General features: G+C 45.3%; 81 protein-coding genes, 1 tRNA gene, 1 pseudogene and 2 riboswitches (1 of these 85 running past the window's edge). Of the genes and pseudogenes, 73 read left to right on the plus strand and 10 right to left on the minus strand.

Annotated elements, in window-relative coordinates:
- The 6 genes from dnaG to AC5162_RS00600 all read left to right on the plus strand — a co-directional run.
- Nucleotides 1-472: the final stretch of a DNA primase gene (dnaG, locus tag AC5162_RS00575; RefSeq protein ID WP_496533323.1), read on the plus strand. Its footprint begins 1,418 nt before the window's first position; 472 of the gene's 1,890 nt are visible here — the last part of the coding sequence; its start codon lies off the left edge, out of view; the stop codon is at nt 470-472.
- 1 nt (nt 473) lies between these two features.
- Entirely contained in the window at nt 474-1,763 is a 1,290-nt protein-coding gene (gene rpoD, locus AC5162_RS00580) for an RNA polymerase sigma factor RpoD (RefSeq protein ID WP_496533324.1), read from the plus strand.
- Between the two features lie 167 nt (nt 1,764-1,930).
- Nucleotides 1,931-2,485 (plus strand): QueT transporter family protein, encoded by a 555-nt coding sequence (locus AC5162_RS00585; protein WP_496533325.1) that lies wholly within the window; start codon nt 1,931-1,933, stop codon nt 2,483-2,485.
- A gap of 1 nt (nt 2,486) precedes the next feature.
- Entirely contained in the window at nt 2,487-3,224 is a 738-nt protein-coding gene (locus tag AC5162_RS00590) for a 3-oxoacyl-ACP reductase (protein ID WP_496533326.1), read from the plus strand.
- Nucleotides 3,225-3,317: 93 nt separating this feature from the next.
- Complete coding sequence (locus tag AC5162_RS00595) at nt 3,318-4,241, plus strand: aldo/keto reductase (RefSeq protein WP_496533327.1); 924 nt, start codon at nt 3,318-3,320, stop codon at nt 4,239-4,241.
- A 17-nt stretch (nt 4,242-4,258) separates the two neighbouring features.
- The gene (locus AC5162_RS00600) at nt 4,259-4,516 is read left to right on the plus strand and encodes a hypothetical protein (protein ID WP_496533328.1); all 258 of its coding nucleotides are present in this window, start codon (nt 4,259-4,261) and stop codon (nt 4,514-4,516) included.
- A gap of 47 nt (nt 4,517-4,563) precedes the next feature.
- Here the strand turns inward: AC5162_RS00600 and fni are convergent, their stop codons facing one another.
- Genes fni through mvk form a run of 4 tightly spaced genes read right to left on the minus strand, consistent with a single transcriptional unit; the run spans nt 4,564 to nt 8,664 of the window.
- Nucleotides 4,564-5,631: a type 2 isopentenyl-diphosphate Delta-isomerase gene (gene fni / locus AC5162_RS00605; RefSeq protein WP_496533329.1), complete on the minus strand. Its 1,068-nt coding sequence runs from the start codon at nt 5,629-5,631 to the stop codon at nt 4,564-4,566.
- 29 nt (nt 5,632-5,660) lie between these two features.
- Nucleotides 5,661-6,722 (minus strand): mevalonate kinase family protein, encoded by a 1,062-nt coding sequence (locus tag AC5162_RS00610; protein ID WP_496533330.1) that lies wholly within the window; start codon nt 6,720-6,722, stop codon nt 5,661-5,663.
- Nucleotides 6,723-6,726: 4 nt separating this feature from the next.
- Nucleotides 6,727-7,692 carry a diphosphomevalonate decarboxylase gene (gene mvaD, locus AC5162_RS00615; protein WP_496533331.1) on the minus strand — a complete coding sequence of 322 codons (966 nt, stop codon included), beginning with the start codon at nt 7,690-7,692 and terminating at the stop codon, nt 6,727-6,729.
- A 24-nt stretch (nt 7,693-7,716) separates the two neighbouring features.
- Nucleotides 7,717-8,664, minus strand: a complete 948-nt coding sequence (mvk, locus tag AC5162_RS00620; RefSeq protein WP_496533332.1) for a mevalonate kinase — start codon at nt 8,662-8,664, stop codon at nt 7,717-7,719.
- Between the two features lie 120 nt (nt 8,665-8,784).
- Between mvk and AC5162_RS00625 the strand changes: the two genes are divergently transcribed.
- The 12 genes from AC5162_RS00625 (at nt 8,785) to AC5162_RS00680 (ending at nt 22,876) form a co-directional block, all read left to right on the plus strand.
- Nucleotides 8,785-11,199: an exonuclease domain-containing protein gene (locus AC5162_RS00625; protein ID WP_496533333.1), complete on the plus strand. Its 2,415-nt coding sequence runs from the start codon at nt 8,785-8,787 to the stop codon at nt 11,197-11,199.
- A 107-nt stretch (nt 11,200-11,306) separates the two neighbouring features.
- Nucleotides 11,307-11,448: riboswitch (Lysine riboswitch) on the plus strand.
- Nucleotides 11,449-11,537: 89 nt separating this feature from the next.
- Nucleotides 11,538-12,653 carry an alanine racemase gene (gene alr, locus AC5162_RS00630; RefSeq protein WP_496533334.1) on the plus strand — a complete coding sequence of 372 codons (1,116 nt, stop codon included), beginning with the start codon at nt 11,538-11,540 and terminating at the stop codon, nt 12,651-12,653.
- 29 nt (nt 12,654-12,682) lie between these two features.
- The gene (gene lysA / locus AC5162_RS00635) at nt 12,683-13,981 is read left to right on the plus strand and encodes a diaminopimelate decarboxylase (protein WP_496533401.1); all 1,299 of its coding nucleotides are present in this window, start codon (nt 12,683-12,685) and stop codon (nt 13,979-13,981) included.
- 19 nt (nt 13,982-14,000) lie between these two features.
- Nucleotides 14,001-14,714 (plus strand): 2,3,4,5-tetrahydropyridine-2,6-dicarboxylate N-acetyltransferase, encoded by a 714-nt coding sequence (gene dapD / locus AC5162_RS00640; RefSeq protein WP_496533335.1) that lies wholly within the window; start codon nt 14,001-14,003, stop codon nt 14,712-14,714.
- 91 nt (nt 14,715-14,805) lie between these two features.
- On the plus strand, nt 14,806-15,957 hold the full coding sequence (locus tag AC5162_RS00645; RefSeq protein ID WP_496533336.1) for an N-acetyldiaminopimelate deacetylase: 1,152 nt from the start codon (nt 14,806-14,808) through the stop codon (nt 15,955-15,957).
- Between the two features lie 56 nt (nt 15,958-16,013).
- Entirely contained in the window at nt 16,014-16,904 is an 891-nt protein-coding gene (gene dapA / locus AC5162_RS00650) for a 4-hydroxy-tetrahydrodipicolinate synthase (RefSeq protein WP_496533337.1), read from the plus strand.
- Nucleotides 16,901-17,662, plus strand: a complete 762-nt coding sequence (dapB, locus tag AC5162_RS00655; RefSeq protein ID WP_496533338.1) for a 4-hydroxy-tetrahydrodipicolinate reductase — start codon at nt 16,901-16,903, stop codon at nt 17,660-17,662. Before dapA ends, dapB begins: the two co-directional genes overlap by 4 nt.
- Nucleotides 17,663-17,737: 75 nt before the next feature.
- Nucleotides 17,738-18,916: a pyridoxal phosphate-dependent aminotransferase gene (locus AC5162_RS00660; RefSeq protein ID WP_496533339.1), complete on the plus strand. Its 1,179-nt coding sequence runs from the start codon at nt 17,738-17,740 to the stop codon at nt 18,914-18,916.
- Nucleotides 18,917-19,011: 95 nt separating this feature from the next.
- Complete coding sequence (locus tag AC5162_RS00665) at nt 19,012-19,530, plus strand: hypothetical protein (protein WP_496533340.1); 519 nt, start codon at nt 19,012-19,014, stop codon at nt 19,528-19,530.
- Nucleotides 19,531-19,539: 9 nt separating this feature from the next.
- Nucleotides 19,540-20,727 (plus strand): pyridoxal phosphate-dependent aminotransferase, encoded by a 1,188-nt coding sequence (locus AC5162_RS00670; RefSeq protein ID WP_496533341.1) that lies wholly within the window; start codon nt 19,540-19,542, stop codon nt 20,725-20,727.
- A 67-nt stretch (nt 20,728-20,794) separates the two neighbouring features.
- Entirely contained in the window at nt 20,795-22,105 is a 1,311-nt protein-coding gene (asnS, locus tag AC5162_RS00675) for an asparagine--tRNA ligase (protein WP_496533342.1), read from the plus strand.
- 78 nt (nt 22,106-22,183) lie between these two features.
- Nucleotides 22,184-22,876, plus strand: a complete 693-nt coding sequence (locus AC5162_RS00680; protein WP_496533343.1) for a DnaD domain-containing protein — start codon at nt 22,184-22,186, stop codon at nt 22,874-22,876.
- Between the two features lie 2 nt (nt 22,877-22,878).
- Here AC5162_RS00680 and AC5162_RS00685 read toward each other — a convergent pair whose 3' ends face one another.
- Nucleotides 22,879-23,175 (minus strand): hypothetical protein, encoded by a 297-nt coding sequence (locus tag AC5162_RS00685; RefSeq protein ID WP_496533344.1) that lies wholly within the window; start codon nt 23,173-23,175, stop codon nt 22,879-22,881.
- 25 nt (nt 23,176-23,200) lie between these two features.
- On the opposite strand from AC5162_RS00685, the gene AC5162_RS00690 reads away from it, so the two are divergent.
- The 3 genes from AC5162_RS00690 to AC5162_RS00700 all read left to right on the plus strand — a co-directional run bounded on the left by AC5162_RS00690 (nt 23,201) and on the right by AC5162_RS00700 (nt 31,382).
- Nucleotides 23,201-24,340, plus strand: a complete 1,140-nt coding sequence (locus tag AC5162_RS00690; protein ID WP_496533345.1) for a THUMP domain-containing class I SAM-dependent RNA methyltransferase — start codon at nt 23,201-23,203, stop codon at nt 24,338-24,340.
- Nucleotides 24,341-24,588: 248 nt separating this feature from the next.
- Nucleotides 24,589-30,606 (plus strand): DUF1542 domain-containing protein, encoded by a 6,018-nt coding sequence (locus AC5162_RS00695; RefSeq protein WP_496533346.1) that lies wholly within the window; start codon nt 24,589-24,591, stop codon nt 30,604-30,606.
- Nucleotides 30,607-30,848: 242 nt separating this feature from the next.
- Entirely contained in the window at nt 30,849-31,382 is a 534-nt protein-coding gene (locus AC5162_RS00700; RefSeq protein ID WP_496533347.1) for a GNAT family N-acetyltransferase, read from the plus strand.
- Between the two features lie 124 nt (nt 31,383-31,506).
- Here AC5162_RS00700 and AC5162_RS00705 read toward each other — a convergent pair whose 3' ends face one another.
- The gene (locus AC5162_RS00705; RefSeq protein WP_496533348.1) at nt 31,507-31,893 is read right to left on the minus strand and encodes a reverse transcriptase-like protein; all 387 of its coding nucleotides are present in this window, start codon (nt 31,891-31,893) and stop codon (nt 31,507-31,509) included.
- A 97-nt stretch (nt 31,894-31,990) separates the two neighbouring features.
- Between AC5162_RS00705 and AC5162_RS00710 the strand changes: the two genes are divergently transcribed.
- The 6 genes from AC5162_RS00710 (at nt 31,991) to AC5162_RS00735 (ending at nt 37,828) form a co-directional block, all read left to right on the plus strand.
- Nucleotides 31,991-32,377 carry an EbsA family protein gene (locus AC5162_RS00710; RefSeq protein WP_496533349.1) on the plus strand — a complete coding sequence of 129 codons (387 nt, stop codon included), beginning with the start codon at nt 31,991-31,993 and terminating at the stop codon, nt 32,375-32,377.
- A complete protein-coding gene (locus tag AC5162_RS00715; protein ID WP_496533350.1) occupies nt 32,370-33,293 on the plus strand; it encodes an RluA family pseudouridine synthase in 924 nt (307 codons plus the stop codon). Before AC5162_RS00710 ends, AC5162_RS00715 begins: the two co-directional genes overlap by 8 nt.
- Before the next feature lie 54 nt (nt 33,294-33,347).
- On the plus strand, nt 33,348-33,875 hold the full coding sequence (gene pyrR, locus AC5162_RS00720) for a bifunctional pyr operon transcriptional regulator/uracil phosphoribosyltransferase PyrR (protein WP_496533351.1): 528 nt from the start codon (nt 33,348-33,350) through the stop codon (nt 33,873-33,875).
- A gap of 72 nt (nt 33,876-33,947) precedes the next feature.
- A complete protein-coding gene (locus AC5162_RS00725; protein ID WP_496533352.1) occupies nt 33,948-35,027 on the plus strand; it encodes a carbamoyl phosphate synthase small subunit in 1,080 nt (359 codons plus the stop codon).
- Nucleotides 35,008-37,545, plus strand: coding sequence for an ATP-binding protein (locus AC5162_RS00730; protein ID WP_496533353.1), 2,538 nt, complete (start codon nt 35,008-35,010; stop codon nt 37,543-37,545). Before AC5162_RS00725 ends, AC5162_RS00730 begins: the two co-directional genes overlap by 20 nt.
- Nucleotides 37,538-37,828 carry a DUF7671 family protein gene (locus AC5162_RS00735; protein WP_496533354.1) on the plus strand — a complete coding sequence of 97 codons (291 nt, stop codon included), beginning with the start codon at nt 37,538-37,540 and terminating at the stop codon, nt 37,826-37,828. The genes AC5162_RS00730 and AC5162_RS00735 overlap by 8 nt, the downstream gene beginning before the upstream one ends.
- A gap of 52 nt (nt 37,829-37,880) precedes the next feature.
- Here the strand turns inward: AC5162_RS00735 and AC5162_RS00740 are convergent, their stop codons facing one another.
- On the minus strand, nt 37,881-39,092 hold the full coding sequence (locus AC5162_RS00740; protein ID WP_496533355.1) for an MFS transporter: 1,212 nt from the start codon (nt 39,090-39,092) through the stop codon (nt 37,881-37,883).
- Nucleotides 39,093-39,394: 302 nt separating this feature from the next.
- Here AC5162_RS00740 and AC5162_RS00745 point away from each other — a divergent pair, with 302 nt between their 5' ends.
- Complete coding sequence (locus AC5162_RS00745) at nt 39,395-41,638, plus strand: RelA/SpoT family protein (RefSeq protein ID WP_496533356.1); 2,244 nt, start codon at nt 39,395-39,397, stop codon at nt 41,636-41,638.
- A 72-nt stretch (nt 41,639-41,710) separates the two neighbouring features.
- Here the strand turns inward: AC5162_RS00745 and plsY are convergent, their stop codons facing one another.
- On the minus strand, nt 41,711-42,322 hold the full coding sequence (plsY, locus tag AC5162_RS00750) for a glycerol-3-phosphate 1-O-acyltransferase PlsY (protein WP_496533357.1): 612 nt from the start codon (nt 42,320-42,322) through the stop codon (nt 41,711-41,713).
- Between the two features lie 238 nt (nt 42,323-42,560).
- Between plsY and parE the strand changes: the two genes are divergently transcribed.
- The 18 genes from parE to AC5162_RS00840 all read left to right on the plus strand — a co-directional run bounded on the left by parE (nt 42,561) and on the right by AC5162_RS00840 (nt 62,249).
- A complete protein-coding gene (gene parE / locus AC5162_RS00755; RefSeq protein WP_496533358.1) occupies nt 42,561-44,738 on the plus strand; it encodes a DNA topoisomerase IV subunit B in 2,178 nt (725 codons plus the stop codon).
- A gap of 33 nt (nt 44,739-44,771) precedes the next feature.
- Nucleotides 44,772-47,204 (plus strand): DNA topoisomerase IV subunit A, encoded by a 2,433-nt coding sequence (gene parC / locus AC5162_RS00760; RefSeq protein ID WP_496533359.1) that lies wholly within the window; start codon nt 44,772-44,774, stop codon nt 47,202-47,204.
- A 72-nt stretch (nt 47,205-47,276) separates the two neighbouring features.
- The gene (locus AC5162_RS00765) at nt 47,277-48,182 is read left to right on the plus strand and encodes a manganese-dependent inorganic pyrophosphatase (protein ID WP_496533360.1); all 906 of its coding nucleotides are present in this window, start codon (nt 47,277-47,279) and stop codon (nt 48,180-48,182) included.
- A gap of 140 nt (nt 48,183-48,322) precedes the next feature.
- Nucleotides 48,323-48,472: a 50S ribosomal protein L33 gene (gene rpmG / locus AC5162_RS00770; protein WP_002815032.1), complete on the plus strand. Its 150-nt coding sequence runs from the start codon at nt 48,323-48,325 to the stop codon at nt 48,470-48,472.
- Nucleotides 48,472-48,741 (plus strand): 30S ribosomal protein S14, encoded by a 270-nt coding sequence (rpsN, locus tag AC5162_RS00775; RefSeq protein WP_496533361.1) that lies wholly within the window; start codon nt 48,472-48,474, stop codon nt 48,739-48,741. The genes rpmG and rpsN overlap by 1 nt, the downstream gene beginning before the upstream one ends.
- Nucleotides 48,742-48,915: 174 nt before the next feature.
- Nucleotides 48,916-49,392 (plus strand): ribosome maturation factor RimP, encoded by a 477-nt coding sequence (rimP, locus tag AC5162_RS00780; protein WP_496533362.1) that lies wholly within the window; start codon nt 48,916-48,918, stop codon nt 49,390-49,392.
- 24 nt (nt 49,393-49,416) lie between these two features.
- A complete protein-coding gene (gene nusA / locus AC5162_RS00785; RefSeq protein WP_496533363.1) occupies nt 49,417-50,565 on the plus strand; it encodes a transcription termination factor NusA in 1,149 nt (382 codons plus the stop codon).
- A gap of 20 nt (nt 50,566-50,585) precedes the next feature.
- On the plus strand, nt 50,586-50,885 hold the full coding sequence (gene rnpM, locus AC5162_RS00790) for an RNase P modulator RnpM (RefSeq protein ID WP_496533364.1): 300 nt from the start codon (nt 50,586-50,588) through the stop codon (nt 50,883-50,885).
- Nucleotides 50,875-51,192, plus strand: a complete 318-nt coding sequence (locus AC5162_RS00795) for a L7Ae/L30e/S12e/Gadd45 family ribosomal protein (protein WP_496533365.1) — start codon at nt 50,875-50,877, stop codon at nt 51,190-51,192. The genes rnpM and AC5162_RS00795 overlap by 11 nt, the downstream gene beginning before the upstream one ends.
- On the plus strand, nt 51,192-53,627 hold the full coding sequence (infB, locus tag AC5162_RS00800) for a translation initiation factor IF-2 (RefSeq protein ID WP_496533366.1): 2,436 nt from the start codon (nt 51,192-51,194) through the stop codon (nt 53,625-53,627). Before AC5162_RS00795 ends, infB begins: the two co-directional genes overlap by 1 nt.
- A 22-nt stretch (nt 53,628-53,649) precedes the next feature.
- The gene (gene rbfA, locus AC5162_RS00805; protein WP_496533367.1) at nt 53,650-54,003 is read left to right on the plus strand and encodes a 30S ribosome-binding factor RbfA; all 354 of its coding nucleotides are present in this window, start codon (nt 53,650-53,652) and stop codon (nt 54,001-54,003) included.
- A 197-nt stretch (nt 54,004-54,200) separates the two neighbouring features.
- Nucleotides 54,201-55,391 carry an aminotransferase class I/II-fold pyridoxal phosphate-dependent enzyme gene (locus tag AC5162_RS00810; RefSeq protein ID WP_496533368.1) on the plus strand — a complete coding sequence of 397 codons (1,191 nt, stop codon included), beginning with the start codon at nt 54,201-54,203 and terminating at the stop codon, nt 55,389-55,391.
- 55 nt (nt 55,392-55,446) lie between these two features.
- On the plus strand, nt 55,447-56,376 hold the full coding sequence (truB, locus tag AC5162_RS00815) for a tRNA pseudouridine(55) synthase TruB (protein ID WP_496533369.1): 930 nt from the start codon (nt 55,447-55,449) through the stop codon (nt 56,374-56,376).
- Nucleotides 56,377-56,496: 120 nt separating this feature from the next.
- The gene (gene ribF / locus AC5162_RS00820) at nt 56,497-57,444 is read left to right on the plus strand and encodes a riboflavin biosynthesis protein RibF (protein ID WP_496533370.1); all 948 of its coding nucleotides are present in this window, start codon (nt 56,497-56,499) and stop codon (nt 57,442-57,444) included.
- A 209-nt stretch (nt 57,445-57,653) separates the two neighbouring features.
- The gene (gene hrcA / locus AC5162_RS00825; protein WP_496533371.1) at nt 57,654-58,685 is read left to right on the plus strand and encodes a heat-inducible transcriptional repressor HrcA; all 1,032 of its coding nucleotides are present in this window, start codon (nt 57,654-57,656) and stop codon (nt 58,683-58,685) included.
- 17 nt (nt 58,686-58,702) lie between these two features.
- The gene (grpE, locus tag AC5162_RS00830; RefSeq protein WP_496533372.1) at nt 58,703-59,320 is read left to right on the plus strand and encodes a nucleotide exchange factor GrpE; all 618 of its coding nucleotides are present in this window, start codon (nt 58,703-58,705) and stop codon (nt 59,318-59,320) included.
- Nucleotides 59,321-59,401: 81 nt separating this feature from the next.
- A complete protein-coding gene (gene dnaK, locus AC5162_RS00835; RefSeq protein ID WP_496533373.1) occupies nt 59,402-61,252 on the plus strand; it encodes a molecular chaperone DnaK in 1,851 nt (616 codons plus the stop codon).
- An 85-nt stretch (nt 61,253-61,337) separates the two neighbouring features.
- Entirely contained in the window at nt 61,338-62,249 is a 912-nt protein-coding gene (locus AC5162_RS00840) for a DnaJ C-terminal domain-containing protein (RefSeq protein WP_496533374.1), read from the plus strand.
- 102 nt (nt 62,250-62,351) lie between these two features.
- On the opposite strand, the gene AC5162_RS00845 is transcribed toward AC5162_RS00840, so the two are convergent.
- The gene (locus AC5162_RS00845; RefSeq protein WP_496533375.1) at nt 62,352-63,494 is read right to left on the minus strand and encodes a 5-methyltetrahydropteroyltriglutamate--homocysteine S-methyltransferase; all 1,143 of its coding nucleotides are present in this window, start codon (nt 63,492-63,494) and stop codon (nt 62,352-62,354) included.
- A gap of 564 nt (nt 63,495-64,058) precedes the next feature.
- On the minus strand, nt 64,059-64,640 hold the full coding sequence (def, locus tag AC5162_RS00850) for a peptide deformylase (RefSeq protein WP_496533376.1): 582 nt from the start codon (nt 64,638-64,640) through the stop codon (nt 64,059-64,061).
- Between the two features lie 193 nt (nt 64,641-64,833).
- On the opposite strand from def, the gene AC5162_RS00855 reads away from it, so the two are divergent.
- The 27 genes and pseudogenes from AC5162_RS00855 to AC5162_RS00985 all read left to right on the plus strand — a co-directional run.
- Nucleotides 64,834-65,109: a UPF0223 family protein gene (locus AC5162_RS00855; protein WP_496533377.1), complete on the plus strand. Its 276-nt coding sequence runs from the start codon at nt 64,834-64,836 to the stop codon at nt 65,107-65,109.
- Nucleotides 65,102-65,893, plus strand: a complete 792-nt coding sequence (locus tag AC5162_RS00860; RefSeq protein ID WP_496533378.1) for an inositol monophosphatase family protein — start codon at nt 65,102-65,104, stop codon at nt 65,891-65,893. The genes AC5162_RS00855 and AC5162_RS00860 overlap by 8 nt, the downstream gene beginning before the upstream one ends.
- 52 nt (nt 65,894-65,945) lie before the next feature.
- Nucleotides 65,946-67,787 (plus strand): translational GTPase TypA, encoded by a 1,842-nt coding sequence (typA, locus tag AC5162_RS00865; protein WP_496533379.1) that lies wholly within the window; start codon nt 65,946-65,948, stop codon nt 67,785-67,787.
- Between the two features lie 60 nt (nt 67,788-67,847).
- Nucleotides 67,848-67,937: transfer RNA gene (locus AC5162_RS00870), tRNA-Ser, on the plus strand.
- Nucleotides 67,938-68,561: 624 nt separating this feature from the next.
- Nucleotides 68,562-73,274: a DUF1542 domain-containing protein gene (locus AC5162_RS00875; RefSeq protein ID WP_496533380.1), complete on the plus strand. Its 4,713-nt coding sequence runs from the start codon at nt 68,562-68,564 to the stop codon at nt 73,272-73,274.
- 238 nt (nt 73,275-73,512) lie between these two features.
- Nucleotides 73,513-73,734: a hypothetical protein gene (locus AC5162_RS00880; protein ID WP_496533381.1), complete on the plus strand. Its 222-nt coding sequence runs from the start codon at nt 73,513-73,515 to the stop codon at nt 73,732-73,734.
- 106 nt (nt 73,735-73,840) lie between these two features.
- Nucleotides 73,841-74,536, plus strand: coding sequence for a hypothetical protein (locus tag AC5162_RS00885; RefSeq protein WP_496533382.1), 696 nt, complete (start codon nt 73,841-73,843; stop codon nt 74,534-74,536).
- A 231-nt stretch (nt 74,537-74,767) separates the two neighbouring features.
- Complete coding sequence (locus AC5162_RS00890) at nt 74,768-76,351, plus strand: glycosyltransferase family 2 protein (protein ID WP_496533383.1); 1,584 nt, start codon at nt 74,768-74,770, stop codon at nt 76,349-76,351.
- Nucleotides 76,341-76,532, plus strand: coding sequence for a hypothetical protein (locus AC5162_RS00895; protein WP_496533384.1), 192 nt, complete (start codon nt 76,341-76,343; stop codon nt 76,530-76,532). The genes AC5162_RS00890 and AC5162_RS00895 overlap by 11 nt, the downstream gene beginning before the upstream one ends.
- A 115-nt stretch (nt 76,533-76,647) precedes the next feature.
- Complete coding sequence (locus AC5162_RS00900) at nt 76,648-77,607, plus strand: amidohydrolase family protein (RefSeq protein ID WP_496533385.1); 960 nt, start codon at nt 76,648-76,650, stop codon at nt 77,605-77,607.
- Between the two features lie 350 nt (nt 77,608-77,957).
- Complete coding sequence (locus AC5162_RS00905; protein ID WP_496533386.1) at nt 77,958-91,418, plus strand: DUF1542 domain-containing protein; 13,461 nt, start codon at nt 77,958-77,960, stop codon at nt 91,416-91,418.
- Nucleotides 91,419-91,837: 419 nt separating this feature from the next.
- Nucleotides 91,838-93,145, plus strand: a complete 1,308-nt coding sequence (gene hisS / locus AC5162_RS00910; protein ID WP_496533387.1) for a histidine--tRNA ligase — start codon at nt 91,838-91,840, stop codon at nt 93,143-93,145.
- 1 nt (nt 93,146) lies between these two features.
- A complete protein-coding gene (gene aspS, locus AC5162_RS00915; RefSeq protein ID WP_496533388.1) occupies nt 93,147-94,931 on the plus strand; it encodes an aspartate--tRNA ligase in 1,785 nt (594 codons plus the stop codon).
- A gap of 229 nt (nt 94,932-95,160) precedes the next feature.
- Nucleotides 95,161-96,027, plus strand: coding sequence for a YitT family protein (locus AC5162_RS00920; RefSeq protein WP_496533389.1), 867 nt, complete (start codon nt 95,161-95,163; stop codon nt 96,025-96,027).
- Nucleotides 96,028-96,168: 141 nt separating this feature from the next.
- Nucleotides 96,169-97,359 (plus strand): MFS transporter, encoded by a 1,191-nt coding sequence (locus tag AC5162_RS00925; protein WP_496533390.1) that lies wholly within the window; start codon nt 96,169-96,171, stop codon nt 97,357-97,359.
- Nucleotides 97,360-97,475: 116 nt separating this feature from the next.
- A complete protein-coding gene (gene rpsU, locus AC5162_RS00930; RefSeq protein WP_047974532.1) occupies nt 97,476-97,664 on the plus strand; it encodes a 30S ribosomal protein S21 in 189 nt (62 codons plus the stop codon).
- A 92-nt stretch (nt 97,665-97,756) separates the two neighbouring features.
- Nucleotides 97,757-98,203, plus strand: a complete 447-nt coding sequence (locus AC5162_RS00935) for a GatB/YqeY domain-containing protein (protein ID WP_496533391.1) — start codon at nt 97,757-97,759, stop codon at nt 98,201-98,203.
- Nucleotides 98,204-98,285: 82 nt separating this feature from the next.
- Nucleotides 98,286-99,173 carry a CvfB family protein gene (locus AC5162_RS00940; protein WP_496533392.1) on the plus strand — a complete coding sequence of 296 codons (888 nt, stop codon included), beginning with the start codon at nt 98,286-98,288 and terminating at the stop codon, nt 99,171-99,173.
- 4 nt (nt 99,174-99,177) lie between these two features.
- Nucleotides 99,178-100,065 carry a site-specific tyrosine recombinase XerD gene (gene xerD / locus AC5162_RS00945; protein WP_496533393.1) on the plus strand — a complete coding sequence of 296 codons (888 nt, stop codon included), beginning with the start codon at nt 99,178-99,180 and terminating at the stop codon, nt 100,063-100,065.
- 17 nt (nt 100,066-100,082) lie between these two features.
- Nucleotides 100,083-100,439 carry a hypothetical protein gene (locus AC5162_RS00950; protein ID WP_496533394.1) on the plus strand — a complete coding sequence of 119 codons (357 nt, stop codon included), beginning with the start codon at nt 100,083-100,085 and terminating at the stop codon, nt 100,437-100,439.
- A gap of 63 nt (nt 100,440-100,502) precedes the next feature.
- Entirely contained in the window at nt 100,503-101,252 is a 750-nt protein-coding gene (locus AC5162_RS00955; RefSeq protein ID WP_496533402.1) for a segregation and condensation protein A, read from the plus strand.
- Nucleotides 101,227-101,805 (plus strand): annotated as a pseudogene (scpB, locus tag AC5162_RS00960) (SMC-Scp complex subunit ScpB); the annotation flags it as partial. The gene AC5162_RS00955 and the pseudogene scpB, both read left to right, overlap by 26 nt.
- Before the next feature lie 127 nt (nt 101,806-101,932).
- Nucleotides 101,933-102,682, plus strand: a complete 750-nt coding sequence (locus AC5162_RS00965; RefSeq protein ID WP_496533395.1) for a pseudouridine synthase — start codon at nt 101,933-101,935, stop codon at nt 102,680-102,682.
- A gap of 114 nt (nt 102,683-102,796) precedes the next feature.
- Nucleotides 102,797-102,932: riboswitch (FMN riboswitch) on the plus strand.
- Nucleotides 102,933-103,008: 76 nt separating this feature from the next.
- Nucleotides 103,009-103,590, plus strand: coding sequence for an ECF transporter S component (locus tag AC5162_RS00970; protein WP_496533396.1), 582 nt, complete (start codon nt 103,009-103,011; stop codon nt 103,588-103,590).
- A gap of 71 nt (nt 103,591-103,661) precedes the next feature.
- Nucleotides 103,662-104,186: a peptidoglycan-binding protein LysM gene (locus tag AC5162_RS00975; protein WP_496533397.1), complete on the plus strand. Its 525-nt coding sequence runs from the start codon at nt 103,662-103,664 to the stop codon at nt 104,184-104,186.
- A 22-nt stretch (nt 104,187-104,208) separates the two neighbouring features.
- The gene (gene cmk, locus AC5162_RS00980; protein WP_496533398.1) at nt 104,209-104,886 is read left to right on the plus strand and encodes a (d)CMP kinase; all 678 of its coding nucleotides are present in this window, start codon (nt 104,209-104,211) and stop codon (nt 104,884-104,886) included.
- A gap of 47 nt (nt 104,887-104,933) precedes the next feature.
- Nucleotides 104,934-105,283: transposase (locus AC5162_RS00985; RefSeq protein WP_496533399.1), on the plus strand; the 350-nt coding region annotated here is incomplete at its 3' end.

Here is a 105,283-nt window from a genome sequence, read left to right on the forward strand (position 1 = left end):
AGCCGAGTTAGCAGACCACCTTGGTTCTGATACTTCTCAGGTTGAAAAAGCAGAGCAGGGCTTGCTGATGGCGATGATTAAGTCACCGGCGATGCTCGACTATGTCAAAGGCAAGCCAAACTTTGCCTTTGTTCACCCGGAGTACCAGCTTTTGATGATGTTGGTCGAAGCTTACCTTGGTCAAAACCAAGGAAACTTCCAACTGGCAGCTTTCTTAGACTTTGTTAATAAGCCAGAATTGAACCAAAAAATGATGGCAATTGACCGAGAATTTGGTACACTAGAAGTCCAGCAAGATGCCGTTAACGATTACTTGCAGGTAATCTTAGAAGACGCACCCTACCAGAGTAAAATTGACCAACTTAACCAAAAAATCAGTTTGGCTAAGGCCCAACATGATGACCAGTCTTTAATTCAATTGACGACTGAGTTGATTAATTTGAAGAAAGAACATTCCCAAAATAGGAGATAAAATGGCAAAAATTTCAAGTTCAAGTAAAATTTCTGAAATTAAAGCTTACCTTGATGAGCAAAACATTGCTTACCATGGTCGGGCTCGCAAGGCTGAATTGTTGGCTTTGGCTGAAGGCAAAACGCCCGAAGAAGCAGCTGAAATTGCCAAGCAACCTGTTAAAAAGCCAGCGAAGAAGTCTGGCCCAATTAAGTCAGCTGCCTATGATAAGGCTGTCCGCGAATTAATCAAGGACTTTAAAAAGGCTGGCCAAATTAAATATTCTGAATTGTCTGAAAAAATTGCAGAACCATTCCGTTTGGATACTGAAAACATCGAACGGTTGATGGAAAAGGTGGAAGATGCCGGAATCTCAATCGTTGACGAATCTGGTGAACCAGCTCCTGAAGTTTTGAAGGCTAAGCAAAACAAGCCTTCTAAGGAAGAATTGGATAACGCTGAAGATACTGCTGGCATTAAGATTAATGACCCCGTCCGGATGTACTTGAAGGAAATCGGTCGTGTTAACCTTTTGAAGGGTGACGAAGAAATCGAAATTTCAAAGCGGATTGAAGCTGGTGATGAAGAAGCCAAGCAAGAATTGGCGGAAGCCAACTTGCGTTTGGTCGTTTCAATTGCCAAGCGCTATGTCGGCCGTGGCATGCAGTTCTTGGATTTGATCCAAGAAGGAAACATGGGCTTGATGAAGGCCGTTGATAAGTTTGACTACACCAAGGGATTTAAGTTCTCAACTTATGCAACTTGGTGGATTCGTCAGGCGATTACACGTGCGATTGCTGATCAAGCCCGGACTATCCGTGTCCCAGTCCACATGGTCGAAACAATTAACAAGTTGATTCGAATCCAACGGCAGTTGCTCCAGGACTTGGGCCGTGAACCAATCCCTGAAGAAATTGGGGCTGAAATGGATTTGACGGCTGAAAAGGTCCGTGAAATCTTGAAGATTGCTCAAGAACCAGTTTCTTTGGAAACACCAATTGGTGAAGAAGATGACTCACACTTGGGTGACTTTATCGAAGATAACGAAGCCATCTCACCAGCCGACTCAGCGGCCTATGAAATGCTTCGTGACCAACTCGAATCCGTCTTGGATACGTTGACTGACCGGGAAGAAAACGTTTTGCGTTTGCGCTTTGGTCTTGAAGACGGCAAGACGCGGACTTTGGAAGAAGTTGGTCGGGTCTTTGGGGTTACCCGTGAACGGATTCGTCAAATCGAAGCGAAAGCCTTGCGTAAGCTCCGCCACCCATCACGGTCAAAGCACTTGAAGGACTTTATGGATGAAGGCTGAGCCGACTCCATGGTCTGGTGTAAGCCAATTTAATTTGCACCACTAATTTTCCGGTTTAAGCCGGAATTTTTTATGTTTGCTAAAAGCAAAAAGGCTTTTAAGTAGGCACCATTTTAATCAAAAAGCGGTTCATCAACCATCCCGCTTTAACAAAACTAGGAGTACTCATGAATAATATTGAAAATAGCCGGGCATCAAAGGCCCAAAACTTGACCTTAACGGCAGTAGTGGCTGCCTTGTATGCCGTTATCACGATGATGGTGGCACCGATTGGCTTTGGCCCCGTTCAACTCCGGTTGTCAGAAGGGTTAAACCACTTGGCCGCTTGGAACAAGCGCTATGTGGTCGCTTTGGGACTTGGGGTTTTAATTGCCAACCTAATTTCACCATTGGGTTGGATTGACTGGGTCTTTGGAACTTTGGGAACGATGATTATGACCGCGATTACCTACCTGTTAACTCGCAAGGTTAAAAGTCCACTCATCAAGATCATCATTTCTTCAGTGGTTGTTTTGACGATTGGAATGGCCATTTTGGCAGCGGAATTCACCTTTGCCTTTGCCATTCACGCCCATGGATCCTTCGCCCCTGATCACCCGGCTTCGCTTTTGGCTAATTTTGGTGCTTATTATGTCTCACTAGTGCCAGGTGAATTCGTTTCACTTTTGGTAGGTGGCCTCGTTGTTTACGCCTTGGCCAAGGTTTTGGACTTAAGTAAGTAAGATGATTGAACAAGACTATCACAATCAACGTGTTTTAATAACCGGTGCCGCTTCAGGCATCGGTTTTTGTCAAATGCAGGCCTATCTCGCAGCCGGTGCAGAAGTCTTAGCCGTTGACCAGGCTATTATTGACTACCAAGATAAAAACCTGACGACCATGATCGTTGACTTAGCCGACCAGGAGGCCTTGACGGCCTTGGCGGCTAAAGTGGGAGACTTGCCCGCCTTTGATATCTTTTTGAGCACAGCCGGGATCTTAGACGGGTTTCAACCGCTGTTAGAAGAATCAGTTGAAGAAATTAATCAGGTCTTAGCTACTAACTTGCAGCCAGCCATTATTTTGACTAAAGCCCTGTTGCCAAAGATGGTTGCTGCCGGTGGCGGTAAAATTGTCTACATGGCTTCATTAGCCGGCCTCCAGGCCGGTGGCGGGGGTGCTGCCTATACAGTCGCTAAACATGGTCTGGTTGGTTTGACCAAGCAGGTTGCCTTTGACTATTCCAAGGATAATATCCAGGTCAATGCGATTGCACCAGGAGCCATCCAAACGCCGATGAATGCTGCTGACTTTGAAAACGGTGGCGAAATGGCCGCTCAGGTGGCGGTCCAAACCCCAGTCAAGCGCTGGGCGAAACCAGAAGAAGTTGCGGATTTGACGATGTATTTGACGAGTCCACAGGCCACTTATTTAGCTGGAACGGTGGTCCCAATTGATGGCGGCTGGTCATTAGGTCACTAAAAATTAATTTGTTAAATTTAGCCCATTCGTTTGAAACGGATGGGCTGTTTGTTTTAAACTAGACCTAGTCGAAAGAAAAGGAAGGATTGTTTGATGGAAAATAAGATTTTGCAAGAAACAACAACGCTCGCTAACGGAGTAGAGATGCCTGTCTTTGGCCTGGGAGTCTGGAAGTCATCGAACAAGGAAGCGGCTGAATCCGTCCAAACTGCTATTAAAAACGGTTATCGCTTAATTGACACTGCCAAGCAATATGGTAATCAAACCGGGGTGGGTTATGGTATCCAACAGGCTTTGAAGGATAACAATTTAAACCGTAAGGACCTCTTTATTACCACTAAGATTTTTAACGGTGACCAGGGTTATGATTCGACTTTGACTGCTTTTGAAGAACAACTAAAGGAACTTCGTTTAACTTATTTGGACTTGATTTTGGTCCACTGGCCTGTGGATGGCAAGTATGTTGATACTTGGCACGCTTTGGAAAAGTTGTACCACGAGGGGAAGGTCCGGGCAATTGGAATTTCAAACTTTAACCAAGAAAAAATTGAAGAAATCTTGGCTGAAGGAACGGTGATGCCACAAGTTAACCAGATGGAATTTAACCCCTTGGTCCAAGAAGCTGACCTCTTCCCATACATGAACGGGATTGGGATGGCAATGGAAGCCTGGGGACCTCTTGGCGGTGGGGAAGCCTTGTCAAATAAGGCTATCCAAAAGATTGCGGATGCCCACCAAAAGTCGACTGCTCAAGTAATTTTGCGCTTTGACTACCAAATGGGTGCCATCACGATTCCAAAGTCAGCCCATGAAGAACGAATCGTTGCGAACAGCCAAATTGACGACTTTGCTTTAACTGATGAAGAGATGAACGCTATCAAGGATTTGAACCAGGAAAAGCGCAGTATCTGGTACCCAGCCTTTGCCTGGCACAAGGGTAGTGAAGAAACTGGTGTTAAAGACGAAGTTTCAGCCTGGGATGACGTTAGCGAATATATGCTAAAAGAAGTCCGCTGATTTAAAAGGGAGGCGCGATGGATCGACAGAAGTACATTGAAGCCTTAAAATACGAGTCAGCTGATATGGTGATGGGGTCGATTATGTCGGAGGTTGGTTTTCCAACTATCCCTAAGATTGGTGATGCCTGTGACATTGCCAACCAAACGGATAACCGTCACGACTTGGACCTGATTGACCGCTACCAGCCGATGTTTTATAACTATGAAGACCACCGGTTGGTCAACCGCCAAGATGTTTTGGAGTTGCTTGACCGATTGGTTCAGTTATCATAAAGAAAAACCGCTACTAAAAATGCTAGTAGCGGTTTTTCTGTTCTTCTTTAAAGTTGGTTCAGTGAGTTTTGTAGGGCTGGGCTATAGATTTTTGGCGTTTGGGCCAAGTCAGCTACCTTTTTTGCCCCAAGGGCAGTCATTAACATTGGCAAGGCCTGCTGCCAACTGTGGACTTCCTTTTCCAAACCGGTAATCCCACTCTCCATTAAGACTTGAAGGAAGTGACCGGCAGAGGAGGTCATGTCAGCCCCTAAGGCCAAGGCGGTTACGACATCATTGACGGATTGGATGCCACCTGTGGCAATGACTTTAGGCTTTGACCGGTTTAGAGATGGACTATTGATGAGGCCGGCTGTTTCAGCAGCTAGTAAGGCTTCCACCGTACTTAAGCCAAAGTGCGAAAGGTCGAGTGAATTTTCTTGGTCCCGGTCCCGTCGTTGTTCGATTTGGGCAAAGTTAGTCCCGTTACCACCACCAAGGTTAATGGCGGCTGGCTTTAGTTCGGCAATTTGCTGAACCAAGTCTGGTCCCATGCCAAAACCAACTTCTTTGATTATCACTGGGACTGGGCTTTTAGCAATCACGGTCGCTAAGTTATCGAGCCAGTAAAACTTACGGTCACCTTCGGCCATGGCTAGTTCCTGTCCAACGTTAATATGAAGCTCAATCGCGTTGGCCTCAATCATGTCAACGGCATCACGGACGTTTTCGATTGGGTGGTCGGCACCCAGGTTAGCAAACAAAAAGCCGTTGGGGTGGTTTTGGCGGACAACCCGGTAAGAATCAGCCAGGCTAGCGTCCTTTAAGGCAACTGACTGTGAGCCAACTGCCATGGCTAGGTTGGTCTTAGCAGCGACCAGGGCCAAGCTGGCATTGACCTTCTTACCCGAATCAGACCCGCCGGTCATCGCTTCAAAGTAAAAGGGCCAGTCAAAGTGTTCACCCAAGGCCATAACGCCAGTGTCGACTTCGTCAACTGCCAGGTCCTTGAGTGCCCCTGGGACAAAGCGAACGTCTTGGAAACCGGGCCCAACTTGCAGGTTTTCCTGGTCTTTCCAAAACTTAGTTGCCAAGGATAAATGTTCATTTTTACGGTTTGAGTGTTGGTCGGACATTTTTTCTTCCTGCTTTTAGTTTTACATAGTTAGTCAGTTAAGATTTTTGGGGTTAAGAGCGTCAGACCAGCTTGTGCTAACCGGTCGGTTAATGCCTCTTTTTCTGCCTGGTTTTGCCAAATTACATAGCCATTGTCACCAAAACCGGCGCCAGAAACCTTGCCGGCTAGGCCAAGAATTGCTAAAACCTTTAGGTATTGACCTAAGCTGGTTGTTAAGTAGCCAGCGGGGAGGGTTTTAGCTAAGAGGTCTTGGTTGGCCTGGATGGCTTGGCGAAGTGCCCGGTAGTTTTGGTTGGTTAGGGCTTGCTTGGCAGCCTGGACAATTTTACTGGACTGAGTGATGAAGTCGGTCGTGATTGCTCCCTTGGCCAAGGCCTTTTTTGTTGAGGCTGGTTCAAAGGTTGGGATAACCCCAAAGGACCAGTCAGTCGGCCAGTCAATTGGTTCGACCTTCAGCCCATCCCAATTTAGTTGGTCAAAGTCAGCGACAGCCAAAACTTGAGGTTGGTCAGATTTTTGGAGCCAGGCCGGTGCTTGGTAGTAGATGATACCAGCAAAGGTAGCAGAAGCAAGGTCGCCTAATGACCCAGACCCTTGAATTAAATAGTGGGTAAAGGCAGCCTGCTTGAAGAGGTCTAGCAAACTGTCTTTTGTTTCAAAGTAAGTAGCAAGGCCCTTGATTACGGCAACGGTTACAGCTGCCGATGAACCAAGGCCAAGTTTTTTACCGTCGACTTCCATCTTAGACTGGATTGTGACCCTGGTGGCAGGGTACTCGCCTAAGTTCAAGTCCTCGTGGTTGCGGTAAAAGAGGGTCGCAGCTGCTTGGACAAAGGACCAGTCCGTTTGAAAGCTTAGGCCTTCTTGGTTAAAAAGTGCTGGCAGGTCCTCCCAATTTAATACAAAAGTACTATCCAATGTATCAGAAATAAAGGCAACCTGGCCAAGGGGACCCGCTGGGTCCTTTACGAGTTCGATGGTTAATCCTTGGTCAATGGCAGCCAATAAGGCCCCTTGTCCTGGAGTTGTGACTGCGTATTCGCCGGCTAAAAAGAGCTTGCCTGGGATTGTCAGAGCCGTTTTCTTCAAAAAGTTATTCCTCGATATATGAAATACCAGGACCAGGTGTGGCTGTTTCTAAGCGAAGCTTTGGAAACTTTTCGGCCAACTTGTCTGAAATTGTCTGGGCCTGGTCCTGGGTGGTGATGATTTTAACGTTTGGGCCAGCATCAAGCGTGGCATAAGCGGTTAAGCCAACTTGTCTGAGTTCCTTGACGTAGGCAAGGACGTCTTTTGTGAGCCTAGTAAAGTAAGTAAACCGCCGGTCTTTGGCGGTGATGTTTAATTCATGCATCGACAAGGCGTTATCTTCTGCGATGGCACCGATGGTATCGATATCACCGGCTTTGATGGCGGCCTGCATTTGGTCAAATTGGTCTTTCGACTTTTCTACCCAAGCTTGGTAGCCGGGGGCGGTCATGGCCCGTTGCATCCCATCAGAAGAAGAAACCTTCTTGGTGGTGCCAGCGACTTCACAGACGACCAAAGCGATTGGTAGGTCTTGGGCAAAGTCTAAGGATTCAGCGTAAGACGAGTCATTATCTTGACCGGCGTGCCAGACAGCAAAGCCAGGGAAAAATGACCGGGTAGCAGAACCAGACCCGCGGCGGGCCAACTTCGACATTTCTTTTTCAGATAGGTCCCAGTCGTTGTATTTGGCAACAGCAGCAGTTAAAGCTGCAAATGATGAGGCAGATGAAGCCAAACCAGCAGAGGTTGGGACATCGTTTTTTGAAATTACGTTCAATGGTGGAAAGTCGCCAACTTCAGTCCGCAAAAAGTCTAAGTACTTGTGGATTCGATCAGGATTTTGCATCATATTGTTGATCAAGAGGGTGTCATCTTGGCCCTCTGTGACCGTTGTGGTGGTGAAAAACTCATCCAAAGTCAAAGACAACGATGAAGTCGTTGGTAGACTAAGGTCTAAGTCCTTTTTCCCCCAATACTTGATGAGGGCAATATTTGTATGGGCTCTGGCAGTACTGGTTTTATCGTTCACTGGCTGATTCCTTTAATTCGTTTATTATGATTTGTTAGCAGCTTTTAGTGGTTCAATCCAAGTTTCCTTGGCCCCGGCTGCTTTCAACTGTTTCGCGATGGCTTTGGCATCGTTACTATTTTTGGCTAAGGCTAACATCGCGCCACCAATCCCAGACCCGGTCAGTTTAGCACCTAAGGCCCCGGCTTCCAAAGCAGCATTCACTAAGCGGTCGAGCTTGGGGTGGGAGACTTGGATTTGCTGGAGGTCGTGGTGGGCCTTGGTAAAGAGTTCACCGAGCTTTTCGGGATTATTGGCGACCAATGAGTCTTTGACCTGGTAGGCGAGTTCACCAAGGTGGGTGATGGCCTGCCAAGTAGGCTCGTAGTTGGTTTTCAGTTGTTCTTTGACAATGTTAACGGCTCGCATTGTTTGACCGCGAACCCCAGTATCGGCTAAGACCAAAGTGGCTTCTAAGCCAGTCGCAAAGGTTTGCAACTGCTGGTCTTGGAACCAAACGGGCTGGTCTGATGAGACCGTTACCGCATCGATTCCTGAAGGCGACCCATGCGAAATATTTTCTGACAAGTCAGTATAATGCTGCAAGGTGGCATGGTCTAACTTCTGGTCTTGCCAGTCATAAAAGGCCCGAATAATGGCAGTTGCTAAGGCAGCAGAAGCGCCGAACCCCCGTTCTTGAGGGATGGCTGAGGTGACCTTTAATAGGAAAGACCGGTCCGCTTGGTCAAAGTCGGCTAATAAGGCAACTAAGAGTTGGCGGACACCCTCTAGGTCAGCACCAAGTTCTGATAGGTCATAGGCTTCTTCAGTTAAAATAATTGTTTGACCGCTGTCGATTTCTTGAAACTTGGCTTGAATGGTCAAGTTCAACAGGGGAATCGCAACGGCAGGTTGCTTGTAAACGACCGCGTGGTCGCCAATGAGAATGGCTTTAGCATGTGATTGGCCAAAACCGACGTGATGATTTTCCATATAAATGACTCCAATAACTGCTAATATTGTACCGCACTGGAGTAAGTAGTGTAAAATAATAAGGTGAGCTCATGATTAAAATTTTAATTACTGAGCAAATTTTCTTTGAAAGGAGTCCTGATGAAAAAATCAGCCGCCTTTGTAATCGTTGATTTGGAAACGACCAACCCCTCTGTGGAGAAGGGCGGCCGGATTATCCAAATCGGGATGACCTTCGTTAAAAATAAAAAAATTGTGAACCACTTTGATTCCTTTGTGAACCCCGCTCAGGTAATCGATAAGAAAATTCAGCAGTTAACCCACATCACCGCTAAAGATGTCAAAGATGCCCCTTTCTTTGAAGAAATTGCACCACTTTTGCAGTCGATGTTAAAGGGGCAAGTCTTTGTCGCTCACAACGTCAACTTTGACTTGCCATACTTAAACGCCGAGTTTGAACGGGTGGGGATGACACCGATGGATTTGACTGCGATTGACACTGTTCAATTGGCCCAAATCTTGTACCCAACGGCACCGGGTTACCGTCTGTCTGACTTAACCAACTACTTGGATTTGCCGTTAGTCCAAGCTCACCGTGCTAACGCCGACGCCGAGGCTACCGCCCACCTGCTCTTAGCACTCTGGCAAAAGGCTCAAGACCTACCAAAAGAAACTAAGAAGGACTTACTTTCCATTGACTGGAACTTGCTTCGACAAAGTCAAGACTTCTTGAAGATGGCGATTAAGGACCGGGCCTTTCATTTGGATGGTCGGTTAAAAAACCAGGGGCCTGGACAAAAAGACCACCGCTTTGAAATCATTGACCGAACCGATTCAGAGCAAAAGACTGGTCACCAGGCTGTCTATCCGGAGAGCTTTGCCGATAAAAAGGAAGCCTTTCAAAGGGCCTTAACGCTTTCTTTTGATGAGGGGCAGACAATGGATGCGGTTAACCAGTTTTTGGCTAAACGGCGCCGGATTGTCTTGGACCTCAAGACGCCGGCCAGGGTTCATAAAACAACGGCCTACTTGCTGCCGATGTTTTATCAAAAGCCGGGCCAGCAAAAAATTATTTTGGCTAATGATTACCAAGTCTTGTTGCACCAAGAACAAGTACTGCAAGACTTGAAAAATAAGTTGGCCCTACCAACCGTTAAAGTTGGTAAAGTTTTGTCACCTAAGGATTACTTGGATGAAGACCGGTTTAAAGACCTACTGAAAAAAGTCCAAAAAGAGGGTGGCCATTTCTGGCAGGCTCGGATGATTGTTTGGTACGGCGAAAGCCAGGAAAAGATTTTGGCCGAATTACCAAAGGGCGTTTACTACCAGGCCGAATTAGCCGGTCTTGGTAGTGACCAAGCTGGCTCATACTTTCAGCAAGCAGAGGAGGCGGCCAAAGAGGCGGAAATCGTCTTAACGACGGCCAAGGACTTTTTCTTGCAAGCTGAGCCGGCCAGCTGGATTAACCAAAGTCAAAAGCCGGTCTTAGCTTTAGAAAATCCGATTGGCTTAGATGAAGTGGTTGAAGACACCTTTGGCGTGTGCTTAAGCCCTGGCTATTACCAAGACCAGGTAGCTAAAATTGCCGACCAGGCAACGACTTTGCCAGCTAAGGACCAGGGGCGTTTGAAGGTTGCTTTGCATAACTGGGCGTTAGCCTGCAACCGACTGGAAGAAAATTCAGTCGACCTATCTTTGATTAAAGTCGCCAAGGCTTTGTTAAACCGGTTAATTGATGTGTTAACCTTGGCTGACCAAGCTGGCCTCCAGTTCCGCTTACGGGAAGTGGACTTGCAAACTAGCTTGGACCAGTTAACTTGGTTGTCTGCTCACCAGGAGTACCTGGGCAAAATTGATTGGAAAATTGCCACTGAGCCGGCTGTCCAAGACTTGGTCTTTACGGTTAAAGCCGACTTGCTGTATCAGAAGTACTTCTTAAAGCAGGTTGATAAGGTTTTGCTGGTTTCTTCTTATTTGCCAGTTGGTTTGGCTAAGTTCTTGCAGCAAACACCAAAAGCCTTGACCTATGAACAAAAGGTCATTCAAACCGACCAGCCATACCCGGTCAAAGTTTTACGAACTAGCAAGAAAACAGAAGATGATCTGTTGCGGGATACGTTGTCTGCCGGGGCCAAACAAGTTGTGTTGGTAGCTGAGGACTTTGCTAGCGTTAGACATTGGTATTACAAGCTATCAGACCTGTACGGGGATGACTACCAGGTTTATGCTGAGGATATCTCGGCGTCATTGAAAAAAGCCGTCTGGCAAAGCCAGCAGGCTGGCCAATCAATTTTGGTGGTCACACCGGCCTACCTGTCGTTGGTCTACCAGCAAAAGTTGCCGGTCCCAACGGTGGCAATGGTTGCAGCTGGCCAGCGGGTCACGGCACGATCAGTCTTTGCAATCCTAGTGATTGCCTTGCAAAAGCATTCCAATGGGTTCTTACTATCATCCTTTAGCCAGGGTGACCTTAAGGCCTGGGGAGAGCAAGTTGAACTGATAAATGAGAACGGCGGTCAGGTAAAGACGAACGTTTTAAAAGACTACCTAAAATAATTAATTAAAAGACAGTCGATGATGACTGTCTTTTATTTTTATCTAGAAAATTATTTGTTAATTTAGTTGACATTCATTTTTTTCTAATGTATATTAATGACAAGTTAATATTAAATAGAGGTCGCAACCGACAAGAGTAGCAGAGATGTGAAAGGGGACGTTGCCGAAGCTGGTGGTTTTCCACCTTGCTGGGCTAATAGTTAAGAGCTATTAGACTGTCGCTGTTATCAGCGGGGTGCTATTTTATCTGTTTTTTGGCAAAGATTGAAACAAAATCCAAACAGCAGGGCAAAGCCCCCAGCTGTTTGGATTTTTTTATTGTTTTCAGGAGGTTTTCAATGGTTGTCGCAACGCATCGTCCTAGTCGGATTTTAATTTCAAAGCACGCTGTGCAAAAAAACCTCCAAGTGATGCGTGATGCCAGTCAGGCCGGTTTCATCTTCTTAACAGTCAAGGCCAATGCTTACGGCTTTGGCTTACTTGAAATGAGCCGGGCCGCTGTTGATGGCGGAGCTGATGGTTTAGCGGTCGCAGTTTTGGATGAAGGAATCGCTTTACGAGAAGCTGGCTTTTGCCAACCAATCTTGATTTTGGGCCTTACACCGGTTTACCAAGCCCAACTCTTGGCCGACTTTAACCTGATTGGCACGGTTGCTAACCAAGAGTGGTTGGCTGAAGCAAACCAGAATTTACGGATGGGCGGCCCAAAACTTCAGGTTAACTTAGGAGTTGATACCGGAATGGGCCGGATTGGTTTCCGTAGCCGTGAAGCCTTGGCTCAAGCCATTGATGCCTTGCAAAATGACTACGACAAGATTACCTACCAAAGTATTATGACCCACTTTGCCACGGCAGATGACGAAGACACGACTTACTTCGATGGCCAAGTTGCTAAGTGGCACGAGCTGACTGACGGTTTGCCAATGCCCCCAATGGTTCATGTGGCGAATTCAGCAGCGGCCCTTTACCGGGCCGACCAAGTCCCAACCGAGATTATTCGGGCTGGAACTTCGGTGTATGGCATCGAGCCTTCCGAAGGAACTCTGCGAGAAGATAACTACCTTGACCCGGTCTTGTCCTTGGAATCAGCGGTAGTGATGATTAAGCAACTACCAAAGGGTGCTTCCGTTTCTTACGGGGCGACTTACCAAACGACAAAAGACCAGTGGGTGGCAACGGTGCCAATTGGCTATGGCGATGGAATTGCCCGTCAAAGTACTGGTTATGAAGTTATTATTAAAGGTAAGAAGGCCCCCATTATTGGTAAACTCGCCATGGACCAGCTGATGGTAGCCGTTGAAGAACCCGTTGAGGTTGGCACAACCGTCACCTTTATTGGCAAGAATGGCCAAGAGGAAAATACACTAATCGATTATGCCAACTATTGTGGCATCGACCCCTGGGAGATGACGATTAACTTCCAAGAACGGTTGAACCGGGAACTCGTCGATTAATTTGTAAAAGTAGGAGAAAACTGATGGCAATTGAAATCCCTGTAAATGACCAAGACCAGCTGATGATTGGCGGTGTGCCCGCCAGCGTCTTAGCCAATCACTACCAAACACCCTTATACGTTTACGATGTTTCGGTGATGCGCGCCCAAATGCAGGCCTTCAAGCAGGCCTTTAAAAACCAAGGTCAAGAAGGGGCGGTGGCTTATGCTTCCAAAGCCTTTGCCTGCCAGGCAATGTACCAAGTGGTCAAAGAAGAGGGCTTGCACTTAGACTTGGTTTCACCGGGTGAAATTTATACGGCAGCCTTGGCTGACTTTCCGATGAACCATGTTTCTTACAACGGCAATAACAAGTCTCGGGCGGACTTAGCCTTTGCCTTGGACCACCAAGTTGGCACGATTATTGTGGATAACTTCTATGAATTAGAACTCTTACAAGACTTGCTTCAAGGCCGAAACGTCCAACAAGATATTATCTTACGGGTAGTTCCAGGTGTTTCAGCCCACACCCATGATTACATCCAAACTGGCCAAGTTGATTCCAAGTTTGGCTTTGATTTGGAATCTGGCCAGGCTAAGCAGGCTTATGAAATTGCCTCGGCTGATCCAAACTTGCACTTGCTCGGCTTATCATCCCACATCGGTTCTCAAATTTTTGAACAAGATGGCTTTGAACTAGCTGGTAAGAAGTTAGTTGACCTCTGCCAAAGTTGGGGGTATGAACCGGCGGTTTTGGACTTGGGTGGTGGCTTTGGAATTCCTTATACGGATGAAGATGACCAGGTTAAGCGCCCAGAAGACTTGGTCGAAGCCTTGCTAGCCAGTGTGCAACAAGAAACTGACAAGGCCAAAATGGCGATGCCAAATATCTGGATTGAACCTGGTCGGTCAATTTCAGCCCCAGCCGGTTATAGTTTGTACAAAGTTGGTTCTCGCAAAGATATTCCTGGTGTCCGGTCTTACTTGGCCGTTGACGGTGGCATGGGCGATAATATCCGGCCGGCCCTGTACCAGGCCGACTACCAAGCAGTTTTGGCTGACAACGTCCATGGCGAAACAGAACAGCATGTTCGGATTGTTGGTAAGTACTGTGAATCGGGGGATGTTTTGATTCAAGACCAAGCCTTGCCAGCTACCAAGCCAGGGGATGTTTTGGCCGTTTTGAATACCGGAGCTTACGGCTATTCAATGGCCTCCCGCTATAACCGCAACCCGGTTCCAGCCGTAGTCTTTGCCGAAAACGGCTTGTCACAATTAGTCGTTGAAGGCGAAACCTTAGCGGACTTAACTAGCCACGACCGGGCCTACCAATTAGCTGGTCAATGGTAATTTGAAAGGAAAAAGAACAATGACAGAAGAAATGAACACGGAAGCAATTATTAACTACTTGGCCACTTCAAAGAAGAAGACCCCGGTGAAGGTCAGTTTGGCTGGCAACTTGGCAGGGATTACCTGGCCTAATACGGTTCATGCCTTTATTGAAACCAAGACCGGCACGGTCTTCGGGGACCTGGCTGATATTCAACCAATTTTGGACCAGCACCAAGCAGATATCACCGATTCCTATGTTGAAATCATCGCCCGCAATTCAGGGGTTCCTTTACTAGATACTCGCAACTTGGAAGCTCGAATTGAGCCGGGGGCTTTGATTCGTGACCGTGTTCAAATCGACCCCAAGGCCGTTGTGATGATGGGGGCTGTAATTAATATCGGTTCTGTGATTGGGGAAGGTTCGATGATTGATATGGGGGCAGTCCTCGGTGGGCGGGCCCAAGTTGGTAAGAACTGCCACATCGGAGCTGGCGCAGTTTTGGCGGGTGTGATTGAACCAGCCTCTGCCGAACCTGTTCGTGTTGGTGATGGTGCCTTAGTTGGCGCTAACGCCGTGGTGATTGAAGGAGTCCAGGTCGGTGAAGGAGCCGTTGTGGCGGCCGGTGCGATTGTTACCCAGGATGTGCCGGCAAATACAGTGGTGGCCGGTGTCCCTGCCCGGGTCATCAAAGAAATCGATGACCAAACGGCCCAAAAGACGGCCTTGGTTGCGGCTTTGCGCGACTTGTAAAAGATTTTTGAAAATTAATTTGGCATAAGTGGTCAAAAAATTGGCCTAAATGACAGGAATGTCAGTTGTAAAACAGATAAAGGAGAAAGAGATGGCAGGACAGACGCTGGACTTAATTCAGGTTCGTAGGGACCTTCATAAAATACCAGAATTGGCATTGAAAGAGTTTCAGACCAAGGACTACTTGCAAAAAGTCATTGACGGCCTGGACTGCCCCTTTCTCGAAACTAAAGAAGTCAAAGAACTGCCAACGGCGATTTTAGTCCGCTTGGCTGGGACGAAGGGTGATAAAACGATTGGTTACCGGGCTGACATTGACGCGTTACCAATCGAAGAAGAAACGAACTTGCCCTTTGCCTCAACTCATCCGGGGACAATGCACGCCTGTGGCCATGATATCCACATGACGGTTGCCCTTGGCATCTTGGAACACTTTGCTAACAACCAACCAGTCGAAAACTTGGTTTTCTTATTCCAGCCGGCTGAAGAGTCAGAGGCGGGTGGTAAGCAGCTTTATGAACTGGGCGTTTTCCAAGGCGACTACCAAATTGATGAAATTTATGCCTTGCATGACCAGCCAAACTTACCGGCGGGGCGACTCGCAACGATGCAAGGAACCTTATTTGCCGGCACGACCGAAATTCATTTGACGGTTAAGGGCCAGGGTGGGCACGCCGCTTACCCTCACCAGGCCAAGGATGCGATTGTAGCGGCTGCGGCCTTTGTTAGCCAAGTTCAAACAGTTGTTTCCCGGTCGGTTGACCCGGTTTCTGGTGGGGTGGTCACGATTGGCGACTTTCATGCTGGAACTGCTGGTAACGTAATTGCCGGAGAAGCCAAGTTAGACGGAACAATCCGGGCCTTTACCCAGGAAAACCTAGAAATGATGCAAGGGCGAGTCCAGGCAATTTCCGATGGGATTGCCCTCACATACGGGATTGAAATGGACCTCGACTTAGTCCAAGAGGGCTATTACCCCGTCGAAAATAATCCTGAAACAACGAAGGCGGTGATTGGCTTTATGAGTCAAAATCCTTCGATTGACTTTAGCATTGCCGAACCAGCCATGACCGGTGAAGACTTTGGCTACTTGATTAACCAAATTCCGGGTACGATGTTTTGGTTAGGGGTTGGTGATCCAACCCACAGTCTTCATGACAGCCGGTTAAGTCCGGACGAGTCAGCAATTCAGCCTGGCATTCAGGCCTTAGTTGCTTACCTTGAAAACCGGATGGCCGGTTAAGTCGTTTAACAAATTCCAAATGGACCCGTATGTAAATCAGAAAGGATGGCACGCTGATGAATACCTTATCTTCAGTAAACTTAATTACCGCTTTAATTACCCCTTTTACAACTGACAACCAGATTGATTACCCAGCTTTAGACGCCTTGACTGACAAGTTGATTGGCGAAGGTAGCCAAGGTTTTGTGATTGGTGGGACAACCGGTGAATCACCAACTTTGACCGATGGAGAACGGCAAGACTTATATGAGCACTTTGCCCACTATGTCAATCATCGCACGCCAGTGGTTGCTAATGTTGGAACCAATAACACTGCTGAGTCGGTTGAACTAGCAAAAATGGCTAGCCAAATTGACGGGGTGACTGGCGTGTTGGCCGTCACTCCTTACTATAATAAGCCGGACCAAGCGGGGATGGTTGCCCACTTTGAGGCGATTGCTGACGCCAGTGCTGTTCCTGTGATGCTGTACAACATTCCGGGCCGGTCAACCGTCTTTTTGACGAATGAGTCGGTTTTGCATTTGGCCGAACACCCAAACATCAACGCTGTTAAGCAGGTTACAAGTATCGATGACTTGGCCGAACTAGTCGACCGGGCCCCTGATGACTTCTTAGTCTTTACTGGTGAAGACAGTCAGACCTTAGCTGCTAAGGCGGTTGGTTGTGCTGGTACGATTTCGGTTGCTTCTCACTTATATGGCCATGAAATGCAGGCTTTGTTTACGGCCCTAGAAAATGGGGATGTTAAAAAAGCCGGTGAGTACCAACGGTACTTGACACCGCGGATGAACGCGTTGTTCTCCCACCCTTCACCAAGCCCTGTTAAGGCCATTTTGGCAGAAGAAGGCTTGATTGAAAACCAGGTTCGTTTGCCACTGTTGCCATTAACGGCTGAACAAACCCGTGACTTACACGTTCAATTAGGACACCAAGGAGTAGTAGCATGAAGACAATTTTTCTAGCGGGAGCCAACGGGAAGATGGGCCAGTCAATTGCCCAAATGGTGGCTGACCAGGCTGATATGGAACTAGTCGGGCAGTTAACAACGACCAGGGCTTTGCAAAGCGCAGAAAAAAGCCAATCGGCGGTACCAACTTTTACGGCTTTGACTGACATTGATGTGACGGCTGATGTCTGGGTTGATGTGACCAAGCCGGCCGTCGCCTTTGAAAACGGTCAGTATGCCTTGACCCATGGCTTTGACTTGGTGATGGGAACCTCGGGGTTGTCGGCTGACCAGCAAGCAGCCTTGGCCAAAGAAGCTGCCACTCACAACCAGGCTGGTTTAATCGTGCCAAACTTTTCGATTACGGCGGTCTTGTTGATGCAGTTTGCTAAGCAGGCGGCAGTGTATTTGCCAGCCGGTGAAATTATTGAAGCCCACCATGAAGATAAGGTCGATGCACCGTCTGGAACGGCCATCCAAACGGCTCAAATGATGAAAGCAGCGCGGACGGAAATGCCAAATATTCCGGTTTCAGACGCTAGTGCCCGGGGGAACCAAGAAAATGAAATTCCAATCCATGCTGTCCGCTTGCCTGGCATTTTAGCAGAAGAAACGGTCTTGTTCGGCTCAGCTGGTGAAACGTTGACAATCAAGCAGTCCACCTCTAACCGAGCCGCCTTTATGACCGGTGTTGCCCAAGCAATTCGTGGGTTAGAAAAGGTAACAGGATTACAGACTGGCTTAGAAAACGTCTTATAATATTAGAATAAGAGGAACTAAGAACAAAAGAGGATTGAACGAAATGTAGTGTTGCTATCGAAACGGGGGATTTTAATGGTAGAAGTGAAAGCAAGTTTGCAAGGACGACACAGTAAGTTGTTGGACCAAGTACCGCCAGCAGCTATTCGGGCCGTCGATACGGAGTTGTCAAAGATTGATGGTATCATCAAGTTAACCCTTGGGGAACCAGACTTTAAAGTTCCTGATGTTGTCAAAGAAGCGGTGAAAGAAGCTGTTGATAACGACCAGTCCCACTACGCACCATCGCAGGGGACGTTGGCCTTGCGGCAAGCGATTAGCTCCTACCTAAAAGACCGGTACCAGGCCCCTGTTTATGACCCAGAAGGGGAAATTACCGTGACGGTTGGTGCAGCAGAAGCGCTGTATATTAGCCTTGCTGCCTTGTTTAATCCAGGTGATACGGTCTTGATTCCAACACCGGCTTTCTCCTTTTATAAGGCGGCGGCAATTCGTTTAGGGTTGAACGTGGTTGAAGTCAACACGGCCCCAGCATTTTTGTTCTCCGGGCAAATGCTACAAGAAACCTTAGTGGCTCACCCAGAAGCTAAAGGCTTGATTATTAATTATCCGGGTAACCCAACCGGGGTGAACTATACGGATGATGATTTAAAGAACCTAGCTAAGGTAATCGACCAAACGGACTTAGTTGTTTTATCAGATGAAATTTATGCTGAACTGAGCTATGACCACCCACACCTGTCATTGGCTTCCTTAGTGCCAAGTCAAACCATCTTAATTACCGGTTTATCAAAGTCTCACGCGATGACTGGTTACCGGGTGGGCTTTGTGGCTGGGCCAAGAGAGATGATGACGGCGATTGGCAAGGCCCACGGTGGGACCGTTTCATGTGCACCAACGCCAATTATGGCCGGGGCCTTGGCTGCGATTACTAAGGCGCCAGAAGCGCCAGTTCAAATGGGCAAGGTTTATCAAGAACGGCGGGATATTCTCATGGCTGGTTTGAAAAAGGCTGGCTTTACCTTTACCAAGCCTAACGGGGCCTTTTACCTCTTTGCTAAGATTCCAGCTCAGCTTGACCAAGATGACCAGGCCTTTGTCTTAGACTTGGCCCGCAAGGCCAAGGTCGGCGTGATTCCTGGTTCAGTCTTTGGGCCAGGCGGGGAAGGGTATTTGCGCTTTTCTTACGCGACGGATACGCCAGATATTGAAGAAGCCGTTTTTCGGATTAATTCTTACGTTGCTAAATATTAATTTAAAAAAGAGCCGAGCGGTGATTTTCTCCACTAGCTATGCTCTTTTTTTGCTATAATACAAAATAGTTATGACAAATTGGAGATAGCACCTTGATGAGATCAAATCGAACGAATCGGTCAAAGGCCTTCAGCCGTAAGCGGTTTTCGTGGGGAAAGTTCTGGTTCATTTTAATAACAATCATGGTTATTGCAGCAGCCGGTTTGGCTGGATATGTTTACATGTCTTTGCGTCCAATGGCCCAGGCTGAAGCAAGTGTCCAAAAAACAGTGAACCAAAAAACGGATATGACCAACCTCCATGATTTAACGGTTGATTACCGGGATGGGACTACTTATGCGGTCTTGGGTTCTGAAAATGGTAGTCAAAAGGTTGCCATTATCAGAAATAATAAGGTAACGACCTTTGACTATGGCAATGGTTTGTCCAATTCACAACTTTCATCATTGTTGAAGAAAAAGTACAACCCAAAGAAGGTTTACTCGGCCAACTTATCTGAATACGAAAAAGCTTTGGTTTGGGAAGTTAGTTACGAAGACCAAAACGGTAAACTCAACTACTTAACCTTAGACTACAAGTCAGGGGAAGTTTACCGGTCAATTATTGGAATTTAGGAGTGTTGCATGCTTGATACAAGTGAGTTTTCAAAGCGTAGCCAGGCGCTACAACCATCTGCAACGTTAGCGGTTTCCAAAAAAGCAAAGGAAATGGCCGCTGCTGGCATGGATGTGATTAACCTTGGCGTTGGTGAACCTGATTTTCAAACCCCTGCTCCAATTAATCAGGGCGCTATTAAGGCAATTGAAGCCAATAAGACTTCCTTTTACACGCCGGTTGGTGGGATTTTGCCGCTCCGACAGGCAATTGCTGACCATTCTTTCAAGTTGACTGGTCAAAAGTTGTCAGCTGACCAGGTAACAGTGACGACTGGTGCTAAGTTGTCTTTGTACGCCTTGATGCAGGTGCTAATTAACCCTGGTGACCAAGTGGTGACTTCAGCCCCATTCTGGGTATCTTATGCTGAACAAGTCCGCTTAGCTGGTGGGACTTTTACCGCCGTTGATACGAAGTCAGCGGATATGAAGTTGACCCCAGCCGACTTGGATGAGGTTTCAGGTCAAGTCAAGTTGTTAATCATTAACAATCCAACGAACCCAACTGGCCAGCTCTACCAAAAAGCAGAAGTTCAGGCCTTGTTAGACTGGGCCAATGACCATGGTGCCTTTGTTATTTTTGATGAAATTTATGGCCAATTGGTTTATAACGGGGCCACCTTTACCTCTGCCTTGTCTTTGCAAGACATCAAGGATTCGCGCCTGATTATCGTTAATGGGGTTTCCAAGTCTTATTCAATGACTGGTTGGCGGATTGGTTGGACAATTGCCGATCAAAAGATTATTGCCGCCATGAATAAGTTGCTTGGTCACATGACTTCTAACCCATCAGCTGTTGGCCAGCAAGCGGCTTTGACTGCTTTAACCACTGACCAGGACATTATCGAACAGATGCGTCAGACCTTTGAAGCGCGGTTGAATGCTACTTATAATGGTTTGCAGGCCATTGACGGCTTGTCCGTCTTGGCTAAACCTGAAGGGGCCTTTTACCTTTTCTTCAAGGTTGACCAATCTGTCTTGGACAAGTTAGGTCTTTCTTCTAGTGTTGAATTTGCCAGTGCCTTATTAGAAGAAAAACAGGTGGCCATCCCAGCGGGAGAAGGTTTTGGGATGCCAGGGTTCTTGCGGATTTCATACGCTAAGGACCAGGAACAAATTAATCAGGCCTTGGCCCGGATTAAGGACTTCGTTAGTTAAAAGTTGACAGATAATTTAGATTTAAAATTAAGATAGGAGAGGTCACTTTTAGTGACCACAAAAATCGATGACAGAAACAAGTATTCCAACTATTCAAATCGTGGATGCGCCAAAGTACGTTGGCCAAACCGTTAAAATTGGGGCCTGGCTCCGCCAAAAGCGCGGCTCAGGAAAGATGGCCTTTTTGCAGTTGCGCGACGGAACAGCCTTTTTCCAAGGGGTCGTGGCCAAGGCTGACGTAGCTGAAGATGTTTTTGAAACAGCCAAGGATTTGAAGCAAGAAACGTCTTTGTACGTAACGGGTGAAATCCGGGCAGATGACCGGTCATCATTTGGTTATGAAATGAGTGTTTCCGGGATTGAAGTAATCGGCGAAAGCCATGACTATCCAATTACGCCAAAGGAACACGGAACTGACTTTTTGTTTGACGAACGGCACTTGTACCTCCGTCACATCAAGCCATTTGCTACGTTGAAGATCCGTAACACATTGATTGCTGCCACCTATGAATTCTTTAACCAAGAAGGGTTCATCAAGATGGATGCACCGCTTTTGACTGGGTCAGCTCCTGAAGGAACGACTGACTTGTTTGAAACGGATTACTTTGGCCAATCGGCCTTCTTATCACAGACAGGTCAATTGTATGCCGAAGCTGGGGCAATGGCCTTTTCAAAGGTCTTTACCTTCGGACCAGCTTTCCGTGCTGAAAAGTCAAAGACTCGTCGTCACTTGACGGAATTTTGGATGATTGAGCCTGAAATGGCCTTTATGGACCAAGAAGCCTCATTGGCTATCCAAGAACGTTATATCGCCTTTTTGATTGAAAAGGTCTTGGAACGAAACGAACAAGAATTGGACTTGTTGGAACGAGACAAGGACTTGCTCCGTTCTTATACCCAATTGCCATTCCCACGAATGTCATATGATGACGCAATTAAGTTGTTGCAAGAAAACGACTTTGACGTGGAATGGGGTGTTGACTTTGGTTCACCTGAAGAAACTTTCTTGGCCAACCATTTCTCAAAGCCAGTCTTTATCACGAACTTCCCGAAGGCAATTAAGGCCTTTTATATGAAGCGCCACCCAAGCCGTGATGATGTGGTGATTTCAGCTGACTTGTTAGCTCCTGAAGGTTACGGTGAAATCATTGGTGGGTCAGAACGTGATACTGACTATGACTACTTGAAGTCTCGTTTGGAAGAAGAAGGTTTGGACCTCGACGAATACGGTTGGTACCTTGACTTACGTAAGTACGGTTCTGTCCCTCACTCTGGCTTTGGCCTTGGTTTGGAACGGATGGTAACTTTTGTGACCGGTGAAGACCACATCCGGGAAGCAATTCCATTCCCACGGATGACGCACCGTTTGCGCCCATAAACTTCGATATGACAAAACGCCCAAGGTTGTCTTTGGGCGTTTTTGCACGGTTAGCAGCTTTTTGGAAAGGGGCTTTTGATGGACCAAAAATTAAGTAACTTTATTCAAGCTGGGCAAACCAGTCTCGAAAATGAGCTCTTGGTCCATTACCGCGACCTTGGCTTTGATAATGATGACTTGGCCGTTTTTTTGCAGGTTACTCGGCTGCAAAACCAAGGAGACCAGGCTTTGCCAAGTGTGATTGCCCAGGTCATGAAAGTCACTGAGAAAACAGTCATTAGCCGGTTAAAGTCGATGGTTGACCGGGGGTTAATGAAAATTAGCTCGGCCGGTAATGGTGTGGAGTTCTACGACTTTTTACCCCTGTATGACCGGTTGTTAAACGGTCAGGGGATGCGGCCAACCACGAAGGTGGTTTCGGCTGGTGAAAAGAGCCGTTTGGAAATCTTGAAGATTTTGCAGGCTGAATTTGGCAGAGACCTCTCGCCTTTGGAAATGCAAACGGTCGCACAATGGTTTGACCAAGACCACTTTGACCCGAATATGATGGTTTTGGCTATCCAAGAAGCAATCGCCAATAATGCACGGTCGTTGCGCTATATTGAAGCAATTTTGGTCAACTGGCAGCGGGAAAACCTAACCTCGCCACAAGCCGTTCAAATTGCCAAAGACAAGCGCCGGGGTGTGACTTATCAGAGTAAGACCCGCCAAGGGCGACAAAATGGCCAGCAAAAAAGCCAGGCGATTGTGCCTGACTTCAAGTTGGAGTAGTCTTACCTTAGGATTAAGTCGCCCGCATCGTTTTGGTGGAAGCCAAGCAGTGGGACGGCATTTCCCTGGTTGACTTGGCAAAAGAGGGCGGTGTGACCGCCGGATTGGCTGAGCCGGGTTTGGATTTGTCCTAGCGTAATTGGTTTTTGCCCGGTGACAAAGGCAACTTCAGAACTGTCTTTTAGGTACTTTAGCTGACTAATTGGCAAAAATTGGTCACGGTCTGAGCCCACCTGAGCATAGAGTGGCGTTTGGTCAGCTAGATATTTTGTTAGGGCAAAGAAGTCGGTTACAGTCATAATAGTTTAATTATAAAGGAAAATGATGGAAAAGAAATATCGTTTGATGGTCACGGTTGCTGCTGGTTTGGAATCGGTGGTTGGCCAGGAATTAAAAGACTTAGGTTATCACCCAGAAGTTGAAAACTACCGGGTCTTTTTCGAGGGGACACAGGCCGATATTTTGCGGGCCAACCTTTGGTTACGGACAGCTGACCGGGTGAAGATTGTCTTGGGAGAATTTCATGCAACGACCTTTGATGACCTCTTCGAAGGGATCAAGGCCTTGCCGCTGGAAGATTATTTGAACTACGATTCGGAATTTCCGGTAGCAGGTCGGTCACAAAAATCAGCCTTGCACTCAGTACCAGACGTACAGTCGATCACGAAGAAGGCGATTGTTTCACGGTTGCAAGAGGCTTACCACGTCCGGACCCGTCTGCCTGAAACTGGGTACTTTGCTCAATTAGAAGTAATGGTGGCTAAAGACCAGGTGACTTTGACCTTAGATACAACTGGTCCGTCGCTCTTTAAGCGTGGTTACCGGGTTCAAAAGGGGCCAGCACCGTTGAAGGAAAACTTCGCGGCGGCTTTGATTTTGCTAACGAATTGGCAAAAAGACCTGCCTTTTGTTGACCCAACCTGTGGTTCAGGGACAATTCCAATTGAAGCCGCTTTGATTGGTCGGAACTTGGCACCGGGATTGACCCGGACCTTTGATATCGAGCAAATGGACTGGTTTGACCATTCCTTGTCTGATACAATCCGGGATGAGGCCGAAGACCAGGCCGACTATGACAGTCCCTTGGATATTCATGGTTACGATATTGATGCCAAGATGGTGGCAATTGCCAAAGAAAATGCTAAGCACGCTGGTTTGTCACAAGATATCCAGTTTGAAACCTTAGCAGCTGGTGACTGGGAACCGGCAACTGACCACGGCGTCTTAGTCGCTAACCCACCTTACGGGCAACGACTCGGTGAAGAAGAGGAAGCGACTGCTTTGTACAAGCAAATGGGTGCCTTATATAAGCCATTGGACTACTGGTCAAAGTACATTTTGACTTCGGACTTGTCCTTTGAAAAGGCCTTCGGTCAAAAGGCAACCAAGAAGCGGAAACTCTTTAACGGGCAGCTGCGTGTTGATTATTACCAGTATTGGGCCCAGCGCCAACCACGTCAGTAAGTAGAATATTTGATAAAAAGCCAAAATTTTTTTGGCTTTTTTATTTTGAAATAAAGACGGAATAGTTTAAAAAAAGAAATAAATATTATTCTGAGATAAACAACAAAAAGATAAATGTGTTGTATAATATCTCATTTCATTTTAAAAATTATAAATAAAAAATCTAAATTGATAAAATTGCCTTTTATTATTTCTTATCTTATAATCATTTTGTAACATAGAAATGCATTAGAGAAGGATGTAGAGAAATGGATACAAAAGTAAGAAAGAAGTATAGAATTTTTCAATCAAAAAGGACTTGGCTGGTGGCCACGACGTTCTTTGTTTCTAGTGGCTTAGCTGCGCTAGACCAAGAACACAAGTTGTCGGCTGCTGCCGACCAAGTTCCAAGTAAGACAGGTATTAGTATACAGCCGGATGGAGAGCCGGTTGCCACTGATACTTCCGCTTTGGTTGCTAGTACTAGTTCATCTGCTGAACCAACGAGTACTAACACTCAGACACAGGATAGTCCGAACGTCGTTTCAACAAGTTCGACTGACTCACAGGTAGAGCCATCAACAAGCACTGACCAAAGTGAGTCTGTTTCTAGTCAAAGTACGACAGCAACCAATGCCGTTGAAAGTTCAACAAAGAACAGTACTGACAGTAGTTCGATTAGCCTTGAGAGAACTAATCGGACAAGTCGGGCAGTCGCTAATAACGAACCACTTCCAACCTTGTATCAGTTAACAGCCACAGCTTATGAAAAGTTAACGAACAAGGTTGGTGGTTATGCACCTAATACCGATGTACCAGGTGATGCCACCCTTGAAGCCGATAAGTCTTACATTGACCAGCCGGGTGAGATGGTCTTTGGTAACGAAGATTACGCTTTCTTTGGCTTAGGTGGCGTGCAAAATGATTACTCCAATGTGTCAGAAATGCGCCTGACAACTGATAACTCAGCGATGCGCCAAGCTTTGGATGGCTTATCTGCTGTTGTCGGTCAAAACATCAAGGGGTCTGAAACCAATTATTACCTGCCCCAAAACACCCTATCTTATGGTGGCGGGTTCCCATTTACGGCCGGGATTAATTCAAGTAATTATTCAGTGTTAAACCCGTTGTATTATTTCAATGCTTTTAAGAGCACTTTGTCATCCGTGGCAAATGTTTTGAGCCTGGGAATGGTGCAAAACAAGTTGAATAGTGACTATGATAGCGGCCAATATGGAATTTACCTTCGAATGGCTGTGCCAGATGGGGTGAACCCAGAAGACTTCGTCAAGACTATGAACTTGGATAACACCAAGTTTGGGGCAGAAATGAATTTGAATGTGACCCTTGGCTTAGACCGGGCAATTAATCAAATTCCTGGTTTGAATAGCTTGGTTTCAACTTCTCTGGGTGTGCCGATTACCGGTACAGCTGGAAATGTCTTGGATGCGATTTTGGGTAGCGTGATTGATAAGCTAAATGCTGAATATGGTACGAACTTATCATTGCGCGGGTCAGACAGTCCTTTTTACCCAATTACTTTGTACCCAAGTGATACCAAGGTCAACTTAGAAAAGGACCCACATGGAATTTATTTCCTGGTTCGTGGGGATGAACTATCGAAGTATAATAGCCCAGTTTTGCAGGCTAAGATTTTGTTGACAAAGTTCTTTATGAACGCCTGCTCATGGGCTGGTAACATTACTGGTGGTGCTTATGGTTATTTGAACTTTGATATGGACCGCTATACCGGTAACTTATCAACGGCTGAAATTAATCAAACATATGGCCGTGGAACGGATACTAGTAGTCAGATGTTGAAGTTTGCTGACGATAGTCCCTATAAGGTTTTGACCAAGGGACAGTTACCACCAATGCCAAATGGTGAATTGGCTTTGTCAGTTAACTCATTGGATGCTGAAAAGATGTTATCCCGTCATAGTCGTGACTATGGTCAAAACGGCAACCTTGGTTCGGATATTGCCATTAAAAATGGACATAACCAGGATAATCCATTGCAGTTTTCTTCAGTTCAAACTTGGCGGGCCTACTTGTCACCATTAGACCAGGCGACTGTCGATAACCAAAACAGCAAAGAAATTGCTGGTGATAGTGCTGAATGGCAAGAAATTACTGGTCAAACCAAGGTGCTGCCTGGTTCTGACATGGACCATCGGATGGTAACCTTTAAGGATGGACAGACTTTCTATGATAACTTAAACCGCTTTGACCGAGTAATTGACTACTTCGATCACTCTGTCTTGTTGGATGGTCAAGGTATCCATCCAAATAGTCAAGTTAGTTCAATTCGGTTGGTGAAGTCTGTTGACCCAGAAGGAAAGCGGACAGGCAAGGCTGATTTTGAAATTTATAACCAACCGTTCAAGGTTTACTACACTGGCCAAATGACTTTGGCTGATGGTAAGGTTATCCCAATCCGACCAACGTCAATGACAGTCTTGCAAGAAAAGAATGTTGCCGGTACTGATTTGACGACTAACCGCATGGAAGCAATGGATAGTATTCAAAAGCAGGCTCGGCTGGTTCAAGCGGTGATTACCTACTTGGCCCCAAAGGTGGCCGACGACCAAGTTTCACAGTATATCCAACAGATTCATGGCGTGGTGGCAGACGGTCAGCAGGCAATTAGTGATGCGACAACAACGACTGCCATTAGCCAGGCACAAATTAATACCATGCAACAAATTGCTGCCATCCAGAGTGCAGCAACGACCAAGGGGGATGTGAATGCAGCCTTGTTGAAGGCTACCCGCCACCTTGGTATTAACGACCTAGCTGATATTGCTAAGCAAGTTAACGTTGCCATTGACAATGATATTAAGTTGAACAATGACGTTAAGGCAAAGCTCCATGACCAAGTCAAGGAGACCTTCGCTGGTGCCAAGGGCAGTGTTTATGCTGGTCAGACGATTCCATTAGTGCAACAAGCCATCGATAATGGTATTGCGGACTTGGAAAAGATTCACGCTTTGAAAAAGGCTGCAATTGACCCTAAGACTGTTGCACCGACAGACGCAGACCGGCAAGCAGCCCTTCAGCAAGTTACTAGTCATGCTAACGATGCGAAGGATAGCTTTGCTAATATTGATGGTGTTGACCCACTGAGCCTTGCCGACCAAAAGGCCTTGGTTGACCAGGCAGTCGCAGGTGCTGACCAAGCAATTCAGGCAGCTAAGACTAAGGGCGAACTAGACCGGGCAGTTCAAGATGGCTTAACAGCAATTGATAAAGTGGCCAAGCCTACTCTTGATTATCCTCACCAGGCGGTTAAGGCTGTTGATGTGACCGCTGCCAAGGCCAAAGTTGACGAAGCGGTTGCTGATAAATTGGTTGATTTTGGTAAAGTCGATCACCCCGATGGTGATAGTTTAGCAATCCAAAAGAAGGCCCTTACTACAGCTCAAGAGAAGGCAAAGCAAACAATTGATGGTGCTAAAACGAACGGCGAATTAGACCAAGCCTTGCAAGAAGGACTCAAGTCAATTAAAGACATTGCCAACCCAACTCTTGCTTATGTTTACCGACCAGTTGACCCAGCCGCTGTTGCTGCCGCAAAGGATAAGATTAACCAGGTGGTAGATGACAAAAAGGCAGAGTTTGGTACAGTTTTGAATCCAGATGATGATAGTTTGGATAAGCAAAATGAACTTCTTTCAACTGCTAAAAAGGCTGCAATTGACGCGATTGATAATGCTAAAACCAATAAAGACTTAGATAAGGCTCTTCAAGATGGTATTCAAACCATCCAACAAATTGCCTTGCCAGAAGTTGCTGAAGCTTTTCAACCAGCTAGTGTTGATAACAAGGAATTCTACAAGCGACTAATCCGCCATTCTGGCCAAAAAAAGATTGACGACTTTAATGCTTTGCCTAACCGTGATGCTAAGAGCCTTGAAGAACAAATTGCGGTTGTAAATCAAATTGTCGATGAATACCAGAAGCGTATTGATGCAGTAGTAACCAATGGTGATGTCCGGGCCACATATTTTGATTATGTAAAAGCGATTAAAAAGGTTGCTGATCCTGTTATTGATGAAGAACATCGTCCTGCTACCGATGCAGAACGTCAAGATGCCTTAGAGCAGATTAACCAAGCTCGGGACAAGAAGCGACATGGTATTGATGGTGTTTCATATCCAGATGAAGAAAGTTTAAGCGCTCAAAGAGAAGCATTATCTAATGCTGTTTACCAGGCTTATGATGATGTTAATACGGCTACTACTATTGTTTCGTTAAGAAGTAAGTTGGCCAATGACTTGACTCGTATTGGTGATATTTCGCTCCCAAGAAAAGATGATAACCATTATATGGTTACTGACATTGATCGTAGTAAGAGAATTGATGCGCTTACAAAGCAAGCAAACGAGATTAAAGATCGTTTGAAAATAGCGGAGCAGGATAAGCCTGAATTGTTGTCTGCACGTACGCAAGAAGTGAACAGTACGTTGGATGAATATGTTTCTCAAATCGACTCTTCAACTTACCTTTCAGAATTAAATGCTGCAGTAGAAAATGGAACAGCGGCGTTAGATGAACTAAAGAAGAATTACTTCTCTGAAGATTATCGGACGCCAACACAGGGCGAACGTGACGTCTTCCTTCAACAATTGAAAAGTAATGCTGTTCAGGAAGAAAAACAAGTTCGCTCTGATAAAAGTTTAACAGTTGACCAGGTTTCGAATGTAGTTAATAAAATTGAAGTAGCTTTAATGACTGGTATGAAGCAAATCAATGATGTTAAACATGTTCGTGATTTAGACAAAACATTTGAAGACGCTTTAGCAGTAGTTCATGACGTTTATGGTGGTTCACTTCAAGAAGTAACTAGCTTAAGTATGACGATTAACAATCCGATTATTACTAGCAATCGAATTGTTAAACGCGATTTAGAAGTGGAAAAGTTTTCAAATCGTATATCGGATAATTCCGATGTTGACGTTGTTAATTTTATCGATGATACAGATGAAACGCCTAGTGACGCAGAACGTAAAGAAGCTGATCAAATTATCACAGATGCTACGGACATACGGATTCGCGAATTTCAATTAATACCAGTTCCCCACCAAGATTCTTGGAAAGAACAGAATTCTTTGTTGAGTATGACGGAAATAAATGGTTCGATCCAGACATTGTATGCTAAAACAAAACATGAGCTTTTGACGATTGTCAAAGAAACTGTCGCTGCGATTAATGCGATTACAGCGCCAAAGGCTTACGTGCCTACAGATACCGTTGATGATTGGTTGATTGAAGATAGTGTTCACAGAATTAGTTTGTCCTTTGATGCTGACCGTGAACGTTTACGAAAGTACCCCAATGCCGATCCTCAGGATTTGCAAGAAAAAATTGAAGCGGTTAACCAAATTCAAGAAGATTCTGTTGCAGCTATCCGTGCGACAAAGGGGAAGACCTATGCTGCTATTGGTGTAATCTTTAGAAAGTCTGGAACCCAGGTGGGGGCGTTGGGCTTCCCATTAACGCTGATTCCAAGTAAAAACGATCGTTTGAGAGCGATGGGGGAGTTTGATAGGGCCTATCAAGCCTTTTACCTTAAGATGGTTTCTTACATTGGCTGGGATGGAAGAAGTCTATTATCCCGACTTCGTCAGATGAGACAAATCCGTACTGAAGTAAGTGAACGAATTGATGCGGCCAAGACCAACCGTGAAATTAACAAGTTTATTCCGGAAGAAATTGCAAGGCTTCATGCAGTACCAAATCCTGCCTTATTTATTGCCCCTTCAATTCTTCGCCCATATGATAGTGGTAATGATGGTAAGGGTGATAACGGAAGTGATAACCATGGAAACCAACCAAATAACCGTGATGGTAACGATGCTGATTCTCATAATGATGGGAACCAAGGCACTGGTACCGACGGTGATGGAACGGGTGCTAATGGTAACCAAGGAAATGAAACAAATGGTGCCGGTAACCAAAATGCTGGAGCAGATGGTAATGGTAGTCATGACGAAGGCCATGGCGCAGGTAGTCAAAGCGACGGAATGAATGCCGCTAATAAGGGTCTCGCTGAAGGAACTGGTGCCGAAATTGTCCCAGCTACCTTTAATCAAAGTGGGAACCTAGTTCCGACTCAGCTACCTGATCAGCAGACTGTTGACGTGAACCAAACTGGTTCTGAACCAATTTTGCCAAAGACTGCTAAAACTATCCGCCAGCGTTTGGCTAGTTTAGTTGCCGCAGTGGTGTTAGCATTATTAGCGCTGTTAGCATGGCTTAAAAAGAAGACTAGTACTAAGTTTTAATCAATAAATTTTTCTCACAAAAAATTGATAATAAAATAAAACAACCCGAAAAGTCTGACTAGGATAATGTCCTAGTTGGGCTTTTTTGTTATCTGGAAATGCTTATTGGTCGAATAGGACAAATAATGAACAAATCTTGACTTGGGGCTGTTTTGTCGGGGTTGGTCTATGCTATAATGGACTCTTGATGATATTTGGAAAGGAGTAGCGTACTCTTAGTTTTTAGTACGCACATAGCATGTATGTCAGTAGTGTTCATGCGGCGGGCCAAGGCTCGTGATGTTTCTGAAATCGTAACGATTTTGCAAACCGCCAAAGGTTATTTAAAGGAACAGGGGATTGATCAGTGGCAAGCTGATTATCCAAATGAAGCAGCGGTCCAAGAAGACTTGGACGCCCACCAAGCCTTCGTGTTGATGGTCGATAATGAAGTGGCTGGCTACGCAGCAGCTTTTGAAGGGGAAGACCCAATCTATACTGCTTTAGAAAATGGAACATGGTTAAAAGAGGGGCATGACTATGCTTCTTTGCACCGAGTGGCCATGTCTGATAAATTCCGCGGGCAACGGTTGACGCCTCGGTTTATCACAGCCTTGATTTCATACTTCTATGCCCAAGGTGCCCGTGATTTCCGGATCGATACGCACCCTGGTAATTTGCCAATGCAAAAAGTAATTGCAAATAACGGCTTTGAAAAGCGTGGGACAATCCACATGGTTGAGGCCGACCATATTTCAACGGAACGTTGGGCATACCAACTTTTGATTGAAGACTAAAAAAGTTGTCAGTATTGGATAGGGACCTGAATTGGTCCTTAGCTAATTTACTGGCAACTTTTTTGCATATAATTGTATATAATCTCTGTTTAAAATCAATTTCTTAAGCTTGGCACAATCTAACTTAGCCTTGTAGTGCCTGTAAGGCAAGTTGGTGGGGACCGCGGTTATTGCGGTCGGAAACCCAGGTGTAAAAAGTTAGCTCAGGCTTTGGCAAGAGTCCTAAAATCTGGTCAACCTCTTCTTGATAGTGGTGGGCGTAGCCTTTCTTGAGTGAATCGACCAAAAGCTTGGAATCGGAAACGATTTCAAGTAATGGGGCCTCTGCTAGGACAGCCCTTTGACTAGTAATCGCCCAGATTAAAGCTTGGAATTCGGCTTCGTGGTTGCTTTGGCAGTTAGCTAAGCGGATTTTTTCTTGAAATTGTTGGCCATTATTGACTAAAACTAAGCCCGCACTGGTGGAATGGTCGGCCTGACGAAAGGCCGCATCAATTGATAAACGAATCAATGGTAATTTCCTCATTTTTCTTTCACTATAACAATACCAGAAGACCGGACTAAATGGTAAAATAGTAGTTGTTTATATACTTTTTAGGAGACTTTTTATGAACGTTACTCGTGGCTATTACCAACCCATCACGGATTGGACAAAAATTTATTGGATTATGTATGCGTCCTTCTTCTTGGTGGTACCGATTTGGGCGAGTGAATTGTTTTATAGCCTCGACTGGTGGTGGCTATTGTATACGGTGATTATCGTGGCGATTGGCTTGGTGACTTTTTTCCGTCGTCATATTTATTTGACGGGGACAACTTTGTATGTCGGCTATGTTTTCCACAGTAACCATGATAGGTTTGATTTGGCAGAAGATGACCATCATTGGTCAATTAAGGGCAAGCAATTGATATTGGAAACGGCCAGCAAAAAATGGTCTTACCGAGTATCGAAGAAGATGGCGGTAGCCTTGAAAGGACTTTCAGACAATGCCTGAAGTGACACCAATTAAAATTACGGCCCAACAAGATGGTGGCCGGATTGATGCCTTTTTGGCTGGCCAAGACCTGCCCTATACCCGGTCTGCCTTAGCTGCTTGGATTAAGGACGGTCAGGTAATGGTGAATGGCAAGGCGGTTAAGCGGTCTTACCAGGTGAAAGCTGAAGACGAAGTGGTTGTCACCGTTCCTGCTACTAAGGAAACAGCCTTGGAGGCTGAAAACATTCCGCTTGACATTGTCTATGAAGACGATGACTTGTTGGTGGTGAACAAGCCGCAGGGGATGGTGGTTCATCCAGCCCCTGGTCATTCTGGTGGAACTTTGGTGAATGCGCTGATGTACCACGCACCGCTATCAACGATTAACGGGGAATTCCGACCTGGTATCGTTCATCGGATTGACCGCGATACGTCGGGCTTGCTGATGGTCGCTAAAAATGACCAGGCCCACCAAGCATTAGCCGCAGAATTAAAGTCCCATAAGACGAAACGCCGTTACTATGCCTTGGTGAAGGGGACTTTTGAAGAAAAAGAAGGAACCATTGATGCGCCCTTAGCCCGCCACCCGAAAGACCGCAAGAAACAGGCAGTTGTTGCTGGTGGCCGGGAAGCCATCACGCATTTCCAGGTTATCGAACGGTTTAACAAGTATACCTTGTTAGAACTAGCCTTAGAAACGGGGCGTACCCACCAGATTCGAGTACACTTGGCTTACATTGGTCACCCGGTTGTTGGTGATACGGTTTATGGCCATGACAGCAAAGCCTTAGGAATTGCTTTACCAGGTCAGTTGCTTCATGCTAAGACGCTGGGCTTGACCCAGCCAACGACCGGTGAGGAATTAGAATTCACGTCAGACTTACCAGAACTATTTGAAAATGTACTTAGAGCCTTGCGCGATAGCCAGGGTTAAGATTGAATTAGCTGCTTATTATACTGAAGGTAGCAGAGCTAGGAAGGAGCCAATATGGCAGATAAAGTTGTTTTAGACCAAGACTCAATGCAACGGGCATTGACTCGAATTACCTATGAAATTTTGGAACGGAATAAGGGTGGCCAAAACTTAATTTTGGTTGGAATTAAAACCCGGGGCGAGTATTTGGCCCACCGGATTGCTGACCGGTTGGAACAACTGGAACAGGTGAAAATCCCAGTAATGGCAATTGACATTACCAGTTACCGTGATGACCATTTGAATGATGATGACCAATTGGGCTTGGACCCAACAGAAATGGTTAACATTTCAGACCAAAACATTGTCTTGGTTGATGATGTTCTCTTTACTGGTCGGACCACCCGAGCAGCTTTGGATGCCTTGATTCGTTTAGGTCGGCCGCAAGCAATTGCTTTGGCAGTCCTAGTTGACCGTGGTCACCGTGAATTACCCATTCGGGCGGACTTTGTTGGTAAGAACATTCCAACGGCTCAAAATGAAAAGATTAAGGTCCGGGTTAAGGAAATTGATGGGGAAGATGCAGTGGAAATTGTCCACTAACATCATGATTTTTAACCTTGCTTTCGTCTAATGAATTAAACCCTATTTTTCAAAGCAGTAAGAAGGATTTTTATGGAACGGCACCTCATCTTAGAAGATGGAACGGTATTTACAGGGCAGGCCTTTGGCGCCCCCGCCACCACCTTTGGTGAAATTATTTTTGATACGGCAACCTCCGGTTACCAAGAGACAATCACAAACCCAATTTATGATGGGCAAATGATTGTTTTTGCGATGCCTGTGGTTGGTGCCGATGGTATTCACGCAGAAGCTTATGAATCTGTTACCCCGAAGGTCCGGGGGGTGATTGTTCACGATTTGGCGGAAGTTTCGACCAACCGTCAGCGGCGAATGAATTTGGACCGTTTTTTACAACACCATAATATTCCGGGGCTTTTTCAAGTTGATACCCGGAAACTAATCCGCCACCTCCGGGAAACCGGGTCGCAAAAGGCAACGATTGTTGATGTGGTTGACGAGCATGCGGTCGACCAGCTGGTTGCGACGGTTTTGACCAATAAGCAGGTGCAAAATACGGCTTCACCTAAGGCCTATGCCAACCCTGGTCGTGGCTTTCACATTATTGTGATTGACTTTGGCTTGAAGCATGGGATTTTGCGGGTTTTGGGCGACCATGATGCTAACGTGACGGTTTTGCCTTACACAACCACAGTGGATGAAGTCTTGACCTTGGACCCTGATGGGATCATTTTGTCAACGGGTCCAGGAAACCCCGAGGACTTGCCGGATTCTGTTTTGACACTAATCCGAGTTTTGCAAACCAAGATGCCGCTGCTAGGTCTTGGTCTGGGGCACGAGCTCTTGGCCTTGGCCAATGGGGCCGAGTTGCAAGCTTTGCCGGCTGAGTACCACGGCATGAACCACCCAATCCAAGAAATCATTTCTCAAAAGCTCTTTTATGCTCGTCAGGGACGGGGATATGTGATTAGCCCTGAATCGTTGGATGGGAAAAAGTTCTTCGTGACCCACCGGGACTTGGTCGATGATTCAATCCAAGGAATCCGGTTGCGGGATTATCCGGCCTTTTCTGTCCAGTTTTTCCCAGACGGGGCGCCAGGTCCACTGGAAGCCAATGGAATTTTTGCAGACTTCTTTGAAACGGTAGCAGACTATGTCCAGAAAAACAGTTAAAGAATCAGTCAAAAAAATATTATTGATTGGGAGTGGCGAGACGGATTTTGGCCTTCAAGGTGAAAACGATACTGCCATTTACCAAGTTTTACCAATCTTAAACAGTCAGGGCTATAAAGTCTTTGTGATGGACGATAACCCCTACTCGTTGGCCTTGGAATCGCCAGCCGCTACAGGGATTCTGTCGACTTTGACGGTTCAAAACGTTAAGCGAACAATCCAAGACCAAATGATCGATGCGGTTATGCCGCTCTTCGGTGGCATCCGGGCCTTGCGGTTGTGGAACCAGGTCTTAAACGATTGGCAAGAAGATGATGGCCAATTACCTAAGACACTAGGCTTATCGGCCGATGAAGTTCGCCGAGTAACGGATAGTACTGCTTTATTTAACCAATTGGTCGGCGCTGGCTTGGAAGTCAGTGAATCATCAGTGGTTAAGACGCAAGACGAAGCCAATGAATTGCTCCGTGACCTAGAATTACCACTGGTTGTCCGGGCTAGGAACCCCTTGCAGGGTACTACTCGGCAAATTGTTGACCGGGTTGATGACTTTGAAAAAGTGGTCAAAGAAGTTCAAGGCCAGTCCTTGAACGAGGAACTGTTGATTTCAAAGGCGGTCAATGGCTTGAAGGAAGTTTCCGTCTTGATTGTTCGCGACCAGGACGGCAATTGCTTACAAGTCGGAGCCTCCGAAGATATGGACCCAGTCGGTATTCACACGGCTGATTCCTTATCGGTCGCACCAGTTTTGACAATTTCGGACCAAGTTTTGCAAGAAATGCGGGCGCAGGCCTTCTTGATTGCCAATATTATTGGGATTAAGGGACCGCTCCACGTTCAGTTCGCCTTCGATGAAAAGAATGGCAAGATTTATGTGATTAAGGTTTCACCATACTTGGACCAGCTATCAAACCGGATGGCGGTGATGACCGGGTACCCAGTCATGCTGGTATCCGCTCAATTAGCCGTTGGCCTACCGCTGACGGAAGTCTTTTTGCCAAGTGCCTTTCATCCCAAGACCGCGATTATGGAACCAGTGATGGACCACATTGCCGTTAAGCTCCCAGTTTTTCCGTTTGGTGACCTATTTGCCTCGGATACCCGGGTTAACCGGCAGTTGACCTCCGTGCAAAAGTCAGTGGGGTCAGCGTTGGGATTTGGCCGAACTTTTGTGGAAGCGATGGAAAAAGCCATTCGCTCGGCTCACTTTAATAACCGGTCTTTTTCACCCAAGTACATGGCTGATGTTTCGGATGATGAGCTTATCCAGCAGCTGATCCACCCACAAGATAACCGAGTGCTCTTACTGATTGAGGCTTTGCGTCGGGGGTATGAAATTGACGAATTGGCCGAGTTAACCAACATTGATGAATTTTATTTCTACCAACTTGGCCGGTTAATTCAAATTGAACAAGCTGTTGATGAAAGAGAGGTCGACCCGTATGCCTTGATGGTTGCCAAAAAGTTTGGCTTATCGGATGGGCTAATTGCCCGCTTTTGGGATACGGACTTTCAAACGATTCGGACACTGGCAAGGCAGGAAGGAATTACGCCGACCTATAAGGCCTTAGAACCGTCAGCGGGGGAATTTCCTGAACATGCCCGCCAGTTCTTTGCCACTTTTGAAGAAGAAAATGAATCCGAAATGTTGACCAGGGATTCTGTCTTGATGATTGGGACCGGCGCCTTTCGAATGGGCGACGGTGCCTCGGCCGGGTATATGACGAGTGTGATCCTGTCAGAATTACACCACATGGACTACCAGACAATTGTGATGAACAACAACGCTTCGGATGCGACCTTGTTGCCACATCTGGCTGATAAGCAGTATCTGGAACCACTGGAAGTTTCGGATGTGATGTCGGTGGTTGATTTGGAAAACCCAAAGGCAATTATTATTCCTGGAAACCGGAAGAAGTTGATCAATGCGCTTGAGGACTTAGGTCAAAATGTGGTTGTGATTTCAAAGGAAAAACACCATCCAGTTGGTCCTGAAGAAGGCCAGTCTGAATTCGCCGTAAACTTCTTTTGCGATGGCAAAAACTTGTATCCTTTGACTGTTTCGCAACACCAACCGGGTGAAAGCCGGATTTTAAAGCAGGAATTGACCAAAGACCAATTAGCAGGAATTGATATTACTTATCCTGGCTTGTACCAGTTAATTTGGCGGAAGAATACCACGGATTGGGCTGACCAAGTGGACCTACCGGATATTGGTGTTGATACCTGGTTACGGCCAATGCCTTATAGTCAATTAGCCTATTTGACGAAGACCTTAGGGGTGCCACTAGTCCGCTTAGCAGTTCGCGGCTGGATTAAGGGCCTTAGTGACCAAGATGTGCAGTTGTTAGAATCTATACCGGCTAAGGTTGCTAACCGAGAAACTGCTAACTTAGCATTCTTAACGGCGAATACCGACTATGCCTTACACTTGCACCCCGATAAGCCTTTGGACCGGACCCGGTTTGAAATGGGCGCCAAGTTAGTGCCAATTAAAGAAGAGGTGGCCAATGGCTAAAAAGGACCAGTACCCAACGCAGATTTTGATGGGCTTGATGTTGTCAGAAGGAAAGTCTGGTGAATACCAAGTAAAAGCTGGTACTAAGCCTCATCCCTGGCGGATTGGCAAGCATACAAAGGGCAAGCTTCAAGGCCCTGGTCAAATCTTTTTGACCGAGCAAAACCAGAAGGTGGCCCTAGTGGAAGCGTTGCCGCTGTCTTTTAAAGACCGGCATGACTACCAGCCGATGAGCCGGTTCACCACTGATGTGGCTGACTTGGATTCTATTACAGAAATTTAAAAAATCACTGACCGTTTTAAAACGGCCAGTGATTTTTTTTGTGCGTGAAATTTTAGTTAAGGTCGTACTTACGGTTAACGTTGAAGAAGAATAGCGAACCGTTGATGACCATAATGATGGCCGAGAAAATGAAAATTGCTCGGTAATCAAAGAGGTTGGCAACAACCGCCCCAAGCATTGGGCCTAAGACGGACCCGATTGCCTGGAAGGATTGGTTATAAGAAAAGACTCGGGAAACCATGTCACCCGAGACATTTCGGGAGAGCAGGGTTTGAATGGCGGGGAGCATCGTTGCATCTGCGATTCCAATCGTAAAGCGCAAAGCAATTAAGGCGATGACAGAGGTGACAAAGGCGGTTGGCACAAAGGCCAAGACTGCTAGGACAAAGCCGGATTGAATCATGTACTTTGTGCCAATTTTGTCACCTAATTTGCCAAAGGTTGGGGCAAAAATGACGGTCGCCAAACCAGGCATGGCAGCGACTACCCCAGCAACGAAGGTCACATTGCCGTGGTTATGCAAGACCTCTCGAACAAAGAGTGAGACAATCGGGTTGATGGACATGTTCACGGTTTGAATCAAAAGGGTTGTAACAAAGAGGGCGACTAGTAAGTCTTTTTTAGGAAGGTTTTTCCAAGTTGTCTTAGGCTGTTGGTCCTCTTTTTTAACTGGTTCGACTTTCTTTTCGTCGACAAAGAACCAGATGAAGAAGAAGACGATTAGCAAAATAATCCCAGTAATGTGAAAAAGGGTTTGGTAGGAAACGATTGAGGCCATCGCGCCACCGAAAAGAGGACCGACGAGGCTTCCACCGGTAAAGCCAGTGACGACAATGCCAAGGGCCCGACCAACGTGTTCCTTTGGTGTCTGAGTAGCAATCAGGGCATTTGAGTTCGATACAAAGCCGCCGAGACCACCTTGAATAGCTCGAAGCAAGAGGAGCTCCCAGATGTTTTGGGTGAAGCCCATCAAAAAGAGGGTAACGGCCATTCCAGAAGCAGCCCGCATCATCATGAGTTTGCGGCCCTTCACATCGGCGACCTTTCCCCAAAACGGCGAGACAATGGCTGTGACTAAGAAGTTGATGGCGTAGGCAGCGCCAGAGTAAAAGGTAAGTTCTGTTTTAGAAAAGTTCCCTAAGGTGTCAATGTAAAGGGACATAAAGGGGAGGATTTCAGAAAAAGCGACTCCGGTCATAAAGACGGCCAGCCAGACAATCCAAACGTTTCTTTTCCAATTGATTTCAGAAGTGGCTTCGGTCATGGTGGTTCCTCCAAGTGTTACAAGAAATTCCTACTGTGCTAAGAAATTAGTCTACTCTTTTTTTAGTGAATTTGCACGGGTTTGCACTTGTGAAAAATGAGGGCTGAATAGTTCACAAATATTGGAATAAAAGTTGCTAGAAGAGTTTAAATCTAAGTTAAATCGGGGCTTGTTCACTCTTTTGTTTTAACTTATAATATAAGTTACCTACATACTTTTACAAGGTCGCTTTTAGGTAGCACAAGCGACCAATTTCACTCAGGCAACGACTGGGCAAAATTTGGCAAAGGATGGTCCAATCGATGACTAAGTACAAGGAATATACAGCAGACCAGGTAATGGAGCTTGTTTCGGGTTACATGCCTGAAGGGCAAGTCCAACAAGTAAAGAAAGCCTACCAGTGGGCCAAGGACTTACACAAGGACCAAAAACGCCATTCTGGTGAACCTTATATTATCCACCCAATCCAGGTTGCCGGTATTTTGGCCGAATTGAAGATGGATGCACCAACAATTATTGCCGGGTTCTTGCACGATATTGTTGAAGATACTCCAGTGTCATTAGAAGACGTTAATGACCGCTTTGGTGAGGTGATTACCCGGATTGTTGATGGGGTGACCAAGCTATCCAAGATTAAGTACCAGGATTCTAAAGTCCAACTAGCTGAAAACCACCGGAAGCTTTTGCTGGCAATGGCCAAGGATATCCGGGTGATTATCGTCAAGTTGGCTGATCGGCTGCACAACATGCGGACTCTGTCGGCTTTACGACCTGATAAGCAACGGCGGATTGCCACTGAAACCTTATCGATTTATGCACCACTAGCAGACCGACTTGGTATTTCGGCCATTAAGTGGGAGCTAGAGGATATGTCCTTGTCGGTTCTTGAACCTGATGCTTACCACCAAATTGCTGGTAAGATGGATATGAAACGTGAAGAACGGCTTCAATCAATCCAAAAGGCTGTCGACCAAATTGAGACCAGCATCCAAGACCTTGGCCTTGAAAATGTGGTGGTTTATGGCCGGCCGAAGCACATTTACTCAATTTATCGAAAGTTAGTTGATAAGCATAAGTCCTTTAGTGAGATTTATGATTTGTCAGCGGTCCGGGTATTGACCAATTCGATTCCGGATACTTATGCCGTCCTGGGTGCGATTCATGCCCACTGGACACCAATTCCAGGTCGGTTTAAGGACTACATTGCCTTACCAAAGCCAAACGGTTACCAGTCACTGCACACGACAGTGATTGGACCGGCTGGTCGGCCAATGGAAGTTCAAATCAGAACCCACGCTATGCACCAAGTTGCCGAGTACGGGGTTGCGGCCCACTGGGCCTACAAGCAAAATGGTGGAACTTCGGATTCATCAGCTGACGTGGAAGATCAAAGTGAAAAAGCTTTGAACGTTATCCAAGGAATCTTGGAATTGCAAGAATCAACTACAGATGCCCAGGAATTTATGGACTCTGTTCAAGCCGACCTCTTTGTCGACCGGGTTTATGCCTTTTCTCCAGCCGGAGATGTCTATGAATTGCCAAAAAACGCTAGTCCACTCGATATGGCCTTTGCCATTCATTCCAATGTTGGAACAGCAACAACCGGGGCTAAGGCGAACGGACGAATTGTCCCTTTGGATTATGAAATCCAAAACGGTGACATTATGGAAATCTTAACCAGTCCAAATGCTAAGCCATCTCGGGATTGGTTAGACCTCGTCACAACCCGGAAGGCCCGTCACAAGATTAAGCAGTACTTGAAGAAGCTCGACCGGGAAGATAATATTCAAAGCGGTTTTGATGCAGTTGCCCGGGCCTTATTTGAAACCCACTACGATTCAACTAAGTTCATGTCTGATGAACAGTTGGCCGGAGTGGCAGAAACCTTGCAGGTTGGTACTCGGGAAGATCTCTTGGCTAGTGTTGGTTATGGGGACTTGTCTCGCTTAGCGGTTGCCAAGGAATTAACCAAGCATGTCCGCGAAGAACAAGAGGCGGCGGAAGCAGATGACTTGCAAAAGAAACTGCTAGAAGATGGCGAGGCGATTAAGTCTGATACCCAGCCACCAAAACGTAAGGTTAAGTCCGACCGTCAATCTGATGTTGTCATTGCTGGAGTCGATAACCTTTTGGTTCGTTTGTCTGGTTGCTGTACGCCAGTTCCGGGTGACCCAGTAACAGGTTATATTTCACAAGGCCGGGGAATTGCAGTCCACCGTTTTGACTGTCCTAACATTCATGCTGCCCAGCAAAAGGGCCAGCGGTTAGTTGATGTGATTTGGGCGGATGAAAACGGTCAACGACCTGATTACACCGCTGATTTAACCATCCATGCCGAAAACGAAAACGGAATCTTGAACAGCATTTTGCGGTCGCTAAATGCTAAGACCCGGTTTATTAAAGAAATAAACGGGCATGTTACCAAGGGGGGCATGGTTCAGGTTCGAGCCTCAATCGGAGTTTCCAATGTGGCCCAGCTTCATGGCATCATGGATGCTTTGGCAGCTGAGCACTCGGTTTATGACGTAAAAAGAACCATCCATTAAGCATTGTTAGAACAAAAAAACCAGGAAGCAATCTCAATTGATTTTGAGAAAGCTTTCTGGTTTTTTATTTGCTTATTTTTTAAGCCAATAGACGAGACCGAATGGAATCGTTGATTCTGTTCCCTTCAAAATCCGACCGACGTTGTTGCGGTGCCGGTAAAAGACAAAGACGGTCAAGACGATGGCGACAATTGATAAAATCCAGTCTTGGTAGTAAAAGACGGACATCACCGTTGCAAAGGTAAAACCGACCATTGAGGCAACGGAAACCATTGAAAAGAGAGTTAGGCAAATGATAAAGGTTGCACAAACCATTAAAAACAATGGCAAATTGTAAACGGATAGGACCCCGGCTGAAACGGCCACGGCCTTACCACCCTTGAAGCCAATCCAAATTGAAAAAGTGTGGCCCAAGATAGCAAAGAGACCAACCAACATCACGTTGACGTGGTGCCAGCCAAAGAAGGATGGTAAAAGGGCAGCTAAAGTGCCCTTAAGGATATCTAAGATTAAGACAATCACACCAGGAACCGGTCCTAAAATTCGAAAGGCATTTGTCGTACCGATGTTACCTGACCCTTCAGTCCGGATGTCTTTATGGTAGAAAACTTTTCCTAACCAGTACCCTGGAACCATTGACCCTAAGAGGTAGGCCAAGGCCAGGATGATTGCAATTTTTAACATAAATGAACTCCTTAGTAAAAAAGAAACAGCTTTTATATTTTACCATAGAATTAATTTGGCCCAAATAAATTTTGATCTTGGCTTAAGGTCTGCTCGTTACTGTATTTAAAAAGAGAATTTGTCTGATAGGAAATTTTCCTATTGTCAGTTTGAAAATTTTAATCTATGATTAAGTAGATTATCGAATCTCTTTTAGGTCTAAAAGGGTGACGAAAATACACGTTAAGGGAAGATAACCGTGCCAAAGCAAACACATTACGATGCAGATTCAATCAAAATTTTAGAGGGACTGGAAGCCGTTCGCAAGCGACCTGGAATGTATATTGGGTCGACTGATGGTCGGGGTCTCCACCACTTGGTTTATGAAATTGTCGATAATGCGGTCGACGAAGCCCTAGGTGGCTTTGGAAACGATATCCGCGTTACCATTGAAGAAAATAATGCCATTACGGTCCAAGACTTTGGTCGAGGAATGCCAGTTGCGATGCACTCGTCTGGGAAGCCTACGCCTGAAGTTATTTTGACCGTTTTGCACGCCGGTGGAAAGTTCGGTCAGGGTGGGTACGCCACTTCTGGGGGCCTTCATGGGGTTGGTTCTTCTGTTGTGAATGCCTTGTCGGAATCACTGAAGGTAACGATTGTCCGTGATGGTCACCGTTTTGAAGAAAGTTTTGAAAATGGTGGAAAGCCAATTGGGACGTTGAACGACCTTGGTGCCACCAAGGACTCAACTGGGACAATTGTGACCTTTAAGCCGGATGCTTCCATCTTTTCAACGACTGTTTTCAAATTTGATACCTTAGCTGAACGCTTGCGGGAAGCGGCCTTTTTGATGTCTGGTGTTAAGTTTACTTTGACGGATAAGCGGGTTGAGCCAGTTCGCGAAGAAATTTACCACTATGACCACGGTCTTCAATCATTCGTTGAATTCTTAAACGAAGAAAAAGAGGGCTTGGGCCCAATTATGACCTTCGAAGGCAACCAAGATGGGATTTTGGTTGATGTGGCTGCCCAGTATAACGATGGTTATTCTGAAACGCTTTTGTCCTTTGTTAACAATGTCCGAACCCAAGACGGTGGAACTCATGAAATGGGCTTCCGCTCAGCTTGGACGAAGGCCTTTAACGAATATGCCCGCCGGGTGAATTTGTTAAAGGAAAAGGACAAGAACCTAGAAGGGTCTGATGTCCGTGAAGGACTGTCAGCCGTTATTTCACTGCGAGTTCCTGAAGAAATCTTGCAGTTTGAAGGGCAGACTAAGGATAAGTTGGGAACCACCGAAGCCCGAGCAGCGGTTGATGGGGTTGTCAACGAAACACTGTCACGGTTCTTGCTTGAAAATGGGGACTTTGGTCAAAAAATTGTCCGCAAGGCCTTGCGGGCCAGGGAAGCCAGAGAAGCAGCTCGGAAGGCTCGAGAAGAGTCTCGGACTGGTAAGACCAAGGGGAAGCGTGACCGCTTACTTTCAGGTAAGCTGGCTCCTGCTCAGTCAAAAAATGCCGATAAGAACGAACTGTTCTTGGTCGAGGGTGATTCGGCCGGTGGTTCTGCTAAGCAGGGCCGGGACCGGAAGTTCCAAGCAATCCTGCCATTACGTGGAAAGGTCTTGAACACCCAAAAGGCTAAGTTGGCAGATATTTTAAAGAACGAAGAAATTTCGACTCTGATCTATGCCATTGGTGGTGGGGTCGGACCAGACTTTAACCTTAAAAACGCGGCCTTTAGTAAGATTATCATCATGACCGATGCCGATGATGATGGGGCTCACATCCAAACCTTGCTGTTGACCTTCTTCTACAAGTACATGCGGCCTTTGATTGAAGCAGGTCGGATTTACATTGCCTTGCCACCGCTTTACCGCGTTAAGTACCGCGGTAAGAAGGATGATTCCTTTGCTTGGACCAACGATGAGCTGGCAGAAATTACGTCAGCATCGAAGACTAAGTACGAATTGACCCGGTTTAAGGGACTTGGTGAAATGAACGCTTCGTTGCTCTGGGAAACCACGATGGACCCCGAGTCACGGACGCTAATCCGGGTTAAAATTGATGACGCCATGTTGGCTGAAAAGCGGGTAACGACCTTGATGGGTGATAAAGTTGACCCTCGCCGTCAGTGGATTGAACAAAACGTTCAATTTACCTTGGAAGAAGACGGGTCAATCTTGGATAACATCGCTGCTGGTGGTGATTCTGGTGCTAACGCCCAGGTCTTTGAACAAGTAATGGCTGGTAAGACACCCAGCCAGGCCCAAGAAGACGTAGAAGAAAGTTTAGCCGAAAGTACCACGACTGAGCAGACCGCTAAGTCAGAGACTAAGAAGGCTTCCACACCAGCAACAAAGGCTAAGGATACCAAGCAGAGTGATGATGGTTCATCTGATTCCTCAAGCTTTGAGAACTTGGATCTCTTTTAATACTGAAACTAGAAAGGATGGGGGATTGTCAGTATGGCAGACCGCATTACTGAGCTCTCGTTAGAAGCCGTAATGGGCGAACGATTCGGGCGCTACTCAAAATATATTATTCAAGAACGGGCCTTGCCGGATATCCGTGATGGGTTGAAGCCAGTCCAGCGGCGGATTTTATTTGCCATGGACCAAGACTCGAATACTTACGACCACCCTTACCGGAAGTCGGCTAAGTCAGTTGGAAACGTGATGGGTAACTTTCACCCCCACGGTGATTCATCAATTTACGAAGCGATGGTCCGCTTGTCACAAGACTGGAAAGTTCGCGAACCGTTAATCGATATGAACGGGAACAACGGGTCAGTCGATAATGACCCGGCCGCTGCTATGCGGTATACCGAGTCACGGTTGACCAAGGTCTCAGGCGAAATCTTGAAGGACCTGGCCCAAGACACGGTTGAGATGGTCTTGAACTTCGATGACACTTCCTATGAACCAACGGTTTTGCCATCGCGGATTCCAAACCTCTTTGTTAACGGGGCAACTGGGATTTCGGCTGGTTATGCGACGGATATTCCACCGCATAACTTGAAAGAAATTAACCAGGCCTTGGTTTATTTGCTAGACCATCCTGATGCTTCTTTGGCAGCTTTGATGAAGTACGTCAAGGGACCAGACTTTCCAACTGGTGGAATTATCCAGGGAATTGACGGGATTAAGCAGGCTTATGAAACTGGTCGGGGTCGGGTGGTTGTCCGGGCCAAGACCGAAGTTTCTGACCTAAAGGGCGGTAAGCAAAAGATTGAAATTACCGAATTGCCTTATGAAGTCGTTAAGTCAAGTCTGGTTGCTAAGATTGATGCGATCCGCGTTAACAAAGAAGTTGCCGGCATTTCTGAAGTTCGTGATGAATCGGACCGAGAGGGAATGTCGATCGTCATCGAATTGACCCGAGACGCTTCAGCTGACGGGATTTTGACTTACCTCTTTAAAAAGACTGACCTGCAGATTTCTTATAACTTCAACATGGTCGCTATCCACGACCAACGGCCAGTTTTGGTGACTTTGAAAGACGGCTTGCAGGCTTTCTTAGACTTTCGTAAGTCGGTGGTTTTGAAGCGGTCAGCTTACGACTTGAAGAAGGCTCAGGCCCGTCAACACATCGTTGAAGGCTTGATTCGCATGCTGTCAATTTTGGACCAGGTGGTTGATACCATCCGGGCTTCTAAGAACCGGAAGGATGCAACGCAAAACTTGGTCGAAAAGTTTGACTTTACCAAGGAACAGGCTGAAGCAATCGTGACCTTGCAACTTTACCGGTTGACGAACACGGATGTGACTCAGCTCCAAGATGAGCACCAACAATTGGCTGAAAAGATTGCGGAATTGCAAAAGATTTTGAACGAGGAAGACGCCTTGCATGGTGTAATCCGGGAAGAATTAAAGGCAATTACCAAGACCTATGCCACGCCACGTTTGACTGAAATCGAAGAAAAGATTCAGTCCCTTGTGATTGATACGGCTGTGACTGTCCCAGATGAAGACGTTCGGATTATCGTTTCCAAGAATGGTTATGCTAAGCGGTCATCACTGCGGTCTTATAAGGCTTCATCAGCCGAAAACGGTTTGGCCGAAGATGATCCGATTATTTTGGAACAAACGGCCAATACGACCCAACACTTACTCTTGTTTACCAACTTAGGTAACTTGATTTACCGACCAATTTACGAATTGGCTGAGTATAAGTGGAAGGAACCGGGGGAACACTTCTCTCAGGCGCTTTCAAACTGGGATAGCCGGGAAGAAATTATCCAAGCCTTTGTTATTCAAGATGTTGACAGTGAACAAAAGTTTATGCTGGCTTCAAACGACGGCTTGATTAAACAGAGCTTGGTGAAGGACTTGGTACCAAAGTCTTATAAGAAGAAGTCAGCGACCGTGATGAAGCTGAAGAAAGATGATTCTCGAGTCGTTGCTGTTCAGCTAATGAATGGGGAACAAGAAGTCCTAGTCTTTGCCAAGACTGGTTTGGCCTTGCGCTTTGCAGTAGAAGACGTACCAGTCGTTGGTGCGCGGACTGCTGGTGTGAAGGCGATTAAACTTGGTGTGGGGGATACAGTGGTTAATGTGGCCGCCTTATCCACAACGAGCAAGTACTTTGTCTTGGTAACGAACCAAGGAACCTTTAAGTACAGCGGAATTGAAGAAATTAGCTTAGGCCACCGGTCTAACAAGGGAATGCAAGTCTTGAGCCCTCGTAAGACGGTTGATTATCAAATTGCTGCAGCGGCAGTTATTGGTCAAGAAGATTTGGCCTTGAAGATTACAACCGACCGGTTGAAAGACTTTGACATCCAGTTAGCCGACCACTCGGTTGCTAGCCGGACCAGTAATGGCCAAGCATTGATTGACCCTCAAAAAGACGGTCAAGCTGCTAAAATTTCGGTTTTAAATTTAAGTGAAAATGACTAGGCAAGACTAGGTCATCCACGGTACAATCAAAGAGAATAAAAAAACTACGCGTTAGTAGTTAAGGAGTTAAAGATGGCAAATATTCAAGTTTTTGGACACAAGAACCCTGATACTGATACAGTTGCATCTGCTATGGGCGCAGCTGACTTGTTGAAGCAACAAGGAGTGGACACAACCCCAGTTGCCCAAGGTAAGCCAAATGCGGAAACGCAATTTGCTTTGGACCACTTTGGTTTGGAAGCCTTGCCTGTGATTGATAAGGCAGAAACAGAAGAAGTTGTCTTGGTTGACCACAACGAAGCAGCCCAGTCAGTTGACAACTTGGCTGATGTTCAAGTTTATGGGATTTATGACCACCACAAGTTTTCATTTGAAAACGCAACCCCACTTTACATTACGGCTAAGCCTTGGGGTTCTGTTTCAACGATCTTATACTTTGAATACAAGCAAGCTGGCTTGACGATTCCTGCCAAGGTGGCCGGAATGTTGGCTTCTGGTTTGATTTCAGATACTTTGTTGCTCAAGAGCCCAACGACGACTGACTATGACCGTCAAGCTTTGCCTGAATTGGCCAAGGTGGCCGGCGAAGATGATATCGAAGCCTATGGTTTGGCGATGTTGAAGGCTGGTACTGACTTGTCAACTCGGTCAGATGAAGAATTGTTGGAAGGGGACGCTAAGTCCTTTACTATGGGTTCTCACGACTTCCGGATTGGCCAAGTCAACACGGTTGATATTGATGATGTCTTGGCCCGCCAAGCTGGTTTGGAAGAAGCTATCAAGGCTTCTGGTTATGAAGATTTCTTGTTTGTCATTACTGACATCTTGAACTCAAATTCAAAGGCTTTGTACCTTGGGGACGCTCCTGAAGCCATTGAAAAGGCCTTTTCACAAAAGCTTGAAAACAATGTGATTGATTTGCCAGGGGTTGTTTCTCGTAAGAAGCAAGTTGTCCCACCATTGCAAGGCCAGTTTTAAGCAAAGTTGAGTGCGGTTTCTAATTTAAGAAAATCTTAAAAAAGGTCTTTACAGCCGTACTGGAACCATGTATAATACTATCTTGTATTGACAAGCAAATAAATTCTTATTTAAAAAATAAACACTGAGGAGCAAGGACTATGCGTATTCATGTCGTATTAGGCAATGACGAAACAGGAGAACGGATCTACTTGACGTCAAAGAACCGTCGTAACACCCCTGATCGTTTGGAGTTGAAGAAGTACTCACCAAAACTTCGTAAGGTTGTAACTTTTAAGGAGATCAAGTAATGGCTAAGAAATCAAAGATTGCAAAAGCAAAGCAACGTGAAGCCTTGGTTGCTAAGTACGCTGACAAGCGTGCAGCTTTGAAGGCTAAGGGTGATTACATTGGATTGGCTGCTTTGCCAAAGGATTCATCACCAGTTCGTTTGCACAACCGTGACCAAATTGATGGTCGCCCACACGCATACATGCGTGAATTCGGAATGTCACGTTTGAACTTCCGTCAATTGGCACACAAGGGTCAAATTCCTGGTGTTCGTAAGGCTTCATGGTAAGCTTTCATTAGTTGATTTAAAAACCACAGCTTGGCTGTGGTTTTTTTGTTACTCACCTTGCTTTTAGACCCAAAATCAGCTATGATAATAGTAGTCAATTTACATAGAGTGTAAATGAGCGGGTCAGAGGAAATTGACCGGCTCATTTTTTATGGTAGAAAGTAGGGAGTTTGGATGGCACAAGCAAAAAACCAGGCCCTCCTTGACATCTTAAACCCAATTATTGAAGAGCAAGGTTTACTCTTGTGGGATTTAACTGTTAAGCGGGTCGGCGGTCAAAAGACCGTCCAAGTCTTAGTTGATTTGCCAGAACATCAAAACATTTCCATGGCCCAAATTACTGACTTTACTCAGTTGGTGAATGAGGCCTTGGATAGTGCAGAAGTTGATCCGGTTCCTGGTGAATATATGTTAGATATTGCATCACCTGGATTGGACCGGTCGCTTTCAGAACCTTGGCAGTTTGCCTGGGTGAAGGAAGCGGGAGACCCAATTTCAGTTTCACTCTTTGCTGCTAAGAACGGGCAAAAGCAGTGGACTGGTGACTTGGTTGATTTGTCAGATGACAAATTAATTCTGCAAGTCGAAAAAGACCAGTTAGAAGTAACCTTTGATGAAATTGCCAAGGCCGTTGTGGCCGTCCAATTTTAATGTGATTGAAAGTGGAGTAAGCAGATGAGTAAAGAATTAGTACTAGCCTTAGATGCCTTAGAGCAAGAACGAGGAATTGACCGTGCAATCGTGGTTGAAGCCTTGGAAAATGCTTTGAAGGCTGCCTATAAGAAGCAATACAATGCCGCTCAAAACGTTGAAGCAACATTTGACGATAAGAAGGGGCAAATGAAGATCAAGCAAGTCAAGTTGGTTGTCTTAGACGAAGACTTGGTTGACCCTGATACTGAAATTTCATTGACGGAGGCCTTGAAGATTAACAAGGCCTATGAAGCCGGCGATGAAATCCGCTTTGACGTTACGCCAAAGGACTTCGGTCGGATGGCTGCCCAAGCAGCTAAGCAAGTCATTGTGCAAAAGATGCGTGAAGCGAGTCGTCAAGCAGTTTATGACCGCTTCCAAGACTATGAAGGCGAAATTATTACTGGTGAAGTGGAACGGGAAGACAACCGCTTCTTGTACGTGATGTTGCCAGGTCAACAAGAAGCCGTGATGGCCCCAAGTGACCGGATGCAAACGGAAACTTACCGGATGCGAGAACGGATCAAGGTTTTGGTTAACAAGGTTGATAATTCCTTGAAGGGCCCACAAATCTTTGTTTCTCGGACTGCCCCTGACTTGGTTAAGCGCTTGTTTGAACAAGAAGTTCCTGAAGTTTATGATGGAACAGTTGAAATTGTCTCAATTTCTCGTGAAGCCGGTGACCGGTCAAAGATCGCCGTTTATACCCACGATGCTGACTTGGACCCAGTTGGGGCCTTGGTTGGACAACGGGGTGGCCGGGTCCAAGCCGTTGTGACGGAACTTGGTGGTGAACACATGGATATTGTGGAATGGGTGGAAGATGAAGCCCAATACATCGCCAACGCCTTGAACCCTGCCGAAGTAACGGATGTGATTTTTGACCCTGAAAATGAGCAAGCTGTCACAGTCATCGTGCCTGATGACCAGTTGTCACTTGCCATTGGTAAGAAGGGACAAAACGCCCGTTTGGCTGCCCGCTTGACTGGCTTTAAGATTGACATCAAGCCTGAAAGTGAAGCCAGCGACTTGGCTGTTAACCAAGCACCTGCAGATGAAGAGGTTGCTGATGAAGCACCTATGGAAGACCAGGTTGAAGAAGACAACCAAGAAGCAGGCGACCAAGACTAAGTATTAGAGGAGGTTCTTCGATGAAAACTCGGAAAGTGCCCTTAAGAAAAGATATTGTAACTGGTGAGATGTTTGCCAAAAAGGACCTGGTCCGGGTCGTTAAAAATAAGGAAGGTGAGGTCTTTTTAGACCCAACTGGTAAGAAAAACGGCCGAGGGGCTTATATCTCTTTGGACCGGAAAGTTGCCAAGCAAGCAAAAGACCAGCATGTCTTTGAAAAGGCCTTTGGGATCGAAATTGACCCGGCTTTTTACGAAGAACTCTATGCCTATGTTGACCACCAGCAGGCTCGTAAGGAACTTTTTGAAGATGAACAGTAAGGACAAAGTTCTACAATTACTGGGGCTGGCAAAACGCGCCAACGCACTGATTTTAGGAACCAGCGACACACTTTCGGCTATTCAAAGCCAAAGTGTTCAAGTTGCTTTCTTTCCAAAAGATGGTGGGGCAAGCCAGCACAAAAAGTTTCGCGATAAAGCGACCTACTACCACGTCTTGTTAGTCGAAGACTATAGCAAAGACGAAATTAGCCAGGCAATTGGTCAAAACCGTTCAATTATTGCGGTTCAAAACGCCGGCTTTGCAAAGAAGATTAAACAATTACTTGAAGAAAAGGAGCGGAATTAATGGCAGAAGAAAAGAAGTTCTCAGGTTCCAACCGACCTGCTCGAAAACAGGCTGTGCCTGAACGAAAAGAATTGCCAGCATCACAACGCCGGCACGCCGCTAAGCTATCAGATGACGCTAAGCCACAAAACGGGGGTCGCCCACGGGCAAAGGCTCAGGGGGATAACAACCGCCGGAACAACAATAATAACCGGTCAAACGGACAAGGTGGTCAAAATAACAACCGTCGCCGTCCAAATGGCGACCGTAATAACCAAAGCCAAAGTGCTGGCCGTCCAATGGTCCGCGCTAAGAAGTCTTGGTCAACCAAGCCTCGTGAGGGTCAGATTAACTATTCTGAAAAGAAAGATGACAGTCTAAAGGAATACGTTTCTGAAAACAACAAGGCCAAGGCTAAGAAGCAAGAAGCCAAGAAGCCAGCTGCGAAAAAGCCGGCAACTTCTGCAGACAAGAAGCCAGCTGCAGCCAACACCAACTCCGGTTCTGGCCGTTTTGGTGGATCCCTTGCTTCAGGTAATAACTCTGCTCGCAACAACACCCGTAAGCGCAATACCAACGGAACGGGTCAACAGACCCCTCGTCGCAATGATAAGCCGCATGGTTCTAAGAAGGCTCGACGGATTGCTGCTAAGCAAGCCCCTAAGAAGCCAGCAACTGTTCGTAAGGAACAGCCATTGCCAGAAGTTTTGGAATACAAGGTTGGAATGAACGTCCAAGACTTGGCCAAGATTTTGCACCGTGATGCCACTGAAATCATCAAGAAGTTGTTCTTACTTGGTGTGGTTACCAACCAAAACCAGTCATTGGATGAAGATACCATTGAAGTTTTGGCTGCTGATTACGGCATTGAAGCCAAGCAAAAAGAAGAAGAAGATGTGGCCGATATCGACCGGTTCTTCGATGATGAAACCATCAACGAAGATGCCTTGGAAGACCGTGCTCCTGTTGTAACCATCATGGGACACGTTGACCACGGTAAGACGACCTTGTTGGATTACTTGCGTAAGACCAACGTGACAGCCGGTGAAGCTGGTGGAATCACTCAGCACATCGGTGCCTACCAGGCCCGTTTGAATGATAAGTTGATTACCTTCTTGGATACCCCAGGTCACGCGGCCTTTACTGAAATGCGTGCCCGTGGTGCTAACATCACGGATATCACTGTTTTGGTGGTTGCTGCTGATGATGGTGTTCAACCACAGACAATTGAAGCAATCCACCACGCTAAGGCTGCTGGAACGCCAGTGATTGTTGCCGTGAACAAGATTGATAAGGAAGGGGCTAACCCTGAACAAGTCATGAACGAATTGATGGCCCATGACTTGGTTCCTGAAGAATACGGTGGTGACACCATCTTCGTTAAGATCTCAGCTAAGATGGGACAAAACGTTGATAAGTTGCTTGAAATGATCTTGTTGGAAGCTGAAGTGCTTGAATTGAAGGCTGACCCAACGCAACCAGCCCGTGGTTCTGTTATCGAAGCCCGGTTGGACAAGGGCCGCGGTCCTGTTTCAACTGTTTTGATCCAACAAGGAACTTTGCATGTTGGAGACCCAATCGTTGTCGGAAACACTTATGGTCGTGTCCGGACAATGACGAACGAAAATGGTCAAGATATCGAAGCTGCTAAGCCAGCAACGCCTGTTCAAATCACTGGTTTGAACGACGTACCACAAGCTGGTGACCGCTTCATCGTCATGGCCGATGAAAAGACTGCTCGTGCCGCTGGTGAAGAACGTGCCAAGCGTGCCCGTGAAGAAGTCCGTAACGCTGGTTCAGTTGTTACCTTGGATACCTTGTTTAACACGATGGCTGAAAATGCAATGAAGACGGTTCCGGTTATCGTGAAGGCCGATGTTCAAGGATCTGTTGAAGCCTTGACAGGTTCATTGAAGAAAATTGAAGTCGACGGTGTCCGTGTTGATGTCGTTCACGCTGCTGTTGGTGCAATTAATGAATCAGATGTTTCACTTGCTGAAGCATCTGGCGCCATTATCCTTGGCTTTAACGTTCGCCCAACACCATTTGCTAAGAACCAGGCCAACACTGATAAGATTGACATGCGGTTCTACTCAGTCATCTATGACGCCATTGATGACGTGACCGCTGCCATGAAGGGTCAACTTGAACCAGTTTATGAAGAACGTGTAATTGGTCAAGTGGTTGTTAAGGAACTCTTCAAGTTCTCAAAGGTTGGAACCATTGCTGGTGCTAGCGTTGAAGAAGGTAAGATTACCAAGGATTCAAAGGTCCGCATCGTTCGCGATGGTACGGTCATTTACGATGGTGAATTGGCTTCCTTGCAACGTGGTAAAGATGCTGTTAACGAAGTTAAGTTCGGTTACGAATTTGGTTTCACTGTTAATAAGTTCAACGATATCAAGCCTGGTGATACTGCCGAAGCTTATATCATGGAAGAAGTTAAGCCTAAGTAAGCTTTCTTCTTAGGAGGACACAATGGCAAATCCACAACGCGCTGGGCGGTTGGCCCAGGAAATTCAAAAAGACATCACCGACTTAATTTTAAAGCGGGTTAATGACCCTCGCGTCCAAGACGTGACGGTTACTTCTGTGGAAGTCTCTGGTGACTTGCAGATTGCAACAATCTACTATTCAATTTTGTCAGACTTAGCTTCTGACCGGAAAAAGGCCCAGGCCGGCTTAGAAGCCGCCTCAGGCTTGATCCGTCGTGAATTGGGAAGTCGGTTGACGGTTTATAAAATTCCTGAAATTCACTTTGTCTTGGATAATTCAATCCAATATGGTGACCATATTGAGGACTTAATCCGTCAGTTGCACCAAAAGGATTAATCAAAAAGAACCCGGCAGGGTTCTTTTTTTATGGGGTAAAATAGTTTCTTTCTAAAGTGAGGAAAAATCAGCTTTATTTCTAATTGTTTCATCATCTTTCTCTGTTATTTCTTATCTTTTTTGTGTAAACTAAGTACCAAGGATATTTACTAGACAACGAAAGTTAAATTGTTGCTTTATTAATAAAGGAGTTGCTTATGTCTGAAGAACCAATCTTACCCGTTAATTCAAAAATTGAGGACCTGGCACCGGATAAATTGCTGGCCTTTCAGCGGTCGGTGTCAGGTATTCCAGAAATTGTTTCATTAACCTTTGGCGAACCGGGTTTTGATACGCCAGACGTCATTAAAGAAGCAACGAAAAAAGCCATCGATGACAACCGGTCCCACTATGGCACTTCTCAAGGAGAGCCTGCCTTGCGCCAAGCAGTTTTGGATTATATGAAAGACCGCTATGACCTTGATTATCCAGGAATTGAAAATGTCGTGGTTACCTCTGGGGTAACCGAAGCAATGGCAGCAATCTTTAAAGCTTTGCTGGAACCAGGTGATGGTCTCTTGGTTCCAGACCCTGCTTACGGGTCGTACTTTTCATCGTTGAGCATTGCCGGTGGGGTGGTTGTGCCAATTGATACGGCTAAAAAACATTACAAGATTACGCCTGAAACCGTCAAAGAAACAATTGCTGAAGCGACGGTACCAGTCAAGGCCATCTTGTTTAATTACCCCAATAACCCAACTGGAGTGACGTATACGAAAGAAGAGCTGGAAGCCTTAGCCCAAGTCTTTGAAGAAGAGCAAATCTGGGTTGTTTCCGATGAAATCTATGCTGAACTGACTTACGGGCAAGACCACTTCTCAATGGGAAAGCTCTTACCGGATCAGACCCTTGTTGTGAACGGTTTGTCCAAGTCCCATGCGATGACCGGTTACCGGGTTGGCTTTGTCTTGGGACCAAAAGCGGTGATTGATATTGTGCAAAAGCCACACGGATCTTTCAGCTTTTCAATCCCAACCTTTATCCAAGATGGGGCGGTGGCCGCTTTGCAAATGAAGCGGGCTGACTTAGATTATATGAAAGAAGCCTATCAAAAGCGGCGGGATTACGCGACACCAATCTTGCGAGAACTCGGTTTTGACCTTGTTTCCCCAGAAGGGGCCTTCTACCTCTTTGCCAAAATCCCAGCCGACTTTGGTACCGATGGGTGGGACTTTGCTGAACACTTGGCCCATGATGCCAAAGTAGCGGTGATTCCTGGAGCAGGATTCTCACACTTCCCTGAAGCCAACCAATTTATTCGAATCTCTTATGCTGCCGACGAAACTGCCTTACATGAAGGCTTGGACCGGATTAAAACTTATATTGAAAAAAGCCGAGCAAATCGGTAAAATAAAGACCGACCAAAACGACTTGGCCGGTTTTTATTTGTTAAAGGAGCATGAAATGGCAACAAGCAAGCACCCCGAACTATCGGGCCTACTAGTAGTGAATAAGCCAAAGGGCGTCACCTCTTTTGGTGTAGTTGCCAAATTACGTGGGGCTTCTGGCCAACGCAAGATTGGCCATGCCGGGACTCTGGACCCAAACGTCGATGGCGTTTTAGTGGTTGCTTTAGGGAAGGCCACCAAACTAATTGACCTTTTACAAACCCGGCCCAAAAGATATTCGGGTACGGTGACCTTTGGTTATGCCACGGAAAGCCAGGATGCTGATGGGACAGTGGTGGAAGACCAGCCGTTGACTGAGGCCCTTGATCAGGTAGCCCTTGACCAGGCGATGGTTGACCTGACTGGTGACATTATTCAGATTCCGCCGATTTATTCGGCAGTGAAAGTTAATGGCAAGCGCTTGTACGAATATGCCCGGGCGGGTGAAGAAGTCGAACTGCCAAAGCGCCAGGCGACGATTTACCGCTTTGACCAGACGTCACCACTAATGTGGGTAAAAGGCGAATCTTACATGCAAATGGACTTTGTTGCCGAAGTCTCGAAGGGGACTTATATCCGGACCTTGGCCTATGACTTAGGCCAAAAGCTTGGATTGCCGGCAACGATGACGGCCCTCCGCCGCGAATCGGGGTCGGGCTTTGATTTGACGGAAGCGACGGACTTGGCCGACTTGCAAGCAATGCCTTTTGAAGACTTGGTTGGAAAAATCAAACCAATTGAGTCGGTTTTGACCTGGCCAAAAAAGAACTTGGATGACGATGAGTACTTTGCTGTTAAAAATGGTCAAAAAATTGGCCCAGACCGCTGGCCAAAGACAGAAGCAGGTTACTACCAAGCTTATTACCAGGACGAATTAATCGCGGTTTACGCCTTTGATGATAGTCCTGACCAGCAGTGCTGGCGGTCGCGGTACTTTTTTGGCTAACCTAGTTGCTTGATACTCCAGCAAGGCTAGTGGGCTAGTACCGCCACCATCTAGCAACATCATCGAGCAGTCGCCATTAGCTGGCAGCCGTTAACAAAAAAACTTTGCTATAATAACCCTATGACTGAATTGATTTCATTACACTACCCATTTGCATTATCAAAAGCACCTGCCAAGCAAGTCTTGGCGATGGGCTTTTTTGATGGGGTCCACCTGGGCCACCAGGAAGTGATTAAGGCGGCCAAAAAGGTGGCGGACCAAAAAGGCTTACCATTAGCGGTCTTAACTTACAGCCCATACCCAGGTTTGGTTTTTGAAAAATTGGCCCAGCCCTGGCATTATTTAACGCCCTTAGACCAAAAGGTGGCCTTGTTGGGCGAATTGGGCGTTGACCGGGTTTACTGCTTACAACTGACCTCCCATGTGTCGGCTTTAAAGCCGGAAGATTACATTCGGGAGGTCTTGTTGCCCCTCCAGGTCGATACGGTCGTGGCTGGCTTTGACCACTATTACGGGGCCAAAGATTACCAGGCGGATATGGCCCACTTGCCAGATTATGCGGCCGGTCGGTTTGACGTTGTTACAGTTGGTAAAAAGACTTTGGCTGGTCAAGCTGATAAGGTTGCTTCCCGGCAAATCCGGATTGACCTAGCGGCCGGCCGGGTGGATGCTGTGACCGCTGCCTTGGGCCGGTTTCATCAAACCTCTGGCCTAGTTGTCCACGGCAACGCTCGCGGTCGCACGCTAGGCTATCCAACCGTTAACATTGCTACTCCTGAGCTTGAGTCGCTTCCGGGCCTTGGCGTGTATGCCGTTGAAACCAAGGTCGATGGCCACTGGTATGGTGGGATGGCCTCGATCGGTCGGAATGTGACCTTTGAAGCCAACCGACCGGTAACGGTTGAAATCAACCTCTTTGACTTTGCTGACCAAGTTTATGGTGAACAAGTCGAGGTCAAGTGGGTTGCCAAACTCCGCGATGAGGTGAAGTTCACCACGGTTGATAATTTAATTAAGCAATTAGACCAGGACCGCTTGGATACCTTAGAGGTTTTGGCCAATAAATAAAGAACTTTTTTCAAAAAAGCTTTGAAAAAGGTTCTTTTTTCTTTTCCTTGATTTCCCAGAGGCCCTTACACCAAAGCCTTTTTGCTTATTTTTAGCACTCCGATAATAAGAGTGCTAAAATCCTTGCGTTTTTGAAAATCTTTTGTATAATATAGGTATTAGCAGTTAAGAGTTTTGAGTGCTAATAATAAAGCAGGAGGTTTGTGACCGTGCTAACTGATCGACAACAAATGATTTTAGCGGCGATTATTTACCAGTACACGCAAACCGCCCATGCGGTTGGGTCCAAGACGCTGCATGACCAGTTAAACTTAGACTACTCGCCAGCCACTATCCGGAACGAAATGATGTTTTTGGAAGAAGCGGACTTGATTAAAAAGCTCCACACTTCGGCTGGCCGGGTACCTTCGAAAGCTGGTTACCGGTATTATTTGGACCACTTGATGGTCGCCGACCAAGTTTCAGAGGCTGATGTGGCCTTGATTGCCAACCAAATCCGCGGAAACTTCCACGAATTAGATGACTTGTTGGCTCAAACGGCTAATATTTTGGCCGATTTAACCGGACTAACGGCCTTGGTCTTAAAACCAAAGCCTACTAACTTGAAGATTTCTTCTTTTCAGTTAATCCAGTTAGAACGTCAGCAGGTTTTGGCGGTCTTAGCCACTTCAGATGGAAAGGTTTCATCGCAAACCTTCCGCTTACCAAAGGACCTACCAGTTAGTTCCTTGACCAACATGGTGGCTTATATCAACGCCCAGATGGTTGGCCGACCGGTAAGAGAAGTTCTTTCGATGATGAACTCGGATGAACTGCCGGTGGTCTTATCTCGGAATGTTGAAAGCCCGGCAGCCTTCTTGCAACTGTTTGGTGGCGTTTTAGCCCGGACGGTTGAAGAAGAAGTTCATGTCGGCGGTCGACTATCTCTGTTAGAAGTGGCAGACGATGCCTACTTGAACATCAAGGAAGCCCGGGCAATCTTGGAGTTGTTTGATTTGCCAGATGAAGTCCGGGTTTTGGCCCAGACCATTCCTGGTCAGGTCAATATCCGCTTAGGTAAGGAACTTGAAAGTCCCTTGCTCCATGACTACGCCATCCTGTCGGCACCATTTACGCTGGCAGGGGACCCATCTGGGGTAATTGCCCTGGTTGGACCAATCCGGATGCCATATGCCAAGATGACTAAACTCTTAGCGGCATTTGCGAAAGCATTAGATAGTAAATTAATTGAGTACGTTTAACCCAAAGGAGGATGCCTGTGAAGGATTCAAAGGAAGAACAAGACTTGCAAGAAGAAGTTGCTGAAGAACAAGAAGAAAAGGACTTTGACGAAAAGGCCCAAGCAGATGAAGGCAAAACTGACCAACCGGCTGAAGAAACTGAAACAGCTGAAAGTCAGGATGTCACTGACGATGAAACCACTGACCCAGTTGCTGAAATTCGAGCAGCTCTAGAGGCTAAGGATGATGAATTGCTCCGTGCGCAAGCGGAAATTCAAAACATCCAAACGCGAAATGCCCGTGAAATGGCTAACATCCGCAAGTACGATGGTCAAAAGTTGGCCGAAGCAATCTTACCGGTGGTTGATAACTTGGAACGAGCTTTGGCAGTTGACCCTGATGGGGACGCTAAGGTGGAACAAATCCATAAGGGTGTTGAAATCACCTTGAAGACTTTGAAGCAAGCATTGACGACCAACGGTATTGAAGAAGTTGGGGCAGTCGGTGATGACTTTGATCCAAACACAATGCAAGGTGTCCAATCAGTTCCAGCCGAGGGTGAAATCAAGGCTGACCAGGTTGCCCAAGTGTTGCAAAAGGGTTATGTCTTACAAGACCGGGTGATCCGGCCAGCAATGGTGGCGGTTGCTAATTAATTTGCCATGGTGATTCAGCTTCTTGGCACCACACCTTAAAAAGCTAAAAATTGTTAACAAAAGATAGAAAGGGTAGATATTATGTCAAAGATTATCGGAATTGATTTAGGAACTACTAACTCAGCTGTTGCCGTATTAGAAGGTGGCAAGCCAAAGATTATTACCAACCCAGATGGTGGTCGGACCACACCTTCTGTTGTGTCATTTAAGAACGGGGAAACACAGGTTGGGGACGTAGCTAAGCGTCAAGCAATTACGAACCCTGACACGATTTCATCAATCAAGTCTCACATGGGCGAAGCCAACTACAAGGTTTCTGTTGATGGTAAGGACTATACTCCACAAGAAATCTCAGCGATGGTCTTGCAATACATCAAGGGTTACGCTGAAGATTACTTGGGTGAAAAGGTTGATAAGGCCGTCATTACGGTACCTGCATACTTTAACGATGCCCAACGTCAAGCTACTAAGGATGCCGGTAAGATTGCCGGTTTGGAAGTTGAACGAATCATTAACGAACCAACCGCTGCTTCACTAGCCTATGGTTTGGACAAGTTGGATAAGGATGAAAAGATCTTGGTTTATGACCTTGGTGGTGGAACCTTTGATGTTTCTGTCCTTGAATTGGGTGACGGTGTCTTTGAAGTTTTGTCTACTAACGGTGATACTCACCTTGGTGGGGATGACTTTGATGCCAAAGTTATCGACTACTTAGCCGATGAATTCAAGCAAGCTAACGGTATCGACTTGAAGGATGACAAGTTGGCCTTGCAACGGTTGAAGGATGCTGCTGAAACTGCTAAGAAGACTTTGTCTTCAGCCACTGAAGCACAAATCGACTTGCCATTTATCGCTTCTGGTTCAGAAGGTCCTTTGCACTTACAAACCTCACTTACTCGTGCTAAGTTCAACGAATTGACTGCTGACTTGGTTAAGAAGGCAGAACAACCAGTGATGGCTGCCTTGAAGGACGCTGGTTTGTCATTTGACGAAATCGACGAAGTAATCTTGAATGGTGGTTCAACGCGAATCCCAGCTGTTCAAGAATCAGTTAAGAAGATGACTGGTAAGGAACCAAACCACTCAATCAACCCTGATGAAGCTGTTGCCCTTGGGGCTGCTGTTCAAGGCGGTGTGATTACTGGTGATGTGAAGGACGTTGTCTTGTTGGATGTTACGCCTTTGTCACTTGGTATTGAAACCATGGGTGGGGTCTTCACTAAGTTGATTGACCGCAACACGACGATTCCTACGTCAAAGTCACAGGTCTTCTCAACTGCTGAAGATAACCAACCAGCCGTTGATATCCACGTCTTGCAAGGTGAACGGTCAATGGCTGCTGACAACAAGACGTTGGGTAAGTTCCAATTGTCAGATATCCCTGCTGCTAAGCGCGGTGTCCCACAAATCGAAGTTACCTTCGATATTGACCGAAACGGGATTGTAAACGTTTCTGCCAAGGACTTGGGTACTCAAAAGGAACAAAAGATTACCATCCAAGCTGCCGGTGGTTTGTCAGATGACGAAATCGAAAAGATGATGAACGATGCCAAGGCTAACGAAGAAGCTGATAACAAGAAGAAGGAAGCTGTTGAAACGCGTAATAACGCCGACCAATTGATTTTCCAGACTGAAAAGACTTTGGAAGAAGTTGGGGACAAGTTGTCAGATGATGACAAGAAGCCAACTGCTGATGCTTTGGAAGACTTGAAGAAGGCTAAGGAAGCTGCTTCTGCTGAAGACGCTGACTTGACTGACTTGAAGGAAAAGACGGATGCCTTGCAAAAGGTTGCCACTGAATTGGCTACTAAGTTGTACCAGCAGGCACAAGCTGCCCAAGGTGGCGAAGCCGGTGCTGAAGGGGCTGCTAAGTCAGACGATAACACAGTTGATGGTGACTTCGAAGAAGTTAACCCAGACGACAAGAAGTAATTACTTTTCTTGGTTAGTTAAAACTGATAAAATGGACCAGCGACAGTTGGTCCGTGTACATAATTAGAATCAAAGGAGTCTGCTTGTGGATAATAACGAATTTTATGACCGGTTAGGCGTTTCAAAGACGGCCAGCCAAGACGAAATTAAAAAGGCATACCGAAAGTTATCAAAGAAGTACCACCCCGATTTGAACCATGAACCAGGGGCCGAGGACAAGTATAAGGAAGTTCAAGAAGCCTTTGAAACGTTGGGTGACCCACAAAAGCGCCAACAATACGACCAATTTGGTTCTGCTGGAGCAGCTGGCCAAGGTGGCTTTGGCGGCTTTGGAGGGGGCCAAGGTGGTTTTGGTGGCGACTTCTCCGACTTGGGCGATATCTTCTCTCAGATGTTTGGCGGTGGCTTCCAAGATCCAAACGCACCGCGAAAGGGTCGTGACCTCCAATACCGGATGCACTTGAGCTTTGAAGAAGCTATTTTCGGTACTGAAAAGAATGTTAAGTATGCTCGTTCTCAGGGCGACCGGACCCAGCACGAAATTAAGGTGACGGTCCCAGCCGGGGTCGAAACTGGCCAGCAGATGCGCTTATCAGGCCAAGGAGAAGCTGGCTTTAATGGGGGCCCACAGGGTGACTTGTATGTGGTCTTCTCGGTTGACGCTTCCAAGGATGGCTTTGAGCGTGATGGCGCTAACTTGTACTTGCAACAAGATATTGACTTCATTACTGCTGCTCTTGGTTCTGAAATCCCAGTTAAGACGGTTCACGGAGATGTGAACTTGAAAATTCCTGCTGGTACTCAAAACGGCCGGCGCTTCCGCTTGGCTGGAAAGGGAGCTCCTCGTTTGCATGGTAATGGCCATGGGGACCAGTTCGTGGTTGTCAACGTGGTGGTTCCAACCAAGTTGAACAAGGAACAAAAGCAGGCCCTTGAGACCTTTGCTGAAGCTTCTGGTAAGAAGGCTAACAAGCGTAAGTCAATCTTTGATAAGTAAAATCTGATGCAAATTAAAAGAGTGAAACTCGATGACGAGTTCCACTCTTTTTTGTTTTAGTTGGCTAAGTATGACAGAGGTTTGTTGACTTCAACTTTGGTTTTAACCGACAAGGCTGTTGGCCCAAACCTCATTAGCCGTATCAACGACTAACTTAATCTTGGCCCACTGTTCTTTTTCAGTTAGGTGGTTCCCTTCCTCAGTTGAGGCAAAGCCACACTGGGTACTCAATGACAAGTGATCAATGTCAACGAACTGGCTAGCTTCTTCAATTCGCTTGATTAGGTCTGCCTGGCTTTCAAGGGCAGGGTCCTTTGACGTTACCAAGCCCAAGACGACCTCTTGGTTATCATGGACTTTAGCAAGTGGTGAAAAGTCACCTGACCGAGGGGTATCGTATTCGAGGTAGAAAGCTTGGACTTGTTCGCGGGCAAGTAATGTGTTGGCAACTTCGCCATAGCCACCGGCAGCGGCCCAGGTTGAGGCGTAGTTACCACGGCAGACGTGAGTAGAGATGTGTAGGTCTTCAGGTAAGTCGGTTAAGACGCGGTTATTTAGCGATAGATATAATTCTGCAATTTGTTTTGTTTCTTTTTCTGTAAATCCAATTGCTTTGGCCAAGTTTTTATCAACAATTGAGTCCCAACTACAGTCATCTAACTTTAAGTCCCGGCAACCTGCATCGTACAAAGCAAAAATTAAATCTCGGTATGCTTGTATCAAGTCATTAGCTAATTCTTCATCAGTTTCATAAAACCGTCGAATGGCTTGAACGTGGTCTTGGTCTCGGAATAGTTCAAGGTGACACTGTGCGGGCGAGGGGATGCTCTGTCGAGCAATCACGTTGTCTGAATCAGTAATGCTCTTTAGGTATTTAAAGGCCTTTAAGTCGGGATGGTCAGCGGTGAAACGGATTTTGCCGGTAACTTGGGCTGATTCGGGGCGGGTATCGGTATCGTGGAAGTGGTAACCTTCGGGAATGGTAATCTTATCAATTCCTTCAAAGCCCCAGAAAGTATCCAAGTGCCACCATGACCGACGGAATTCACCGTCGGTGACAAATTTTAAACCGGCCCCAATTTCTTTTTGAACCAAGCTTAAGATTTCGGAATCTTGGACGTTTTGTAACTCAGCCTGTGAAAGCTGGCCGTTGTTGAACTTTTCTTGAGCTTGCTTCAACCGGTCTGGGCGGAGGAATGAACCGACGATATCGTAGTGGATGTTTTCGTTGTTAAACTTTGGCATAGGTGTGCTCCTTTATTTTCGAGTAATGTGATGTGCAGTTGTTCTTGGATAAAGCAGTCATGGTGGTCCGTTTCTTGCTCTGCTAGGTTTGGTCATTGAAAAACTCCTCTTTGGTTTGAATTGGTTTACGGCATAAAAAAATCCCGCAGTCTTAATCAAAAGACTACGGGACGAAAGGTTTCGTGTTACCACCCTGGTTCTACCTGGCATCGCCACCAGGCACTCAACAAGTACGTCTAAAAAAAGAGATACTCTAACGCGGTAACGGGCGCACCCGAAGTCCGCTAATTGCAAGTAACTCACGAACTTATTTGTACTCAGAGACCATTTTCACTTTCCAAGCAAGTCGGACTTTCACCAAAATGTCCGCTCTCTAATGCGTGCCGCCGAAAGGTACTTATCTCATCAACGTATCTGATGACTCAAACAATACAGAATGATTTTAAACTTGTCAACACTTTTTATCATTTTATTTTCATTAAATCTCATAAAAGTCTTGTAAACGATGACTTATTAATAAAAAAGAACCCGAAAAAATTCGAGTTCTTTTTAACAAATTAATTTTTAAACGTACCTAGTATTGTCATCTTCGTGCCAAGGATGGGCCTTGTCGATGTGGTCGTAGTACAACTTACCATGCAAGTGGTCAATTTCGTGTTGGAAGACGATAGCGGGGTAGTTTCGCAAAGTCTTGGTCCGAGTTGACCCGTCTTCTGTCTGGTAGCGGACGGTAATCTTCTTTGACCGAGGGACGTAGCCGGGTACGTCGTTATCAACCGAAAGGCAGCCTTCGCCGGTATCAAGGGCAGTCCGGCCGACTGTTTCAGAAACAATCACCGGGTTGAAAATAACACCTTTGAAGTAAGGTTTGCCATCTTCTTCCTCGCCGACTGGGTCAGCAGAAGGGATTAAGATGGCGGCCATCCGCAATGATTCACCAACTTGTGGGGCGGCTAGACCGACACCTGGACGGAGATCGTAAGGCTCATTTTGTTCTGGGTCCTGGGAAATTTCCAGGTAAGTCATCATGTCTTTTGCAAGTTGGGCGTGTTCTTCACTAAGTGGGAAGGGGACATCAGCCGCAATATCGCGCAAGACGGGGTCACCGTCACGCGTAATTTTGTCCATGGTGAAACGAATTGTCATGGTAAAACTCCTAATTTATCGATTACTTCTAGTATAACAAAAATTTGGCTAAAGGCATTGGCTGCTGGCAAATCCAGGCTGAATTTGCTAAAAAAGTTAGTCTAGGTCCAACAGTTAGGTTGGAATGGCGGTGGTTATCAAAGTCAAAGCTTGGTAAAATGGGGATAATTATTCGGATTAAGCGAGGTTTTTCATGTCAGACCAATATAATTTGCCAATTGATGCCAATTGGAACCAAGACGATATTGTGGCGGTTTCAAACTTAGTGGATGCTGTTTTGCAGGTCTATGAAGGTGGGTGTGACAAGGAATACCTGTTGTCAGCCTACCGGTTGTTCATGGAAGTAATGCCGGCCAAGTCTGAGCAAAAGACCTTTGACCGGGACTTTGAACAGCAAACTGGTCGGTCAATTTACCAAACCATTAAGCTGGCCAAAAGCGGCGGTGACCGGGTGGTTGTGAATGGCTGAGTGGACGAAGGAAAAACTTAGTCAAGTTGACCAGCGGGTAGTTTCTTGGCTAAAGCAGTTATCAGCTAAGGCTCGGACAGCCAAGGGGGCTGATTTGACTGTGACCAGTAAGCAAGGTGACTTCCGCAACCTAGTTACCGACCTTGATCAGGAAAACCAGGCCTGGATTGTTGACCATATTAAGATGATTGACCCGGTGGCCCGTTTTGTCTGTGAAGAAGAGGGTTATGCCACCGCTGAGACGATGGCTGGTCATGTTTGGTTTGTCGACCCAATTGACGGGACGATGAACTTTGTCAATGAGGGGACAGACTTTGCCATTATGGTTGCCCTTTACATTGATGGAAGGCCAACTCTAGGCTTCATTGCTAAAGTCATGACGAATACCGTCTTTCATGGTGGCCCTGACCTGGGCGTTTTCATGGATGGTGAACGGTTGGAAAATGTTTCTGACCGGGGCTTGGATGAGTCTGTGATGGTTGTGTCGGGCCGCCGGCTAATTGCCGGTGAAAAGCCTTATCAAATGGTCGCAGACCAGGCCTTGGCCTTTCGAGTTTTAGGGTCTGCTGGGATTGCCTTTGGTCGGCTGATTTTGCAGCAGGCTTCGGGTTACTTATCCAAGTTATCGCCATGGGATTTGGCGGCCGGTCGGGTGCTCTGCGAGAGCCTTGGCTACCAGGTTAAAAGCCTTGACGGCACCAGTCTAAATATGCTATTATCAAACACAGTATTAATCGCTACAACCAAGACGCATCGCGAGGTAGTCAAGATGGTGAAAGACTAGGGCATAACCCTAGTCTTTCTTGTGAGTAGCTAAAATAAAGGAGCACAAAACATTGGCAAATCTTCGCGAAGATATTCGTAATATCGCTATTATTGCCCACGTCGATCACGGAAAGACGACGTTGGTTAACGAAATGTTGAAGCAATCTGACACTTTGGACGCCCGTAAGGAAGAAGCCCTGGGTGACCGTGTGATGGATACCAACGATATTGAAAAGGAACGTGGAATCACGATTCTTTCAAAGAACACTGCTGTTCGTGTTGGTGACAAGCAAATTAACATCTTGGATACCCCAGGTCACGCCGATTTCGGTGGAGAAGTTGAACGTATCATGGGGATGGTTGACGGGGTTTTGTTGGTTGTTGATGCCTTTGAAGGTACGATGCCACAAACTCGTTTCGTGTTGAAGAAGGCTTTCGAACAACACTTGACCCCAATCGTGATTGTTAACAAGGTCGACCGTCCTGGTGCCCGCCCTGAAGAAGTCGTTGACGAAGTCTTGGACTTGTTCATTGAATTGGGTGCTGATGAAGATGACTTGGACTTCCCAGTTATCTACGCTTCAGCCATGAATGGTACGACGTCAGAAGACCCTGATATTGATACCCAAGAACACACGATGGACCCAATCTTTAAGTCTGTCTTTGAAACGATTCCAGCCCCAGTTGACAACGCTGACGAACCATTGCAGTTCCAAGTTGCCATGTTGGACTATAATGACTTCGTTGGTCGGATTGGTATCGGACGGGTTAAGCGTGGACGTATCAAGGTTGGTGACAACGTTGATGTTATGAAGCTTGATGGAACGAAGCAAAACTTCCGTGTAACGAAGTTGTCTGGTTTCATCGCTTTGGACCAAGTTGAAATCCAAGAAGCACAAGCTGGTGACTTGATCGCCGTTTCTGGTATGGAAGATATCTCTGTTGGTGAAACAGTGGTTGACCCAGAACACCCAGAAGCTTTGCCATTGCTTCGGATTGATGAACCAACTTTGCAAATGACTTTCCGTCAAAACGACAGTCCCTTTGCTGGTCGTGAAGGAAAGTTCGTGACTGCCCGCCAAATCGAGGACCGTTTGTTGCGCGAATTGCACACTGATGTGTCTTTGCGGGTTGAAGACACTGACCAAGCTGGTGCTTGGTTGGTATCTGGTCGTGGTGAATTGCACCTTTCAATTTTGATTGAAAACATGCGTCGTGAAGGTTTCGAATTGCAAGCTTCACGTCCACAAGTTATCTTCCACGAAGAAAACGGACAAACGACTGAACCTTACGAATCAATCCAAATCGATACGCCTGATGAATACTCATCAACTGTTATCGATTCATTGAACCAACGTAAGGGTGAAATGCAAAACATGGAAGCCGTTGGTAATGGTCAAACTCGTTTGACTTATATGGCTCCTTCACGTGGATTGATTGGTTATGCCACTGAATTCATGACTGCAACTCACGGTTATGGTATCTATAACCACACGTATGCAGAATACCGTCCAATGGTTAAGAATTGGGAACCAGGTCGTCGTAACGGTGCCTTGGTTTCAATCAACCAAGGACAAACGACTAACTACGCCATCATGGGTGTTGAAGACCGTGGCCAAATGTTTGTTGGTGCCGGTGTTGACGTTTATGAAGGTATGGTTGTTGGTATGAACGCTCGTGACAACGACATCTCAGTTAACGTTACGAAGATGAAGCCACAGTCAAACGTTCGTTCATCGAACAAGGACCAAACTGCTTCAATCAAGACGCCTCGCGAAATGAATTTGGAAGCATCAATGGAATTCTTGAACGATGACGAATACGTTGAAGTAACGCCAGAAAACGTTCGGATCCGTAAGAACATCTTGAACACGGCGGAACGTGAAAAGGCTGCTAAGCGCCGTAAGGGCTAATCTTAGCATCACTTAATAAAATATAAACGGTGACCCACAGTGTGGGTCGCCGTTTCTCATGGAGCTATGGCACAATCTGGTACTGCAGCGGACTCGAAATCCGTCGAGCCGTCTTATGGCGGTGTGCGGGTTCAAATCCCGCTAGCTCCTTAGTGTGAAATTGAAGAAAAGAAGACTGGTCTTTCGACCAGTCTTCTTTTTTAATAAAAATTAGTTATTGAACGAAATTAGTTCAATTAGTGTGATTTTTAAAATTAATGTTGTGTTTTTTACAATAAATTAAGTAAAATTTGAATTGAAATAACAGTTACGACAACTGATATTTCAGATAATGTGGATAGTCTTGATGTTTTATGAATTTTCAACCTCATGGCGGGGTTTAATACACCATTGCACGTTCTGACCGTGACTGAACTGTTATTCATCAAGCTGTACATACTCATTGGAGGCGTTCAGCCTATTTTTTATTTGTCGACTCTTTGTATTTCATTTAACATAGAAAATAATCATCGCAATGTTTATGTCTTATTGTTTATCAAACAGCTGGTACTGCAATAAAAATCATTAGAATTTTCTCGTTTTAGTTCATATATTTTATTCATTTAATTTGAATTATTTGGGTATGTTTGAAAAAGAGTGAACTTGCAAAGAGGAATCCTTGTTTTCTTTCAGAAAGTTTTAAAATAAATGCCTGAAATTATTGTGTTGCAGGCGATTTCATAATATAATTATATTGTTTTTTGTCTAAATAAAAAGTAACGGGGATTACAAATGATGAAACAGGGAAGAGAAATCATTAATCGTAAAAAATTATATAAGTCCGGCAAACTATGGTGTGCAGCTGGTTTAGTTGGCTTTGTTATTGCAGGTGGGACCCAGGTTGCTGAACATGGGTTAACTTTACCATCAATGCCAACCTTTTTAAAGGCTTTTGCTGATGATTCAACTTTGCCCTACTGGTTCGGTCAAAGTACTGAATATTACAAGCACTATAATGAAACACCCGATACTTCAACGGTGCCTTTGTCAGCTCAGCAAAAGTATTCTTCTTCAGGCGATATTACTTCGCTGAAGACATCGACATTTAAATATAACGGTTTGACCTATAATTCAAGTACTGGTAAATATACAATTGCTCTTACTTTTTATGTTCCAACTGTTTCTACCTCTGGTGCAGGACGTACTTCCTATTTTGACATGGCCTTTTCAAATTCAATGTCAGCAAAGACTAGCTCGCCTCAGTTGACCGCTGCTAACGGTAACACGGCTACTTTGTCACCCGTTAACGGTGTTTATAGTAATTCCTTTAACGCTGGTTCTAACGTTGGTGGAACTTCAACCTTGAAGATTGATATTGACCCCGTTAAGATTGTTGATGGGGATGAAATTACGGGTATGTTTTCATCTGATACTACTACTACTGGGTACCACCCAATTTTCTCAGTTGTCCGTACCTTGGGCTATTCGGACTTCGGTGAAGCCTTTAACACGACTTTGTTAGCTCAAATGAAGACAAACTCGCTTGCTAATATTAGTTCGAAGACAAATTTGACCAAAACTCAAAAGAGTACTTATAGCACTACTGTTAACAACACTACGACTAATGATGACTTCGTTAATAATTTGGAAGCATTGGATAACAGCGTTAATGCCGCTGACGAAGCGGCTGCTGGTGCCACTGCAGCAAAAGCAACTGCTAAGCAGGCTATTGAAGATAAGTTAACGGCTGAAACTGATAAAATCAACAACGATTCAAACTTATCAGATACTCAAAAGTCGGATGCAATCTCTAAGTTAAAGGCAGATGCAAGTACTGCTGAAAACAACATTAGTAACGCCACGACAACCGACGACGTTAATGCCGCGAAAACTGCTGGTGAAAGCTCACTAGAAACCGATACTGCCACGGCAATGAAAGATGGTAGTAATAAGGCTATTGATGCTGCTGTTACCAGCGCTACTGATGCGATTAATAATTCAACCTTAGACGATGCTACTAAGACAAAGGACATCCAATCAATTAAGGATGCGGCGGCAACAGCTAAGTCTAATATTGCTAGTGCTACTACGACAGATGGGGTCTCAACTGCTGAAACCAATGGAGTAGCAGCAATTAATGATGTTGTGTCTGCTGAAGTAAGTGGTGCTAAAACAGCTGCCGTACAAAAGATTGCTGATGCTGCCACGGCGGCCAAGGCTAAGATTGCTGCCATGACCAACTTGGGCGACGATCAAAAGAAAGCTTTGGAAGATCAAGTCGATACAGATGCTAAGAATGCGACGACTGCCATTAATAATAGTTCAGACCTAGCTTCTGTTAATACTGCCTTGGCATCAGGTGAAAGTACGATTACTGCTGATATCAAGAGTGCTGCCGTTGCGGATGCAACGAAGGCAATTTCAGACGCACAGAGTACAGCGATTAGCAATGTTAACAATAATAATGATTTGTCTGCTGATGAAAAGAATGCAGCAATTGCTAACATTAATTCTGATGCTTCAAACTCGACAGCAAGTTTGAATGCAGCGACTGATGCGGATAGTGTTGAAGCCGTAAAGACTAATGTAATTAGCTCAATTAACGATGAAAGTAATAAGACATTAAAATCTGCTAAGGATGCGGCTATTGATGCTGCTGTTTCCGATGCGACCGGCAAGATTAATGCTTCAACTTCTTTAACGGATGATCAGAAGGCTGCTGCCATCAAGAAGTTGACGGATGAACAAACAGCTGCCAAGGCGGCCATTGACGGCTCATCAACCACTACTGACATTAATGCCAATGCCTTGGCTGGAACTACGGCCATTTCAAATATTTTGAGCGATGCCGTCTCTGATGCCAAAACAGCGGCTAACTCAAAAATCGATGATGCCGCCACAGCTGCTAAGGCTAAGATTGCTGCCATGACGAATTTGACGGATGCTCAAAAGATGGCATTGAAAGGTCAAATTGACACGGATGCAAAAGCTGCTAAGGCAAATGTTAACAACGCAACTGATATTGCTGGGGTTGACTCTGCCTTAAGTGCTGCAACCTCAACAATTAGCACTGATATGGTTAATGCTGCTAAAACCGACGCTGTCGCTGGGATTGAAGCTGCTAAAACTGCTGCAGAAACGAACATTAACAACTCAACCAATATGTCGGATGCTGAAAAGCAGTCTGCTGTGAAGGCAGTTGATGATGCCGCTTCAGCTGCAGAATCAAAGGTTAATGCTGATACGGATGCTGATACTATCGCAACTGATAAGGCTGCTGGTTTGACCTCGGTTAATGCTGCTGCGAAAGCCGCTGCTAAGACTGCAGTTGATAATGCCGCTACTACTGCAATTAGTAATATTAATGATTCAACAACTTTGACTGATGCCCAAAAGCAGGCAGTGATTGCTACTGTTAACACTAATAAGTCTTCTGCTGAATCTGCTATTGATAGTGCAACTGACCCTGATTCAATTGATGCTGCCAAGATTAGTGGAATTTCTAATGTGAATGACTCAGTTAAGGAAGCTGCTGAGTCAGCAATCGATGCTGAAGTAACTGATGCAATTAAGAACATCAATAATACCTCATCTTTGACAGACGCCCAAAAGCAAGCTGCAATTGCTAAGATTAATGCCGCTGCTGCAACTGCTAAGTCAAATATTAGTTCAGCATCAACTGGAACTGATATTTCAACGGCCCAAAGCAACGGGACGGACGCCATTAACAATGTTTTGAGTGGAGCCCTGAGCGATGCTAAGACTGCCGCTGCTACAGCTGTTGACCAAGCTGCTACGGCCGCTAAAGCTAAAATTGATGCGATGACCAACTTGGATGATGCTCAAAAGCAGACGCTGAAAGGTCAAATTGATACTGATGCTGCTGCTGCTAAGAAAAATATTAGCAATGCAACTGATTTGGCAGGTATGAATACTGCTTTGGCAAATGGGAATACACAGCTAGATTCAGATCTTAAGACTGCTACTCAAACTGATGCAAGTGCAGCAGTCGATGCTGCGACAACCGCTGCCACTACTAACATTAATAACTCAACGTCATTGACAGACGACCAGAAGAAGGCAGCCATTGCTAAGGTTACGACTGCGGCTACCAATGCCAAGACGGCCATTAGCTCAGCAACCGATGCTGATGCTGTGACAACTGCCAAAACTACTGGTTTGAGCAATATTAGTGATGCTGCTAAGGATGCCGCTAAGTCAGCTGTTGATGCTTCAACAACTGCTGCAATTGAAAGTGTTAATAATTCAACGACGCTAACTGATGCTCAAAAGCAGGCGGCTATTAAAAAGATTCAAGCAGCTGCTACGCAAGCCAAGGCTAACATTGATGCTGCAACTGACGTTGATGGTGTAACTCAGGCTCAAACTAGTGGTGTGAGCCAAATTAATGATTTGGCTCAAAATGCTGTTAAGGATGCCATTAAGGATTCAATTGAGTCCGCTGCAACCGCTGCTATTAACCAAATCAATAATTCAACTTCTTTGTCAGACGCTCAAAAGCAAGCAGCTATTCAAAAGATTAAGGCTGCTGCTAGCCAAGCAGAGACTAGTGTGGATAACGATACTAATACTAACGACATGTTAACAGCACAAAGCAATGCCAGCGACCAAATTAATGGAGTTTTGACTGGTGCTTTAAGTGATGCTAAGACTGCTGCTGCTGCTGCTATCGATGCTTCAGCTACTGCTGCTAAGAATAAGATTGATGCCTTAACAAACCTATCTGACGCTGAAAAGACCGCTGCCAAGGCTAAAATTGACCAGGATGCGGCGGCTGCTAAGACTGCCATTAATTCTGCTATGAGTTTGGATGGGGTTAACCAAGCCTTTAGTTCAGCTAATTCAAATATTAATACTGATGTGAAGGCTGCCTTGAAGACTAACATTAGCAATGCCGCATCAGCCTCAATCGATAAGGTAACTAACATGTCTAATTTGACGACTGCACAGAAAGCTGCTGCAATTGCCAAGATTAAGACGGATGCTACTGACTCATCGAACAATATTGATGCCGCTACTGACCTTGATAGTATCCTAAAGTTAGGTGATACTGCTGATACTACTATTTTGTCTGATGTGAAGGCTGCTGCCCGTCAATCAATCGCCAACGCTGTTGATGCTGCTAAGGCCAAAGTTAACGCGATGACTAACTTAACGGATGCTCAACGTCAAAGCGCTTTGGCTCAAATCGATAGTGATGCTGCTTCAGCTTATAATACGATTAATGCCAGTGGTGACCTTGTTGGTATTAGCAACGCCTTATTCGATAGTGATGAGAAATTCACCGTCGACATTAAGACGAACCAAACGATTAATGATCAAGCAACGACTAGCACTCCCGTTGCTGCAACTTCTAGCGCTTTGCCAGAATCTGGAAAAGAAGCTAACAAGCTACAATCACGCATGCAAGAAATCTTACTATCAGTACTAGTAATGTTCTCAATGATTGCACTAAAGCTTGGCAAGAAAAAGGATGATATTGCTTAAAAGTAGTTAATATAATCGAAGTTATATTATTTTTTTAAGAGCCTCAGAATCAAATTCTGAGGCTCTTTTATTTGTTGATTTTTGTCGTCTAATCAATATGTGAAAGAATTATAGATATGTTAATTTTAAACTATAATATTTCTTAATTATAGTGAGGGGAGATAAGTAAAATGAAACAACCATCATGGTTAACAAAGTTAAAAACTGATAGATCAATTTAAGCGATTAGTGCAATGTTATGTGGATTTGGGGTAACCTTTATTCTTGGTTTCGCAGTTTTCGAAGAGCCACTGGCTATTGGACTAATTTTTGGACTTTTTGGTCAGGACTTTCTGGTGCAATTATTGCCGTAATCATTTTTCTAGCTCAAGTGAAGAAAGATAATGAAAACAGAGACGATGAAAAAAAGAAAAAAGATGAAGAGGAAGAAAAAAATAAGTACGAAAAACGTCTGGAGTAGTATTTAAGATTCCAAGAAGAAATTCTAAATAATTTTTGCTAACAAGTTATTACACTTTGATAAAACATTTCGAAAAACGATTAATTCTGATGAGCAAACAATTGGTTTGGCTGAAGATACGGTCAGCTTGATCTATATGTTGAATGAAGCGAATCGTCGTCGGTCAGAGATTAACAAAATTAACTACTCTTTTTCAAATGACAGTTTAAATAAAATAGATGATTTTTCATTAATAGAAAGAAGCTTTTATAAGATATTAACCGATAAAGAGAATAATCAGATTATTTCGATTGTCGACAACGCTTATCCTGAGCTGAAAACAACAATTACAGATAGAATAAAACAAAATCAAGAAATCGGTAAAGATGATCAAGCATTGAGAGACATCGCTTTATCTCAATGGTATATGAATATTGATAGTGCTAGGGATGCTAAGTATCTTATTATTGTTTCGACTTATACGAAAAGAATTTTAGGTATTTATAGAATTAAGGACTCTAAAAAGATTTTTGCTGATTCTGAAACTGGAAAAATATTATTTACAAATGCGGTAGACCCTATTCAAGAGGTTGAAGCAGAAACTGATGAGAATGAAAACTATCTTATTCCAGAATTAAATAAATGGAATGCTCGTAACCCTGTCTTATATTTTAAGCAATACTTTAACTATGACGGTGAGATTAAAGAAGAAACGATTGAACAGCTGTCAGATAAAATGGAAATTTCTCCAGAGAAATTTAACGGCTTAGGAGATCGGCAAATCGTTGTTTTGCGAACAGCAAAGTTGAGAAAATACCAATGAAATAGACGTGCGTTATTCTTTAAGGATTATTAAATTGATTCTATGAATTTTACAAGGGTGTGACGTTAGCCTCATATTTTCTTTTGCTAACTTGTTTTTTAATGAAATGAAGAAATATCGAATACAAGGAATAAATTATTTTTTAAACAAAAGGTAACGTTAACGTAAATATAACTTATTAGAATTAAAAATGTTAAACGGTTTCTAAGGGATTGAAGGGAGAGTTCATTAATGGAATATCGTGCGCAAAATATACTGCCGAAAAAAAGCCACCATCTCTATGTTGGGGTCATAATCGCTTGGATTGTGCTAAATATCTTTAGCTTGAAGTCAATGCTAAGTGATGCTGTAGAGCAGCATACTTGGTATGCCGTATTATTTCTACTTCTTAATTTGGTAATGATATCGTACTTTTGGTTGAACGGTATGAAGGATTTGTTTTATGTGTTCTTTTATTTTCTAGGCGGAAAAAATAAGCGTCAAGATTGGGAACAGCGAGTCCTTTCATCAGCTAGGAGCAAAATTGAAATAAGTCATCGTGAGCCGAAGGTAGCGTTAGTCTATGTTACCTGTGATGATTTCTTGCCTGAAGCATTGGAAAGCAGTATGGATCAAACATATGCTAATACTTCTACTTATATTTTGTGTGATTCTAGAAAAGATGAATCAAAGAAACAAGTTGATTCATTTGCAAATAGTCATGATGGAGTGAATGTCATTCGACGCTCAGACCATCAGGGATTTAAAGCTGGGAATATTAATAATTTTTTGACAACATTCTCTGACTGGGATTACTGTGTTGTTTTAGATTCCGATGAAGTTATTCCAAACAACTTTGTTGAAAAAGCGTTGATGTTCTTTATGGCCGATCCTAAATTAGGTATTTTGCAGGCCAATCATATTAGTACTAGAAATGAAAATCGCTTTATGAAGCGATTTTATCGAGGCGTTGATGCTCATTGGTCTACTTATCAAGGGCAAAAGGAAGAATATGGATTTTTGTCTTTCCTTGGGCATGGTGCAATGATTAGTGCTGACTGCTTTAATGATGTGGGTCGCTTCCCTGAAGTTGTTTCTGAAGACATTGCTTTTACAATGGAAGCAAAATTCAAAGGATACAATGTGCGTTTTTCTGAATCGATTATTTGTGAGGAACAATTCCCGGTTGATTATCCTGCTTTTGTTAAACGACAATATAAATGGGTGAGTGGGAGCCTGGAATTTATCAAACAATATACGAAGAAAATCTTTAGCAGTGATAAGTTAACTTGGTTCCAAAAACTAGATATTTTACTCTTTGTTTTTAATTTACCAATGACATACATGTTTAGTTTCTTTTTAGCACTAAATATTTTAATTATGCCTGCTCTTCATGTGACACCAAATTACGTATCATGGTTATTGATTCCAACGATGATTTTTTATTTTTCACCAATGCTTAATGATATGATTCATCAGGCACGTTATGAAAGAAATATTTTAAAACAAATTAAATATATACTATCAAGTATGTTGCTTTATGGTTCTGTGTACTATGTAACGATTTCGGCGTCCATGCATTCAATTTTTGGTGAAAAAGCTAAATTTATTGTTACTCCAAAGTTTAAAAATAAATATAAGATTATTCAGGCAATATGGATGAGCCGTTCGAGCTTATTATTTGTTATTGCCCTAACAATCATTGGCTTCTTATTTGATGGTGGTTTGGGAAGAGTTATTTTGGTTATTTTGCCTGTTGCAAGTTCTGTTTATTTAACAATGATGAGTAACTTTAAATCAGATTGGTTAGAAGAGGAGGAAGCATATGATTATTGATAAGTTTTTACATTGGCAATTTGGTTGGACCTGGGGATTGATTCCGGTAATTTTTATTATTGCTTGTTCAATTATATTAATGTTAGTTATTGATGTAATTGTATGGATGATGCCACGATCAAGAAAATTGAAGAATTTGGATAATAGTGATTTCAACTTTGAGCAAGAAATTCCTTCATAAATTTCAGCTTACGCTGTTGATTACTGTAAAGAGATTGGTAAAGTACCAATCTCTTTTTTATTATTTCTACTCGCGTTATACTAAACCTAGTCTAAACAAAGGAGAATTCACACCCATGAAAAAAATCGACGGACACCTGCACTTGGTTCGAGATATTGCTGGTTTGAACGGGAAGGGCCGGTTGAATGCAATCGGTAATGGCCAGGCCATTTGGGACGATGGGACCAAGATTAAGCTGATTCCGGACGGTTGGGGTGATGATTCTTTTACGGCAGAGAAGGCGTTAGAGGTCTTTGATCAAAACCAAGTTGAAAAGGCCGTCTTGCTCCAAGGGAGCTTGAATGGTTACCAGAACTATTATTCTTATCAAACGATTAAACAGTACCCAGACCGGTTTATTGGGGCCTTTTCGGTTGATCCGTTTGCCAAGGACTTCATGAAAATTGTGAAGCGCCATGTTGAAGACTTGGGCTTTCGGGCAATTAAGTTTGAGATTTCCGAGGGCGGGGGACTGCACGGTTACCACCAAGACAAGCCATTCCGATTAGATACTAACTCGCGGGTTACAGAGATTTTTCATTACGTGGTCGATTTCCCAGGCTTTGTAGTAACCGTTGACTATGGCGATAGCAGTCAGATTAGTTATCAGCCAGAGGCCATCGTGAATTTAGCAGCCCGTTACCCCCAGTTGGACTTCGTGGTTTGCCATTTATCTTTTCCAAATGCAGACCGCCTGAACGAGTTGAAGAGCACCTTGGCGAGCTTTAAGCCTTACCCCAATATCTACACGGATATTTCTGCTATCCAAGATATCCTGGGAGAAACCGACTATCCCTTTGCCAAGAGTGAGCAGGCGGTCCGAATTGCTAAAGATATCCTTGGTGCTAAACGGATTATCTGGGGGACGGATTCACCGTGGTCGGCAACTTTTAATTCTTATGACCACTTGGCAACCTGGCTGGAAAAGGTGGATATTTTTGATTCGGTGGAGCTAGAAGATGTCTTTTATAATAATGCCAACCGTGTCTACTTTAAAAAGTCAGCGGTTGATGCAGTTAGAGCGGCTCAGGAATGAGATCAATTGAATAAAATCTGTTTGAAGGGACCTATTTGGATAAAATAGGTCTTTTTTTCATCTGTAATTGTTCTGTTATTTAGAATTATTACTAAATTGTTTCTAATTTGAGATGTTCAGTTTTCTTTCCATATTTAAAAATAACGGAAATATATTTATATTAGTTCGATTATAATTCTGTGACTATTTGTAAAGTAATAAAAGCGTTAATATTTATATTGATTTAATTGTTTTTAATTCGTAATAAAAACGTTAAAATAAAACAATTAGTGTTATACTTATTACATAGACATTACATAAATATTTTTAACATCGTAATTAAGTTAAAAATAACAACCTAAGGACCATCTATGTTTAATTATCGTTTACAAAACAATCCAAAAAAGCATTATAAGATGTACAAGGCTGGGAAACAATGGCTGTTTGCTTCAATCGCGGTTGTTTCACTTGGATATGGTGTGGCAACCATGCAAAATGCCAGTGCCGATACGACTAGTACAACTGGTTCAGCAACTAGTTCGACTAGTGATAGTACAAGTAGTACGGTAGCTAGTGCTTCGACGTCAGCAAGCATTAGCACCAGTCAATCGATTAGTACGTCTGAATCAGTTTCAACCTCTGAGTCCATCAGCACGTCTCAATCGATTTCAGCTAGTGAACTAGCAAGCAACTCGACAGCAACTAGTTCAACCAGTACATCGACTAAGTCTACCAGTGCGCTCTCAACCTCCGAGGCAAGTACTAATTCGGTACAGAGTAGCAATGACAGTACCAGTACGGCTTCAACGGTAGCAACTAACCCTGATAGCGGCCGGAGTTCACTAAGTTCGGCAATTACAAGTAATACAAATTCGACTTCGACTTCATCTTCGACTTCTGTCAATAATCCAACACCAGATGCTGTTACGAATGATGCGACCTACAAGCAAAACGCGATTAATAATTCGACCTATGCGAATGTTTCGACCTTTGCGCAATTGCAGGCAGCTTGGACAAATTCATCAATCACCTATATCGATATCACTGCTGACATTTATGCTTCAGGTAGTGATTCTTTGGGGACTCGTCCTTCTGGTTCAGCTAGTTTAATCGTTAATGGAAATGGCCATACTGTTGATCTACGCTCAAATAAGTTTAACTTGAGTGATGTGACATCAACCGCAACAACCTTGACCTATAGCAATATTAATATCCAACAAGGAGTTGGATCTCATGATGCTTTAATCAATGTTGGAACTGCTACCCGGTTAACGGTTAACTTAAATAATGTGACGGTTTCACCAAGTACGGGAAATGGTGGTCAACCTGGCTATATTGTGAATGCGAACTACGCTTTGCTTCAATTAAGCGGGGCAAACACTTTCAATAACCAAAGTGAACTTGGTCACGGTGTTTCCAAGGTTAATATTATTAATGGTGCTAGTGTGACCATGAACCGTACCAGTGGTGATGCTCGAGACGGAATGTTTTGGTTTACGGTTACTAATGGGGACCCAAACTCTGCCGGCTATGGTAACTCAATCAATGTTGGCGATGGTGCCACAGTTAATTTTCAAGCCTATGGTTCCAATTCAGGCGAAAATGGATTTGCATGGGGCTATGTTAATGCTACTAACATTGGGGATAATGTAACTTGGACGCAGTCTGGTTTTACGGCCTTTATTGACCCATCCGAGCTGGGTGGTCGCAGTTCTCAAACGTATACGATTGGGAATAACTTTAATATTACCGTTAATAATGCTAAATATTTCATCAATTTAGCCTACTCTAATAATAGTGTTTCGTTTGGTAAAAATGCCAAAATTACTATTAATCAAACTTCATCTAACCCGGCTTTTTACTTACCTGCTTCAAACACTTCAATCACCTTCGATACTGGTGCAACGATTAATATTAGCCAATATAATGGTTATGGTGCATTTAATTTGGCTAGCTCCAGTTCAAGTGTATACATCCCATCACCTACGGCGATTAGCTTACAAACGTTAAGTTATGACGGTAGCAGTTCTGCAAAGAGTACCTATGGAATCGTTTATGGTTCTGGAACCTTTACCGCGACGAACGTCAATGCCGCCATTTATCAAGGATCGAATGCTTCATCGACTGGGACTCCCGATTATTCTCAAACGTTTGCCAAACTTGTTTATAGCTCAAGCTCGATGAAGGGAACAAACTATGATGGTACAACGGTAACCATTACCAATCCTAATAAAAACAGCCAAATCGTGATGACGCCTGCTACGCCAGGTACTATCTACATCCAATATAAGGACCAAAATGGCAAGAATATTGGTTCACCTATGGCAATTACCATTCCTGCAGGAGCAACCATTGGCTCTGTCTTTTCATTGCTAAACCAGCAAGTGGCCTTAACGAATATGCCAGCTCATTATATGTGGGCGATTGCTAGTGAAGTTGCTTCGTCAGCCGCCGCAGCTAATCAGAGTGGCAGTGATTCTTATGGACAGGCAAGTACAGCAACTGTACCTATCCCTGGTTCTTCTTATACCTATAATGTCTACGTATATGGTACTGCTGAAACTGTTCAATACCAGTATGTTGATAAGAACACTGGTAAGGTTTTGACAGGTAAGACAACCTCTGGTTCAGATCCTGTCCCTGCAAATTATGGCAACACAATTGACTGGACGAATGCCTATTACACTCAAAATGGTGTGCCAGCAGGTTACCACTATGCTTCTGGTTATAGTGGTCAACCAACGACCACCACAGTTACTGATAATAATGGAGTCGTGACGATTTATGTTGAAGGAAATTCTCAGTCAGTCACGGCTGGGTTCCAAGACACTGATGGCAAGTCGGTTACGGCTGATTCAACCGTAACCGTTAATGGGGTCACTGGTCAGACAGTAGCTATTCCATCAGCTCCTGCAGTTGATAACTACAAGTTAAGCTATGTCTTAGTTGACGGCGTTCAAATGAACGTTGGCGATACTTTTGTGATGGCCAATGGCACAGACACAATTGTCTACGTTTACCAATCATTGGATGGGGACCGGGCAACGGCTAATGCAGCTATTAATGCTGCAGCAAAGGCTGCTACTGATTCAATCAATGCTTTGACCAACATTTCGGATGCTGACCGAGCAACTGCTTTGGCTCAGGTTGTTGCTGACCAGAAAAATGCTTTAGCAGCAGTTGCTGCTGCTAAGTCGTCAGCTTCTTTGACGACGGCCCAAACTTCTGGGGTTTTGACTTTACAAAAGGACGCCACTAGTGCGGAAATTACTGATGATCAAGCTGCTCAGACAGCTATCATTAATGGCCTAACTTCAATTACAGCTGCTGATAAGCAAGCAGCTTTGGCCCAGGTAAAAACCGATGCTGAAGCGGCCATTAGTGGTTTGTCAAACGCCCAATCGGCTAGTGACTTGCAAACGAAGCTGAACGCTGCTAAATTGCTCTTAAGCAAGGATGCAAACAAGGCTGAATTGACGGATTATGGTCAGGCAGCTTTGAACACGGTTAAGGCTTTACCAGGCCTCTCAACTGATCAGTTGAACCAAGCTACTTCTACAATTAATACGATTATTAGTTCAGGTCAAGGTTCCATTAATGGTAAGAGTCTGATTGCTGATATTGTCAAGGTATTATCTGACAGTGAATCGAATGTTAATGATACTGTTAACACTGCCAAAGACCAAAGTGCTGCTGGAATGGCATCGGCTAAGTCAGATGCTAAGGCAACGGTTGCTGGTTATGTGACCACAGCAGATCAGTCGATCGATGCAATGGCAAATTTGTCGGATACTGAAAAAAATGCTGCTAAGCAATTAGTTGCTGATGATGCTCAAGCAGCCGATAACAACATTGATGCCGCTACTAACAAAACTGATATTTATACGGCCATGTTAAATGGTCAAATTCAGTTGAACCGTGATACTGCTGATGCGCAATTGGATAACGATACGAACGTTGCGGTTGCCAAGGTTGGCGCCTTAACGAATTTGGATGGTACTACCATTGCCGCTGACCAACAAGCCATTAAAGATGCTAGAGATGCTGCTAAGGCTAACGTCAAGAGTGCGACGACTGTTGATACAGTTAATAGTGCTCAAGTTGCTGGTTCTTTGAAACTGGCACAATCTGCTTCAAATTATACGATTGATGATGCCTTGTTGAGTGCTCAAAACGCAGTCAAGGCAATGTCGTCACTTGGTTCTGATCAAGCAACGATTTTGTCAGATTTGGCTACTTTAGCTCAATCTGCCCAATCAAGCGTTTCAAACTCTACCAATACGACCGATAGTCAAAATGCTGAAACAGCTGGCGTGAAAACTTTGCAAGACAAAGTTCAGGCCGCTACTTTAGAGAACAGTCAAAAGGCTGCTGTCGCATCTTTGGCTAGTTATGCCCAATCGATTAAGGACCAAATTGCAGCTTTGCCGGATATTGCTGATAAGGTTGCTGGCTATGATAGCCAAGTTGACCAAGCTGTGACAAGCGGTAATACAGCAATTAACGACAATTCGCAATCCACGACTGATGTTGCGAATAATTTAAAGAACGCAGAGAATGCCCTTGATGGTATTTTGCAAAATGCCCAAGTTGAAAGTGCCGGGATTGTCTCAGCCGCTAAAACGGCTGCTAAACAGGCAATTGCTGACGCTGAAAACGCTGCACTTAATAAAATTGCGGCGATGTCTTCGTTGTTAAGTTCTGACAAGGATAGCCTTGAAGACCAGGTCCGAAATGACGCTGATACGGCGATTACTAATATTAATAATGCAACCGATACGGCTGATATTACTTCCGCACGGGATAATGGGACAGGCACTATCACTTCGGATGTGGCAAAAGCAACGTTTGTTAACCAACAACAGGCTGCAAAGGATGCGGTTGATACTGCAGCAACGGCTGCTAAGGTTGCCATTTCAAATCTTGGAACCTTAATTGGTTCAGAAAAGGAAACCGCTGAAGGGCAAATTGATACTGCTGCTACGGCTGCAAAAACCAATATTGGAAATGCAACGACTACTGATGGTGTGTCAACTGCTCAGTCAAATGGAACGGCTGCCATTTCAGGTATCCAAGATGCCGCTACTTTGCAAGATGCCAAGGAGGCAGCAGATAATGCGATTGATGCAGCTGCCAAAAATGCCAAAGCTGCTATTGAAGCAATGACTTCTTTGTATACGACTGATGTATCAGACCAAGAGGCAAAGATTGACGCTGAAGTGAAAGCAGCCAAGGGAAACATTTCTTCTGCTACCACGACTTCCGCAGTGACCGATGCTCAAAATGATGGAACCGCTGCCATTAACAACCAACAAACGGCTGCTAATTTGTTAAATACTCAAAGGGCTGATGGTAGTCAATTAACGAACGATGCTACCCAAGCTACGAACACCATTGCTGGTTTAGCTGACCTAACCGATGATCAACGCAAGACTGCTAACGATGCTATTGCCAAAGCTTTGTCTGATGGGCAAAGTGCAATTTCTGCTGGAACAACAACGGATGCAGTGGCTCAAGCTTTGTCTGATGCTGAAAACAGTTTGAATACTGTTGCTTCGACGGCTCAAGGCCAAAACGCCGTCAACGTGGCAACGGATAAGACCACTGCGAAAGGTAAAATTGACACGGCTGCAACGAATGCGAAAAACGCAATCGATGCTTTGACGACGTTGTCAACTGATGAAAAGACCGCTGAAAAAGGCAAGGTTGACCAAGAAGCAAAAACTGCTAAAGATGCCATTGATTCAAAGACAAATTCAACTGATATTAATACTGCCTTAGCTGCCGGTCAACAAGCTATTAGTGCTGAACTATCTGCCGCAACTTTGCAAGATGCAAAGGAAGCTGCAAGTAATACGTTAAGTGTAGCAGTGAAGAATGCCGAAGCAGCCGTTGATAAGATGCCGGATTTGCAAGGTGATCAGATTACAGCTGCTAAGGCAACGATTGAAAAGGCTGCATCAGATGGTAATACAGCGGTTTCAAGTGCAGGCACAACTGATGCTGTGGCCAGTGCATTATCAGCTGCTCAAAAGGCAATTGCTGATGCACAAGCATCAGCTCAATCGGAAAGTGACACCACAGTTGCTGGCGAAAAGAGTGATGCCAAGGCTAAGATTGACACGGCTGCAACGAATGCGAAAAACGCAATCAATGCTTTGACGACGTTGTCACCTGATGAAAAGAACGCTGAAAAAGGCAAGGTTGATAACGAAGCGAGCGCTGCCAAGGCTGCCATTGATGCCAAGACCAATTCAACGGACATCAATAGTGCCTTAGCTGCTGGCCAACAGGCGATTAGTGACGAACAAACAGCGGCTACTTTGCAAGATGCCAAGGAAGCAGCAAGCAACACGTTAAGTGCTGCAGTGACCGCTGCCGAAGCAGCCGTTGATAAGATGCCGGATTTGCAAGGTGATCAAATTACAGCTGCTAAGGCAGCGATTGAAAAGGCTGCATCAGATGGTAATACAGCAGTTTCAAACTCGGGCACAACGGATGCCGTTGCCCAAGCCTTGTCAACTGCTCAAAAGGCAATTGCTGATGCTCAAGCATCGGCTCAATCAACCAGTGATACAACAGTTGCCGGTGAAAAGACTGATGCCAAAGGTAAAATTGACACAGCCGCCACAAATGCAAAGAACGCTATCGCTGCCTTGACCACTTTGTCAGCCGATGAAAAGACGGCAGAAAAAGGTAAGGTTGACCAAGAAGCACAAACCGCTAAAGATGCCATTGATGCCAAGACAAATTCAACCGATATCAATACTGCTCTAGCCGCCGGTCAACAAGCCATTAGTGATGAACTGGCTGCCGCAACTTTGCAGGACGCTAAGGAAGCCGCTGATAATGCGATTGATACGGCTGCCAAGAATGTTAAAACTGCAATTGAAGCGATGACTTCTTTGCAAACAACTGATGTATCAGACCAAGAAGCCAAGATTGACGCTGAAGTGAAAGCAGCTAAGGGAAATATTTCTTCTGCAACCACGACTTCCGCAGTGACCGACGCTCAAAATGATGGAATCACTGCCATTAACAACCAACAAACGGCTGCTAATTTGTTAAATACTCAAAAGGCTGATAGCAGTCAATTAACGAACGATGCTACCCAAGCTACTAACACCATTGCTGGTTTAGCAGACCTAACCGATGATCAACGCAAGGTTGCTAACGATGCTATTACCAAAGCTTTGTCAGAAGGACAAAGTGCAATTTCTGCTGGAACAACAACGGATGCGGTGGCTCAAGCTTTGTCTGATGCTGAAAGCAGTTTGAATACTGCTGTTTCAACAGCCCAAGGACAGAACGCTACGACGGTTGCCGGTGATAAGTCAGATGCAAAAACGGCCCTTGAAAAAGAAGCCGCTGCTGCTAAGCAGGCAATTAGCGAGATGACGACGCTGTCAACGGAAGAACAGAAAAAGTATAGTGGCGTCGTTGATACTGATTTGCAAAATGCTGAAACAGCTATCGATAACCAAACAACTTCAACAGGAATTACCGCTGCCAAGAATACTGGTATTACCAACATTGATAATGACCAGGCTGCAGCTAATTTGATAAATGTACAAAGAACAGACGGCAATCAATTAACGGCTGCTGGTACCCAAGCTACTAACACAATTGCTGGTTTGGCAGATTTGACGGATGCACAACGCACAGCTGCTAACGATGCCATTACAAAAGCTTTGTCTGATGGACAAAGTGCAATTTCAGCTGGAACAACGACGGATGCAGTGGCTCAAGCCTTGTCTGACGCTGAAAACAGTTTGAATACTGCTGTTTCAACTGCTCAAAGTCAAAACGCCACCAACGTGGCCACGGATAAGACTAATGCTAAAGCAGCCATTGATAACGCCGCTTCGAATGCGAAAACCGCTATCGCTGCTTTGACGACTTTGTCTGATACTGAAAAAGAAGCTGAAGAAGGTAAGGTTGACCAAGAAGCCCAAGCTGCCAAGGATGCCATTGATACCAAGACCAATTCAACGGACATCAATAGTGCCTTAGCTGCTGGCCAACAAGCAATTAGTGCTGAACTAACGGCCGCTACCTTGCAAGATGCTAAGGAAGCTGCAAGCAAGACTTTGTCTGCTGCAGTGAAGACTGCTGAAGCAGCGGTTGCTAAGATGCCTGATTTGACATCCGACCAGATTTTAGCTGCCAATACCGCAATTGAAAAGGCCGCCTCAGATGGCAATACGGCTGTTTCAAACTCAACAACAACTGATGCTGTTGCTAGTGCCTTGTCAGCCGCCCAAAAGACCATTGCTGATGCACAAGCTAGTGCTCAATCAGAAAGTGATACAACGGTTGCTGGTGAAAAGAGCACGGCTAATTCTGAAATTGATACGGCTGTTTCGAATGCGAAAGCCGCCATTCAAGCTCTGTTACCTTTGACTGATAGTGAAAAGTCTCAGTTGAAGGCTAACGTTGATACAGCGGCCAATGCTGCTAAGCAAAACATTGCCAGTGCTACGAACAAGGCTGACATCACGAGTGCCGAACAAAATGGCGAAAGTGCCATTTCAGCCGTGACAGCTGCCGCTGTTTTGCAAAACCAAAAAGAAGCTGCTGAAGCACAATTAAAGCAAGCTGCTTTAGATGCGAAGACGGCAATTGCTGGCATGACTGGCTTAAAGTCAGAACAAATCACTAACTACGGTAGTACGATTGACCAAGAACTCAGCGATGGTAATACGGCGATTTCAAATGCGACAACGGCCGATGGTATTAGTAGTGCTTTAAGTGCTGCTGAAGAAAAAATTAACGACACAAAGGTTGCCGCTAATCAGGCAAGCACTAATGCTGTTGCTAATGCACAACAAACTGCTAGTGATGAATTAGATGCCGCTGCTAAGAAGGCCAAGGCTGCCATTGAGGCGATGACCTCTTTGCAGCCAGACCAAAAGTCGACATTTGAAGGTCAAATTGATAGTGCGGTTATAACTGCTAAGGCAAACATTACCAGTGCCACTAACCAAGATAGCATTACGGCCGCTGAACAAGCTGGTGAAAGTGCCATTGCACAGGTTCAAAGCGCTGCTAGTTTGCAAAATGCCAAAGAGGCTGCGATTGCAACCTTGAGTTCATATGGTGATTCAGCTAAGACGGTTATTAGCCAATTGGTCAATTTACCAGCGGACCAGGCTTCTGCTGATAAGAATACGATTGACCAAGATGTTACCAAGGGTACAGCAAGTATTAACGATGCTACTAGTGAAGATGCTGTCCAAACAGCATTGACATCCGCCGAAGGTTTGATTGATTCCGTTAAGACAACGGCGCAATCACAGAGCAATACTGCTTTGCAGACTGCCCAAAATAACGCTGAATCGGCCATTGATGCTTTGGCTGCTAAGGTTAAAGCAACTATTGATGCGATGTCACCATTAAGTGATAAGGCTGCTCGTGAAGCACAAGTTGACACTGATGCAGCCAATGCCAAGGCTGCCATTGCGTCACAAACGACTGTAACAGAGGTTACTTCGACTCAAGCTAGTTGGACAACGACGATTAACGGTGAAGTGACGGCCGCTTCTTTGCAAAGTGCTAAAGAAGACGCTGTGTCACGCTTACGTTCATATGCGGACAATGCTGAGACCACAATTAAAAACTTACCTGATTTGACCAATGATCAAATCTCGTCTGCCAATGCAACGATTGAAAATGCTGTGACAAGTGGTAATACCAATATCAACAGCGGTTCAACAGTTGATGATGTCAAAAACGCTTTGAATGCCGCTGAACAGTTGATTAATGGTGCCAACACGTCCGCTCAATCAGAAAGTCAACAGGCTGTTGCCAGTGCCAAGACTGATGCAATCAATGAAATCACGAATGCAGCCAACAATGCCTTGAGTACGATTGACGGTTTGTCACCAATGTCTGATGACGATAAGAAGGTGGCTAAGCAACAAGTTACAGATGATGAAGCTGCTGCCATTAAGGCGGTCAATGCTGCGAGTGACAAGGATGCGATTACAGCTGCTAAGCAGTCTGGAATTGAAACAATTAACCAAGACATCACGAACTCGCAAGTTTCAAATGCTAAGACTAGTGCTATCAATAGCTTGTCTGACTATGCTACTAAGGCAAAAGCCACCATTGCGGCTTTACCTGATTTGACCAAGGATCAAATTGATGCTGCTAATAAGGCAATTGATGATGCGGTGACTGCTGGTAATTCTGCCATTAACGCAGATTCTACCAACACGCTTGCCCTCGTTAAGTCAGCCTTATCAGCTGCTGAAGGCAATATTGACACCATTACCCGTCAATATGAAAGCAGTAGTAATGACACGGTTACGAAGGCTAAGACCCAAGCAAACAGTGACATCGATGCTGCGGCAACAGCTGCCAAGCAGGCCATTGATTCCTTGACGAATTTGACCTCTGATGAAAAGACGGCTGCTAAGAATACCGTTGATGCGGATGCCACCACTGCTAAGCAAAATGTTAATAACAGTACTGATACTGCTGCAATTAATTCAGCAGATTCAAAAGGCCTTTCACAAATTGGAATTGATAAACAAGCTGCTATCTTGCAAGACACGAAGAAGGCAGCCAATGCTACCTTAGCTGCTATTGTTAAAAAAGCAAATGATGCAGTTAGTGCTTTGCCTGATTTGAAGGGAACGCAGTTATCCGATGCCCAAACGGCCATTGCCAATGCTTTGACTGATGGTACAACGGCCATTAATAATGCTACGGATACGGACGCCGTTGCTGCTGCTCTTGCTGCTGCTCAGCAAAAGATGTCCGATGCCCAAAGCACAGCAGCAAGCGAAAGTGCTGCTAATTTGGCTGATGATAAGCAAACCGCTAGTGCGGCCATTGATTCAGCGGTCCAGACTGCTAAGGATGCAATTGCCAAATTGACGAACTTATCAGACACTGAAAAGTCAGCTCAAGAGACGATTATTGACAACGCTGCCACGCAGGCTAAAAGTAATATTACTGCTGCCACTACGCCAGCCCAAATTAATACGGCTCAGTCAAACGGCCAAGCAACGATTACAAGTGATTTAAACGCTGCTACCTTGAAGGATTACCAAGAAGGGGCAGTTAAGGAATTAGACCAGTACGCAACAACCGTCAAAGGTCTTGTTGCTGCTATGCCAGATTTGGCAAAAGATCAATTATCAGCTGCTAACCAAGCAATTACAGACGCTAACAGTGATGGTGATAATGCCATTAACGCAGCAACTGATACAAGCACGGTTGATACCGATTTGGCCAATGCTAAAGCCGCAATTGATGCTGCTAAGGCAACAGCTCAGAGTCAAAGTAATAAGACCGTTTCAGCGGCACAGCAAAATGCTGACAATGATTTGGACACTGCTGCTGCCAATGCCAAAGCGGCCATTGAGAAGTTGACAACCTTATCTGATGGTGAGAAGCAAGCTGATCAAAATAGTATCGACGCCTTGGTTAAGGCAGCTAAGAATAAGATTTCTGCTGATACCAGCACGACTGCTATCTCAACAGATTACGGTGATGCCATTTCACAAATCAACGCTATTCAAACAGCCGCAACTTTGCAGGATGCAAAGGAAGCTGCTGCAGCAACGTTGACGGCAGCTGGTCAATCCGCTAAGGATGCCATTGCCAAAATGCCGGATTTGGGCTCAGATGCGATTAAGAAAGCTGATGCTGACATTGACCAAGCAGTCAGCGATGGTCAAAGCACGATTACGAGTGCTACTGACTCCGATAGTGTTGCGACTGCTCTGGCAAATGCCGAAGCTGCTGTTAACAAGATTCAAGCTAGCTCTCAAAGTCAAAGTGATCAAACAGTTACAGGTGATAAAGCTACCGCCGATACGGCTATCGATAATGCTGCCAAAGCCGCAACTACTGCCATTAATGCTTTAAAGACTTTGTCTGATACTGAAAAAGAAACAGCAATTACCAATATTCAAAAGGCTGCTGCTGCAGCTAAGTCCAATATCAGTAATGCGACAAACTCGAAGGACATCACGACTGCTCAAAACAACGGTACTGATGCGATTAATAATCTTGTGTCGGCTGCTACTTTGCAAGATGCCAAGGAAGCTGCTAAGGCAACATTGACCAGTGATGGCCAGGCTGCTAAGGATGCTGTCGCTAAGATGCCGGATTTGACAAAAGATCAGATTAAGGCCGCTGACGATGCCATCGACCAAGATGTTCAAAAGGGTCAGAATAATGTTGATGCTGCGACCGATACTAATGGTGTTGCTAGTGCTCAAAGCGCTGCTGAAAAGGCAATCGCTACTGATCAAGCTAGTGCACAAGCAACCAGCGACGATTCGGTTGCTGGTACAAAGAAAGCTGCACTTGCCAGCTTGAGTGATGCTGCTGAAAAGGCAAAGGCCACCATTGCGGCTCTACCAGATTTGACAGATGACCAAGTGAAAGCTGCTGATGCCGCAATTGATGCTGCTGCCAAGAATGGCGAGGATGCTATTAATGCCGACCAGGATAGCAAGAGCATCAACAATGACTTGAACACTGCTGAAAATAATATCAATCAGATTCAAGTCTCAACCAAGGGCGAAAGTGATTCAACTGTTCAAAAGGCGCGCGATGCTGCTAATTCGGCGATTGCCAATGATGCTCAAGCAGCTAAGAATAAGATTGATTCGTTGACTAATTTGACCCCAGACCAAAAGTCTGCCGCCAAAGCCCAAGTTGACGCCGATGCAAAGGCTGCTACGGACACTGTCAACCAAGCAACCAACAAAGACGATGTGGCTGCAGCCAACACCAACGGTGCTAACAAGATTAGCAACGATGAACAGGCTGCTGCACTTCAAGATGCTAAGAATAAGGCCGATAGTGATCTGGCCGATGCTGGTAACCAGGCTAAACAAGTAATCAACGGTTTGACTGACTTAACGCCAGACCAGAAGTCTAAGGCCGATAAGGCCATTAATCAGGCGGTTAACGATGGTCAAAAGAACGTCGATGCAGCTACTGACCAAGCTGGTGTGGCTTCTGCTAAGCAAGTCGCCGAAGCTGTCATTGCAGCTGTTAAAGCAAACTCTGAATCAGCCGACAATTCGACTGTTGAGAAGGCTAAGCAAGCTGCTAGTGATGCCATCGACCAAGCTGCTCAGAATGCTAAAAACCAGATTGATAACTTGCCTGGCTTAACTGATGCTCAAAAGCAAGCTGCTAAGAATCAAATTGATACTGACACAGCCAACGCTAAGAAACAAATTAGTCAAGCTACAACAGTGACCGCTGCTACGGCTGGTCAAGCCGATGGGAGAAGTGCAATTAACAATGACGTACAAAGTGCTACTTTGCAAAGTCAAAAGGCACAAGCGATTGCTAACTTGAACCAGGCTGCTGCTGACAAGAAGGCTAAGTTAGCCGGTGTCACTGGTGCTAGTGCTAGCCAATTAGCAACGGTTAACCAAGCAATTGACCAGTTAGTTGCTCAGTACGACCAGCAGATTAATGCTGCAACGTCTAATGATGCAATTGATAGTTTATTGCAGGCTGGTCAAACAGCTATTGATGCCGTTTCACTGGGTGAAATCCAACCACAAGTTCAACAATTGGTTGCAACACCGTCAGTTGATGACGATGTGGTGGCATTGCCACAAACTGGCACAAAAGTTCAACAACCAACCCGGATGGACCGGTATGTGCAAGCAACGCCGGTACTACTAGCGGATTCTCGAGTAAAGAGTAAGAAGGCTCATCACAGTGATAGTGGCGAATTGACTCGCGTTGATTTGAACCGAAATCGCGGTCGAGTAATGTTAGTTGCTTTGATTGGCTCTGTCTTGTCATTGTTTGTTTTGATAGTGTCTGTCATCAAATCGAAGAAGTAATGGAAGAACTGTAAGTTTTCAACGACTGAACGTTAATGTTAATTAGCGTTCGGTCGTTTTTTCTTTCACTTAAAGCCTTCACAAACTATCCTTGACACCTACCTCAAACCTGCTAAACTTAGAGGTAGATTAACCGATGAATAGGGAAAGGTTAAAGGCTGGTTTTAGGGACTTGGCGGTTAGTGGAAGCCAAGCGAAGCGTTTAACTTTAAGACACCTGGAAGGTTGCTGTTAACCCAGCCGTTTACCCGCGTTATGGGTAAGAGCACGTTTTTAAACGTGGAACTAAGGTGGTACCGTGCGAGAAGCGCCCTTAATAACCTTGTCTTTTTTTGGCAAGGTTGTGAGGGTGCTTTTTTTTATTTTTCGGTGTAATAGACAAATGAGGGGGATGACGCTGAGAGGCGTTTCTAACAGATATGGCAAAAGCAACTTATCAACGGCCCAAAGGAACGGCCGATTTATTTGAAGAAAGAATGACGGAATGGCAACGGGTCGAAGACCAAGCCCGGAAAGTCTTTGCTACTTATGGCTATGGTGAAATTCGGACACCGATGTTTGAAGCTTTTGATGTCTACGCTCGGTCTGCAGGGGATACCTCTGATGTCGTGACCAAAGAAATGTATGACTTTAACGACAAAGGTGACCGGCACATGGCCTTGCGTCCGGAAGGAACGGCCGGGGTTGTCCGGGCCTTTGTTGAAAACAAGCTTTTTGGTCCTGAACACGAAAACCCTTATAAGATTTTTTACATGGGCCCAATGTTCCGTTATGAACGCCCACAGGCGGGACGGTTCCGTCAGTTCCACCAAATTGGGGTGGAAGCCTTTGGGTCACTAGCCCCAAGTTTGGATGCCGAAGTGATTACGATGGTCGTGAAGTTTTTGGCCTCACTTGGTCTAAAGGACTTAAAGGTTGCCTTGAATACCTTAGGGGACCAAGATTCCCGTAAGCAATACCGGGATGCCTTGGTAGCCTACTTGCAACCCCACTTTGACGAATTGTCAAAGGATTCAAAGGCTCGTTTGGAAAAGAACCCCTTGCGAATTTTGGATTCGAAAGATGAAAATGACCAAAAGATTGTGGCCGATGCCCCTAAGATTTTTGACTATTTGTCAGCTGAATCAAAGGACCACTTTGACCAGGTAAAGTCTTACTTGGATGATTTGGGAATTGACTACGAAATCGATCAAACGATGGTCCGTGGTTTAGATTACTACAACAACACCATCTTTGAAGTCATGACGACTGATCCTAACTTGAAGGGGGCTGCTACCATTGCTGGTGGTGGTCGCTACTCTGGTTTGGTCGAAGAATTTGGTGGGCCAGAAACGCCAGGGATTGGCTTTGGCTTGGGAGTTGAACGGTTGTTATCACTCCTAGAGGCACAGGGCCAAGCAAAGCTAGTACCAAAGCCGTTGGACTTTTACTTGGTTCACATTGGAAAAGCTAACCAAAAGAAGACGCTCGAAGTGGCAACTAAGTTGCGAGACCTTGGCTACTCAGCTGACTTAGACTTTGCTAGCCGGTCAGTGAAGGCCCAGTTTAAGGCCGCTAACCGCCGTCAGGCCCAGTTTGTCATGACCTTTGGTGATGAAGAAGTCAAAAGTAACCAAGTTCAGGTTAAAGATATGCAGTCTGGTCAACAGGCTGAGTTAAAGTTAGACCAAATTAGTACTGATTTACCAGGCGTTATGGCAGAGCTAGCCCAGGGAGAGGAAGAATAAGATGAAACGAACAACCTATGCAGGATTAGTAGACGAACAATACATCGGCCAAAAAGTGACCTTGGCTGGTTGGGTACAAAAGCGCCGGAACTTTGGTGACCTGGTCTTCGTTGACTTGCGGGACCGGGAAGGGATTGTCCAGTTGACTTTTTCAGCTGATAATCAAGAAGCCTTAGCCGTTGCCCAAGAAGTTCGCAACGAATACGTCCTTTCAATTGAAGGGGAAGTCGTTACCCGAGCTGATGGTCAAAAAAATGACAAGATTAAGTCTGGTGGGATTGAAGTCAAGGTGACTAAGGCGGAAATCTTAGCTGAAGCTAAGACACCGGTCTTTGATATTGAAGACGGGGTCAATGCTGGGGAAGAATTGAAGCTCCAGTACCGGTACTTGGACTTGCGCCGGCCAGAAATGCAAAAGAACTTGAAGGTCCGTTCAAAAATTATGGCATCAGCCACTCACTTTATGGACCAAAATGACTTTATTAACATTGAAACCCCTTATTTGGCCAAGTCAACGCCAGAAGGAGCCCGCGATTACTTGGTGCCATCCCGGGTTTACCCAGGTTCATTCTATGCCTTGCCACAATCACCGCAATTGTTTAAGCAATTGTTGATGGGGGCTGGTTATGACCGTTACTTCCAAATTGCCCGCTGCTTCCGTGATGAAGACTTGCGTGGGGACCGTCAGCCCGAATTTACCCAACTAGATATGGAAACTTCTTTCATGTCCGCGGCTGAAATCCAAGAATTGGTTGGTAACTGGGTCAAGCAGATTATGAAAGACGTTGTTGATTATGACTTGGATGCCAATCAAATTGACCGGTTGACTTGGCAGGAATCAATGGACCGTTTTGGAACTGATAAGCCTGACTTGCGGATTGCTTATGAAATTAAGGACTTGTCAGCTGCTGTGGCTGGTTCTGACTTTGGTGTCTTCGCCAATGCCGTTAAGGATGGTGGGGTCGTCAAGGCCTTGGCTGTTCCTGGTGGGGCGGACCACTATTCTCGTAAGGATATTGATAAGCTTGGTCAGTACATCGAACGTTTTGGGGCCAAGGGCTTGGCCTGGATGAAGGTTGGTGCTGACGGCTTAACTGGTCCAATCGCTAAGTTCTTTGACGAAGCGGCTCAGGCTGACTTGACTGAAAAGACTGGTGCTAAGGAAGGCGACCTCTTGCTCTTTGGCGCTGGTCGGACAGACGTTGTAGCCGCTTCATTGGATTACTTGCGCCGTCAAACGGCCGAAGACTTGGACTTGGTGGACCAAGATAAACCATGGCGGTTTGCTTGGATCGTTGACTGGCCACTCTTCGAATATTCAGAAGACTTTGACCGCTGGATTGCTGCTCACCATCCATTTACGATGCCAAATGAAGAAGACTTGCACTACCTTGATGAAGGTGAAGACCCCCACAAGGCCCACGCTCAGTCTTATGACTTGGTTTTGAACGGTTACGAACTTGGTTCTGGCTCAATCCGTATCCACCGGACTGACATCCAAGAAAAGATGCTCAAGGCTCTTGGCTTTACCAAGGAATCAGCTGAAGAGGCCTTTGGTTTCTTGCTGGAAGGAATGGAATACGGTTTCCCACCAATGGGTGGAATTGCTCTTGGATTGGACCGCTTGGCAATGCTCTTGACTGGCCAAGACAACATCCGTGAAGTGATTGCCTTCCCGAAGAACTCGAAGGCGACAGAACCAATGACAGAAGCACCAACCCGGGTTGCCGACCAACAGTTAGGCGAACTTGGCTTGGTTGTTCCTGAAAATGACACAAAAATGTAAAAACCAAACAAAATTAGGTGAAATACTTGGTATTTCGCCTTTTTTTCTGTTTTTTATTTAAAAAAACGGGTAAAAAGGTAGAATTTAACTTTAATTTTACCCAAAACTTGTTAAAATATATTGTATCGAGTGACGGGTTCGTCACTAAGCTAAGGGCCAGGCTTCCAGTTGGTCAAAAGGGCTAGGGACTAAAGCGGCAGTGCTGCTCAAGTTAACCTAGCAAAAATCAATGATACGCAAAATTGGGAAAAATCTAGATCACTTCTACTTTCATCAGTTTATGGGTGCCGCCTTTTATGGGATTATGCTGGCACTGGCAATGAATTACTTCTGGCTACCAGGTCACGTTTACTCGTCTGGCTTCACTGGTTTGGCGCAGTTGCTAAACAGTATCACGGGCGGCAAGGTCAACGTTGGTTTGGCGATCGCCTTAGTTAACCTGCCATTGTTGGTTTTGGCCTGGCTGAATTTGTCAAAGCGTTTTGCTATTTTTACCGCGCTGGCCGTTATCTTGTCATCAGCCTTCGTCCCAATCTTTGCGACGAAGACAGTTTTGACGCCAGACCCCTTGATTAACGCTATTTTTGGTGGGGCCATCAACGGAATGGCGGTTGGAACCGCCTTGCGGTCTGGCCTTGGGACTGGTGGTTTAGATATTATTGGGATGACCATTAAGCAAAAGTTCCATACCAAAGTCGGCTCGGTTAACCTCGCCTTTAACGCCGTTATCATGGTGGGGGCGGGACTGACCTATGGTTGGCAGTATGCTTTGTACTCAATTATTGGAGTGGTGGTTTCTTCTCACTTTATCGATGTCTTTTATACCCACCAACAGCAAATTCAAGAGATGATTGTGACCGATGAGCCAGAAAAAATGGTCGATCACATTCAAAACAAGATGCGCCGTGGTGTCACGATTATCGATTCTGCCCGGGGTGGTTATACTGGTAAGGACCGGTCGATTTTACTAACCGTTGTCACCCAGCATGAACTGCCAGATTTGCGGAAAGCAATCAAGGAAGTTGACCCCCATGCCTTTTATTCCGAATCGAAGGTGGAACACACTGGTGGTCACTTCTATGAACCGGAACCATAAATAAACTTTTCATTGACTTAGGACCTGGTCCTAAGTCTTTTTTGATTCTAAATTAGTTAAGGATTCCTCTAAAAGAACCCCTTTCATTACAGTTTGATTGCAGTATAATGGAATTGAAATAAAGTATGAGAGGAGAGTATTATGACAACTGACGCGAAAAATTGGGACCCGAAGAAGCTTGCCAACCGCTTTTGGATACTGGCTGTTTCCTTGGTGATCACAACGGGGACGGCGATTTCGCCAGCTTTGCCTGCCATGCAGGAAAGTTTTTCGTCTTATCCAAGTACCTTGGTGAATATGACTGCCACCATCCAGCAGATTCCAGCCTTTATTGTTTTGCTGTTTTCCAGCCAAATTGCGAACCGCTTTGGCATTAAGAAAGTGGTTGCGAATGGGATTTTAACAATGGGGATTGCAGGCTTGCTGCCAGCTGTGCTGAATAACTTGTGGTTGATTTTGGCTAGTCGGGTAATTTTTGGAATTGGGATTGGTTTGATTAATTCCTTGGCGATTACTTTAATTAACCTCTACTATAGCGGGGCTGACTTGTCACAGATGCTTGGCAACCGGACCGCCTTTGAACCAATAGGGGTTTCGATTGTTAACTTATTGGCAGGGTTCTTGCTGGCCTTTAGTTGGCATGCTTCCTTCTTAGCCTATGGGTTAATCTTAGTTGTCTTTTTTGGTTTCTGGTGGAAGGTGCCAGAGTATGACCAGGAGGATACTAGTGATGGCCAGGCTAAAAAGAAGGGAAAACTCTCTTGGTTGATGGTTTATACGGCCTTGTTCTGTGGGTCTTTGACAATGGGGATGGCGATTGTCAATGTGATGACTCCCGACATTGTGGTTGATAAGGGCCTTGGAACCGCCAGCGTGGCCAGTGTGATTATTACGATTTATACTTTTGCTGGGATGTTTATGGGCTTCTTATTTGGAACCTTCTTTAAACTTTTCAAGAAGTATATTTTACTGGTCGGCTTGGCCTGCATGGTTCTTGGCGCTTTGATGATGAACTATGCTAATAACCTGGTTGTTCTAACGATTGCGGTAGTCGTAATTGGAATGTCTTACCCAATGGCTGGAACCTACATCTTTAACTATGTTGATGACAATACGGCTAAAGAAAGTGTCGGCTTGGCAAATTCAGTCTTACTAATCGGCTGTAATGTCGGAACGGCTCTGATGCCATTAGCAATGTCATTGATGGATGAGTTTTCACCACTTAAGGGTGAAAATCCGGGGATTGGAATGTACGGGCTCTTGATTGCCTTGATGGCGGTTCTGATTGCCCTTTGGACCATTATTCGGGTAGTAACCCCTAAGAGGGGTTAAAGGGACAGACCTTGTCAAAAAAATGTTGACGAGGGCTTGAAAATTTGAGATAATTATAAGGTTCTTAATGCATATCGTGATAACGAAAAAAAGTGCGAGAAAGGAGGGGATCGAACATGGCAAAGGTCATTGTACGTAAGAATGAATCTTTGGATGATGCATTGCGCCGTTTCAAGCGTGGTGTTTCAAAGGACGGTACTCTCCAAGAATACCGGAAGCGCGAATTCTACGTGAAGCCTTCAGTTGAACGTAAGTTGAAGTCTGAAGCTGCTCGTAAGCGCAACAAGAAAAAGAAGAACCGTTAATTCGGCCAAAAAACGTCACTTTGGTGGCGTTTTTTATTTGGTGCCGTGGTAGACTATAAATAGTAGAATTCCACGTTTAAAAGGAGAATAAGATGACGCTATTAGAACAAGCCCAACAAGATATGAAAACAGCCATGAAGGCCAAGGACAAGGAAAAGCTTGCCGTTGTCCGTCAGATTAAGTCTGCTGTGATGAACGAACAAATCAACTTGGGCCATGATTTGACTCCTGAAGAAGAATTGACGGTCTTGTCACGCGAAGTTAAGCAACGCAAGGATTCATTGGCTGAATTTAAGGCTGGTGACCGGGCTGACTTGGCAGATGCTACTCAAAAGGAATTGGACATCTTGGCTGCTTACTTACCTGCCCAATTGTCTGAAGACGAAATCAAGGAAATTGTCCAAAAAGCAATTGCACAAACTGGTGCCACTAGCCCAGCTGATATGGGAAAGGTCATGGGAATTGTGACTGGTCAAACCAAGGGCCGTGCTGACGGTAAGGTGGTTGCTGACCAAGTTAAGCAAGCCTTGGCTAAGTAAGAATTTTGGAGTAGCTTTCAGGCTGCTCAATACATAGATAATGGTCATTTTGGCCAAATGAAGAAAAAGATAGGATTATTTTATGAACACAAACCTGGGAGAAGTCATCAAAGCTAAGGTGACCGATGAAAACGACCAATACTTTTTTGCCCAAGTTGACGGGGTCACTTATGAAATTGCAAAGGACGAATTAGAGAAGCCTTTGCGAATTGGTGGCTTGGTGACTGGCTTTGCTTACCAAAACGAAGACCACCGCTTGCAAATCACGAAGACGGTGCCAGCGGTGCAAAAAGACCAGTATGCTTGGGGCACAGTCGTTAATTCTCGGTCTGACCTCGGTGTCTTTGTTAATATTGGCTTAGCCAATAAGGACTTGGTCGTGTCATTAGATGACTTGCCAACGATTAAAGCCTTGTGGCCCAAAAATGGTGACCGCTTGCTTTTGTCAATCAAGCAAGATAGTAAAGACCGGTTGTGGGGAAAAATTGCCCAACAAGACGTGGTCCAGTCGGTTTCACGCCGGGCCCGGATGGGTGGTAATGGTTTGAAGCAGGGAGCCGAAGTGAAAGCCACTGTTTACCGCAATAAGATGGCGGGAACCCTAGTTTTGACGGATGATTACTGCCTTGGCTTTATTCACCCATCACAACGGGAAGTTGAACCTCGTCTGGGTGAAGTGGTCAGTGGCCGAGTCTTAGGCGTTAATGACCGTGGGATTGTCAACTTGTCATTGAAACCATTGGCTTACAAGTTAATGGATGAGGATGCGAAGTTCTTGTTGATTCAATTGCAACGCAAGGCCGACCATTTCCTTCCGTTTAATGATAAGTCAGACCCAGAAGCGATTAAAAAGCAGTTTGGCTTTTCAAAGTCACAGTTTAAGCGGGCCTTGGGTCGGTTGTATAAGGACCGTTTGATTACCCAAGTTGAGGGTGGCATCCAGTTGACCGAGGCCGGACAAGGAGCATAAGCTGATGTTACCTGACGTGATGGAAGACTATTTAAATTACGTCCAAGTTGACCGGGGTTTATCCCAAAATACGTTAACCGCGTACCGGCGGGACCTAGTGATTTTTTGCCAGTTTTTAGGTGAACAGCAAAAGACCTGGCAAGAAGTTGACCACCAGGTTGTCTTGACCTTTTTAAACGACTTACGGAAAAAAGGGCGGGCAAATACTTCGGTTGCCCGGATGGTGACGACTTTACGGAAGTGTTTTTCTTATTTGAAAAAGGAAAACCTAGTCGACCACGACCCAATGTTAAACGTTAAACCACCCAAGAAAGCTGAACATTTGCCAGCCGTCTTGTCGGTTGAAGAAGTGGATAAGTTGTTGGATACGCCTAAGTTAGACACGCCTTTAGGCATGCGAACCCGGGCAATGCTTGAAATGATGTATGCCACCGGGCTTAGAGTTTCTGAAGTGGTAAACTTGAAGTTAGAAGACTTACACCTTGATTTAGGGCTAATCCAGACCCTTGGAAAAGGGGATAAAGAACGGATTATCCCAATTGGTGAAGTTGCCGTTGACTGGGTTGGGGCTTACTTACGGGAAGCCAGGCCAGCCTTGGTCAAAGACCAGGCAACTAAGAACCTCTTTGTTAATGACCATGGTCGGGCGTTGACCCGGCAGGGGGTCTGGGGCTTAATCAAGCACCTGGTGGCCGAGGCAGGTATTCAAAAAGACGTTTCGCCACACACCTTGCGGCATTCATTTGCCACCCATATCTTAGAAAATGGGGCGGACTTACGGATTGTTCAGGAGTTACTAGGGCACGCCGATATTTCCACGACCCAGATTTATACCCATATTTCGAGAAAGCGGTTAAGCGAAGTTTATGATGACTTCCACCCAAGAGCTTAGGTGAAAAGGAGGACTGCATGTTAATTCCAGTTCGAAATGATGATGAAAAAATTGTGATGGGCCTCTTTTCCTTGGTACCAGAGCTAAAAGATATTGACCACTTGCAACAGGTACAAGAACAGTACGAGCAAAAGGACTTCGACCTGTTGTTTTGGTCGCCTGACCAGGATGATTCGATTAATGGACTGGTCGGTTTCCAGCACTACCAAAAAAACGTTTTGATTATCCGCCATTTGATTTTGACACCGGGAGCTCCGAAAAAGGCGACCCATGCTCAAATCTTATCGGAACTGCAAGAACGGTACCCAGATGCTAGCATCATGGGCACGCTTGAAACTCAGAGCGTGGTTGATAAGTGGCGGAAGCACTACTAAAGTTGTGAAAATTTCAGTATAAGTGAGTGAAGAACAATCGCAGAATCCAGTTTAACAATTAAAATTACTGACTTTGAAGGCCCACTGGACCTTCTTTTGCATTTGATTAAGAAACATGAAATGGATATTTTTCAGCTGCCGATTGCAGAAGTAACCAAGCAGTACCTGTCTTTTATCCATGACCAGCAGGCGATGCAATTGGATGTCGCGGCCGAATACTTAGTAATGGCTGCCAAATTAATCCACTTGAAATCTACGGATTTGCTGCCAAAGCCACCGGTTGAAGACGACTTGGACGATGACCAAGAAGACCTGGACCCCAAAGAAGAATTGATTGCTCGTTTGTTAGTTTACCAACGCTTTCAACAAGCGGCTGGCTTCTTCGATGACCGGCAAGAATCGGGCCTCCAGTCCTTTGTCCGGCCGGCAATTGAAGAAGAAAAGCCAAGTAAGGACCAGCCACTGGCGCTGGCACCAGGGTTAACGTTGATTGACTTACAATTAGCTTTTGACGGTGTCTTGGCCAGAAAGCGGGACTTAGCACCTAAGACCCGTCAGGTCGAGTCCGATTCTTACACGATTGGTGACGGAATTGCGGCCATTCGTTCGACAATGCAACGAATTCCAAGGCACGAGTCGGTTCCTTTTACGGCCTTATTCGAGGGAGTGCACCGACCAGACCAGTTGGTGATGACCTTCTTAGGCTTGCTTGAATTAACCAAGGATGGCGAAGTTACCCTATGGCAGGCCGACCTTTCGGATGAAATTTTGATTAAAGCGGTGGATGATGAAAGAACAGATGAAACAAATTGAGGCTTTGCTCTTCGTAGCTGGTGAAGATGGGCTAACGGCGGCCGAATTAGCTAAGGTAACTGGTTTTGATAAGGGGGCAGTCCCTGGCCTAGTCGATAAGTTAGCGGCTGATTTAATTGAAAAAGATTCTCCTTTGACTATCCGGTCCTCAGACGGTCGGTATGTGATTGTGACCAAGCCGGAATTTGGCAAACTGGTTTCAGCTTACTTTGACTTGCCAGTTAATACCAAGTTAACCCAGCCACAGTTAGAAACATTGGTGATTGTGGCCTACCAGCAGCCAATTACCCGAGTGGAAATTGATCAAATCCGTGGTGTTCGGTCAGCCGGAACGATTCAGAAGTTGCTCTTGCACCAATTGATTGAATCGGTTGGTCGAAAAGAAGAAATCGGTCGGCCAATTTTATATGGGACAACGCCAGACTTCTTGGACTACTTTGGCTTAAAGTCCTTGGAAGATTTGCCGGAATTACCAGATATTGACGATTTGACCTTAAACGAAGAAAGTCAGCAAGAAGTGGCTTTGTTTGACCAAATCGATGACCAAGGGGACACGGAAACCAAGGCTGGTGAAGCCGTGGTTGAAGACTTAGACCAAGCAACTGTCCAATCAGCTACAAAGATGAAAAACAGCCAGTCTGCTGGCCAGGTAGTGACCGAAGAAACAGAGGAGAATGACCATGAGTGATGACAAGCAACGGTTGCAAAAAGTGATTGCCCAGGCCGGGATTGCCTCTCGTCGGGCGGCTGAAAAAATTATTGAAGAAGGTCGGGTAGAAGTCAACGGTCAAGTTGTTAGTGAACTTGGGACTAAGGTCGACCGCCATGATGAAGTCAAAGTCGACGGGGTTCCGCTTGACGGCCAGGAAAAGCATGTCTACTACTTGTTGAACAAGCCCCGTGGGGTGGTGACGACTAGTTCTGATGACAAGGGGCGGCGAACGGTGGTTGATCTGTTTGACGATGTTGATAAGCGGATTTACCCAGTTGGTCGGTTGGACTATGACACAACGGGAGTCTTGTTAATGACCAACGATGGGGACTTAGCCAACCAGTTGATGCACCCCAAGGGTCGGGTTGATAAGGTTTATACTGCTAAGGTCAAAGGTCTTGCTACTTTAGACCAGTTAGCCCCGCTTAAACGCGGGGTGGTTTTAAAGGGGCAAAAGACCGCACCGGCCAAGGTTGCAATTGAAAAGGTTGATAAGGATAAGAAAGTTTCCTTTATCAACGTGACGATTCACGAAGGGCGGAACCACCAGGTCAAGGATATGTTGGCCAAGGTCGGTTACCCGGTTGAAAAGCTCCGGCGCGACCGGTATGCCTTCTTGGACTTAGTCGGCTTGCAACCAGGGGATTACCGAGAATTGAAGCATGACGAAGTCAAGCGGTTGAAAGCTGGAGATTACCGGTTCTTACGCCGTAAGTAAAATGATTGAAAATTAATTAGAATGGTTGGCGTTGGGCCGACCATTTTTATTTTAAATTAAGCTTGCTTGCTAGAAAAGCAGACCCGTGCTATACTAACTTTTGTTGTAATAGAATAATAACTTCGGGGTCGGGTGAAAGTCCCAACCGGCGGTGAAGCAGCTTTAGCTGATAAGCCCGCGACCTACCTTTGGTAGCTGATTTGGTTAGAATCCAAAGCCGACCGTAAAGTCGGGTATAAAGAAGTTTTAAAGACAGTCTTTTTTGCTGGCCTTTATTTTACCCCGGGGTGAAGTAGGGCCTTTTTTTAGGCCCAAAGGAGTAGAAAATGACACAAAATACTACCAAAAAGCTCACCCTGGTCGCCGTTTTAGGGGCAATTGCCTTTGCCCTCACGATTTTTCCGCAAGTGGCGATCATTCCTGGTGCATCTTTTTTGAAGCTCGATTTCTCAATCGTACCAGCCTTTTTGGCCTTATATTGGCTTGGACTGAGTTCTAGTATCTGGGTCTTGTTATTGCGAACAGTGTTGAAGTTAATCTTGTTCAATGAAGGGGCCAATACTTATATTGGCTTACCTGTTAACTTGGTGGTCGGCTTAGCCTTTATCTTAGTGGTTTACGCCTTTGAAAGGGCTGAATCGGCTTGGCCAAAGTGGCTCTGGCAGATTGTGACCGCAGCGGTTGCCTCATTTGCCGTGACCATCGTAGCTTATTTAGCCAATGTGCTGTGGGCCATTCCTTTGTATGCGAAGTTTGCTAACTTTGATATTGCTAAGTTTATTGGTTTGAAAGCCTACTTGTGGGGGATGGTTGTTCCATTCAATATCGTGGAAGGCCTGATTTGGTTCTTTGTCTCGTTGATTATCGTTGGAATTTTGTCACCTTTTAAGAAAAGCTTTCGGTCTTAAGAAAAGGTTATCAATTTCAATTCTTGGTTCGTGTTAGACTTGTCCATAGAATTAATTGGAGGTCTTAAAACATGAATGACCAAGCAGTCCCAACATTGTCACGGCGGCAACGTAACCAACAGCCAGCTAATGACCAAAAGAAACAACCTAAGCAAGAAAAGCACCAAAGTCATGGTGGCTTAGTGGCCATCTTAGTTTTGGTGTCACTATTTTTGCTCGCCTCAGCACCAGTTTATGGTATGCTAAAAAACGGTGGCAGCAGCCAAGAGACAAGTACGACTTCTTCAAAGTCAAGCTCATCTAAGTCTGCTGCATCCAGCTCAAGCTCATCTGCAGCGGCTACTAGCCAAAGTAGTGACGATAGTGCTAGCTCATCTTCTGAAACAGCCGCTCAGTCGAGTGCTGCTCAAAGTAGCGATGACCAAGCTGCCTCTCAGGCAGCTTCAAATAGTACAGCCGTCTTGGGTACGAGCCAAACTTTGTACAACTTTGCCGTAACTCACAATACTAGTCCAGCCAACATTATTGCTTTGAACCCAGGTTTGACAACGTCAAACTACTCACAGTATGCTGGTCAGTCATTGCGGATTAAATAACTGATAGGAACTAAGAATTACTATGACAAACCCCGCCCATTTTCAAGTTGCCATTGATGGACCAGCCTCTGCTGGCAAATCAACGATTGCCAAGATTTTAGCAAAGGACTTGAAGTATGTTTACGTTGATACCGGTGCGATGTACCGGGCGATTACGTTAGCTGCTAAAAAGGCGGGGCTTTCTTATAGTGATGAAGACCAAATTGTAGCTTTGCTGCCAAGTATCAAGATTGACTTTGAACCAGGTGAACCGGTCCAAAAGGTCTTGTTGAATGGTGAAGAGGTGACAGAAGCGATTCGGTCAACTGAGATTACTAACAACGTTTCCTTAGTATCTTCATACCAAGCCGTCCGTGAAGACTTAGTTAACCGGCAGCGCCATTTGACTGATAACGCACCCGTCATTATGGATGGTCGTGATATTGGAACGACTGTCTTGCCAAATGCCCAGGTTAAGATTTTTCTAATTGCCTCTGTTGATGAACGGGCAGAACGACGGTATAAAGAAAACGTGGCAAAGGGGATGGAAGTCAACTTAGAAACGTTAAAGCAAGAAATTGAAGCCCGCGATTATAAAGATTCACACCGGGAAATTTCACCATTGACCAAGGCAGCTGATGCCATTACGGTTGATACAACCGGCCATGGAATTGAACAAGTTGTCGCCATGATTAAAGAAATTATTGAAAACCACCGTTAATGATATGAACCCCGAAATTTGGACAACCAAATTTCGAGGTTTTTATTATGTCCAAATTATCAAAAGAAGACAAAGTTAATATGTATTATCTTTGGAAAAACCAGCATTATAGTTCAAATAGAATTGCTAAGATATATAAAGTTTATCCTGGAAATGTTCGATACTTAATTTCTTTAATCGACAAGCATGGCTTATCGATTCTAGACCATTCTTACCAATCATATTCTGATGAGTTTAAACTCGAAGCTATTCGAAAAGCTTTAACTGCTAAACAGTCAATCAATTCGATTTCTCTGGAATATGGCTTACCTAGTCGTGGGATGGTATCCAATTGGCTTCGTTCTTACCGTGAAAACGGGTATACTATCGTTACCAAGAAAAAAGGACGGAAACCCAA

This window comes from Fructobacillus sp. ChS1-6f1-1-27, assembly GCF_059579415.1.

What these genes read in the sequence shown, in the direction of transcription:
- rpoD (WP_496533324.1), top strand. Translation starts at nt 474, where the DNA reads ATGGCAAAAATTTCAAGTTCAAGTAAAATTTCTGAAATTAAAGCTTAC.
- AC5162_RS00585 (WP_496533325.1), top strand. Translation starts at nt 1,931, where the DNA reads ATGAATAATATTGAAAATAGCCGGGCATCAAAGGCCCAAAACTTGACC.
- AC5162_RS00590 (WP_496533326.1), top strand. Translation starts at nt 2,487, where the DNA reads ATGATTGAACAAGACTATCACAATCAACGTGTTTTAATAACCGGTGCC.
- AC5162_RS00595 (WP_496533327.1), top strand. Translation starts at nt 3,318, where the DNA reads ATGGAAAATAAGATTTTGCAAGAAACAACAACGCTCGCTAACGGAGTA.
- AC5162_RS00600 (WP_496533328.1), top strand. Translation starts at nt 4,259, where the DNA reads ATGGATCGACAGAAGTACATTGAAGCCTTAAAATACGAGTCAGCTGAT.
- fni (WP_496533329.1), bottom strand. Translation starts at nt 5,631, where the DNA reads ATGTCCGACCAACACTCAAACCGTAAAAATGAACATTTATCCTTGGCA.
- mvk (WP_496533332.1), bottom strand. Translation starts at nt 8,664, where the DNA reads ATGGAAAATCATCACGTCGGTTTTGGCCAATCACATGCTAAAGCCATT.
- AC5162_RS00625 (WP_496533333.1), top strand. Translation starts at nt 8,785, where the DNA reads ATGAAAAAATCAGCCGCCTTTGTAATCGTTGATTTGGAAACGACCAAC.
- alr (WP_496533334.1), top strand. Translation starts at nt 11,538, where the DNA reads ATGGTTGTCGCAACGCATCGTCCTAGTCGGATTTTAATTTCAAAGCAC.
- dapD (WP_496533335.1), top strand. Translation starts at nt 14,001, where the DNA reads ATGACAGAAGAAATGAACACGGAAGCAATTATTAACTACTTGGCCACT.
- AC5162_RS00645 (WP_496533336.1), top strand. Translation starts at nt 14,806, where the DNA reads ATGGCAGGACAGACGCTGGACTTAATTCAGGTTCGTAGGGACCTTCAT.
- dapA (WP_496533337.1), top strand. Translation starts at nt 16,014, where the DNA reads ATGAATACCTTATCTTCAGTAAACTTAATTACCGCTTTAATTACCCCT.
- dapB (WP_496533338.1), top strand. Translation starts at nt 16,901, where the DNA reads ATGAAGACAATTTTTCTAGCGGGAGCCAACGGGAAGATGGGCCAGTCA.
- AC5162_RS00660 (WP_496533339.1), top strand. Translation starts at nt 17,738, where the DNA reads ATGGTAGAAGTGAAAGCAAGTTTGCAAGGACGACACAGTAAGTTGTTG.
- AC5162_RS00665 (WP_496533340.1), top strand. Translation starts at nt 19,012, where the DNA reads ATGAGATCAAATCGAACGAATCGGTCAAAGGCCTTCAGCCGTAAGCGG.
- AC5162_RS00670 (WP_496533341.1), top strand. Translation starts at nt 19,540, where the DNA reads ATGCTTGATACAAGTGAGTTTTCAAAGCGTAGCCAGGCGCTACAACCA.
- asnS (WP_496533342.1), top strand. Translation starts at nt 20,795, where the DNA reads ATGACAGAAACAAGTATTCCAACTATTCAAATCGTGGATGCGCCAAAG.
- AC5162_RS00680 (WP_496533343.1), top strand. Translation starts at nt 22,184, where the DNA reads ATGGACCAAAAATTAAGTAACTTTATTCAAGCTGGGCAAACCAGTCTC.
- AC5162_RS00685 (WP_496533344.1), bottom strand. Translation starts at nt 23,175, where the DNA reads ATGACTGTAACCGACTTCTTTGCCCTAACAAAATATCTAGCTGACCAA.
- AC5162_RS00690 (WP_496533345.1), top strand. Translation starts at nt 23,201, where the DNA reads ATGGAAAAGAAATATCGTTTGATGGTCACGGTTGCTGCTGGTTTGGAA.
- AC5162_RS00695 (WP_496533346.1), top strand. Translation starts at nt 24,589, where the DNA reads ATGGATACAAAAGTAAGAAAGAAGTATAGAATTTTTCAATCAAAAAGG.
- AC5162_RS00700 (WP_496533347.1), top strand. Translation starts at nt 30,849, where the DNA reads ATGTCAGTAGTGTTCATGCGGCGGGCCAAGGCTCGTGATGTTTCTGAA.
- AC5162_RS00710 (WP_496533349.1), top strand. Translation starts at nt 31,991, where the DNA reads ATGAACGTTACTCGTGGCTATTACCAACCCATCACGGATTGGACAAAA.
- AC5162_RS00715 (WP_496533350.1), top strand. Translation starts at nt 32,370, where the DNA reads ATGCCTGAAGTGACACCAATTAAAATTACGGCCCAACAAGATGGTGGC.
- pyrR (WP_496533351.1), top strand. Translation starts at nt 33,348, where the DNA reads ATGGCAGATAAAGTTGTTTTAGACCAAGACTCAATGCAACGGGCATTG.
- AC5162_RS00725 (WP_496533352.1), top strand. Translation starts at nt 33,948, where the DNA reads ATGGAACGGCACCTCATCTTAGAAGATGGAACGGTATTTACAGGGCAG.
- AC5162_RS00730 (WP_496533353.1), top strand. Translation starts at nt 35,008, where the DNA reads ATGTCCAGAAAAACAGTTAAAGAATCAGTCAAAAAAATATTATTGATT.
- AC5162_RS00735 (WP_496533354.1), top strand. Translation starts at nt 37,538, where the DNA reads ATGGCTAAAAAGGACCAGTACCCAACGCAGATTTTGATGGGCTTGATG.
- AC5162_RS00740 (WP_496533355.1), bottom strand. Translation starts at nt 39,092, where the DNA reads ATGACCGAAGCCACTTCTGAAATCAATTGGAAAAGAAACGTTTGGATT.
- AC5162_RS00745 (WP_496533356.1), top strand. Translation starts at nt 39,395, where the DNA reads ATGACTAAGTACAAGGAATATACAGCAGACCAGGTAATGGAGCTTGTT.
- plsY (WP_496533357.1), bottom strand. Translation starts at nt 42,322, where the DNA reads ATGTTAAAAATTGCAATCATCCTGGCCTTGGCCTACCTCTTAGGGTCA.
- parC (WP_496533359.1), top strand. Translation starts at nt 44,772, where the DNA reads ATGGCAGACCGCATTACTGAGCTCTCGTTAGAAGCCGTAATGGGCGAA.
- AC5162_RS00765 (WP_496533360.1), top strand. Translation starts at nt 47,277, where the DNA reads ATGGCAAATATTCAAGTTTTTGGACACAAGAACCCTGATACTGATACA.
- rpmG (WP_002815032.1), top strand. Translation starts at nt 48,323, where the DNA reads ATGCGTATTCATGTCGTATTAGGCAATGACGAAACAGGAGAACGGATC.
- rpsN (WP_496533361.1), top strand. Translation starts at nt 48,472, where the DNA reads ATGGCTAAGAAATCAAAGATTGCAAAAGCAAAGCAACGTGAAGCCTTG.
- rimP (WP_496533362.1), top strand. Translation starts at nt 48,916, where the DNA reads ATGGCACAAGCAAAAAACCAGGCCCTCCTTGACATCTTAAACCCAATT.
- nusA (WP_496533363.1), top strand. Translation starts at nt 49,417, where the DNA reads ATGAGTAAAGAATTAGTACTAGCCTTAGATGCCTTAGAGCAAGAACGA.
- rnpM (WP_496533364.1), top strand. Translation starts at nt 50,586, where the DNA reads ATGAAAACTCGGAAAGTGCCCTTAAGAAAAGATATTGTAACTGGTGAG.
- AC5162_RS00795 (WP_496533365.1), top strand. Translation starts at nt 50,875, where the DNA reads ATGAACAGTAAGGACAAAGTTCTACAATTACTGGGGCTGGCAAAACGC.
- infB (WP_496533366.1), top strand. Translation starts at nt 51,192, where the DNA reads ATGGCAGAAGAAAAGAAGTTCTCAGGTTCCAACCGACCTGCTCGAAAA.
- rbfA (WP_496533367.1), top strand. Translation starts at nt 53,650, where the DNA reads ATGGCAAATCCACAACGCGCTGGGCGGTTGGCCCAGGAAATTCAAAAA.
- AC5162_RS00810 (WP_496533368.1), top strand. Translation starts at nt 54,201, where the DNA reads ATGTCTGAAGAACCAATCTTACCCGTTAATTCAAAAATTGAGGACCTG.
- truB (WP_496533369.1), top strand. Translation starts at nt 55,447, where the DNA reads ATGGCAACAAGCAAGCACCCCGAACTATCGGGCCTACTAGTAGTGAAT.
- ribF (WP_496533370.1), top strand. Translation starts at nt 56,497, where the DNA reads ATGACTGAATTGATTTCATTACACTACCCATTTGCATTATCAAAAGCA.
- dnaK (WP_496533373.1), top strand. Translation starts at nt 59,402, where the DNA reads ATGTCAAAGATTATCGGAATTGATTTAGGAACTACTAACTCAGCTGTT.
- AC5162_RS00845 (WP_496533375.1), bottom strand. Translation starts at nt 63,494, where the DNA reads ATGCCAAAGTTTAACAACGAAAACATCCACTACGATATCGTCGGTTCA.
- def (WP_496533376.1), bottom strand. Translation starts at nt 64,640, where the DNA reads ATGACAATTCGTTTCACCATGGACAAAATTACGCGTGACGGTGACCCC.
- AC5162_RS00855 (WP_496533377.1), top strand. Translation starts at nt 64,834, where the DNA reads ATGTCAGACCAATATAATTTGCCAATTGATGCCAATTGGAACCAAGAC.
- AC5162_RS00860 (WP_496533378.1), top strand. Translation starts at nt 65,102, where the DNA reads ATGGCTGAGTGGACGAAGGAAAAACTTAGTCAAGTTGACCAGCGGGTA.
- AC5162_RS00875 (WP_496533380.1), top strand. Translation starts at nt 68,562, where the DNA reads ATGAAACAGGGAAGAGAAATCATTAATCGTAAAAAATTATATAAGTCC.
- AC5162_RS00880 (WP_496533381.1), top strand. Translation starts at nt 73,513, where the DNA reads ATGTGGATTTGGGGTAACCTTTATTCTTGGTTTCGCAGTTTTCGAAGA.
- AC5162_RS00890 (WP_496533383.1), top strand. Translation starts at nt 74,768, where the DNA reads ATGGAATATCGTGCGCAAAATATACTGCCGAAAAAAAGCCACCATCTC.
- AC5162_RS00895 (WP_496533384.1), top strand. Translation starts at nt 76,341, where the DNA reads ATGATTATTGATAAGTTTTTACATTGGCAATTTGGTTGGACCTGGGGA.
- AC5162_RS00900 (WP_496533385.1), top strand. Translation starts at nt 76,648, where the DNA reads ATGAAAAAAATCGACGGACACCTGCACTTGGTTCGAGATATTGCTGGT.
- AC5162_RS00905 (WP_496533386.1), top strand. Translation starts at nt 77,958, where the DNA reads ATGTTTAATTATCGTTTACAAAACAATCCAAAAAAGCATTATAAGATG.
- hisS (WP_496533387.1), top strand. Translation starts at nt 91,838, where the DNA reads ATGGCAAAAGCAACTTATCAACGGCCCAAAGGAACGGCCGATTTATTT.
- aspS (WP_496533388.1), top strand. Translation starts at nt 93,147, where the DNA reads ATGAAACGAACAACCTATGCAGGATTAGTAGACGAACAATACATCGGC.
- AC5162_RS00920 (WP_496533389.1), top strand. Translation starts at nt 95,161, where the DNA reads ATGATACGCAAAATTGGGAAAAATCTAGATCACTTCTACTTTCATCAG.
- AC5162_RS00925 (WP_496533390.1), top strand. Translation starts at nt 96,169, where the DNA reads ATGACAACTGACGCGAAAAATTGGGACCCGAAGAAGCTTGCCAACCGC.
- rpsU (WP_047974532.1), top strand. Translation starts at nt 97,476, where the DNA reads ATGGCAAAGGTCATTGTACGTAAGAATGAATCTTTGGATGATGCATTG.
- AC5162_RS00935 (WP_496533391.1), top strand. Translation starts at nt 97,757, where the DNA reads ATGACGCTATTAGAACAAGCCCAACAAGATATGAAAACAGCCATGAAG.
- AC5162_RS00940 (WP_496533392.1), top strand. Translation starts at nt 98,286, where the DNA reads ATGAACACAAACCTGGGAGAAGTCATCAAAGCTAAGGTGACCGATGAA.
- xerD (WP_496533393.1), top strand. Translation starts at nt 99,178, where the DNA reads ATGTTACCTGACGTGATGGAAGACTATTTAAATTACGTCCAAGTTGAC.
- AC5162_RS00950 (WP_496533394.1), top strand. Translation starts at nt 100,083, where the DNA reads ATGTTAATTCCAGTTCGAAATGATGATGAAAAAATTGTGATGGGCCTC.
- AC5162_RS00965 (WP_496533395.1), top strand. Translation starts at nt 101,933, where the DNA reads ATGAGTGATGACAAGCAACGGTTGCAAAAAGTGATTGCCCAGGCCGGG.
- AC5162_RS00970 (WP_496533396.1), top strand. Translation starts at nt 103,009, where the DNA reads ATGACACAAAATACTACCAAAAAGCTCACCCTGGTCGCCGTTTTAGGG.
- AC5162_RS00975 (WP_496533397.1), top strand. Translation starts at nt 103,662, where the DNA reads ATGAATGACCAAGCAGTCCCAACATTGTCACGGCGGCAACGTAACCAA.
- cmk (WP_496533398.1), top strand. Translation starts at nt 104,209, where the DNA reads ATGACAAACCCCGCCCATTTTCAAGTTGCCATTGATGGACCAGCCTCT.